Source organism: Bacillus cereus group sp. BfR-BA-01356, from assembly GCF_022663635.1.
GTDB lineage: Bacteria > Bacillota > Bacilli > Bacillales > Bacillaceae_G > Bacillus_A > Bacillus_A cereus.
Genome location: NZ_JAKUFX010000010.1, coordinates 1 through 90,340, shown reverse-complemented (window position 1 = coordinate 90,340; position 90,340 = coordinate 1). Strand labels below are relative to the sequence as shown.

The window sequence follows — 90,340 nt, the reverse complement described above, 5'->3', positions numbered from 1 at the left end:
AAATGATTGTCCTTTTCTTGCCATAAAAAAATCCCCTCCAGATAAAACAGTATTGAGTCCATCATATCAGATGGACTCTTTTTTACTGTCTACCTATAGGGGATAATACCAAAGTTGGTCCTCTTTTTTAATGTAAATTCGTAATGTTTTGCAATTGCTCTTGCATTTCACGGAGCTGAACTTTTTCAGCAGTTGAAGAGTTTGCGTAAGCGGATTGCAAAGCATTTTTTACTCTATACACGAGATCTTGTTGCTCAGTACCGCTTGAACAAGATACGGCATTTTCAACAGCATCTCTAGCTTGTTGGAATAGTAAGTTCCCCATTTAAACCCCTCCAAAAGAAGAGTTACTTCTTGCTTTTTCTGTCTCAGCTAATGTACCTCTGTACGGGAATCTTGCATCATGCTTCATAACAGCATCGGCTCCTTGTTGGATAAAACGTTTTGATTTGTTCTTTTTACCCATTCGAAAAACCCCCTTTATTTAGCTGAAAACAACCGACGCGATGTCTCATGCGTCTACTTATAGTATGGACATTTGGCAGGAAACTATAAGTAGGGAATTTTTAGATTACAACCCAAGAACCTCTTCTAAATATAAAGCAATACCATCTTCTTCGTTCGTTAACGTCGTATGGTTTGCAAGTGATTTTAATTCAGGGATGGCATTTCCCATTGCGATACCGTGACCAGCAAATTCAATCATTTCAAAATCATTATCTTCATCACCGAAAGCGATAATGCGCTCTTGTGGAATGTTGTAATGACTAGAAATTTTTTGTAATCCAACTGCTTTATTTAACCCGCTTTTCACAATTTCAATAATCGGCCAAGGTGCGCCCCATTTTCTATGGTCGATTACTTCCGCATGCATATCCGTTAAATGTTGACGAATTGCAGTAGAATGCTCGTCATGTGCGTCAATTAATAAGCAAGTTGGATGATCGTTTAAAATATTTAATAAGTCTCCCGTAAAAATCTTAGGAGAGCCGAATTCGAAAATATGTTTTTTATCTTCATCAATTTCACGAACATACACATCGTCCATTACTTCCGCGTATATATTTTTTACGCCAAAATCAAAGCAAGCTCGGACAATTTCTTGCGCTGTTGCTAGCTCAAGAGGAGAGTGATGTGTTCCCCAGTTTGAATCAAGAGGATGATGTACGTAAGCGCCGTTAAAGTTTACGATCGGTGTGTTAAGATCAAGTTCTTTATAGTAATCATAACTAGCACGGAATGGACGTCCTGTTGAAATAACGACAATATGTCCCTGTTCCTTTGCTTTTGCAATTGTATGTTTCGTTCGAGTGGAAATTATTTTGTTGTCTGTTAATAAAGTGCCGTCTAAGTCTAATGCGATTAAATGTTGTTTGTTCATAATTTCACCTCTTATAATAATTTTTTTGTATCTATCTGTATTTCCGTTTTTAATATGCAGAAATAAGAGGTTAGACTCGGTGAAATCACCATAGATGGAAATTTCACTATATATCCATCTTACGTCTCAAAGTGCTGTGGTGTCTACTATTTATCGTTGGAAATTAAGAAAAGTCAACATCTTTTTAGAAAGTTCAAACAATGTTTCTTTCATTATGTACAAATTGTGAAAAGGGTTACATTGCTCGTGTGATGAGGCATATAATGAACATGTAATCTTCTCGTATATGTTTGACTCTCCTTTGAAACTAGCCTAGAGTAGGTTGGTTTCTTTTTTTTCTACAAGTAGGAAAGAAATCCCTGCTTACGCTTGTGTCATTCATATATATGTACAAGAATGAGATGTAGTACTGTTTCCTAAACATGACAGAAAAGCTTTCTTTTAAAATGGATATACTAATGAGGCAAGACGTCATGGAAGGAGAATGAAGATGGGACAAAATCGCAGGTTTCGTTCTGGACAAAAAGCGCCGAATGATGGCATTTACGTAGAAATTGGTGAAACGGGAAGTATGGTGAAAGATCCGCAAATGGTGAAATTAACTGCCGGTGAAAAGTTTCCGGATAACACGAATCATAACCGCCAGTGGACATATAAAAGAAAACCGTAACAGAAGCCGCAATCATTATTGCGGCTTTTTTGTCGTTACACATTGTAATTTCATTTACCGTATTTTTTAGCAGTATAATGAATGCTCTCTTTTTCTTTTTCAAATAATAAGTTTGAAAATACATAGGCAAAATTATTGTATAAAAAAGTCAGTTGGCGTATAATCAAATCAAAGGTCAAAGAAAGTCAAACTTTTGGAGGGCTGTAAAGATGGACTTAAATCAAATGACAACAAAAACACAAGAGGCGATTATGAGTGCCCAATCTTTAGCGGTATCTCATCATCACCAAGAGGTGGATACTGTTCATCTATTACTTGCATTATTAGAAGAGCAAGATGGATTAGCAGTACGTATATTTCAAAAAATGAATGTTGATATAGAAGCATTAAAGCAAGGTGCTGAAAGTTTAATTAAAAAGAAACCTTCTGTAACGGGGAGCGGTGCAGAAGTTGGAAAATTGTATGTAACGAGCGCTCTGCAACAACTTCTTGTAAGAGCAGGAAAAGAAGCAGAAAAACTGCAGGATGATTACATTTCAGTAGAACATGTATTGCTTGCTTTTTCTGAAGAAAAAGGCGATATAAATCAATTATTTACAAGATTGCATATTACGAAAGATAACTTATTACAGTCTTTAATGACAGTTCGGGGGAATCAAAGAGTGACGAGTCAAAATCCAGAAGCAACTTATGAAGCGTTAGAAAAATATGGTCGTGATTTAGTGGCGGAAGTGAGAGCAGGGAAAATTGATCCTGTAATCGGCCGTGATAGTGAAATACGACGTGTAATCCGTATTCTTTCACGTAAAACGAAAAACAATCCGGTTTTAATTGGGGAGCCAGGTGTTGGTAAAACAGCAATCGTTGAAGGGCTAGCACAGCGTATCGTGAAAAAGGATGTACCTGAAGGATTGAAAGATAGAACGATTTTTGCGTTAGATATGAGTGCACTCGTAGCTGGTGCGAAATTCCGTGGTGAGTTCGAAGAGCGTCTGCAAGCTGTATTAAATGAAATTAAAAAGAGTGAAGGACGCATTTTATTATTCATTGATGAACTTCATACAATAGTTGGAGCTGGTAAAACAGAGGGAGCCATGGATGCAGGAAATATGTTAAAACCGATGCTTGCGCGCGGTGAACTGCATTGTATCGGGGCGACGACGCTCGATGAATATCGCAAATATATTGAGAAAGATCCAGCGCTAGAAAGACGTTTCCAACAAGTATTAGCAGAAGAACCAACTGTTGAAGATACAATTTCCATTTTACGTGGATTAAAAGAACGCTTTGAAATTTATCACGGTGTAAATATTCATGACCGTGCGATTGTAGCAGCGTCAGTTTTATCAGATCGATATATTTCAGATCGCTTCTTACCTGATAAAGCAATTGACCTTGTTGATGAAGCGTGTGCAACAATTCGTACAGAAATTGATTCTATGCCAACAGAATTAGATGAAGTAACGCGCCGCATTATGCAGCTGGAAATTGAAGAAGCGGCTCTTGGGAAAGAAACGGATCGTGGTAGCCAAGAGCGTCTAAAAACATTGCAACGTGAATTATCGGATTTAAAAGAAGTTGCAAGTGGCATGAGAGCGAAATGGGAGAAAGAAAAAGAAGACATTCACAAAGTTCGTGACTTACGTGAACATTTAGAACGTTTGCGTCGTGAATTAGAAGAAGCAGAAGGCAATTACGATTTAAATAAAGCAGCCGAACTTCGTCACGGGAAAATTCCCGCAATTGAAAAAGAGTTAAAAGAAGCGGAAGAAATGGGCGCGCATAATAAACAAGAAAATCGTTTATTACGTGAGGAAGTAAGTGAAGAAGAAATTGCAGATATTGTTTCACGCTGGACTGGTATTCCTGTTGCGAAACTCGTGGAAGGTGAACGCGAGAAATTATTACGCTTAGAGCAAATCTTATCAGAGCGTGTCATCGGACAAGAGGAAGCAGTAAGCTTAGTGTCAGACGCAGTTCTTCGTGCTCGCGCTGGTATTAAAGATCCGAACCGCCCGATTGGTTCTTTCATCTTCTTAGGGCCAACAGGTGTTGGTAAAACAGAACTTGCAAAAACGTTAGCCCAGTCTTTATTCGATAGTGAAGAGCAAATGATTCGCATTGACATGTCTGAGTATATGGAAAAACACGCCGTGTCTCGCTTAATTGGTGCACCTCCTGGATATGTAGGATATGAAGAAGGCGGTCAATTAACAGAAGCGGTAAGACGTAAACCATATTCCGTTGTTTTATTAGATGAAATTGAAAAAGCACATCCAGAAGTATTCAACATTTTATTACAAATGTTAGATGATGGACGCATTACAGATTCGCAAGGTCGTACAGTGGACTTTAAAAATACAGTTATTATTATGACTTCAAATATTGGATCTGCTCATTTACTAGATGGATTAGAAGAAGATGGTTCGATTAAAGAGGAATCAAGAGACCTTGTAATGGGGCAATTAAGAGGACATTTCCGCCCTGAATTTTTAAACCGTGTGGATGAAATTATTTTATTCAAACCTCTTACAACGAATGAAATTAAAGGCATTGTTGATAAAATTGTAAAAGAACTACAAGGTCGTCTAGCTGACCGTCACATTACAGTAGAATTAACAGATGCAGCAAAAGAATTTGTTGTGGAAGCCGGTTTCGACCCAATGTACGGAGCTCGTCCATTAAAACGATACGTACAGCGTCAAGTGGAAACGAAATTAGCACGAGAATTAATTGCAGGAACAATTACTGATAATAGTCACGTAGTTGTTGATGTAGAAAATAACGAATTAGTCGTTCATGTGAAATAAAAATAAAAAAGAGTTCGGATAAAATCCGGACTCTTTTTTTAGTGTTGTTCTACTGGCTCGTTTGGAATTGCAGCTGAAATTGCTAGTACTAACACAGCAAGAACAACTGAGAAAATAGACGCTTGGTTAAAGTCGTATGTACCGCCAGTCATAGAGCCGATTACATAGCTCATCATATGTACAAGTAAGAACGACCAAATTAATGCCCAAATGAAACGCATATTTTACACCTCTATTCGTTCAATCTGTCCTTATTGTAACACAATTGAAAAAAGAATATAGAAAAATATTTGTAGATTTTTCAACGCAAATTTGCATTCCGTTCATACATTATAAAAGAGTACTTTTATATGTTTAGAAAATAAGGCGGGGGAAAAATGAGTATTACGGAACGTTTTTTTTACTTAGAAAAAGAACCATGTGTCATTTATTTACCGGAGAAGCCAAATGGATTTTCTGTTATGCTCCTCGGTGATTATAACTACTTTATTGAGAATGGTACAAGTTTATGGACACAACATGCGGGTAAATCTTATTTTTTACATGGTCTTATTGAACAAGGCTACACGGTCTTTTCCTCTAATTTATACGGAAGACATTGGGGAAACGATCAATCTGTTCGTCTGGCAAAACGTTTATATGATGTTGTTTTGAGAAAAGAGACGTTAAATGCGAAAATGCACATTATGGCAGATGGTATGGGAGCGCTTGTAGCACTTGAAATGATGAACAAATATCCTGAATGTATTCGTTCTGTTGTTATGCTAAATCCGTGTTTAGATTTACCGGAATATGTAAGTTTTGAGAAAGAGCATAAATTTTTTTACAAGAGACTCGTGAAGGAATTAAGTTTGGCGTATGATGCCAAAGAAGAAGAATTAGAATCAAAAATAAATAAGAAATCATTTACGCTTCTTCCATCTTGTGTACCTGTTAAAATTTTCGTATCAACACAAGAAAAAAGAGGAAGAAAACAGCAGTTGCGTAGATATGAGAAAATGAGGCAACTAAATCAATGTGATACTTCTGTCTTGTTCCATCTGCAAGATGTGAAATATAAAATGGTTAGGCAAACGACTGATTTCTTTAAAAAATATGAAGAAGAATTATGAAGCTCCCATATACATAAATGAGGAGCTATTTGTTTCAGAGGGAAAGGGTTGGTGGTATGGAACGCGTGCTGATAATAGGTGCACTTACGTTTGTAGGTTATCACCTTGTAAATAAAATGATTGCAGAAGAAGTGGAAGTCTATGGTCTTGATTTTGATGAATTCGATAGTATGACGAAAATTAATGAAGAGAAGTTATTATTAATTGGGCGAAATGCGTTATTTACGTATTATTCGATAAGAGATGAAGATGGATGGAGATCGGTTGAGGAAGAGAGATTCGATACTGTTTATTTTTGCTTATATGAGCCAAATCAGCAAAGTGGATTTCGGAATGAAAGAGTCATATTACAATATTTAAAGCGAATTATAAGAATGTGTGAAGAACAAAAAGTGAAGTTAAATTTAATTTCTTCTATTGAAGTAGGCAGTACAGATGAATCCGAAAATAAGCGCCTATTTTTGAAAGTAGAAGAAGGATTGAAAAAAGGGAATTTACAATATAGTGTATTTCGAGTTCCAACATTATATGGACCGTGGCAACCGTCCTTTATGATGTTTCATCAGCTGATTTTATCAGAATTAGGTGAAAAAGAGTGCCGTTGTACGATTGAGGAAAAGGGGAATGATTTACTTTACGTTGAAGATGTATGTGAATACTTATGGGAAAATGGAACGAACGGGGCGCAGCTTGGTATATACAATTTACTTAGTGGTAAACAGTCATTATGGGAAAAAGGTATGAATCTTTTACGCGCGGATGATAAAGTAAATAAAAATAATAACGAAGTAAGAGATGAGGCTATCGAGGTAATTTCAATAAAAAGAAATACTCCGTTAGAATACGGTTTAAATAAACAACTGGCACACATGAAAAAATATAAAGAGTTATACGAAGGGTAGTACGCGTGTTACACTATTGTATGTGAAAGTTTTAATGGAGAGGAAGAGCATAATATGAACGAAAAAAGCATGCAGTTTTTACAAATCGCAATGAAGCATTTACCGGAAGCAAAGGCAATTTTAGATGATAATGGAATTGCACTTGATATGGAGAAGGCACAGCCGGTGTTAGAGTTGTTAATGAAAGTTATGAACGAAGCTTATGAGCTTGGGAAAGCAGATAAAGAATAAAAAGAATAAAAAGAATAAAAAGCATCTTCTTAAGATGGAAGAGAGGCCCGAACCGTGGATAGAAGCGGTCAGGGCCTTTTTTATTCTCGCCTGGGGGGGAAAACCAGAGATATGAAGAGGATAAAGGAAAAGTAGTGAGGAGAACTCTCTAGTTTAGAAGGAAAGCAGATAAAGAATAAAAAGCATCTTTTTAAGATGGAAGAGAGGCCCGAACCGTGGATAGAAGCGGTTTGAGTCTTTTTATATTTTAGAGGTATGTTTCTGTTTCTTTTAATGAAAAATAACGTGAATAATGCGTTAGCTTTCTGTTTTATGCGAAATATATTCTAGACAAAAATACATTTATGTTTTAAAATTAGTACCAAGTCATAATATTTGATATAAAACGGAGGGCTGCGATGTGAACGTGGGCATTTTAGGGATCGGAAGATATGTGCCAGAAAAAGTAGTCACAAATCACGATTTAGAGAAAATAATGGAAACATCCGATGAATGGATTCGTACGAGAACGGGAATTGCAGAAAGACGCATTGCCGATGATACAATAGATACTTCATATATGGCCGTAGAGGCTTCTAAAAAAGCACTTGAAGATGCAGGAATTAGCGGAGAGGATATCGATCTTATTTTAGTAGCAACAGTAACACCAGATCGTGCTTTTCCAGCAGTTGCTTGTGTAATTCAAGAAGCAATAGGAGCGAAACATGCAGCTGCAATGGATTTAAGTGCAGCATGTGCCGGTTTTATGTACGGAATGATTACAGCGCAGCAATTTATTCAAACAGGAACGTATAAAAATGTATTAGTAGTTGGTAGTGATAAACTATCTAAAATTGTAGACTGGAACGATCGAAATACAGCAGTACTATTTGGAGACGGAGCCGGTGCTGTCGTAATGGGAGCTGTTTCAGAAGGTAAAGGCGTTCTATCTTTTGAATTAGGAGCAGACGGAAGTGGCGGCAAGCACCTTTATCAAGACGAGTATGTTATGATGAATGGCAGAGAAGTGTTTAAATTTGCCGTTCGTCAACTTGGTGATTCTTGTCTTCGCGTTTTAGATAAAGCTGGTCTTACGAAGGAAGATGTGGATTTCTTAGTACCGCATCAAGCAAACATTCGTATTATGGAATCTGCAAGAGAGAGGTTAAATTTACCACAAGAAAAAATGAGTATGACGATTGAGAAGTTCGGTAATACATCAGCTTCTTCCATTCCGATTGCAATGGTAGAGGAATTGCAAAACGGACGTATTCAAGACGGTGATTTAATTATACTTGTTGGTTTTGGCGGCGGATTAACATGGGGAGCAGTTGCTCTTCGTTGGGGTAAATAAGGACTGAGAGAAAAAAGGAGTGTATTTTGTATGGAAAAAAAGAGGGTCGTAATTACAGGACTAGGAGCTGTTACACCGGTCGGTACAGATGTTGAAACAGCGTGGGAAAACATTAAAAAGGGTGTATCTGGAATCGGGCGACTTACAAGAATTGATCCAGAACTATTTCCAGCAAAAGTAGCAGCGGAAATTAACGACTTTGAAGTCGAGAAATATATTGATAAAAAAGAAGCGCGCCGTATGGATCGCTTTACACAATATGCAGTAGCAGCAGCGAAAATGGCAGTTGCAGATGCAAAGCTTGAAATTACAGAAGAAAACGGACCTCGAATTGGTGTATGGATTGGATCTGGTATTGGCGGTATGGAAACATACGAAGAACAATTTAAGATTTTTACTGAGAAAGGCCCACGCCGCGTGAGCCCATTCTTCGTGCCGATGATGATTCCAGATATGGCAGCAGGTCAAGTATCAATCGCAACAGGAGCAAAAGGAATTAACACTTGTTCTGTAACGGCTTGTGCATCTGGTGCAAACTCAATTGGTGATGCATTTAAAGCAATTCAGCGTGGTGATGCTGATGCAATGATTACAGGCGGAGCAGAAGCGCCGCTAACAAGTATGGCATTCGCAGGATTTAGCTCAGCAAAAGCATTAACATTTAATGAAGACCCAGCAACGGCTTGCCGTCCATTTGATAAAAACCGTAGCGGTTTCGTAATGGGTGAAGGTTCAGGTATTCTAATTCTTGAAGAATTAGAGCATGCATTAGCACGCGGTGCTCACATTTACGCGGAAATTGCTGGTTATGGTGCAACTGGAGATGCATTCCATATTACAATGCCTGCTCCTGGTGGGGAAGGCGGAGTGCGTGCAATGCGTCAAGCTTTAGCTGATGCAGGCCTACAGCCAGAAGATATTGATTACATTAATGCGCACGGTACAAGTACGGATGCGAATGAAAAATATGAAACGATGGCAATTAAAGAAACTTTCGGCGAGCACGCGTATAAAGTAGCAATTAGCTCAACGAAATCAATGACAGGTCACTTATTAGGAGCAGCTGGTGCTGTTGAAGCGATTTTCTCTATTAAATCAATTACAGACGGAGTAATTCCTCCAACAATTAACTATGAGACACCAGATCCAGAATGTGACTTAGATTACGTACCAAATCAAGCGAGACACCAAGAAGTAAATGCAGTATTAAGTAACTCATTAGGATTCGGTGGTCATAACGCAGTGTTAGTATTTAAATCGTATAAATAATCGATGAAATAAGGAGTTTTTTCGCAATAGATTGCGAAAAAACTCCTTATTTATTTTTACGCCTTTTTCTCCTGTAGCATATACATAAGAAAAAGGAGGGATAAAGATGGGGATTGTTGAAACAGCTGAATGGCTACATTTATATTATGGACGGCCAGAAAAACTTTGTGAGAAATTTACGAAGTATATTCCGTTGCCAAAAGAAAGGTTGTATCGCTTTTTAATTTCAAAAGGGATGTATCGCCCGATCATGCGCGGAGAAAAGGAAATTAAAGAATTAGAGGAAAAGGAAATTTGGAAAGAATTGAGCCTGGAGTATGATAAACTGAAAAATTGGTTAAAAGGTCCAGATGTCCCTGTCTTTATTTTATTATCAGATTCCTATAATCGAACTGTACAAGAAGAGTATAACGGTAGGGCTGGATTATCTATGCGTCATGTTATTTTCTTATTCGTATGTGGGCGGAATTCGGTAGAAGAATTAAAAGTGTTATTGGCGCATGAATATCATCACATATGCAGGTTACATCAAATTGAGACGAAAGAAACAGAATATACATTACTTGATACGATGATTATGGAAGGGCTAGCGGAACAAGCAGTAACAGAAAGGTATACAGAAAAAAACAATGCACCGTGGACGGCGTATCTTTCAAAAGAAGAGGCTGTTTATTATTGGAAAAATGTTGTACATGAAAGAATAAGTATAAAACGAGGAACAAGGGAACATGACATCTTATTAAATGGCTTTCACTCTTATCCGAAGATGCTTGGCTATGCGCTTGGATTTCATATTGTCAAAGATTGTGTAACTTTGGAAGGAGAAGATACACTTTCTTTATTATCTATAGATGCAAAAGAAATATTGAATAAAGCAAGGACATTTCATATATAAAAAACAGGAGTTCTATTTCCTGTTTTTTTAGTATTAATAGAAGAAAAAATAATAATTAGAATATATTTCCTCAAGTGGAATAAAGTTAAGCAAAAATGAACATAATGATTGGTACAAACAGTAGTGAAGTGAGGGGTAGTGAATGTTATATCTACATGATGTATGGGTAAATTGGTTTGAAGGTGAAGAGAATGGGTATAACGTTTGTCATTTTTACGAATGGCGGAAAGATGATACGATTGAGCTATTAGATCAAGTGCCATTATTAAAAGTAGATGCCACATTATATCATTACATCGAGAACGAATTGTTAGAGCTTCCGCAAAAAATGCTGGAAGACGTACATCATAAGGCTTATATTCGTAAAAATCATGAACGTTTGCAGCAAGAGTATTGCTTTGTTGTTACAGATGGAAAAGGAATTATTGCGATTGACACAATTGGTTACAATGTACCAATTCGCAAAAGTAGACTTATACCACGCCAAGAGCAGATGGTATATGAGATGGTAGAAAACGTACAAGCAGAAAAGTATGAGTTCCAAGTAGAAGAAACAGAAAAAGAACATCATATTTTATCACCATCGCCTTTCATTATGAATGGCTTGACTCGTAAAGAAAGACAGCTAAAACAATTATTATTTATGGCGTTAGATCAATTACATACAACGAAAAACACAGCAGAAATTCGCTATTGGTTCACAGAGTGGGATCCATCAGCATATGGAATGGTTCAACATATGGAATTTGAAGATATTTGGGCTAAGCTGTATGATGAAGCGAAAACAGGCTGGTCTGATAAGCACGAACAATTATGCGAGCGTCTCGTAAAAGGACAGCCATTTTTTGAAAAGTTATGGGAAATGGAAAATGAGCAAAAGGTAAATTAAAAAACCGCCAATTGGCGGTTTTTTAATTTTGTAGTAATCTAGCTCCGGCAGCAAGAATGTTCGGTGGCTTCGCGCCTTCCTGCGAGGCAAAAAGCGCCTCTACGTCAGGAGCTCCATCCCCCTCACATTCTAAACGAGCCGCCTCCGCTTTTTGTAGAAATCCAGCTCCGGCAGCAAGCTCTTCGTGTCTAAGAACCTTTCGCATAAGAAGACAAAAAGCGTCTTCTATGCGAAAGGTTCTTAGACAGTCAGAGCTGAACGAGCTGCCTCCGCTTTATATGTAATCTAGCTCCGGCTCCTAACCCTTCGCGTCTAAGAACCTTCCCCACAAGAAGGTAAAAAGCACCTTCTGTGGGAAAGAACCTTAACCGTCAGGGCTAAGCAGTCGCCTCCGCTTTATATGTTACCTACGTTTTCTGCTTAGTCCCATTGCGTTTTCTACTTTGCGTAGTTGTTTGAATGCGACGCGGTTTGCTTTTTCTGCACCTTTGTCTAGGATTTCGTCTAGTTCTGGTGAGTTGATTAGTTCGTTATATTTGTCTTGAATTGGACGAATAGCTTCTACGACTACTTGCGCTAGGTCGCCTTTGAAGTCGCCGTATCCTTTTCCTTCGTACATTGCTTCGATTTCTTCAACTGTTTTTCCAGAGAATGAAGAGTAGATTGTTAATAAATTAGAGATACCAGGTTTGTTTTCCTTATCAAATTTCACAATACCTTCAGAGTCAGTTACAGCACTCTTAATTTTCTTTTCAATTGTTTTTGGCTCATCAAGCATACTAATCATTGATTTTGGATTCGGATCAGATTTACTCATTTTTTTCGTAGGCTCTGTTAATGACATAACGCGAGCTCCTACTTTTGGAATGCGAATTTCAGGCATTGTGAAGATTTCGCGGTAACGTTTGTTGAAACGCTCTGCTAAGTCACGTGTTAATTCGATATGTTGCTTTTGGTCATCACCAACCGGCACGATTTCAGTGTTGTAAAGTAAAATATCAGCAGCCATTAATGGTGGATACGTAAGTAATCCAGCTGGAACTGAATCTCTACCAGAAGCTTTATCTTTATATTGCGTCATACGTTCTAATTCTCCAACGTAAGCAACAGATTGCATGATCCATCCTAGTTGAGCGTGTGCTGGTACTTCTGATTGTACAAATAAAGTAGCTTTTTCAGGATCGATGCCGCATGCTACATAAAGTGCAGCAAGACTGCGGATGTTTTTACGAAGCCCGACGGGATCTTGAGGTACTGTAATCGCATGTTGGTTTACAATACAGAAATAACAGTCGTGTTCATTTTGAAGCTCTGTAAACTGCTTCATTGCTCCTAAATAGTTTCCAAGTGTAATCGTTCCACTTGGTTGAATACCAGAAAAGATAACTGACATAAGTAATTCCTCCTAAAATAGAATGCGTGATGTGGGGAAGAGAAGGCAAACAAAAAAGCCCATTCATCCCAAAAAACTATAGGGACGAATGGACCGTGGTACCACCCTAATTATTTCACTACTGTGAAATCTCTCTAATCCATAATAACGTTTGGATATAACGCCAAAGCCTACTACTTTCGGTTCGGTTTGGTGCTCAAAAGCCCATTCCATACTGTACAATTACTTGTTCACACCAACCACAAGCTCTCTGAAATTGCCTCAATATGTACTCTTCTTTATCATCGCATACATATAAATTTATTTATTGTTACTTGAGCTCTTTTAATATGAAAGAACTAAAGTTTTATAACAAAATGTTTTGCTGATTATTATATCATATGGGATAGTGTTTGCAAACTACATCAAAATAGTAAAGCTAATGAGGGTCGAGAACAACCCAAGGAAGATACCTGTAATACAAATTGGATATGTCCATTTGAATGAATATGTTTTATAAATACGTTCTTTCTTATCTGTAGGTTCCTCGACTTCTTCAATTAAAGAGTCAATCTTTTTGTTCGTACCAAATACTCTTTGGAATGCGTAAATGGTTACATTGAAAAAACCATTTTGAAATATGTATAAAAAACCGCCGATAAGAATAAAAAACAGTGCAATATAAAACAAAATGTTGACAAAGTTCAACAAAAATTGAGATGAAATGAGGAATGCACCAATACTAGAAGCAATCATCGCTATAAAAATTAGTATACAAGTATGAAAAAAAACTTTATTCAAAATATTCCCCTCCGTCAAAATATTACTATAATTATTATACTATAAAAGCTATAATAAGTACTAGGATTAATTTTTTGAAAATTATACGCAATTAAAGGTCTGATTTTAAGATGATGGTAGCAATGTTAATGTATCCCTTTACGAAAAATTAAAAATATAAATATTTTATTAAAAATTTTAACAAAAAAACAAAAAACTATATTCACAATTGTTATATTATATGTATAATGAAAATTGTAGAAACTTGGAGATTATTCTTTCAATTCTACTTTTTAACAAGTGAGGGTACAGGAAGTGCAATTAGGGGAGGCAACACAACATGAAGAAAAAGATACCGTTATTACTTGCATCAACTTTAACTGCAAGTATGTTGCTTAGCGCGTGTAGCTACCAAAAAGATGACGCAAAAGCAAAAGGGAAAGAGAACGCTACGAGTAGTAGTAACGGAAAACAGATTCTTAATTTAACAGAGTTATCTGAAATTCCGTCAATGGATGCATCATTAGCATCTGATTCTTCATCTTCTACAGCATTAAATAATACGATGGAAGGTTTATATCGTATTGGCAAAGATCAAAAGAGAATGCCTGGAGTTGCAGAAGATGTCGAAAAGCTAGATGATGGGAAGAAATACATATTTAAATTAAGAAAAGATGCGAAATGGTCGAATGGGGAACCTGTAACAGCTAAAGATTTTGTGTATTCATGGAAAAGAGCAGTAAATCCAGATACAAAAGCAACGTATTCGTACATTATGTTCGATATTAAAAATGCAGAGAAAATTCATAAAAAAGAATTACCTGCTGACCAATTAGGTGTAAAAGCGATTGATGATTATACATTAGAAGTAGAATTAGACAATCCCGTTCCTTACTTTATCGATTTAACAGTTTATCCAGTATTTTACCCACTAAATGAAAACTTTGTAAAAGCACAAGGTGATAAATTTGGTTTAGAGGCAAATACAACATTATATAACGGTCCATTCGTTATGAGTGATTGGAAACATGAACAAAGTTTCCAATTCAAGAAGAATCCTTCATATTGGGATAATAAAACGGTTAAAATCGAAGAAATCAACTTTAATATTGTAAAAAATACAGCAACTGATGTAAATTTATATGAGACAAACGCGATTGACCGAGCGGCTTTAACGTCTGAATTTGTTGATAAGTTTAGAAAAAGTCCAGAGTTCCAAACAAGAAAAGAAGCAGGGGTTGCTTACTTAAGATTTAATCAAAGTAATCAGTACTTAAGTAATAAAAACTTAAGAAAAGCAATTTCAATGTCCTTTGACCGTGATAACATTGCAAAAGTTATTTTAAATAACGGTGCAATTGGAGCTTACGGATTTGTTGGAAAAGATTTCGCTGAAGGTCCGAATAAAAAAGATTTCCGAGCTGAAAATGGAAAGCTAGTTGAAACAAATCCAAAAGAAGCGAAAAAGCTTTGGGAAACAGCGAAGAAAGAGCTTGGAACTGATAAAATCGAACTAGAATTCTTAAACTTTGATAATGAAGATGCTAAAAAGGTTGGGGAATTCTTAAAAGGTGAGATGGAAAAGAACTTACCAGGTTTATCAATTAAAATTAAACAGCAACCATTCGCACAAAAAAATAAATTAGAAGATTCTCAGCAATATGATATTGCGTTTGGTATTTGGGGACCAGATTTCCCAGATCCAATCTCATATTTAGATATGTTTGTTACGAATGGTTCTCAAAATAAAACAGGGTATTCTAATCAGAAATATGATGAGTTAATCCTAAAAGCTAAAACAGATACAAAAGATTTACAAGCTCGCTGGGACAACCTTCTAGAAGTAGAGAAGATGTTAATTAAAGAGGATGCAGTTATCACTCCAATCTTCCAAAAAGGTTCAGCGTATGTAGTAAAAGGTGCCGTAAAAGATATTATCCCAATTAACTATGGTGGTAAATTAACTTACAAATGGGCATCTGTTGAACAAAAATAATCTTTTTTTCCATCGTTTACAAGGGTATATGCCTATGATGGGCATATGCTCTTATTTTAAAAAAATAAAAGTAAGAATATTTTAAACTATCTTATTGCTTTTGAGAAAAACGGGGAGGTGCTTGATATGGGACGTTATGTATTAAAACGTTTCGTGTACATGGCTTTGACATTATTTTTAATTACTACAATGACTTTCTTTTTGATGAAATTACTTCCGGGTTCTCCGCTTAAAAACCAGGAGAAGCTATCACCGGCACAAAAAGAAATCATTCTTGAAAAATACGGATTGAATGATCCGGTACCAGTTCAATACGCACGTTACTTAGGTAACCTAGCAAAAGGTGATTTAGGGGTATCATTCCAATATGATAACCGCCCAGTAACAGACATGATTGTGGATCGTATTGGACCATCAGCCCAATTAGGTTTACAAGCGATTATATTAGGAACATTTATCGGTTTAATTTTAGGTATTGTTGCCGCACTTCGTAATAATACGTGGGTAGATTATAGTGCAACAGTTATTTCGGTACTCGGAATGTCGGTACCATCATTCGTATTCGCCGCATTACTGCAATATTTCGTAGGGGTAAAACTTGGCTGGTTCCCAGTAGCATTCTGGAAAGGACCAGAGTTTACTGTAATGCCTACAATTGCATTATCGATGGGAGTTATTGCAACAATCGCACGTTTCTCTCGTGCAGAATTAATTGAAGTTATGCAAGCCGATTACATTTTAACAGCGAAAGCGAAAGGAATTAGCCAAGGCGTTATCATTGTCAAACATGCACTTCGTAACGCGTTAATTCCAGTTGTAACAATTTTAGGACCAATGGTTGCGGCATTAATTACAGGAACACTTGTTATCGAGCAAATTTATGCTGTACCAGGACTTGGGGAACAATTCGTTAAATCGATTACTTTAAATGACTATACAGTTATTATGGGAACTACGATTTTCTATAGTGCAATCTTCATTTTAGTTATTTTCATTGTCGATATTTTATACGGAATTATTGATCCTCGTATTCGTTTAGCGGGAGGGAAAAAATGATGAAAGATGTACAAAAATTATCTCCAGATTTATTTCAACAAGCCAATCAAAATAATGTTGATAATGAAGTCATTGCCCGTCCAAGCCTAACGTTTTGGCAAGATGTAAGAAGACGTTTATTCCAACATAAAGGTGCGATGCTTGGCCTTGTATTATTAGTTATCATTGCACTATTAGCGATTTTTGGACCGATGGTAAGTAAACACTCGTATAAAGAGCAAGATTTAGGTCGAGCGAAATTACCACCAAAAATTCCAGTTATTGAAAATGTTCATTGGTTACCATTTGACGGTACAGATCAATATGGTGTTGACCAATATGAAAAACGTGATATTAAAGAGTACTTCTGGTTTGGTACAGATGATCTTGGCCGTGACTTATGGACAAGAACATGGGAAGGTACACGCGTATCATTATATATCGCTCTTTTAGCAGCAGCAATTGACTTAGTAATTGGGGTTGCATACGGAGGTATTTCAGCATTCTACGGCGGTAGAGTAGATAACATTATGCAACGTATTATGGAGATTATTAACGGTATTCCATACTTAATCATCGTTATTTTAATGGTAATCATTATGGGATCTGGTATTTGGTCAATTACACTCGCGATGGCGATTACAGGTTGGATAGGGATGTCGCGTATTGTTCGTGGACAAATCTTAAAGTTAAAAAACCAAGAATATGTATTAGCATCTCGTACATTAGGTGCAACAAATACACAATTAATTGTGAAACATTTAATTCCAAACGTAATGGGACCTATTATCGTAATGACAATGTTTACAATTCCATCAGCGGTGTTTGGTGAAGCGTTCTTAAGTTTCATCGGTTTAGGAATTCAGCCGCCATTTGCGTCACTAGGTTCTCTTGTAAATGATGGTTATAAATCTATTCAAACGTATCCGCATATGATGTTCATCCCTGCGGTTGTCATCAGTATATTAATTTTAGCGTTTAACTTAATGGCAGACGGATTACGCGACGCGTTAGATCCAAAAATGCGTAAGTAAAAGAGGGGAGAGGCAAAGATGAAAACATTGTTAGAGGTAAAAGATTTACAAGTCTCCTTTGATACACATGCAGGTGAAGTACAAGCTGTACGCGGCGTTACTTTTGATTTGAAAAAAGGAGAAACATTGGTGATTGTAGGAGAATCTGGTTCAGGGAAATCAGTTACTTCTAAAGCGTTAATGGGATTAATTCCGAATCCTCCTGGACGCATTAAAAATGGTGAAATCGTATTTGAAGGTCGTGACTTAACGAAATTAACAGAAAAAGAAATGCAGCAAGTACGCGGTAAAGATATCGCGATGATTTTCCAAGATCCAATGACATCATTAAACCCAACGATGACAATTGGAAATCAAATTATGGAAGGTCTAATTAAACACCAAGGGATGAGTAAAGCAGATGCACGTAAAGTTGCTTTAGAATTAATTGACCTTGTAGGTATTCCAAATCCAGAAGCTCGTTTAAAACAATATCCTCACCAATTCTCAGGTGGTATGAGACAGCGTGTAGTTATTGCGATGGCGTTAGCTTGTAACCCGAAATTATTAATTGCCGATGAGCCGACAACAGCGCTAGACGTTACGATTCAGGCGCAAATTTTAGAACTTATGAAAGACATTCAGCAAAAAACAGAAGCAGCAATCATTTTCATTACGCATGACTTAGGTGTAGTAGCAAACGTTGCGGACCGAGTGGCAGTTATGTACGCTGGTAAAGTTGTTGAAATTGGAACTGTAGATGAAATTTTCTACAATCCGAAACATCCATATACTTGGGGTTTAATCGCATCTATGCCAAGTTTAGATGGTTCAGAAGAAGAGTTATATGCAATCCCTGGAACGCCTCCAGATTTATTGAAGCCACCAAAGGGAGATGCTTTTGCACCACGTAACCCGCAGGCACTGAAAATTGATTTTGAAATGGACCCACCTTTATTTAAAGTAAGTGATACGCACTATGCGGCAACTTGGTTACTTCACGAGCAAGCTCCAGAAGTAAAACCGCCAGCAGTCGTTGAAAAACGCATTCTTCAAATGAAAGCAGGTGAACAACATGACTAAACAACGTGAGAAATTAATTGAAGTAAAAAATGTAAAGCAGCACTTCGACGTGAGTGGTGGTGTTGTCAAAGCGGTTAATGATATTTCATTTGATATTTACCGCGGAGAAACATTTGGTCTTGTAGGAGAATCAGGTTGTGGTAAATCGACAACTGGAAGAACGATTATTCGTTTATATGATGCAACTGCTGGTGAAGTATTGTTCGATGGTGAAAACGTACATGGTAAGAAATCACGCGCAGAACTGAAGAAATTCAACCGTAAAATGCAAATGATTTTCCAAGATCCATACGCATCATTAAATCCTCGTATGACAGTAGGGGATATTATCGCAGAAGGTATTGATATTCACGGATTAGCGAAAAGTAAAAAAGAGCGCATGGACCGTGTTCATGAACTATTAAACACAGTTGGTTTAAATAAAGAGCACGCAAACCGTTTCCCACACGAATTCTCAGGTGGACAACGTCAGCGTATCGGTATCGCTCGAGCGCTTGCTGTAGACCCAGAATTTATCATTGCCGATGAGCCGATCTCAGCACTTGACGTATCGATTCAGGCGCAAGTTGTAAACTTACTGAAAAAGTTACAAAAAGAAAAAGGTTTAACATACTTATTCATCGCCCATGATTTATCAATGGTAAAATACATTAGTGATCGTATTGGTGTAATGTACCGTGGCCAAATCGTTGAGTTAACAACAAGTGATGAATTATATGCGAATCCAATTCATCCATATACGAAATCACTATTATCAGCGATTCCACTTCCAGATCCAGATTATGAGCGCAATCGTAAACGTATCGTATATGATCCATCACAGCATAATTATGGTAGTGAAGCACCAACAATGCGTGAAATTCGCCCAGGACATTTCGTACTATGTTCGGAAGCGGAGTACAAGAAATATAAAGAGATTTATCAATAAGAAAAAGAGCCATTCTTCTGTTATGGAAGGATGGCTCTTTTTCTACTATATAAAAGAATTGTATACATTTGTCGGTCAGTCGATATATTTAAAGAATCGCCGATATAAATCTCATGTATCATTAGTGATATCCATATGCAAAATTACTGAACTTGAACAGAAACATTCTCCTCTTGTTCTTCAGGTTTAACAAGTGCATAACGCTCCCATGCTCTACTTTTCCAGCGGAAGAACATAATAATGGCACGTGTCCATTCGTCGATGGCGATTGCTAGCCAAATACCAACGAGCCCCATATCTAAATGAAAGGCGAAAAAGTAACCTAGTGGTAAACTCATTAACACCATAGAGAATGCACCGATTAAAACAGGATATTTTGCATCACCAGCTGCACGAAGCGAATTAATGATGACGATGTTCATCGTACGTCCCGTTTCAAGTAGTACACTTAGTAAAAGAACACTTGCGCCTAACCCGATAATGTACGGATTATCTGTAAACAGTCCCATTAATTGTGTACGGAATGTAATAACGAGAGCGACCATACATAAAGTTACACCAATCGCCCATTTTACACTTTTCCACAAGCGTTCGTATGCTTCATCTTTTTCGCCACCACCAACGAGGCGGCCAATAATAATGGCTGTTCCCATACCAATTGCAATAGCGAATAAATAAGTGAACATAGAAATGTTCGTAGCGTATTGTCTAGCCGCTAACGATTCCGTTCCTAAATATGTTGCATAGTATAAGAAGACAATTTGACAAGCTTGATACATAACTTGCTCAAAAGCAGATGGAATCCCGATTTTTAAAATTTTCCCGATATATTCTTTTGATAAGGTAAAATAATATTGTAATTTTACACGATATTCCATAACGCGGTATAGTAACCAGAAGAAAACAATAAGTGCTATAAGTCGGCTGACAGCAGAAGAAATGGCAGCCCCTTGTACACCGAGCTCAGGGAAACCAAATTTCCCGAAAATGAGTACGTAGTTTCCAGCGATATGAATCATATTCATTCCGAGTGAAATAAACATCGCTTGCTTTGTAAAACCGTGTACACGGATAATTGCGGCTAATGAGTTAATAATAGCTTGTAGGAAGATGGCTCCTCCGACGATAGATAAGTAGTTTTGCGCATACGTTAGTACATCGCCTTGTAAGTTCATTGCGAGCATCATATGTTTCGAAAATAAAAGAAAACCAGCGCTTATAACGAGCCCAACTATTAAATTTAATGTGACGGCTAATGCTGATATTTTAGATGCTTCCATAAAGCGTTTGGAACCGAGGTATTGAGATACGACGATAGCTGCGCCGTTCCCGATGACTTCTAGTACCAAAATAGCGATATGGAGGTATTGATTCGCTGCACCAACCCCAGATACAGCATCGTCTGATAATGCACTTAACATGAAAGTATCAGCGATCCCCATTAACATAAAAAGAAAAACTTCTAGAAAAATAGGCCATGTTAATAAGAATAAACTTAATTTCTCAGTAGGCCCGTTTTTTGCCTGAATTGCTGCCATGTCCGTCCCCTCTTTACCGATATCTATTTTTAGCAAAATGTATCGTAACATACTTTCTTAACCTTTGCACTCATTTTAGCCTACATATTTTTATTATGAAGAGAGTGCTATTTTATGATAAAAACAAAAGGATAATTATACATAAAGTATTATGAGATATAAAATTCATTTTTCTCTGATAATTTAGAAAAGTATAAAAATGTTGTTTTTAACACTTTAGTAAGAATAATCAGCAATATGAAACGTTTACAAAGATTTATTTTTTAACAGGAAATTTTAATGAAATAGAAATATAAATATACAAAAAATATATTTGTGTGTATAATATGAATTATTAGAACATATATATATTTCTTTCTGTTTGAAAATGAAAGGGCTAACATTTTTGTGGAGGGTGGAAGTATGAAAAAAAAGATGCCAGTTTTTGTAGTATCAACAGTAGCAATGAGCATGATGTTAGGGGCATGTAGCTACCAAAAAGATGAACCGCAAGCGAACGCAAAAGGGGATGGCGGGAAAAGCGGTGCGAAGCAAGTTATTAACTTAATTGAAACGCAAGAAATTCCAACGATGGATCCAGCGTTATCAGCTGATGCAGTTTCTTCAAGAGTAATGGGTAATACGATGGAAGGCTTATACAGTTTAGGAAAAGATGATAAGCTAGTTCCTGGTGTAGCGAAGGAATTCCAAAAATCAGAAGATGGTAAAAAATATACATTTAAATTACGTGAAGACGCAAAATGGTCAAATGGTGATCCTGTGACGGCAAAAGATTTCGTATACGCATGGCAAAGAGCGATTAACCCAGATACAGCTGCGAAATCAGCGTACATTATGTATGATATAAAAAATGCAGAGAAAATTAATAAAAAAGAGATGAGTCCGGATCAATTAGGGGTAAAGGCGATTGATGATTATACATTAGAAGTGGAATTAGATAATTCAATTCCATACCTTGTAGATTTAATGGTATATCCAATCTTCTATCCTGTGAATGAAAAGTTTGTGAAAGAGCAAGGTACGAAGTTTGGTTTGGAAGCGAATACAACGCTTTATAACGGACCATTTACATTAAGTGATTGGCAACATGAACGTAGCTTTAAAATGACAAAGAGCGCGTCATATTGGGACAATAAAGAAGTGAAGATTGAAGAAGTAAACTTTAATATTGTAAAAGATACATCTACGCCAATTAACTTATATGAAACAAATGCAATTGATCGAGCGTCGTTATTAGCGGAGTTTATTGATAAATATAAAGGAAAACCAGATTTCCAAACAGTAGAAGATACATCTGTATTCTTCCTTCGTTTAAATCAAAAAGATCCAGCTTTAGCAAATAAAAATATTCGTAAAGCAATTTCACTTGCTTTTGACCGTAAGCCATTCGTGGATACATTATTAAATAACGGTTCTAAGCCAGCAACAGGATTAATTCCTGATAACTTCATTAAAGGACCAGATAAAAAAGATTTCCGTGCTGTAAACGGGGATATTGTAAAACCAAACGTGAAAGAAGCGAAGAAATATTGGGAAGCTGGTAAAAAAGAACTTGGTAAAAATGAAATCGAATTAGAATTATTAAATGAAGATGTAGAGTTATCAAAGAAAACTGGTGAATATTTAAAAGGTGAATTAGAAAAGAATTTACCAGGTTTAACAGTAAAAATTAAACAACAACCATTCGCACAAAAACTAAAATTAGAAGATGCGGGCGATTATGTCATGTCATTCTCTGGATGGAGTGCGGACTTCCCAGATCCAATTACATATCTTGATATGTTTGTAACAGATGGGTCACAAAATAAGATGAAGTACTCTAATCCAAAATACGATGAAATCATTATGAAGGCGAAAAAAGATGGAAGCGATGTAAATGCTCGTTGGAAGAACTTATTAGAAGCAGAAAAAATGTTACTTGATGATGCTGCGATTGTTCCAGTATATCAACGTGGTAGAGCATATTTACAAAGAGATTCAATTAAAAATATGTATAACCATAAATATGGCGGCGATTTAAGCTTTAAATGGGCGTCAGTAGAGAAATAAGAAAAAAAGCAGGCGATCGCCTGCTTTTTTTTAATACGTTCGTTTCTTATAAATGCCTTTTCCGCCAACTTGGTTCCAGCCAGATTGTACACCCAAACTTTTGTTAACAAACTTCATTTTTTCTTTTCCACCAAAGAGCTTTTCGCCGATGCTATTTGTAATGACACCAATCAATGCTGTTATTCCGATGATGAGGGCAGCAACCGTAATAAAATCAATAAAAAAAGCAATCATTTGAAAACTCCCCCTTTGCCTGTCTGTATGTTTATTGTATGAGATAAAAAATGAAAAAGAAAGAAATGTCAGAAAAATATTTAATTTACTTTAGAAATCGTGTAGACAGGAGGGAGGATATTTGTTAAAATAAGAACAAATGTTCCTTTTTATTCTCATTTGTATAGTCTTACATTTCTTAATTGATTTATCAAGAAAAAGTAAGAAAACGTTCTCTTTTTCATAGGGAAGATTATAGATAAATAACTATATATTATATGAAAAATCTATGAGAAGTGAGTAGTAAAAGGATTGAAAGTTATTGTTAAAGTACAGCTGAAGTGAGCGTAATCATGTTACATAGCAGTGAAATGCACGGAAGAGTTTTCTCAACTAGCAGGAAATTTACTGTATATTTCTTGCAAAATCTATTGTATAATGATTATAGAAGTTACTTATTAAAAGTAATTGTTGTTTATTATAAGTTGTTGCTTACATGAAATGCGATTTTTGTACTTTTCAATAAGACAAGTTATCGCGAAAAATTGCTGAAGTTAGAAATTAAAACTGTATTTAGTACAGAATTTGTACTCTTTAAGGAGAGTGAGCTTTGTATGGTAACATTATATAGTTCTCCAAGCTGTACGTCTTGTAGAAAGGCGAAATTATGGCTAGAGGAAAATCATATTCCCTATACAGAACGTAATATTTTCTCAGATCCATTAACGATTGAGGAAATTAAAGAGATTTTACGTATGACAGAAAGCGGAACGGATGAGATTATTTCTACTCGTTCGAAAGTTTTCCAAGAATTGAATGTAAACTTAGAGTCTTTACCACTTCAAGATTTATATAAGATGATTCGTGACTATCCAGGGATTTTACGTCGTCCAATTATGATTGACGAGAAACGCCTTCAAGTTGGTTACAACGAAGACGAAATTCGTCGTTTCTTACCACGTACAGTAAGAACGTTCCAATTACGTGAAGCACAACGTCTTGTAAATTAATTATAATAATATGAAAACCTTCTACCTATTATATAGTAGAAGGTTTTTTTTAATGTTTCACATTGCGTAATCGAACTTGTTGTACGATAAAGCCGATGCATAAAATAGTGAAAATGAACAAATAAGGAATGCTTGTAGTGAAACTTGGATTGTTATGAAAAAAGGTTGCAAGTCTGTCTTCATGTGTAACCATTTTTCCTGCAGTATAGGCAAGAATCGCTGCCCCGCAATAAATGAGGAATGGAAATCGTTCCATAAGTATTAAAATAAGTTTGCTGCCCCAAATAATAATCGGGATAGAAATGAGTAAGCCGATTATGACGAGTAAAAATCTCCCGTGAGCTGCACCTGCAATGGCAATAACATTATCAAACCCCATAACGAGATCCGCGAAAACAATTGTCCGCACAGCTTGAAATAAAGTTGTTTTTCCTTGAATAGAAGAAAGATCGTTGCTATTATCGGTTAATAAATTGACTGCAATTAATGTAAGTAAAACCCCGCCAATCAATTGTAGAAATGGAATGTCGAGTAAATAGACAGCTAGTATAGTAAGGATGATTCTTAGTACAATCGCTAAAAGAGTACCGATCAAAATAGCCTTATTTCGTTTCGATTCAGGTAAATTTCGGCTAGCTAGTGCGATGACGATTGCATTGTCACCACCTAATACAACATCGATACCGACAATCATTAGTACGGATGTTAAAAACTCTAAGTCCATTCGTCTGCCTCCATTTATGATGTTTTAATAAGCGAACTATATGTATGTGATGAAGAAAGTTGTTGTTAAATAATCTCTTCTAATAGAAGTTTCACTTTATTACAGTGTACGGGGGAATGTGGAAATGTATGTCCAAATTTTTTGTAAGTAAGAAATCGCTATAATAATATATTTATGTAGTTTATCGAGGAAAGATAGGCATATAACTATTTTTGTAAAATAAATCGATTTTATTTCCATTCTGGAGAATCTTATCATAAAATGAGAGTACAAGGATCTATTGATTTGTCATATGAGTGGGGAATCCCTTCATAACAATTCTAAGCAGGAAGGGAGAGTTGTATTTTGGATATTGAAAGAATTAATGATCATACGATGAAATTTTTTATTACGTACATTGATATAGAGGATAGAGGATTTAATCGTGAAGAAATTTGGTATGATCGCGAACGAAGTGAAGAGCTCTTTTGGGAGATGATGGACGAAGCTCGTGATCATGACGATTTCTTTATTGATGGACCGTTATGGATTCAAGTGCAAGCAGTCGATAAAGGGATTGAAGTACTTGTCACGAAAGCAGAGCTTTCAAAGGACGGACAAAAGCTGGAACTACCGATAGGGGTAGACAAAATTATAGATATTCCTCTAGATGAAGGCATCGAATCATTATTCCAACAAGAATTAGTCGAAGAGGTAGAAGAACAAACAGGAACAAACTTTAATGAAGATGGTACGTTTGGCTTTTTAATTAAATTTAATGATTTTGAAGATGTCATTTCATTAAGTCATCGTCTTATCTTTGAAGATATAAAAGATGAGCTGTATTCATTTGAGGACCGCTATTATGTATATGTGGAATTCGATGAAGTGCTACATGATGAAGAAGAAATCGATCGTATTTTAAGTATTATTTTAGAATATGGAGAAGAATCAACTTTAACAATTCATCGTGTAAGTGAGTATGGAAAACAAATTGTGAAAGAGCATGCGCTTGAAACGATTCGCAATAATTTTCCTGCTAAAACGTAGGCCGATTTCTGTAGTATGAAATCGGCTTTTTATATGAAGAATAGGAAAGCTTTCTTAGTTAGGAGGTAAGAGATGAAAAATACGTTAAAGCTGATTTTCTTTATACTGCTATTGTTCGCATTATTTGTTTCGTTACGTATGTTTATTGATGTAGCATTTTATTCAGATGTGATTGGGATAAAAGATGTTTCGATTTTAGGTATTATTAGTATTTTATTTACAGTATCTGCGTTTTTAATTGGTTGCGTTATTTTCTTAGAAAATCGACATCCATCTAAAACACTTACATGGTTAATTGTTTTAGGGATTTTTCCGGTATTTGGTTTCTTTGCTTATTTATTATTTGGACAAAATTTTCGAAGAAAAAGAATGTTCCAAAAGAAGGCGTTACTTGATGAACAGGCGTTTTTACAATATAAAGGGCATGAAGATTACGAAGAACGAATTTTACGCAATCATAAGCATCAAGAACTGTTATTTCGTTTAGCGGATCGATTAGGAGCTTTAAATATTTCATTTCAAACTGAAACGAGGACATTAACAAATGGAGATGAAACGTTTCGGGCTATTTTAAATGGGTTAAAACGAGCGAAACATCACATTCATATGGAATATTACATTGTGCGTGATGATAAATTAGGAACAGAAATTAAAGATATTTTAATACAAAAATCGAAAGAAGGCGTTGTTGTTCGCTTTTTATATGATGCGGTTGGAAGTTTTAAGTTATCGAAATCGTATATTGAAGAATTAAACGATGCAGGTGTAGAAATGATTCCATTCTTTCCTGTGCGCTTTCCGATTTTAAACGATAAGATTAATTATCGAAATCATAGGAAAATTGTTGTGATTGATGGGAACGAAGGGTTTGTAGGCGGATTAAATATCGGTGATGAGTATTTAGGGAAAAATAAATATTTTGGCTTTTGGCGAGATACGCATTTGTATTTACGTGGTGAAGCGGTTCAAAGTTTACAACTTATTTTCCTTCAAGACTGGTTTTATATGACTGGAGAGGCTGTGCTAGCCCCTGAATATTTACAAGCAAAAGCAGTTGAGGGTGATCATTGGGGAGGAGTGCAGCTAGTTGCAGGTGGCCCCGATAATAAGTGGGAAACGATTAAGCATTTATATTTCGCAATGATCGCTTCTGCTCGGAAATCAATTTGGATTGCAACGCCGTATTTTATTCCGGATGATGATATTTTATCCGCATTAAAGGTTGCTGCACTTGCTGGTATTGATGTTCGTTTATTAATGCCGAGTAAACCGGATAAGCGTACTGTCTTTTACGCATCGAGATCGTACTTCCCAGAGCTTTTAGATGCAGGAGTAAAGATATATGAATACGAAAAAGGTTTTCTTCATAGTAAAATTGTCATCGTTGATTCTGATTTAGCTTCAATTGGGACAGCTAATATGGATATGAGAAGTTTTCATTTGAATTTTGAAGTAAATGCCTTTTTATATGATACAGATAGCATTCGAAAACTTGTTCAAGACTTTAAAGATGATTTAGAAGAATCAAGTGAAATTCATGGTGATCATTTTCATAAAAGACGTCTTCATAGACGAATTGTTGAATCAACGTACCGATTATTATCACCTTTATTATAAAAAGAGATGTCCGAAATTGGGACATCTCTTTTTTAAAAGGAATTTGTAACAAATTGTAGAATATAAGGAGCTGAAAGGGTGTGATTACGATATTTATCGCTAAAAGAGAAAACGGTGAAAAAATTCATTTACTCTATAATTGTAATGAAGAGCTTTTGCGCCGTATGCGTCAACAAGAACGATTCTTTTGTGTAGCTTGCGGAAAGGAAGTGCAAATGAAATTAGGGAAACAAAAAAGTTGGCATTTTGCTCATAAAAAAGTGGATTCATGTCTTGCCTTTTATGAAGCGGAATCAAAGTATCATATGCATGGTAAAGAATTGTTATATAGATGGTTCAAACGTCAAAACTTTCAGGTGGATATAGAGTACTACCTCCCAGAAATTAAGCAACGACCAGATGTTTTTGTAGAGAGGGCGGGTAGAAAAATTGCAATTGAATACCAATGTGCAAACCTCGCTATAGAGCAGCTGTACAAAAGAACATATTCGTATTGGCAAGCTGGTATACAGGTCATTTGGATCGTTGGTGGAAATCAATTGAAAAAGCAATCTGCATATTGGATGAAATTTTCCTCACTTATGGCTTTCTCCTTACAATCTTATCCTCAGCCACTTCTTATTTTCTTCTGTCCGAAACAAAAATCATTTATGAAATGTGCATTTGTCACTCCCTTTTCTACAAATGTTTTTTTCTCACATACTATATATTTACCAACTGATGCGACTACTTTTGAAATGCTTTTTTCTCCTGTTCCTTTCGGGAAAGAAAGATTGGGTGAAGAGTGGAAGAAGAGAAAGAAAAACTTTCGCCAAAATGCCTTACCGATTTGGAATTATAATTATAAGTCATTATTACGCCTCTTATATCAATTTAAATGTACCCCAGCGAGCTTTCCTTCTGAAATTGGTGTTCCACTCCCTTCTGCATTTGCTTTTCAAACAAACCCATTTATATGGCAAGCTTTTCTATATATGAAGTGTATAGGGGAGCTTGCAGTGGGAGAGTGTATTTCTCTTCAATACGTGTGTAGTTATGTAAAAAGGTATACGAAAAGGCGGATACTTCCGTACTTTTCGCAGCACATATGGAAAATGGCAGTTACTGAATATATGACATTTTTATGCTATATAGGTGTTTTACGTAAAGTGGGAACTTATACGTACCGAAAAATAAGGGATGCCGTGATGTTAAAAACAGAGGAGGAAATTATGAAACATGATGAGATTTGCTTAATACATGCGCTATCTTTATTTGAGGCAAATTTTAACATGAGAGGAGGAAAAGCGGATATAATAAAGAATGATTGTGAAGGAATTACATAAGAAAAAAACGAATTGTACTTAAGTAGAGATATTTAAAGGAGGGCTTAAAGAATGTCTGAACAAAACAAAGCGAAAGCATTACCAGATCGCAACGAGATTGAAGAAGCAAGTACGTGGCGATTAGAAGATATTTTCCAAACGGATGCAGAATGGGAAAAAGAATTCCAAGCTATTAAAGAGCTATTACCGAAGTTAACTGAATTTAAAGGGAAACTTGGTGACTCTGCGGACAATTTACTTGAGGCATTGCAATATGAAGATGAAATATCAATGCGATTAGGTAAGTTATATACATATGCTCATATGCGTTACGATCAAGATACAACAAACTCTGTATATCAAGCATTAAATGATCGTGCAACAAATTTATATTCACAAGTATCTAGTAGCACAGCGTATATTGTGCCTGAAATTTTATCGATTTCAGAAGATACATTGCAAACATTCTTGAAGGAAAATAGAGATTTAAGTGTATATGAACATGCATTAGAAGAAATTACACGTCAACGCCCGCACGTATTATCAGAAGCTGAGGAAGCTTTATTAGCGGAAGCATCTGAAGTAATGAGTTCATCAAGCAATACATTTGGTATGTTGAATAACGCGGATTTAAAATTCCCATCTATTAAAGGGGAAGACGGAGAAGAAATAGAAATTACACATGGCCGTTACATTCAGTTCTTAGAAAGTGATGATCCTCGTGTTCGCAAAGATGCATTTAAAGCTGTATATGAAACGTACGGAAAATTTAAAAACACATTCGCAAGTACGTTAAGCGGAGCAGTAAAACGTAATAATTTCAATGCGCGTGTTCGTAAATATGATTCTGCTCGCCAAGCTGCACTGAGCAATAATAATATTCCGGAAGCAGTATACGATCAACTCGTTGAAACAGTAAATGACAACTTACATTTATTACACCGTTACATCGATATTCGTAAGCGTGCACTAGGACTTGATGAGCTTCATATGTATGATTTATATACACCACTTGTACCAGAAGTGAAAATGAATGTGAAATACGAAGAAGCGCAAGACCTTTTATTAAAATCTTTAAACGTACTTGGTGATGAATATGTTGATATTTTGAAAGAGGCATATGAAAATCGCTGGGTAGATGTGTATGAGAATAAAGGAAAACGAAGCGGGGCATATTCATCTGGTGCATATGGAACAAATCCGTATATTTTAATGAACTGGCATGATAATGTAAATAATTTATTTACACTTGCTCATGAGTTTGGTCATTCGGTGCATAGTTACTATACAAGAAAAACACAACCGCACGTATATGGTGATTATTCCATCTTCGTAGCAGAAGTGGCATCTACTTGTAATGAAGCACTTCTAAATGATTATTTATTAAAAACGACAGAAGATAAGAAAGAGCGTCTATATTTATTAAATCATTATTTAGAAGGGTTCCGTGGTACTGTATTCCGTCAAACGATGTTTGCAGAGTTTGAACATATTATTCATAAGAAAGTACAAGAAGGACATGCTGTTACGCCAGACATGTTAACGGAAATTTACTATGATTTAAATAAGAAATATTTCGGTGACGCTTTAGTAATCGACGAAGAGATTGGTTTAGAATGGTCTCGTATCCCACACTTCTACTACAACTATTACGTATATCAATACGCAACAGGATTTAGTGCTGCGACAGCTCTATCTAAACAGATTTTAGAAGAAGGACAACCAGCAGTAGAACGTTATATTAATGAGTTCTTAAAAGCAGGAAGCTCTGATTATCCAATTGAAGTGCTGAAAAAAGCAGGAGTAGATATGGCATCTCCTGAACCAGTAAAAGAGGCGCTACAAGTATTTGAAGAGAAATTAAATGAATTAGAAGCATTATTATTTGAAGAAAAGTAATGAAAAAAGACGAGGGATTGTATCCTCGTCTTTTTGTTGAATAGATTCAATGTCGATATTTGTCGGAGAGAAAGGTGAATTTCTTTGTTTTTCTAACTGAAAGGATAGTTTTACGACTGATTTTTAAAATTAAAACCCTTTGAATCGTTTTTTATAATTGAAATAAGAGAGAGTGATAACGATGATTCCGAATAAAAGAGGTAAGGCAATAATTTTAGGAAAAGCTTGTAGTAGAGAGAGGATGTACAAGAAAAAAGAAACGATGACAGCTAGAAAGAGAAGAGCAATATAAGATTTTTTCATAAATAAACCCCCTAAATGACCTTTTTTATAGCTTATTCAAAAATGAAAACGTTTAGAATGTGACAAAAGTGTGAAATTCGACAAAAGGGGTTGTCATCTGACGTCGAATCTTGTAATATAATAAGCGTGAACGAATTCACATACAAACATATACCCCTTTGTTTGAACGTGAAAATTTCTCTCATCCCCTTTAATATTTTTATAAGCCGTAAAGAAAAAGACCTGGTGTTTACACCAGGTCTTTTTCTTTTGCTATCCATTTCCAATAACGTTCGCATTTTACTTCTATCATTTGTACTTTTCGTTTCAGTTGTAATTTTTTTAGTTCGCGTTCAATTTCTTGTTGCGGACAATCATAAATAAATGCTACTTCTTTTGAAGATATAAATTGTGTTGCTTCTAGTAACACTTCTAAAGGTGGTAATGGTTCTGGCTCAATTTCACATTTTACAAGTTCTTTCAATAATTGTACGTATACATCGTAGGAATAATTTCCAGCGATTTTAATACCTTCTTCATCTGAGTTCGCATGAAAAAAGACGAGGGAAGGTATTTCTGTAATATGCATTTCATTTGTGAATTTCAAGTCACATTGGAAAGCTTTTTTTGCACTAGCAGAATGTAGATCTTTTTTAAATTCTTCTACATCAATATTGCTATCTTTCGCACATGCAAGTAATAGTTCGCAGTCAGGGTTTGATACATTTTCAAGGAAAATGTATTCTTGGAGTTTTCGCAAAAACTTCGAACCTGCTTTTCGGCCTTGCAACTCCGCTGCCTTAATTGCCATCGAAACTAAATATGGTGTTGACGATGCTTCTTGCATATGTACCTTTCCATCACATGAAAAACCTTGTAAACTGGTTGTCTTTTCCCACACAAATCGAATATTAGCAGGTTTATTCCATTTGTGTGAGGAAGCGTTCGTTCCATCCACTTTTCCTGTTACGATATGACGAATAGAGAAGTATTTCCCGTATTCAAGCCATAGTTTAATAATAAAAGGCTCAATTTCCCAGCAATCTTTACAAAGTGGATCAATAAATAAATATGCTTCTACAGACTTATGCTCGCATGCGGAAGGAGATGGCATATTTATATGCTTTGCTTCCTGCTTATCCATTACACTTCACCTGTTTCGTTTGGAGTATTAACCATATGCTGAGCGGTTAATGCTAAACGTTCAAAAACAAACTCTCTTATATGACCATGAACTCCAGTATCATCCATTGCTTGCTCCATACATGATAGCCAAGCCTCTGCTCGTTTTGGAGTAATCTCAAACGGAAGGTGGCGTGCCCTTAACATAGGATGACCATGTTCTTCAGTGTACAAATTAGGACCACCTAAATATTGTGTTAAAAATTGCTTCTGCTTCCTAGCGGTTTCTGTTAAATCTTCCGGGAAGATGGGAGATAAGTCAGGGTGTTTACTGACATAGGAATAAAATGTATCTACTAATATTGCAATGCATTGTTCACCGCCAATTGCTTCAAATGGTGTCATCGGTTGCTTGCTCATCCTTTATAAACTCCTTTTTCCATGAAATGTATATCTATTGTAGCAATGGAATGTTCGAGAGGGCAAATAAACAGCTTTCTCAAAGATTCTTTGCTTATTCTACGGGTGTAAACTTTTTTAGTGAGATGTATCCACTAGTGAAACATATTCACTAGTGGAATTTTCACTTTAGCGTGCTTTGTTTTGTTTGGCAAGGAAAAAGCGTTTTACTTTGTTATTTGTATGGCGAACAGGTATGTTATGTTGCGTTAATAAATGAATAAATGCAGCTTTTCCTGTTTCTTCATCTTGCACTTCAAATTCAATTTCATAATCATCGTGATTGTAATAGAAACTATGATCAAAGACAAGCGTTCCGCCTTTAAATAATGTTTCTGCTCTTTCTGTTGTTAAACTACCCATATATGTTAAAGCAGAAACAGGAATTTGTAATTTGTGTAATTGATCTACTACTGCTCCTTGAATGATTGTGTTTGTTTCCATCATCATTTTTGCTTCGTCTTCTGTTACGACTTGATGCGTTTCTAATAAACCGATTTCTGCAGGTTGTTTCAACGTTAACGTATAAGTTTCTCCTTTATGACGAATACGAAGTGCAGAGCCAGCTTCTTTTAACGAGAAGTCAGGTGTTTCAAAGTAGTGATTCACTTGTTTTGTAAATGCTTCAATAGAAAACGATTTACATAATGTATCGAATTCTTCTTTTGTAACGATATTTTTGAATTCAATTTCAATTTCTTGTGTCATTGTATAATCTCCTTTTGAAAAATAATTCTTTACACATTATCGCTTTTTCATAAATTTGGTTCAATGTTTTATTTGTTTGCGTCCATGTTATGATACAATAATACTGTTAAGTAAGACAGGAAGTTGAGATGGAGGAGTTAGAGCATGCAAAATAAAATCCAAGTTAAGAGCGTAGAAAAGAGAGAGAATGCTCTTATTTTTTGTGCGGAAAATAGTGAAATAGAGGTAAAGGAGTTAAGTGCGCGTAATCACGTACTTGTAGACTCAGACAATTTATCATTTTTATATATCTTAGAAAATGAATCATCTTTCATTTATGTAAGTATTCCGCACACATGCTGGGAAGCAATGCATGAAGCGATGAATAACGATGTGGTTATGTTCGTTCGCGTGAATGACATTGAAATGGAATTAGAAGGATTAAAAGAAGAAGTAGAATATTTAGTTGAAAATATTGAAGGTAATGCAAATTACGGAGAAGAATTAGTAACTGCTGTAGAAAAAGTATTTCTATAAGCAAATGGATTGATTTTGGTGGTGGTTGAAATGAATCGAAATTGGGAAGAATTTTTAGCACCTTACCACCAAGCGGTGGCAGAGCTAAAAGTGAAACTAAAAGGAATGCGTACTCAATTTGCAATGTTAACAGAGCATTCTCCAATTGAGTTTGTAACAGGAAGGGTAAAGTCGGTTGCAAGTATTATTGATAAAGCGGAGAAGAGAAATGTACCGCTAGACCGATTGAGAGAAGATATGCAGGATATTGCTGGGCTTAGAATGATGTGTCAATTTGTTGATGAGATTAAGCCTGTTGTAGAATATCTTCGAAAACGAAATGACTTTGAAATCGTGGAAGAACGTGATTATGTCACGCAAAAGAAAGATAGCGGTTATCGTTCTTATCATGTTGTCATTAGTTATCCTGTTCAAACGATTCAAGGTGAACAAAAAGTATTGGTAGAAATCCAAATACGCACGCTAGCAATGAACTTTTGGGCAACAATTGAGCATTCTTTAAATTATAAATATAGTGGACGTTTTCCTGAAGATATTAAAATACGATTGCAACGTGCAGCTGAAGCGGCGTTTTTATTAGATGAAGAAATGTCTTCTATTCGTCTTGAAATTCAAGAAGCGCAAAAGGCTTTTTCAAGAAAGCAAGAAACGAAAGATTCCGAATCATAAACTAAAGGGTGTTGGGCGATGAAATTTACAATTATGTCAAAGGGAGATCAATCATCAGATACACTGGCAAGCACGATGAAAGAGTACTTGCTAGATTTTGGATTTATAATGGATGAAAAGGAACCCGATATTGTAATTTCTGTTGGGGGAGATGGAACGCTTTTATATGCGTTTCATCGTTATTATAATCGATTGGATGAAACAGCATTTGTTGGTGTACATACAGGACATCTAGGTTTCTATGCAGATTGGTTACCGACAGAAGTAGAGAAATTAGTAATTGCGATTGCGAAAACACCATTCCAAGTGGTGGAATATCCGCTTTTAGAAGTTATTATTCGCTATGTGAATGGAAGTAAAGAGTCACAGTATTTAGCGATGAATGAAGCGACTGTAAAAAGTGCAGAAGGTACATTAGTAACAGAAGTAGAAATACGCGGAGAATATTTTGAAACATTCCGCGGAGATGGCCTTTGTATCTCTACTCCTTCAGGAAGTACCGCGTATAATAAAGCGCTTGGCGGAGCAATTATTCACCCATCTATTGAAGCGATTCAAATTGCAGAAATGGCGTCCATTAACAATCGTGTATTTCGTACTGTAGGATCGCCACTCGTATTGCCGAAGCATCATACATGTGTGTTAAAGCCAGCTGCAGGAATGAACTTACAAATTACAGTGGATCATTTAACGATGGTTCATCAAGATGTGAAATCAATCCAGTATCGCGTCGCAAACGAGAAAGTACGATTTGTTCGTTTCCGCCCATTCCCGTTCTGGAAACGAGTTCGTGACTCGTTTGTTGCAGATAAATAGAAAGGGTTATATATTTGAACAGATTTACATTGAAATGGGATATAGGGCCGGCTGAAGAGGGAACTTTAGTTAGGGAATTTTTGAAAACGAAAGGTATTTCTAAAGCCGCTTTAACGGATATAAAGTTTCATGGCGGAGCAATTGAAGTAAATGGTCAACATGCGAGTGTTCGTCATCAGTTGCGTGCTGGTGAAGAATTACGTGTCTTTTTTCCAGTGGAGGAAAGAAGTGAAGGGATGATGGCAGAAGATATTCCTTTATGCATTATATATGAAGATGACGCGGTTCTTATCATTAATAAAGAGGCGAATATGTCAACGATTCCGTCTAGAGAACATCCGGCAGGAAGTGTTGCCAATGCGCTGTTATCTCATTATGATAAGCAGCATCTTGCAAGTACAGTGCACATCGTAACACGTTTAGATCGTGATACTTCGGGGCTTATGCTCATTGCAAAAAATCGTTTCGTGCATCATCTTTTATCGAAGCAGCATCAACAAAAAGCTGTGAAACGAACGTATGAAGCAATTGTTCACGGAAAGATTGTAGAACGAGAAGGAATGATTGATGCACCAATTGGTCGAAAATCTGATAGCATTATTGAGCGAACGGTTTGTGAGGATGGACAAAGGGCAGTTACTCATTTTAAAGTAATTGATAGTACATATCATAAGACACATGTAGCGCTTGAGCTTGAGACAGGAAGAACGCATCAAATTCGTGTGCATATGGCTCATGTAGGACATCCATTACTTGGTGATAGCTTATATGGAGGGAGAAGGGATGAAATGAAACGGCAAGCACTTCATAGTAAATCTTTGACGTTTTATCATCCTATTTTAGAGAAAGAGATGTCTTTCACTATAAAGCTTCCAAGCGATATGCAAGAAGTGTTGCGGCATACTTAAAAAGGGAACAAAATTCTTATATTATAAAGAATTTTGTTCCCTTTTTTCTTAGCGGAATAATATTAAAATTTGGTTTTCACCCGTACGCTTTATAACGAAAAATCCACTTTCGGCTTTTGTAGCAATGCCATTGTCATTTGGAAGACAAAATCCATGTGCTTCGCAAGTGCCGTCATCACGTACTAACATTTGTCCAATTAATCCGACAGGAAGCCACTCGGCGCGATCTTTTCTTGCTACATATTTGCGAGTTGGATCCCATTCTGTATTTAAAAGAGGTTGTATTTCTTCGGTTTCCGTCCATACATATTGGCGTTTTCCAAAGTTATCTGTTTTATAACGTTTTTCCCAACTTAAAGCCCCGCTATTTCCTATAAGGGCAGGGGTTGCACTAGATATTCCTAAAATGAACGAGTCGTGTGAAGTAGCTATCCGAATTTTTTCTTCGCTACTAAATGTAACGAAATAACCGACATCAATAGGTTTATGATCTTCGGTTTCAAACATTTGCGCAAAATCCGTTCCACTTGCATTGTAAGACGCACCCTCAATGTACATTTCTCCATTATGGGCAAGCCATTTAGCCCCGATATTATGGTCGGTGTCGCTTACACCATTTGCAATAAACCAAGAATAAGCTTCTTCTGCAGTGCCGAAGCGCCCCATAATATGGCTACCTGCAAAATGAGCTGTTGATGTATGATGACCTTCCGCATGAGAAGAGGATCCGTTAGCGATAGTTGCGGTTCCTTCTGCGTGTGCTGCTTCGCCTAAAGCAATCGTCTGTTTACCCTCTGCATGAGAATAAGCTCCGCCTGCTGTCGTTTCACTTCCCTCACTATGGGAACTATGTCCGGTTGCTTTTGAGTTTGATCCTTCTGCATGAGAGAAAGAACCTTTTGCGTGTGTTAATAAGCCTTCCGCATGTGCTGCCATGCCCTCCGCATGAGAGTGAAGCCCTTCCGCATATGCATATCGGCCGCCCCTTTTAACTTTTGTATTTTCAGGTGTAGGTGTCTCAATTATGAGTGGTTTTTCAGTTTGTATATCATTCGATGAAGCCAATGCCTCTTTTATTTTTTTTACTTTGTTTATAATAGCAGCTGGAATTTCTGGTTCCACTTTTTTATTTATTGCTACAGAAATATTTTCTTCCGTCTTTTCTTCTGTTTGATTAGAATGTATTACCTGTTCATCTTGATTTGAGAGCTGTTTATTTTTTTGTTGCATCTTTATTTTTCTGCGATCGATTATGCGGCTCATCACAGCATTTTCTAAAGAGACATATGTTGGTTTTACTTTGCTTTTTTTTGATGACTCTTGTTCTTCCAGTTCTTCTATCGCTGCAGCCCGAATACTACACCAGTTGTTAATTCCGTACATGGGCAGATATAAAGGGGGAAATTTTCTTTTTTGTTTAGAAGATTTTTTCTTCATTCTGTCACCTCCTGCGACATTATATGTAGTGTAATTAAAAAAAGATGCACTTTATTGCATCTTTTTTTAATTACTTTACCTAGTTTTATATGAGATCTGCCTAAATAATACGGTAATCTTTCGCTAAGTAAGGTAGTTATGAAATTGGACGGAATTTCTCAGCGACAAAAGGTAAAGAAGAAGGAACAGAGATAGTCTCCATTTCAGGATAACGTAATCCGGTTAATTTGCCACCAAATACAGCACCAGTATCAATATTGACTGTCTGATTGACGAATCGAGGTTCTGCTACTGGTGTATGTCCATATATAATCCAAGCTTGCCCCTTGTACTCTTGCGCCCAATCGCGACGGACAGGTGAGCCATCGGCATGCTTCTCTCCTGTAATATCGCCATATAATACAAAGGTTTGTACTTTTTTATCTCGTCTTCCTATGTAATCTTGCCGAATCCCAGCGTGACATACGATTACTCTTTTTTCATCTAGTATGTGGTAGAGCGGTGATTGTTCATAAAGAGTGATAAACTTTTCTTTTATAACGTTTTGCTTATGAGAAGGAAGTGCCTCATATTCAGCAACAGTTGTTTCAAGTCCGTGAGCGACTGTTACATTACGCCCAAGGAAAAATCGATATAGTTTATTACAGTGATTTCCAGGAGCGTAATAAGCTTCTTTTTTATGTATGACAAGTTCCCATACAATTTCAATCATACGTAATGAATGAGGACCACGGTCTGTAATATCGCCAACGAATGCAAGTTTACGTTGGTCAGGGTGAACCGGTAGACCGCTACTCCAGTTATATCCTAGCTTCTCTGTTAAATTTTGAAACTCTTGGAAGCATCCATGAATATCTCCTATAATGTCATATTTCATATTTAAACCTCCATCGTATTTTTCATTAGTATATCTAAAAAAGGATAGAGATAAAAATATAGCGTTTTTGTGTTGTTCATTTAAACATAAAGATTTTCGTTCTTGAGCGAACATTTAAAATGAATCCAATCGCAATCATGTATGTAAGCAGTGAACTTCCTCCGTAACTCATAAGAGGTAATGTTATCCCTGTAATGGGAAGTAATCCGATTGTCATCCCGATATTTTGGAATACTTGGAAAGTAAACATTCCGATTGTACCAGCGCAAATGTAACTACCGAAAGGGTCATTACTTTCTAAAGCAATATGAATCATTCGAAAAATGAGTAAGAAAAAAAGAGAAATAATGACACTTGCGCCTAGAAATCCAAATTGTTCAGCGACATTAGTGAAAATAAAATCTGTATGTGGTTCTGGAAAATATACTTGTCCATTTTCCCACCCTTTTCCTTGCATTTCTCCGGATCCAGTCGCTAAGAATGCTTGTCTTAATTGATAGCCTTGTGCATCATATTTGTAAGGTGCTAACCATCCGTAGAAGCGATTTAATTGATATTCTTTTAAAATGTGTGCTTTAAAGAAATCTGTGTGAGTAAAAAAAATATATATTAATGTAGATCCAGCAACGAAAGTACCTGAAACTAATCCAAAAATAAAACGCCATCGGATGCCAGAAACTAGTATCATTGCTGCAAGCATCGCTGAAATGACCATTGTGTTTCCTAAATCTGGTTCTTTTGCAATAAGTAGTAGTGGTGGCAAGCTTGTCGCAAATATTTTTCCAAGTAGTAAAAAATCGTCATGTATCGTTTGGGAAAAATATTTCTCATTATGATTTGCTATAATTCTTCCAATGACGATAATTAAAAACAATTTCATAATTTCAGAAGGCTGAAAATTTCCAATGCCTGGGAGCCTGTACCAAGCGGTAGCGCCTTTAATTGTAACGGCACCTGGTACTTGAAGTTCTAGTCCAATAAGTAGTACCATTGCAAAGCTATACAAATACCAAGCAATTTTTTGATAACGATCGAAGTCGATAATCATAATAACACCAATGGCTATAAATCCAATGAAATACCATTGGATTTGCTTTAGTACAAAATTGACGTTTTGTAAAAATGGCGGTAAAGAGGCTTGCGCACTTGCAATAGCACAACAACTAACAATCCCAATGGCAAATAAAATAAATAGTAATACGTAGTCTATTTGATATTGAGAATTTGGATCTTTCAATGTAGGTATTCCTTTCTACTGCTCTTTATAGTAATGGATTTTATCCCGCATTAATGGGCAGTAAGACCCCCACCTCAAAATTCAGCGAAAGCGAAGAAGTTAGGTGGGGGATCAACTGCCCGTAAAAGCCCGATTGGTGAGAGCTGATTAAAGTTTCACTTTATAGTATGAGAAAGAATGTATGAACTATACGAATGATTCACATATAGTCCATACACTTTTAATTTTGCAGAGTAGTTTAATTGTTTAGCTCTTTAATAATTATATCCAAACAATAGGAGAGACGTACATGTGCGTCAGGAAAAATATCTAGTTGATGAAGATAGTATTTTAAGGAACTTTTACACCATTGGTAAGCACTAAGTAGAGCTGCTCTATAGTCCGTAGTATTTTGTAAAAAGCCATATTCTTTTGCTGTTATAACAAGGTGTGTGAAATCTTCACAACCTTGAAGGAGCTTATTGTGTATTTGTTGTCCAGCATGGTAGCGAAATTGACTTAAAGGCTCAGAAATGTATATTGCATTTCCTTTAGAAAGTAAAGAAATCCATGAGGCCATATCAACACTACAAGAATATTGTCGCTCTTTAAGGGTGCCAAAAGGTTCAGTGAGCAATTCCTTTCGGAACAAAGTAGTTGTAGGCTCACCGATAATGTTGTGTCCGCCCTTTAACATCCAATTACCTAAAAATATCCCGTTTAATGGGGTGTCTTCACTATATAACCTTTGTGTTGGATGGGAATCACCTATTAGATTTCCATGATCATCAATGCGTACTCGATAAGAAGTAACAAGAGCAAGATTTTTATTGGGATCTTGCTCAAAATAGGTCATCATTTTTTGTATTTTATGCTTATAAAACACGTCATCGTCCATTAAAAAATTTATATACTCACCATTTGATTTTTCTATGAGCATAAGGTCATTGTGAAATTGTCCTAGAGTAGGGGTATTTCGAATGTATGTTATATTTTTATAATTTGGTAAGTATTGTTCGCGTATTAAAGTTGCTGTTTCATCATTTGTGCTGTCATCTCCAATGATGATTTCAATATTAGAATAAGTTTGTGCCAATGCACTTTCTAGAGCAATTTTGAAATAATGAGGCCGATTATAAGTAGGAATAAGGATGGAAACGAGAGGTAGATTTTTTTCATTCATCATACATAACTTCCTTTCAGAAGCTTTTTTTTGTAAGAACAATATCTTGGTAACTTGTATATTCATGTCTGCCGCACCATAAACCGTAATGCGGCTTATTGATTATTTCTAGGCCGTACTTATTCAATAGATTGCAAATATCTGTCTCAGGATAAGCAACTGCGAAATTCGGAATATCTTTATTTACAACGTAGCAATTTTCGATTCGATGATAAAAACCTAATGTACTTTGTCCTGCATTTAAATAATAGGACGATTCAGGATTTATAAGAAAGAATGTAATGAAACATCTCCCGTCTTTTTTTAATACACGTACAATTTCAGATACGTAATGTTCTAATTCTTTTGGAAGAAGATGCGTAAATACAGAAGTTAAAAAGATAAAATCGAATGTCCCGTCTTCATAGGGAAAACGATATTGAGAGGCATCTTCTTTTCCTTCTGGATTATAGAATTGATTGTATATGTCAACATGTTCAAAGTGAAAATTATTACGCATAGTTGAAATGTTATTTTGACACCAAGCAATTCCATCTTTAAACAAATCAAATCCATAATACGCTCCATCATCATTTAAGTAATTCAATAATGGTACAGCCATTCGGCCGACGCCGCAGCCTACATCTAATACTTTTTCATTTGGTTTTAAAGCGCCAATTTGAATAAAATACTTTAGGAACTCTTTTCCAACTTTTTTGAAGTCGCCACCTACATATTGGACGAGTTCAGGAGGGGGGAGTAAAGTCATTTCTTTGTTAAATTCGCTCATGAGTATACCCCTTTCTTATGTGAGAATATGCAGTAACTCTATTAATAAAATTTTCAATTTGTAGTGAGAGAACACAGGAAAACAATTGTTATATGTAGGGAGATTCCGAAAAAGAATACTTAATTGGATCAGAAGTAAGAGAAGAATGAGTGAAAATGGAATCTCCTATAGGTTAAATCTTTTTTATTCTTTTCTCCAATAAACGCCAAATACATCAATTTTAGTAATAGGGGCTTTTAAATTTCGTTGGTTTCTAAAGTCTGTCACAGCCTCAGCGCATGGCGGTAGCCCGTAGTCATCGATAATTATATAGCCACCTTTAGAAACTTTATCATATAAGTTCACGAGACCATCCATTGTGGATTCGTACATATCACCATCAAGCCGTGCAATTGCAATTTTTTCGATTGGTGCTGTTGGTAAAGTATCTTTAAACCAGCCTTTTAAAAATTTCACTTGATCATTTAGTAAATCATATTTTTTGAAATTCTCTTGTACTTGTTCTAAAGAGACGCGTAAGTAATCGAATGTGTGTAAATAATCACCGTAATCTTTTGGATATTGTTCTAGATTCGGTGCTGGCAAACCTTCAAATGAATCTGCAACCCACACATTACGATTCGTAATGTTGTTTGCTTGTAAAAAACCATTCATAAAAATGCATGAACCTCCGCGCCATACACCTGTTTCAATAAAATCACCTTCTATATTTTCACGAACAACGGTTTCCATCGCCTCTTGTAATTGGTTCATACGTTCTCGACCAATCATACTATGTGCTGCTCTTGGCCAATCCATTCCATCATGGCGTTCACTTTTTGAAACATTTGGTTTTACAATTTTTAAGTTATGGTTTTCAGCATATTGCTTAATGAATAAAGGGAGGGGGACTGTAACTGGCTCGAATTCTAGTTCTTTCGAAATATGTAGAGATGCGGGTAAGTATGCCTCATATTCTAACCATATTTCAAATAAAATGGTCTTCTTTAGCAATTCGAGATAAAGCTGAACAGCAGATTTACTTTCCATATTTGTGCCTCCTGCAAAATGTCATACAACAATATGATTATGTAGATAGCGAATGTTTCATGATTGAATTTAAAATTGAAAAAGCAGTAAAACTGATAACAGTTCTACTGCTAAGTAAAAATTAAGCAACTTTTTCAATAATAATAGATGCATTTGTACCAAGAGCTAATGATAGCCCAAGTCCTGTAACGATTACTTCAACTAATGATGGAGTTGTCGTAATTTGCGTAATTGCTTGAACAACGATAGGTGCTCCAACTGAGATTAAAGTAGCCCCAGTACCTGGTACAGATACCCCATTTACTTGGATTGTAAGCCCCCCTAATACACTTATTGCCGCAGTATATACGATAACAGTGATTTTATAGAATCCAGTTTCAGCAATAACGAAAGTATCAGCATCTAATTGAGAAATTGCTGTACCAAACTGAGATCCAACAGTATTAAATGGTACTGGAGCATTAAGTCCAAGATCTAAAGAAATTCCAGCGGAGTTAAATGCATACAATCCTGCTGGAAGTCCTAGTCCGGATGGTCCAGTCGGTCCAGTCGGTCCAGTCGGTCCAGTAGCCCCAGTCGGCCCCGTAGGTCCAGTAGCTCCAGTGTCACCAGTCGGCCCCGTAGGTCCAGTAGCCCCAGTGTCACCAGTCGGCCCCGTAGGTCCAGTAGTCCCAGTGTCACCAGTCGGCCCAGTCGGTCCAGTCGGTCCAGTTGGCCCAGTCGGTCCAGTTGGCCCGGTAGGTACAGTCGGCCCAGTCGGTCCAGTCGGCCCGGTCGGCCCAGTCGGAAGGGTAAACGGTGGTATCGGTGGTAATGTAGGTCCTACAAGATTAGGGTCAAATGCACTAGCTGATAAAGATTCATCGGGATTTAATCCATTTGAATAATTATTATTTGACATAAATTCACCTCCATAAAGCGTTCATTATATAGTAGATGCAAAACCGAAAGAAAATGACACGGACATTTGAATTATTGAAAAGAAATCTTAAACTACTTGAACAATTTAAAAAAATGGAAAGTTTAGTATATGTATAACATATGATTGATTTGGAAGAGGGTGATTATGTTGAACAAGCAAGGAATTACAATTAGTTTATGTATGATTGTTCGAGATGAGGAGGAGACAATAGCCCGTTGTTTAGACACAGTTGAAAAAATTGTGGATGAAATTATAGTGGTTGATACAGGCTCCGTCGATCGAACGAAAGAAATCGTAGAGAAATACACTTCTAACATATATGATTTCCAGTGGATTGATGATTTTGCAGCAGCAAGAAATTTTTCTTTTTCAAAAGCGACGCAAGAGTATATATTGTGGCTAGATGCAGATGACGTATTATTAGAAGATGCTCAAGAAGCATTGAAACTTTTAAAAAGAGAATTAGATCCTAAAATTGATGCTGTTTCGATGCCTTATCATCTTGCGATGGATTCTAACGGGAAACCTTTATATTGTACAAAAAGAAATCGACTTGTAAAGCGTGAAAAACAATTCCAATGGTTTGGAAAGGTTCATGAGTATTTAGCTATTTCTGGTGAGGTTTTTAGTAGTAATGTTGCTATTACACATAAAAAAGAAAAAAAAGTAACAAATCGTAATTTGAAAATTTTTCAAAATACTGTAGCGGCAGGTGAAGAATTAAGTCCGAGAGATTTATTTTATTACGCAAATGAATCTACGGATAACCAAAAATATGATGATGCAGTTCTTCTATATGAAACATTTCTTAATCAAGACGAAGGATGGTATGAAGAGAAAATTTATGCATGTGGTAAGTTAGGAGATTGCTATGCAAAGCTCGGAATGTGGGAGAAGGCAATCGAATCTTGTGTGAAGTCGTTTCGGTATGGCGTCCCTAGAGGAGAGAATTGTACAAGAATAGGATATATATATATGGAACAAGAAAAATATAATGAAGCGATATTTTGGTTTAAACTTGCAACGGAAGTACCAATGGCAACGGAGAGTCCTTTCCATAGTCCAGCTAGCTACACATGGCTACCCTATTTACAAATGTGTATTTGTTATAGCAGGTTAGGGGAGCAGGATAAAGCGTATTATTACAATGAATTAGCAGCTTCTTATGTTCCGAATAATGCTGCAATTGAATATAACCGTAAATATTTTCGGGGAGTTTTTGATAAACCATATAAAGTGTAATAGGTTTCGTTTTTTAGAAATGATGTATCGTTATTCTAACTCTAATAGATTGGTTATATATTAGAGTATCAGTAACGTAACCAATATAAATAAAAGGTTTTATACTACTATTTGTGGGCTAATAATCAGTGGGGGATGAACAAAATCTGCACTTTATAGAATTCATATGAGATTTATATTTCTAATTCAATTTGCATAAGGAGTGTGTGAAATGAGTCGCGAAAAAAGTTCTTTATATGAAGAAAAATCCGAGCATTATTATAATGCAGCGAATCCGAATTTATTAAAGCATATAAAAAAGGAATGGAAAGAAGTTCTTGATATTGGTTGCTCGAGCGGTGCATTGGGAGCAGCTATTAAAGAAAACGGTACACGTGTATCAGGAATTGAGGCATTTCCAGAGGCGGCAGAAAAAGCGAAGGAAAGACTAGATCATGTTATTTTAGGGGATATAGAAAAAATAGATCTTCCTTATGAGGAGGGGCAATTTGATTGCGTCATATTTGGGGATGTATTAGAGCATTTATTTAATCCATGGGCTGTAATAGAAAAAGTAAAGCCATATATAAAGCAAAATGGTGTGATTTTAGCAAGTATACCAAACGTTGCTCATATTTCAGTATTAGCTCCCTTGCTTGCTGGAAATTGGACGTATACAGAATATGGTTTATTAGATAAAACACATATTCGTTTCTTTACATTCAATGAAATGCTAAGAATGTTTTTAAAAGCAGGATATTCAATTAGTAAAGTAGATCGTGTATATGTTGATCATAAAATGTATGAGCCGCTTATTGAGGAGTTATATGGAATTTGTAAAAAATATCGTCTTGGAAGTGGCTTCATGGCTGAGACAGTTGTATTTCAGTATATTATTGAAGCTGAAAAATCACAATTATGAGTGCTGCAGACAAAACAATATTATTTGTTACATGTATAAATGATCGGAAATTGTATGCAAACTGCGTGCGACATATATTGCAATTGTTAGTACCGCCAGGATATATTGTCCAATTTATGCCGCTTCGAAATGCGAAAAGTATGACGAGTGGATACAATCAAGCCATTTCGCATCCAGCAAAGTATAAAGTGTATATACATCAAGATGTTTTTATTATAAATAGAGCCTTTTTATACGGATTACTTCAATTATTTGAGGAACATGAACATCTTGGTATGATTGGGATGGTTGGAGCGCAATATGTTCCTCCAACTGGTGTATGGAACGAAGGGCGTGGAATTGTAGGAAAGGTCATTGGTTATATGAATGATTTGTTTTATATGGCAAGTTTAGAACAACCGTATCATGAATCAAAAACATTTATTCCTGTAGAATGTATTGATGGTTTATTAATGGCGACACAATATGATGTTCCGTGGCGAGAAGACTTATTTGACGGATTTGATTTTTATGATGTATCTCAATCGTTTGAATTTAAAAAAGCAGGATATACAGTTGGTGTACCTGTACAGCGCGATGCTTGGTGTATCCATTATCATTTTGATGTGAATATGACGAACTATGAAAAGTATCGAAAAATATTTGTGGAACACTATATGTCAGATATAAATAAGGAAGAATAAAAGGGGGGACAAAAATGAAAGATCATACAATATTAGTCGTTGTTTGTGTAAATAATGAGGAGCTTTTCAAACAATGTGAGAGCCAAATAAGAAACATTTTTGTTCCCCCTGGTTATGTCGTACAAATTTTTCCGATACGAGATGCACAAAGTATGGCGAGTGCATACAACCGAGCCCTTTCATATCCAGCGAAATACAAAGTGTATATACATCAAGATACATATCTTATTAATCGAGACATGTTTTCTACACTTATATCTCTTTTTAAAGAAAATGAAAAGCTTGGTTTAATAGGAGTCGCTGGAGCTCAGTTTTTACCGAATAACGGGATATGGTGGGAAGGAAAAAATTTAGTAGGGAAAGTGATTGAGTATAGAAGACGGAATTATCAATTATTAAATTTAGATCAGGTTTTTTATGGTAATCAACCATTTTTGTCAGTTCAGGCAATTGATGGTTTATTCATGGCAACGCAGTATGATATTCCGTGGCGAGAAGATTTGTTTCAAGGGTTTCACTTTTATGATGTGTCACAGTCTTTAGAGTTTCAAAGGGCTGGTTATTTAATCGGTATCCCAAATCAAGCAAATTTATGGTGTATTCATTACAACGGGGATGAGTTTGATGCGGATACATATGAGAAGTACCGGAAAGTGTTTGTAGAACATTACAAAGATATATTATCTCCATCATAAAGGAGAGATGCAAAGTGAAAGGAATTATTTTAGCAGGTGGTACTGGATCGAGATTATATCCAATAACGAAAGTAACGAATAAACATTTACTTCCTGTTGGTCGGTATCCAATGATTTATCATGCGGTATATAAGCTAAAACAATGCGATATTACAGATATTATGATTATTACAGGTAAAGAGCATATGGGGGATGTTGTTAGCTTTTTAGGGAGTGGTCATGAATTTGGAGTGTCCTTTACGTATCGTGTGCAAGATAAAGCGGGCGGGATCGCACAGGCGTTAGGGCTTTGTGAAGATTTCGTCGGGAATGATCGTATGGTAGTTATATTAGGTGATAATATTTTTTCAGATGATATTCTTCCGTATGTTGAAGAGTTTGCAAATCAAAAAGAAGGTGCGAAAGTGCTATTGCAATCTGTAGAAGATCCCGAAAGATTTGGCGTAGCACATATTCAAAACCGAAAAATAGTTGAAATTGAAGAAAAGCCGAAAGAGCCGAAAAGTTCTTATGCGGTTACGGGAATTTATTTGTATGATTCGAAAGTCTTTTCTTATATTAAAGAATTAAAACCTTCTGCACGGGGAGAACTTGAAATTACAGATATAAATAATTGGTATTTAAAACGAGGGGTACTTACTTATAATGAAATGAACGGCTGGTGGACTGATGCGGGAACTCATGCTTCGCTTCAAAAGGCGAATACGTTAGCGCGTGATATTAATTTTGGGAAACAGTTTAACGGAGAATAGGTGAGAATATGAAAGTTGTAGAAACAAATTTTACCGATGCAAAATTGTTAGAACCGAGGTTGTTTGGAGACGAGCGTGGCTTTTTTTCAGAGAGTTATAATAAGCAGGTGCTAGAAACATTAGGGATAACGTATTCATTTGTACAGGATAACGTATCTTATTCGGCTAAGGCAGGAACGATTCGGGGACTACACTTTCAAAAAAAACCGAAAGCACAAACGAAACTCATTCAAGTTATGCAAGGGGCAATTTATGATGTTATCGTCGATTTACGAAAAAAATCACCAACATTTAAACAATGGAAAGGATATATTTTAAGTGGAGATAACCATCGGCAATTACTAGTGCCAAAAGGGTTTGCGCATGGATTTTGCACGCTTGTTCCGCATACTATCGTTATGTATAAAGTAGATGAATATTATAGCGCAGAGCATGACTCAGGATTACTTTGGGAAGATAAAGATTTAGCAATTCCTTGGCCAGTAACCGATCCTATATTGTCCGATAAGGATCAGATATTACCATTATTAGAGGAATATGAAGATAGTTTTTAAGTAGGAGCGTTGTTTATGAATATATTAGTAACAGGTGGGGCTGGATTTATTGGAAGTAATTTCGTTCATTACATGCTACAAAGTTATGAAACATATAAAATTATTAATTACGATGCATTAACATATAGCGGGAATTTAAATAACGTAAAATCTCTTCAGGATCACCCGAATTACTTTTTTGTAAAGGGAGAAATTCAAAATGGAGAGCTATTAGAACACGTTATAAAAGAGCGGGACGTACAAGTGATTGTAAATTTTGCAGCTGAATCACATGTGGACCGTAGTATTGAAAATCCGATTCCTTTTTATGATACAAATGTAATTGGGACGGTCACTTTATTAGAACTAGTTAAAAAATATTCGCATATAAAACTTGTGCAAGTATCAACGGATGAAGTGTATGGCTCTTTAGGAAAAACAGGGAAGTTCACAGAGAAAACGCCGTTAGCTCCAAATAGTCCATATTCTTCAAGTAAGGCGAGCGCGGACATGATAGCTCTATCTTACTATAAAACATATCAATTACCGGTTATAGTAACGCGTTGTTCTAACAATTATGGACCGTACCAGTATCCTGAAAAATTAATTCCATTAATGGTTACGAATGCACTAGAAGGAAAAAAACTACCGTTATATGGTGATGGTTTAAATGTAAGAGATTGGTTACATGTAACGGATCATTGCAGTGCGATTGACGTTGTTTTGCATAAGGGACGTGTCGGAGAAGTATATAATATAGGTGGAAATAATGAAAAAACAAATGTAGAAGTTGTGGAACAAATTATTACTCTTTTAGGAAAAACAAAAAAAGACATTGAATATGTTACAGATCGTTTAGGGCACGATCGTCGTTATGCGATTGATGCAGAGAAAATGAAGAATGAATTTGATTGGGAACCGAAATATACGTTTGAACAAGGATTACAAGAGACGGTGAAATGGTATGAAAAGAATAAGGAATGGTGGAAACCACTAAAAGACCAGTAAGGGGCATGTTAAATGAAAGAGAGGGTTATCATAACAGGAGCAAACGGTCAATTAGGAAAGCAACTATTTGAAGAGTTAGACTCTGAAGAATATGATATATATCCATTTGATAAAAAGTTATTAGATGTGACAAATATATCCCGAATACAACAAGTGGTACAAGAAATAAAACCACATATAATTATTCATTGTGCTGCCTATACGAAAGTAGATCATGCGGAGAAAGAACAGGATCTTGCATATAGAATAAATGCAATCGGAGCTCGAAATGTAGCGGTTGCTTCACAATTAGTAGGGGCGAAGCTAGTTTATATTAGTACTGATTATGTATTTCAAGGCGCCAGACCAGATGGATACGAAGAATTTCATAGTCCAGCACCGATAAATATATATGGGGCCTCTAAGTATGCGGGGGAGCAGTTCGTCAAAGAGTTACATAATAAATATTTTATCGTTCGCACATCGTGGCTATATGGTAAATATGGGAATAATTTTGTGAAAACGATGATGCGATTAGGAAAAGAAAGAGATGAAATATCTGTTGTAGCGGATCAAGTTGGCTCTCCTACGTATGTGGCGGATTTGAATATGGTTATTAATAAGCTCATTCATACTTCTTTATACGGTACATACCACGTATCAAACAGAGGCTCATGCTCTTGGTTTGAATTTGCACAAAAGATATTTTCGTACGCCAATATGAAAGTGCATGTATTACCTGTTTCAACGGAAGAATTCGGGGCTGCGGCTGCGAGGCCCAAATATTCTATTTTTCAACATAACATGCTAAGATTAAATGGTTTTTCACAAATGCCGTCTTGGGAAGAAGGATTAGAGCGGTTTTTTATAGAAACCAAAAGTCATTAACAAATTTCTGTTAATGACTTTTTTGTTTGCCTTTAAGCGGTTTTATGGTACTATAATTATAGTATCAGGTACTAATAACAAGTATAAGTATTTCTGGGAGGATATATCATGGAACTATTACAAGGGAAAACATTTGTTGTTATGGGCGTTGCGAACCAAAGAAGTATTGCATGGGGAATAGCTCGCTCTTTGCATAATGCAGGTGCAAAATTAATATTCACATATGCAGGAGAACGTTTAGAAAGAAACGTTCGTGAATTAGCGGACACATTAGAAGGACAAGAATCACTTGTATTACCTTGTGATGTAACGAATGATGAGGAACTTACAGCTTGCTTTGAAACAATTAAACAAGAAGTAGGTACTATTCACGGTGTAGCACATTGTATTGCTTTTGCAAATCGCGATGACTTAAAAGGTGAATTTGTAGATACTTCTCGCGATGGATTTTTACTTGCACAAAATATTAGTGCATTCTCTTTAACAGCTGTAGCAAGAGAAGCAAAAAAAGTAATGACAGAAGGCGGAAATATTTTAACGTTAACATACCTTGGCGGCGAGCGCGTTGTGAAAAATTATAACGTTATGGGTGTTGCGAAAGCTTCATTAGAAGCGAGCGTGAAATATTTAGCGAACGATTTAGGTCAACACGGTATTCGTGTTAACGCTATTTCTGCAGGACCAATTCGTACGTTATCTGCAAAAGGTGTAGGCGATTTCAACTCAATCTTAAGAGAAATTGAGGAGCGCGCACCACTTCGTCGCACAACAACGCAAGAAGAAGTTGGCGATACAGCAGTATTCCTATTCAGTGATTTAGCTCGAGGTGTAACAGGAGAAAACATTCACGTTGATTCAGGGTATCATATCCTAGGATAAATATAATATTAAATTTTAAAGGACAATCTCTAAATGATGAGATTGTCCTTTTTATTTGTTCTGAGAAAGAACGATTTTTAACGAAAGTTCTTATCAGGTGATGAATATAACTATAATAGTACACGATTTATTTAGCTACGTATGGAAGTGGGAGGGACGAGTGTGAAGAATAAAAATAAAAGTTCAACAGTTGGAAAACCGTTGTTATATATCACGCAAGTAAGTTTAGAACTTGCTGCACCGAAAATAAAAAGGATTATCCTGACAAACTTTGAAAATGAAGATCAAAAAGAGAAAAGTAATAGACAAGAAAATATTGTAAGTAGTGCTGTGGAAGAGGTAATAGAACAAGAACAACAAGAAGAGCAGCAAGTGGAAGAAAAAATAGAAGAAAAAGAAGAACACGCAGAACAAGAAGAGCAAGAAGAGCAAGAACCAGAACCAGAACCAGTAAGAACTGTCCCGTATAATAAATCATTTAAGGATATGAATAATGATGAAAAAATTCATTTTTTACTAAACCGCCCTCATTACATTCCGAAAGTAAGGTGCAGAATAAAAACAGCTACAGTCTCATATGTTGGATCGATCATATCGTATCGAAATGGCATTGTATCTATTATGCCGCAAAATAGTATGAGGGATATTAGGCTGTCTATAGATGATATCCAATCGATTAGTATGGCCGGTTTTTAAATATGTAAAGGTGGTAGAAAGCTTCTACCACCCCAATAGTTTTTTAGTTTACTTTACGATAGAAACGTCGCGTAAGCATTGAATCGCACAGAAACAGCTTAAATCAACAGTAATGCAAGTAGTTGTAGATATTAATCTTGCATTTGGTACAGCTAAAAACGTACAAATTGGATCGTCACCAGGTGGTACCGGAGAACTGTCACCTAAAACTACAGTTAATACACGTAGTACAGCACAGCTATCGTCATCTACACTTTCCACACGGAAAATTGGAGAACGGCAGCTAGTAAGGCTTGATGATGGTGCAAATGCTTCAAAAGGTTCTCCAGTTTTTGTGTATAAAATAAAAGGGCGTGTATTAGCTACTGATGCAGTATTGTGTGCACCTAAGAATGGGATTTCACAACCAGATCCACATGTTGTTGTAGAACAATCTTGTAATTCATTGATGAATTTTACAACGTCAACTACACAATGAGAAGAGCCATGGTGTTTATTTTCGTTACAACTCATTAATGTCACTCCTTATCTTCTTGTTTGTATTTACATTAATAAGATATTGGAGTCGAGGAGATTTGGTCACAATCTCAAGACCTTTTTTTTTAAATAGGCGAAAGAGGATAAGGGAAGGTGGAATCATGCTGTTTACAAGCTGGCTTTTATTTTTTATTTTTGCGTTAGCTGCTTTTAGGCTCACTCGTTTAATTGTTTATGATAAAATTACAGCCTTTTTGCGAAGACCATTTATTGATGAATTAGAGATTACGGAGCCGGATGGAAGTGTATCAACGTTTACAAAAGTGAAAGGTAAAGGATTAAGAAAGTGGATTGGCGAATTGTTAAGCTGTTATTGGTGTACAGGTGTATGGGTTAGTGCTTTTTTATTAGTCTTATATAATTGGATTCCTATCGTTGCAGAACCGTTACTTGCATTATTAGCCATTGCAGGAGCAGCAGCAATCATTGAAACGATTACAGGATATTTTATGGGAGAATAATATATTTTCATAATAAGAGAAAAAGCGGAGTTTAAAAGAATGAGGGAACGGAAATAAAGAGTTGTTCATATAGTAAATAGACAGAATTGACAGTAGAGGAGATGTTTGCTGTGAGCAATAATCCAAGGCAAAATTCATATGACCTGCAGCAGTGGTATCATATACAGCAACAACACCAAGCACAACAACAGGCATATCAAGAACAATTACAACAACAAGGATTTGTGAAGAAAAAGGGATGCAATTGTGGGAAAAAGAAGAACACAATAAAACAATATGAAGAATGAAACACTCATGCTACTGTGAGTGTTTTTTATTATATATAAAAAGCGGTATTTCTGTATTAGAAATACCGCTTTTTACTAGCTAATTTGTGCAACTGTTAATGCTGCAGCACGAATGTCTACAGTTCCAATTAACTGAACTGGCACAATTTGAATTAAGTCACCAGGATTTAAGTTAATAAGAATAACACCGCTGGATACGTCTACTTCACCAGTACCAATAACGTTAGAACGAACTGCTGTACCTGATCCAGGAATAATATTAGCTGGTGTATTTAATGATAAGAAGAAACGACCAGCTTCTGGTGCAACAGGTGAGTTATCAAGACTAATTGTTAATGTATAACTGATTTGATAAATACCAGCTCGTAGAATTCGAATGCCATCTCCGACACTTACTGTATCATTTATTACAGGAACAGTAATATTTGGGTTTGGACTTACGCTAGGTAATAATAGTGGTGTAAATAGTGAAGCAAACTGAGGTGCAGACGCGTTGAAAGCAAAACCAAAGGCAGGTAGTGTACTAGCTGGCTTCGCCTCGCAATCGATTTTAGTAAATTCGCAATCAGAAGAGAACATGTTTTTCACTCCTTTATCTGTTTCTACTTTCAGTTAATGAAAAGGACAGGTTCTATGTTCTAGACAAGTTCCCAATTTTAAGAAATTTACATAAGAATACTCTTTAAGCATGGATTGGGTGGCAGAATTATCTGCCACCCAATCCATGCTTAACTCATTATTTAGTTTTAAATAGAAACATCGCGTAAGCATTGAATAGCGCAGAAGCAACTTAAATCAACAGTAATGCAAGTGGAGGTTGATATTAGTCTTGCATTTGGTACAGCTAAAAACGTACAGATTGGGTCGTCACCAGGTGGTACAGCGGTACCATCACCTAAAACTACAGTTAATACACGCAATACAGCACAGTCATCATCATCTATACTTTCTACGCGGAAAATGGGAGAACGGCAGCTAGTAAGGCTTGAAGATGGTGCAAATGCTTCAAAAGGTTCTCCAGTTTTTGTGTATAAAATAAAAGGACGTGTATTCGCTACTGATGCATTGTTATGTGCACCTAAAAATGGAACTTCGCAACCAGATCCACATGTTGTCGTTGCACATTCTTGTAGTTCATGTATAAAACGAACAACATTCGATACACAGTTGAAATCACACTCATGTTGATGATCTTCATTACAATTGCAGCTCATTATGTTCACTCCTTCTCGTGAGTTCTGACATACACTATTACAATATGAGTGGAATATGGCTGATATTACGTTAATTCTCACGATAAAAACAAGGAATTTATATAGGAGGGATGTACATAACGTGATATAAAAAAAGACATCCTTATTTAGTGGATGTCTTTTCAGGTAAATCTTTTCGCACAGTATATAAAAAACGAGATATATCTAATTTCTTTCCTCTGAAAAATTGCGGAGAAGAAATATAAAGTTCTTCTTTCGCACGTGTAATGGCGACATACAGTAATCGGCGTTCTTCTTCTAACGCTTCAGAAGTTTCCGTAACACGATCATTTGCATCTTTTAAAGAAGAAGTATGAGGCAGGATTCCATCACTTGCTCCAAGTAAAAAGACACATGGAAATTCAAGGCCTTTTGCGTTATGGATTGACATAAGTGAAACGGCATCTTTTTGCGGCATTGTTTTTAATGCTTCCATTTCTTTTTGACCTTGAATCGCCTCGTCGATAAATTGTAAATAAGCTGGAATATCGGTGAAACGAGTTGCAGACTCCATTAATTCTTCCAACATTTCTTCTTGTATGTCTTTATGCATCGTAAAGGAAGAACGATCGTTACTTTGTAAGTACTCTAAATATTTTCCTTTACCATGAATGATTTCTTTTAATGCTTTTTTCGGTTCTAATTCTTTAATAAACTTAATAAAATCGATGCGCTCATTTACCTTTTTCACTTGAAAAGGTTTTAAGCTTGGATTTAATAGTAAGAAATGAAGAAGAGAAGGGAAGCGTCCCTCACCATATTTCCATTGTTCACGTTCAATAAATGAAATACAATCATCACGTCCGATATACATCGTCGGCAATATGTTTGAAAGTGATTCTAGTCGAAACGGCTCAATCACGAGTCTTAAATGATCTAATACAGGCTTGATTAAAGAATGTTCATAAAATGATTGGCTCGCCCCGTGTTTAATAAACGGGATTTTATGAATGGTAAGCTGATCAAGTAACGAACGACTTACAGAATGTGTGCGATACAGTAAACAAAAATCTTTAAAGTTACGTTCACCACTCTCTACTTTTTCTTGAATAAGCTGCAAAATTTGATTTGCTTCGTCAAGAGTCGTAGCAGGTCTTGCATAAAAAGGTTGTACACCTTCCTCACGAACAGAGTATAGCTCTTTATCAAAACGTTCTTGATTTAATTTTATAACTTCATTTCCAAGCCCGACGATAAAGGGATTGGATCGATAATTCGTATTTAGTGCAATGATTGTTGTGTTATCAAATTCTTTGGGAAAAGATAAAATAATTTGGTGACTTGCTCCTCGCCAGCCGTATATCGCCTGGTCGTCATCACCTGCGATAAATAAATTATTTCTTGGCGTGGCTAACAATTTTACGATTTCATATTGTGCATACGATGTATCTTGAAACTCATCTACTTCAATGTAGTGAAACCGTTGTTGTAATTGAGTTAGTAAAGGAGCATTATTTTCTAACATATAATATGTTTCCAATAAGATGTCATCGAAATCAATATAATTGTATCTTTGTTTTACCTCTTCAAAACGTTCGTATACTTCTTTAAATTCTTGTTCGACTGGTGTTTTCGCTTTTACATCTTTCGGACGATTTAATTTGTTTTTCTCAAGTGAAATCATCGCGAGCATCGTTTCCGCATCATAATCGTCTTTTAAACGCAATTCTTTTAAGATTTTCTTTATCATAATTTGTTTATGTTTTTCATTTGCTAAAATTTGCTGATTATACCCTTGGCTACGAAGCAATTTTAAGAAAACAGAGTGGAATGTACCAGCAACTACGTAGCTACTTGCTGCATGATTCATGCCTGGTAACTTCGCAACACGACTTCGTATTTCTTCAGCTGCTTTTTGTGTAAATGTAAGTAATAAAATATTTCGTGGATGAACTTGTTTTACATTTACTAAATAACCAACGCGAGTTGTTAAAACAGATGTTTTCCCGCTTCCGGCACCAGCTAGTGTAAGAACAGGACCTTCTGTTGTGCGCACGGCTTCTAATTGTTTTTCGTTTAAAAAAACATTTTGTTGTTCAAGAGCGCGGAAATAAGCCGCATCTACATCTTCTTCCATAATTAAATGGGTAGATGTTTTCGGAATATGATATGTCGCACGCGGAATATCAGCGTGTGTTAACGATTTTTGTGAAAATTTTTCTTGTGTCATATGTTCACCTTCAAAACTATAGCATCAACATTTAACTTTAGCGGAAGAAAAAGAAAATAGCAATGTAAAAAAACAGGAGGGGTCACCTCCTGCTTTCAAATTACAATTCTTTTATCATTACGACGTGCGGGATATTTGCTTCCATAAATACATCAGAACTTGTTACATATCCAAGTTTTTTATAGAAATCTTCAGCATGTGTTTGAGCGTGAAGTTTCAATTTTGGTAGCGAATTTTCTTTTGCATACGCTTCAAGCGAATCCATAACAATTTTTCCAATCCCTTTTTTGCGATGGGAATTTAGCACGCAAATGCGTTCCATTTTTCCTATACCATCAAGGATGCGAAAACGTCCAGCACCAACTGGAACATCATTGTCATATATAACAACGTGTGTTGAAGTTTCTTCAAACTCATCGTACTCTTCTTCAGCAGAGACACGTTGTTCATTTACAAACACTTGTTTACGTACAGAGAATGCATCTCTTAGTTGTTCGTCCGTTTGTACAATCTGTGCGTGCAAATTAGTTGTTCCCCTTTCCAAGACGGAATGTTTCGTGTACAGTCCATGTTCCATTTTCTAATTGATATAGAAGATGGAAACGATCAATTGGTTGTTCATAATAGAAATCTTTCATACGTAGTCGGCCCAATACATCAGCATGCTCTGCGTCTGATAAGCCTTGTCCGATTGTTAAATGAGGTACGAAAGCATATTCGCGTTCTTGCGTGAATAACCCGCCATGCATTTCTTCATTTAAGAAAGTAAGTTCAGGTGTTTTTTCTACTTTAAAGTAAAGGACGTTATTAACAGGTGCGAATGAACCAACTTTCCCAACATGAAGGGTGAAAGGGTTCGTTTTACTTGCGATTGTATGTAACTCGTTTACAATCGACTCTAATTGTTCATCTTGCGCCTCAAAGGGTGTTTTCAATGTAATATGTGGCGGAACTAATGCGTAGTGCGGGTCATAACGTTTACGCAATCCGTTCGCTTTATCTTGAATCATTTTAGATGGAAAAATTACAATGCCTAATTTCATGTTCCAATTCCTCCCTTTGTAAGTCTAGTTAGATTTTGAGATAAATAAATCTCTTTATCTATTATATCAAATTATTCTGAATACTGCTCTCTATTATTTCATTGATAGAATATGAGAGAAGGCTTTCGGTAAATCAGTCTGCCAATATTTCCAAGTATGATTGCCTCCAAATTCCTCGTAATGCGTGATGAAGTTTCTATCTGTAAGAAGCGTATTTAACTCACGGTTCGGCCCTACGAAATCAGATACTTGTCCATCAGTACGCTTTACAGCCGTTTCTTCTGTACCGATGACGTGATACAGTTCTAACGCCTGTGGATCTTTGAATTCTTTTGCTAAGTTCATCACTGTCTCATCCACAAATGGTGATTGCATAACGACTTTACCGAATGTATGCGGATACATAAGTGCAGTCATAAAGGAAACTGTTCCGCCAAGAGAATCACCAATTAAAACACGACCTTTTCCCATTTGATACGTTGGATAATTTTCATCAATATATGGTGCAAGTTCATGAGCAAGGAAACGAATATATGCAGCATTTTTCACTTCATTTGGGAAATATTTTTCTTTACGATCATGTACATTTTTATATGGAATACCGACAATAATTGTACGGTCAATTTCTTCGGTTTCACGAAGGCGCTCAATTACACGGTGCGCTTTACCGAGCTGAAAATAATCTCTACCATCTTGTGCAATTACAACTGTATGTTTGTGCAGTGGTGTGTAATTTACTGGTAAATAAACGAGAAGTGTAACATCTTCTTGAAGTGATGCGCTATAAAATGAAATTTCTTCAATTCTCCCTATTGTTTGACTCATGTAGATCCCCCTAAATAAAAATTTACTGTAACGATTGTAAGAGCGACGCTTGTAGTGAAAAGGAAAGAAATATTCACTAATTGGTGCCTTAATTTCTATTTTACCATAATGGTACGAAGAATCTAAAAAATTAGTATTTAAGTTACGAAAGAAAACGGATATAATGAAGTGGGATTTTTGACAGGTGAGAGGGGAGACAGGATTTGAAACAAGAAAAATCAATCGCACTACCATTGGCTATTTCTATAATTGCCATTTCCTTTGCAGCAGTTTTTGTAAAGATGTCCTCAGCACCATCTTCAATATTAAGTATGTACCGCTTATGGATTATCGTACTTATTATGCTGCCTATCGTATGGAAAAAAAGAGAGGAATTTAATAGGATTCAAATGAAAGATTGGGGCTTTTTAATTGGATCTGGTTTCTTTTTAGCACTTCATTTTCTTTTATGGTTTGAATCTTTAAAGCATACAACAGTTGCTAGTTCAACAATTATTTTGGCGCTTCAACCAATCGTATCTTTAGTTGGAGGTTTTTTTCTATTTAAAGAAAGAACAACATATTCAGCCGTTGCAACGATGGGAATCGCTATTTTAGGAGTAATGTGCATTGGTTGGGGAGATTTAGGTTTAAGTAAGCAAGCAATTTATGGTGACATATTATCCTTTCTAAGTGTAATAGCGGTTGTCGGTTATTTATTTATCGGGCAAACGACAGTGAAGAAAGTATCGCACTGGATTTATAGCTTTACAGTCTTTGCGTTCGCAGGTCTTTTTATGGGGATTTATAATGTCATATTACAAGTACCCTTTACAGGTTATACGAAGTGGGATTGGACTGTTTTTCTTTTACTTGCGGTTGTGCCGACAGTGTCACATGTAATTAATAACTGGCTATTAAATTATGTAAATGCAACGACAATTTCAATGAGTATTTTAGGAGAACCTGTTGGAGCATCTATACTTGCGTTCTTCTTACTTGGAGAAAAATTAAATGCAATGCAAATTATCGGTAGCATGCTCGTATTGTTTGGTGTATCTGTTTTCTTACTACAGCAACAAAAGCGAACAGCAAAAAATGTCGTAAACGAGCCGGTGTATACACAGGAATTATAGTGTTAGGGGAGAAAAGAGAAGTTGTGATACTTCTCTTTTTGTTTTATAGAAATACGGGTGTAGAAGGGGGAGGAAAATGGAAGAGATATTAAAGAAGTATATGAATGGATTTACAACACTAAGTGAAGAAGAGCAGCAAATGATCCTCAGTGAATTACAAATTGAAGAATATAAAAAAGGAACAGTGCTCCTAAGACAAGGAAATGTTCCGTTAAAATGTTATTTTGTATTAAAAGGATGCGTTAGGCAACATAGTATAGATGAAGCAGGGAAAGAAGTTACATCAAATTTTTATACAGAAGAACAGGCAATTTCGAATTTCAACCATCATAAACAAGATAAATCTTCATCATATACGTTAACGTGTTTAGAAGATTGTACTGTAGTTGTTGGTGATCTACATAGTGAAAAGGACATGTATAATAAGTATTCACAATTAGAAGAAATGACGCGTAAAATGATCGAGTACAATTTCGGTGAAGTACAAGATGAACTTGCTGTATTTATCTCATCGACACCAGAAGAGCGATATAAAACATTGTTACGAAAACGCCCGTATTTAATTCATCGCGTTCCACAATATCAGCTAGCAAGCTATCTTGGCATGACACCAGAATCATTAAGTAGAATTAAGAAACGGCTTAATTAGAGTGTTTACCACCTTTCAATAATAGCCATATCGCAAGTCCTAATTCACCTGCAATCATAGGTAATTGGAATAGTGATTGTATGATTGAAATCATTGTATCGTATTATGTAAACATTGTATTCATGACGTGAATTAGCATATAACCGGTAGCAGCAATGAACAGCAGTATACTAATAAACTTTGGTATCTGTTTAGAGAGAAAAGCTACATAGCCTAAAACGAAAAGATGCAATCCAAAAATGATCAGTCCTACAGACCAAATGTATTCGAATGCACTGAGAAACAACATTGTATATGTTTCTGGATTTGCAATTGTATTTTTTGAAAGCAATAATGCCAATATTAGATTGAATATAGCAATCCCAAGTATAGCTGTATACATAAGACGAAGTAAAGCGGCTAGTAATGAGAGGCTAGTCTGAATTGGTTTTAGAAAGAAATAAAGAGCCCACGCGGCGACAATATCAGTGATATAAATGATAATCCACCCAAAAACTTCCGCTTTGAAAAGTGAATTTGAAGTTTGGATATTATGGAATGTTGTACTCGCATCTCCTTGTATAACGAGATTTCCATGAACAAAACCGTAAGAAAAAAATGCAATGAATGCCATAACAAGAAGAGATGTGCTAGCAAATAAGGCGTACTTTCGTTCAGTCATAATACGTCCTCCTTTTCTAATATTGTTTTCATTGTAATAGGGAAGAGGAGGAGATTCATTGACTTAAATCAAGAGAGGGAAAGTTTAGTGGAATTTCCATCAAAAAAAGATGTATGGTTATATCCAAGTTTTTTATTAACCTTGTAAAAAGTAAAAACTCAAATATTGAAATCAAGTAAAAGAGTGGCTATGAAGCCACTCTTTTACTTTGGATTTGTCATATAAGGTTGTACATGAATGACACATAGGTCACGAAATTTGCCTTCAGCAGTTGTGACAATTACGACTGCTTTACCTGCACTTTTTCCAGTAATCGTTACGGTGTCACCTTTTGGATATATGGTGATGATATCAGAATTCATATTTGACCAAATAAGCTCTTTATTCGTTGCTTGTATTGGTAAAATGGAAGCTGATAACACAATGTTTTGTCCCGTTTTTATTTTTAATTTATGTTTTTCCATATGGACACCGATGACTGAAATAACAGAAGGAGCAATTGAAATTTTAGGCGGGTTAGGTTGCATGTTTAAACAAGACGCAGAAGTATTTGTGATAGGTGAAAATTTTCGTGTTTGTTGTTGCTGGAAAGCTGCTAACATGTTGGAGTCCCCTTTCTGTATAAGTGCTGATACTCATACTATAAAGGAGTAGTGTTATGTTAAATTTAACGAAACATAAAGAATTTGTTAAATTTGATAAGAAGATTGTCGAACTGTAAAAAATCTCTGCTGTTATGATAACAGCAGAGATTTTTTTATAAATTATGACGATGTTGTTTTTCGAAATCCTCAAATTGCTCTTCAACTTCTTTTGAAGGTTGTGTTAGTAAACTAACAATTACGATGGCTAGTAAACTAATAGCGAAACCTGGAATCATTTCATATAAGAAATCTTTTAAGAATTTGAATTGAGTCCATATAATAACAGTAGCGGCACCAGAAATCATACCGGCAAGTGCGCCCCATTTCGTCATACGTTTCCAATATAAGCTTAATAAAATAGCAGGTCCAAATGAAGAACCGAACCCAGCCCAAGCGTATCCAACAAGAGCTAAAATTGTATCATTTTGTTTAAACGCTAAAGCGCATCCAACTAATGCAATAACAAGTACAGCCATACGACCGACAAATACAAGCTCTTTATCAGAGGCAGAGCGTTTAAAGAATGTACGATATAAGTCTTCCGTTACTGCACTTGAAGTAACAAGTAACTGAGATGAGATTGTACTCATAATCGCTGCTAAAATAGTGGCTAATAAGAATCCAGTAATAAGTGGATGGAATAAAATTTTTCCTAGTTCAAGGAAAATTGTTTCTGGGTTAGATAATGTTAACTCTTGTTGTGAATAGTAAGCAATACCGATAAGACCAGTAAACATAGCTCCGACAACAGAGAAAATCATCCAGCTCATACCAATTCTTCGTGCGCTTTTCAGTTCTTTTACGGACGAAATCGCCATAAAGCGTACGATAATATGAGGTTGTCCAACATAACCAAGCCCCCATGCGAATAAAGAAATCATTCCTAAAGTAGAGGCCCCTTTAAAAATATCTAAACGTGTTGGATCTACAGAGCGGATTGTATCAAATGCAGGTCCAAGTCCATTCGAATTCATAATTGTTACGATAGGAACAAGAATAAGAGCAACTACCATAATGATTCCTTGCACGAAGTCTGTCCAACTTACTGCTAAGAAACCACCAAATAATGTGTAAGCGACAACAACGCCAGCTACAATGAATAATCCAACATGATAGTTCATGCCAAATGAATTTTCAAATAATACAGCGCCTGAAACTAATCCTGAAGCTACATAGAAAGTAAAGAAAATCATAATAACAAGTCCAGATACTAAACGTAGCATATGAGATTTGTCGTGGAAACGGTGTTCCAAAAATTCTGGGATAGTAATAGAGTTATTTGCAATTTCTGAGTAGGTACGTAAGCGAGGAGCGACATAAAGCCAGTTTGCGTATGCGCCTAGTGTTAGGCCGATCGCAATCCAACTACTACTTAATCCAACGCTAAACATTGCACCGGGTAATCCCATTAAAAGCCAACCACTCATATCGGATGCTCCAGCACTTAATGCTGTTACTGCGGGGCCTAGTGTACGCCCGCCAAGCATATAATCTGTTAAGTTGGACGTTCGTTTATAGGCGAAATAGCCGATTACTAACATCCCGAGCATGTAAATAGAGATAGAAGTTAAAGTTAACATCTGCGTACTCATGTAGTTCCCCTTCCTTTTGTCATGTCTTTTGATGCGTTATGCATATTTATCCCGCATAAACGGGCAGTAAAACTCCCACCTTAAAATTGGCTGGGCAAGGAAATTAGGTGGGAGATCAACTGCCCGTAAATGCCCGATTGGTTCAACTAATAATCAGTGGGGAGAACAAAACCCTCACTGATTAAAGTTTCACTTTATAATCTATCATGATTATTCTGAAAAATCCATATAGAAATACGAATTTTCAGAAATGTAAGCGTTTTTTTGATGTCATTTTACTTTTTTAATATATAATATTCATACAAAAAAACCTTATTTTTAATAGAGTATTTATTATATTTACATAAAAAGAGGTTGTTTTGTCAATATAATATTGAAAGGAAAGAAAAATAAAATTTTTGGAAAAGTATTGACTTGTGAAAAAAGTTAGGTCTATAATGAGTGCAACTTAAAAAAATGCAAGCGTTGATGAAGAAGAGTACACATGATGAACATGTCAGAGAGCTGATGGTTGGTGCGAATCAGTATGGAATTGATGTGGAATGGGCTTCGGAGCTTCCAAACCGAAACGAAAGAAGTAGGCTTTGGCGACATGATCTCATCGATACAAGAGACACGTATTGTTTTTGATACGGTAAAGTGCGTTACATTTGTAACGAATTAAGGTGGCACCACGGGAGTACCCGTCCTTTCTATAGGATGAGTACTCCCTTTTTGTGTATAAAAAATTAAATAAGTGAAATCGTTTAAGTAAGAAGAGTACGTATATTGGAGACGTTACAGAGAGCCGGGAATAGGTGGGAGCCCGGTACGGTGCCATATACGGAATGGGCTTACGAGAGGTATGCTGAACAATTATTTTCAGTAGGCAACCCGGGTTCCGCCGTTACAAGGATAAGGTATAAATTTTGTACCTGAACAAAGCGGGATGCTTTTGCATCCAACACGAGGTGGTACCGCGGTATATTTATCGTCCTCTACATATTTTCGATATGTAGAGGACTTTTTTATTTTTCAGGGCGAGGTGAAGGACATGATGACGAAAGAAGAATTTATAAAACAAAAAAGAGAGAGAAAGACATTTTTAGTAATCACTGAAGAAGAAGGAGATAGCATTACGCCAATTTCTTTATATAGACGTATGAAAGGGAAGAAGAAATTCTTATTAGAAAGTTCACAGCTTCATCAAGATAAAGGGCGTTATTCTTACTTAGGATGTAATCCTTATGGAGAAGTGAAAAGCGTTGGTACGGAAGTGGAACGAACGATTTACGGCCGGTCAGAAAAGTTGCAAAGTAACGTACTTCAAGTGTTAGAAGAAGTGATCGCGTCAGCTCAAGTAGAGAGTCCATTTCCATTTTGCGGGGGAGCAGTTGGTTATATTGGATATGACGTCATTCGGCAGTATGAAAACATTGGAGCGGATTTACACGACCCATTAAATATTCCGGAAGTACACCTTTTACTATATCGTGAGTTTATCGTTTACGATCATTTACGCCAAAAGTTGTCGTTTGTATATGTATGCAGGCAAGATGATTCAGCAGATTATGAAGAAGTATACGAAAGGCTACGAGTATACAAAGAGGAAGTGCTACAAGGAGAAGAAGCTGAAGTAAATGCAATACAATCCCCATTATCATTCACTTCTTCTATAACGGAAAAAGAGTTTTGTGAGATGGTAGAAATGGCGAAAGAATATATAAGAGCGGGAGACATATTCCAAGTTGTACTGTCACAGCGTTTACAAAGTGAATGTATTGGTGATCCATTCGCGTTATATCGAAAACTTCGAATTGCAAATCCATCACCATATATGTTCTATATCGATTTTCAAGATTATGTTGTACTCGGTTCTTCGCCAGAAAGTTTACTATCAGTAAGGGAGGATAAAGTGATGACGAATCCAATTGCTGGTACAAGGCCGAGGGGGAAAACGAAGAGGGAAGATGAGGAAATCGCAAAAGAACTGTTAGGCAATGAGAAAGAGCGAGCAGAGCATATGATGCTTGTAGATCTTGGGCGAAACGATATTGGTAGAGTGAGTGAAATCGGCTCGGTTACGATAGATAAATATATGAAAGTAGAAAAATATTCTCACGTTATGCACATTGTATCCGAAGTTTACGGAACATTGCGAAAACAAATGGGTGGATTTGATGCGTTAGCGTATTGCTTACCAGCAGGGACGGTTTCTGGAGCTCCGAAAATTAGAGCGATGGAAATTATAAATGAACTAGAGAATGAAAAAAGAAATGTATACGCTGGTGCAGTTGGATACGTTAGTTTTTCAGGAAATCTTGATATGGCGCTCGCCATTCGAACGATGGTCGTAAAGGATGAAAAAGCATATGTTCAGGCAGGAGCAGGAGTCGTTTACGATTCAGATCCAGTAGCTGAATATGAAGAAACATTAAATAAAGCGAGAGCGCTTTTGGAGGTAATGAAATGATTGTACTTATCGATAATTACGATTCGTTCACATATAACTTGTATCAACTGTTAGGCGAACATAAAGAAGAAATTGTAGTTGTAAGAAATGATGAAATAACGATAGAACAGTTAGAAGAGGTGAATCCAAGAGGAATTGTACTTTCACCAGGACCAGGAAAACCAGAGGATGCTGGCATTTGTATCGACGTCATCCGTCATTTTTATAAGAACGTTCCCATATTAGGGATTTGTCTTGGCCACCAAGCGATCATAGCTGCATTTGGAGGAGACATTGTTAGAGCAGAATGTATTAAACATGGAAAAACATCGCGTGTGAAACATAACGGAACGTCAATCTTTTCATACGCTACACAGCCGCTAACGGCAATGCGCTATCATTCCCTTGTTGCAGAGCAAACGAGCTTGCCAGAGTGTTTTGACATATTAGCAACAGCGATGGACGACGGAGAGATAATGGCAGTCCGTCACAATTATTATCCGCTCTTCGGATTACAGTTTCATCCGGAATCAATCGCAACAGAAGAAGGCGGAAAGTTAATACGTGCCTTTTTAACAGAAATAAAAGAGGAGGAAAGAGTATGAATAACTATCTTCGTAAATTAGTGGAGGGTCAACATTTAACAGAAGAGGAAATGTATAAAGCAGGACTACTTTTATTAAGTGAAAACATATTAGAAAGTGAAATTGCAGCTTTCTTAGTCTTACTGAAAGCGAAAGGTGAAACTGCAGAAGAAATATACGGTCTCGTTCGAGCTCTTCGCGAAAAGGCATTGCCGTTTTCGAACCATATACAAGGAGCAATGGACAATTGCGGGACGGGTGGTGACGGTGCTCAAACGTTTAATATTAGCACAACATCAGCATTCGTACTGGCAGGAGCAGGTGTAAAGGTTGCAAAACATGGTAATCGTGCTGTTTCTAGTAAAACAGGAAGTGCAGACTTATTAGAAGAACTAGGTGTAAATATTAGTAGTACGCCAAACGAAATTGATTATTTACTAGAGCATGTGGGCATTGCATTTTTATTTGCACCAGTGATGCATCTAGCACTAAGGCGCATTATGAAAATAAGAAAAGAGTTAAACGTGCCGACGATCTTTAATTTAATTGGTCCTTTAACAAATCCAGTGAATTTAGAAACACAATTTGTCGGTATTTATAAACGAGATATGTTATTACCAGTTGCAGAAGTATTACAAAAGTTAGGCCGGAAACAAGCGCTTGTCGTAAATGGAAGTGGTTTTTTAGATGAAGCGTCATTACAAGGGGAAAATCACGTAGTCCTTTTAAAAGATAATGAAATAGTAGAAATGAGTATTGATCCAGAAAAGTATGGTTTTTCAAGAGTGAAAAATGAAGAAATTAGAGGGGGGAATTCAAAAGAAAATGCAAAGATTACGCTTGAAGTATTGAGCGGAGAAAAGAGTGTTTATCGTGATACAGTTTTATTAAATGCAGGTCTAGCTCTTTTCGCAAATGGAAAAACGGAAACGATTGAAGAAGGAATTAAACTCGCGGCACATAGCATTGACTCTGGAAAAGCATTAACCAAATTAAACTTATTAATTGCAGCAAGCAATGAAAAATTAGAAAGGGTGAACTAAGGTGGGGACGATTTTAGATGAAATTGTAGAACAGAAGCAAAGGGAAGTTGCGGAGTTGTATGAAATATATACACCAGTAAAAACAAAAAGAAAGACACATTCACTTGTAGAAGCGTTACAGCAGTTTACTGTCATTGCAGAAGTAAAGCGAGCATCACCATCAAAAGGAGATATCAATTTACACGTTGACGTACGAAAACAAGTGGGAACATATGAGAAATGTGGTGCAGGAGCAGTATCTGTTTTAACAGATGGTCAATTTTTTAAAGGGTCGTTTCACGATTTACAAACAGCAAGAGAAGAAAGTAACATTCCGCTTTTATGTAAAGATTTCATAATCGATAAGATTCAAATTGATAGAGCATATGAAGCGGGAGCAGATATTATTTTACTAATTGTAGCAGCGTTAACGAAAGAGAAGTTAAAAGAGTTGTATAGCTACGTGTTAGAAAAAGGATTGGAAGCGATTGTTGAAGTTCATGATGAACAGGAATTAGAAACTGCGATTGTATTAAATCCGCACGTTATTGGCATTAATAATCGTAATTTAAAAACGTTCGAAGTAGATTTAAGCCAAACGGAAAAGCTTGGAAAAAGATTGGATGAGGAGAAACTACTTTGGATTAGTGAAAGTGGCATTCATTCAAAAGAAGATATTATTCGTGTTAAAAGAGCTGGGGCCAAAGGTGTATTAGTTGGAGAGGCGCTTATGACATCATCTTCTATTAGTAGTTTTTTTGAAGATTGTAAGGTGAATATATGAAAGTGAAAATTTGCGGCATCACTGATGTGGAAACAGCGAAAAGTGCGTGCGAATACGGCGCAGATGCACTCGGATTTGTTTTTGCAGAAAGTAAACGGAAAATCACTCCAAAGAGAGCGAAAGAAATCATTCAGGAGCTTCCAGCCAACGTGTTAAAAATTGGTGTTTTCGTAAATGAATCAGTAGAAGTGATCCGGAAAATTGCAGATGAGTGTGGGTTAACACATGTACAACTACATGGGGATGAAGACAATCATCAAATTAGAAGATTGAATATTCCGTCTATAAAGTCGCTAGGAGTAACTTCAGAGAGTGATATGAAAAACGCTCAAAGGTATGAAACGGATTATATATTATTTGATAGCCCGAAAGAAAAGTTTCATGGAGGAAATGGAAAGACATTTTCATGGGAACTACTTGGGCATATGCCAAAAGAATTGCGAAAGAAAACGATATTAGCTGGTGGATTAAACGCTCTTAATATAGAAGAAGCAATTCGAACTGTTCGGCCTTATATGGTCGATGTGAGCAGCGGAGTAGAGACAGAAGGAAAGAAAGATGTAGAGAAAATAAAACAATTTATTATAAAAGCAAAGGAGTGTTCCAAATGAACTACGCATATCCAGATGAAAAAGGACATTACGGTATATACGGAGGACGATACGTTCCAGAAACGTTAATGCAATCTGTACTAGAACTAGAAGAAGCATATAAAGAAGCGATGCAAGATGAAGCATTTCAAAAGGAATTAAATCATTATTTAAAAACGTACGTCGGAAGAGAAACACCGCTTTATTTCGCTGAAAATCTGACGAAGTATTGCGGAGGTGCAAAGATTTATTTAAAACGTGAAGATTTGAATCATACAGGAGCTCATAAAATTAACAATACAATCGGTCAGGCACTACTTGCAGTGCGAATGGGCAAGAAAAAAGTTGTCGCTGAAACAGGAGCTGGACAACACGGAGTTGCAACAGCTACTGTATGTGCTCTTCTCGGATTAGAATGCGTCATTTTTATGGGAGAAGAAGATGTAAGACGTCAAAAATTAAATGTGTTCCGAATGGAATTACTCGGAGCGAAAGTAGAAAGTGTAGCGGCAGGTAGTGGTACATTAAAAGATGCGGTAAACGAGGCGCTTCGTTACTGGGTTTCACATGTGCATGATACGCACTACATTATGGGATCTGTTCTCGGACCACATCCATTCCCGCAAATTGTCCGTGATTTCCAAAGTGTAATTGGAAATGAAACGAAAAAACAATATGAGGCGTTAGAAGGAAAGTTACCAGAAGCAGTCGTTGCTTGTATTGGCGGTGGCAGTAACGCGATGGGGATGTTTTATCCGTTCGTACATGATGAAGAAGTTGCTCTTTACGGCGTAGAAGCAGCTGGAAAAGGCGTTCATACAGAAAAGCATGCAGCAACTTTAACGAAAGGAAGCGTTGGTGTTCTCCACGGATCAATGATGTATCTTCTGCAAAACGAAGAAGGACAAATTCAAGAAGCACACTCTATTTCAGCAGGACTTGATTATCCAGGTGTTGGTCCAGAACATAGCTTGCTAAAAGATATTGGCCGCGTTTCTTATCATTCGATAACAGACGAAGAAGCATTAGAAGCATTTCAATTATTAACGAAAAAAGAAGGCATTATCCCGGCGTTAGAAAGCTCGCATGCTGTCGCATACGCATTAAAATTAGCGCCGCAAATGAAGAAAGATGAAGGGCTTGTCATTTGTTTATCTGGCCGCGGTGATAAAGATGTAGAGAGTATAAAACGTTATATGGAAGAGGTGTGAAAAATGGGAGTAGAAAAAATTAAAGCAGCGTTTGAAAATGGAAAGAAAGCATTTATTCCGTACGTAATGGGCGGAGATGGCGGCTTTGAAAAATTAAAAGAAAGAATTCGTTTTCTTGATGAAGCAGGAGCGAGCATCGTTGAAATCGGCATTCCTTTTTCGGATCCAGTCGCAGACGGTCCAACGATTCAAAGAGCAGGGAAACGAGCGCTAGATAGCGGCGTAACAGTAAAAGGTATTTTTCAAGCATTAATAGAGGTAAGGAAAGAAGTGCAAATTCCGTTTGTACTCATGACATATTTAAATCCGGTACTTGCATTCGGAAAAGAGAGATTCATTGAGAACTGTATAGAAGCAGGTGTAGACGGCATCATCGTTCCAGACTTACCGTATGAAGAACAAAATATTATTGCGTCGTTACTTCGAGAGGTAAACATTGCGCTCATTCCACTCGTTACCGTAACGAGTCCTATTGAAAGAATTGAAAAAATTACGAGTGAATCAGAAGGGTTCGTTTATGCTGTTACAGTAGCGGGCGTAACGGGAGTACGTCAAAACTTTAAAGAGGAGATTCATAGTTACTTAGAAAAAGTAAAATCACACGTCAACTTACCAGTAGTCGCTGGATTCGGCATCTCAACAAAAGAACATGTAGAAGAAATGGTTACAATATGCGACGGAGTTGTCGTTGGAAGTAAGATCATTGAGCTTTTAGAAAATGAAAAGCGAGAAGAAATATGTGAATTAATATATGCAACAAAACAAAAAGAAGAGGCGTAGTCTCTTCTTTTTGTTTTGCGTAATAAATGTTAAAATATACAGAAAATACATATAATTCAGAGGGGGAGAAGGCATGCTAAGACGTAAATTACTATATCTATTTTTAACTGTACCATTATACGCTTGGCTCATTAGCATGACGAAAATAGAGTTAATGGCTCTATTTTTAGGGTATGTATTTATCTTTTCCAACTTAAATCGCATTCAAGAACAGTCTATTTTAGAAATATGTCTATTTTCGATTAGTATAGAATTATTTAGTATCGTTTCGATTGTATTATTAAACGAATTATTTCTACGGATTCATTCATTTACATTAATGAAATTTTGGAATATTATATTGCAAGCAATATGTACTTACATTGTGTTTGTTGTGTTGAAAGAAATAGTCGGAAAGCAGACAGTTTTTCAGGATAATAGAAAATGGGAGTGAATGAAAAGGAGCCGTTTGGTTCCTTTTTTGAATCTGTTGTAAAAACAATTGAAAATTATAGCATCTGTTATATAATAGTTAAAAATTGTATTTTAAAAGAAATGAGATGATAACATGGCCATATTGTTGGCACTTATCCCAATTATGATGATTTTCATTTGTTTATTTTTATTTAAACAAACGTCATTAAGGTCCTCGTTAATTTCTTATGCTGTGTCTGTTGGAATCGTTTTACTCTCGCCAACGTTTCAATTAGGGATAAGTGAAACTGTGCACGCAACGATTAAAGGATGGTTAATTTGTTTTATTGTCGGGTACGTTTTATTTTTCGGTATTTTTTTATTTCACCTCATGAACAAAATGGGGTACATCGATCAAGTAGCACGTTTTCTAGAAGCAGTTACTCAGGATCGCTTATTACAAATGCTGCTTATGTGTTTTGGCATTTGCCCGCTTATTGAATCAGTAAGTGGATTCGGTATCGGCTTCATGGTTGCAGCACCTATTTTTCTTTCACTAGGATATAAACCATTTCAAGCTGTACTGCTCTCATTCATCGGCTTACTAGCTAGTTCATGGGGCGCAATGGCAACTGGTACGATTATCGGTTCGCAGCTAATAAATATGCCTCTTACAACACTTGGTACAAATACAGCGCTATTAAGTATTCCGATGTTTGCTTACTTTGTTATTCTTTCTTTACACGTTGTTGGCGGCTGGCAAGCGGTTATAGAAAAGTGGAAAGAAGGAGTAGGATTCTTTCTATTATTTTCTCTCGGAATCTATCTTTCTAATGCGTACGTAAGTGTTGAACTAGCCGGGATATTAAGTTCTATCGTTACGATTACATTTGGCTTTCTTATCATTAAATTAAAAGGAAAAAGTGGGCAAAATCTTATAACAGAACATGCGGCGGCAACGGAAAGAGAAATATCCATTATAAAAATTATTAGCCCTTATATATTTCTAACAGTTTGTATTTTACTCTCCCGCCTCGTTCCAGCATTACATGATTTGTTTAGATCATATGCGGTTCTTGATTTGAAATCATACTCTTACAAACTAGAGTTACTATATTCACCAGGATTTTGGCTCGGTATGACTTGCTTATTTACTATTATTTTCTTCCGCATCCCGTCTAATATTATGAAACAATCACTCTCACAAACGATAAAACAATGGATTCCTTTTGCGATTACGACGACAATGTTTATCGCCATTTCAGAACTAATGGGTGCATCAGGCATGCATTCATTACTCGCAAAGACAGCTGGTGACACATTTGGAACGTTTTTCGTTTTCGTTGCTCCGTTTATTGGCGCTATTGGTGGATTTTTAACAGGTAGTAACGCAGGATCAAATGCAATGTTTATAAAACTCCAAATGCAAACCGCACAAAACGTAGCACTCCCGTGGCAATATGTCACAACCCTTCAAAACACTGCATCATCAGTAGCGACAATCGCTTGTCCATCACGGATTACATTAGGTGCTTACTTATGTAATATCCCTTACCGTGAAAATGAACTATTAAAGAAGACGACGTTAATGATCTTTGGTGCGGTTTTACTTGTAGTGGTAGAGGTTATTGTTTGGTATATGTTGAGAAATTAAAAATCCTCCTAACATAGGAGGATTTTTTTTATGAGTGGATAATGATTTAAATATGAATAGCTGCTACTAAATGAATAGGAGATGAAATGTATGCCCCTAAAAAACTACGGTGTGTTAAAAGGTACAGTTATACAATCAAAGATTGGAAAAGGGAAAACACCTCATTATCAAGTTCATTTACAGGGCGAGACAGGAGTAGATTATCGTATTGCAATTAACGTAAAATCGCAAAGTTATCCGTCAGAAGTTTTATATTTTGCGAGTAACAATATTAGGTCAGAGGCGATTCATATTTTACCGACATTACCATTCGGTTTTACAGAAATAAAAAACAATGAACCGAAAGTAGCTTTAGATTATGTAAGAGGAAATCTATTTGACTCAAAACAAATGATTCCTTTGCCTCCCGAAAAAGCAGGAGCAGATAATGATTTAAATGAAAAAATAGAACGTTATATAAAACGAGCGATAGAAGAAAAAGCAATTATTTACGCATTTGGCGAAAGATGGGGACCAGAAGAAAATACACCAGATTCCTATTTTCATTTCAAACCAGGAAACGGTATACATGATATTCACATGAATCAAGGGAATGTAGAAAAATGGCAAGGTGATGATGGCATATGGCAAGACGGAGGAATACTCATTCACTTTGAAAAGGAAGAAGAATGGATTGGTATCTTTCTTGCATTCCAATCACAGTCATGGTGTACCGATGAAGAAGGGCATGCTCGTGTTCCGGTTGAGCATTGTGATTATAAGGGGAATAATTAATAAGAAGAGGGCGTTCAAAAAGAACGCCCTCTTCTTATTTTATAAAACCCAAAACTTACAAGTGTAGAAATACAAGAGAAAAGCAGTGCTACACTAGAAAACGCAATGAGATACATATTATATTTCATAACCTGTCCAAGTAGCTGGTTACTGTCGTATTGAAACAGTCCCGCGATGATGTTGAATAAAAATAAAACGATAAACATGACGATAACTCCGTCTATTGATCCTTTAATGTCTGGTTTACTTAAAGCGATATGTGCGGAAATGCAAATGGCGATAAATAAAAATAACCAAAAGGAAGGATTCAATAAATTACCGATTGTAAATAAGCTTTTCAATAATACAAACGTCGACAAGAGCATGTTTTGGATCATTTCTATATTAATAGAAGTAGAAGCAATCGTTTTTTCGAGAGTTGTATTAAATAAAAAATATGATTCTGGTACGAAATAGCGCATTAAAAGGATTAGTGCAGTAATACCAGAAATAATAGGCCCAATGCCGATGAAGAAATTCCCAATCCGTTGATACACACTTTTTTGATTGTATTGATGTTGTACGTAACCTAAAGCCCCTTGACTTGTATCTGTCGGGAAGAACTGCGTTGCTACAATCTTATGACGGAACAGCACGCACATAATGGCATGTCCAAGTTCGTGAATCGGAACACCAATCCAAGCCGTTAATAGGAATCCTTTTCTTCCGAAAGCTCTCGACCAATACATGCGTGTGAGAGATTCTAAATAGCCTAATAGAAATCCAATTACAATGATAACGCCAATTAAAGATAATAATTGGATTACGCTTGTAAGGAGTATTTGAAAAATTGAGTTTACCAATTCCATTGCCAGTCATCCAATCTGTTAAAAATATTATTTATTCTGTTTCATAATAGCATTTTTTTTCAAGATTACTAGCACATATATTTTCTTTCGGAAGAAGGATTTCAGAATCTTTTTCTTGTAGTCATGTTTTATGTCCAAAGTCATATATTGAACTTGTAACACCCTATATGGTATATGCTTAAGGAGGGATAAGAGAATGAAATGTCCGTCATGTCATACAGAAAATGCAGCGGAGGCAAAGTTTTGCGGGAATTGTGGACATTCGTTAACGGAAGAAGTAGTGGCAAGTAGTGGCCAAGAAGAAGGGCCGGAACAAGCACGTGCGGCACAAGCAAAGGAAGCTCGGCCAAATGAAACGGTAGAGCAAGCGAAACGGTTTGCGAGCGGCTATTTTCAATTTTTTAAACATGCATTACAAGCACCGACAGCGATTATGAAAAGCGGCGCTATTGAAGTGCGAAATGGAATTGTAAGTCTTGTTCTTATTTGTTTTTTAGGAGCATGTATTTTTTATAGAATGATGAGTGCAGCATCAGCAGTTACGAGAACATTTGCACCAGATATATCTACTCCCACGTTTTTTGGAGAATCTATAACGGTCTTTTTCTTTTTATTAATTTTAACTTTATTTGTCGGATTTATTATTTTTGTAAGTGGCAAGATGATGAAATCATCTTTTTCGTTTCTTGAAGTATTTGGTATATGGGGAACGATAGCGACGCCGGCTATTGTCATATTAGTCCTTTCTTTTCTTTTTAGTTTCTTATTAATCTTTTTCTTACCTATATTATTATCCGTAGCTGCAACTTATATAGGGATTAGTATAACTGTAGCCGTATTAAAGCTAGACAATGGCGGATTAGATCTCGTTTACACACTTATTATTGCAAATGTTTTAATTGGAATTGCAACGTTCATTGTACTTTGGTCTTACATTAGCACGATAATTCAAGCCTTAACACAGGGAATAACTGGCTTCTAATGAAAAGGTGGTTGACTGAATGAATGTATGTACAAAGTGCGGAGTTCAGTTTGAAGATGGTTTGCAATTTTGTCAAAACTGCGGGTCGAAGAGGGGACGTCCTGTAGTAAAGAAGAACATGAGCGGTGGTGCAAAAGTTGGCATTACACTGTTAGCGCTATTTGTTATAGTGATTATTGGATTGTATTTGTACGGATCGTCGTATTATACGCAGCTGGCACAAGTAGACCGGATGATTACGATTTTACAAGAGAGGGACGGAGAGAAATTAGCTGAGATCGTTACGGCAGATGATCCATCGGTTATGATAACGAGAGAGAGTGTAAAGCCCCTATTTTCATATATAAAAGAAAATCCATCTTACGTAAATGAATTAAAAGGATATTTGAGACAAGGTGAAAAACAACGGGACGGAATAGAAAGAGCTGACTTTTCATTAACGAAAGACGGAAAGTATTTCTTTATATTTGATCGATATAAATTGAAAGCGAAGACGTACTATACAACTTTGCTTACAAATGAAAAAGGCGTATCGTTAAAAATGAACGGAAAAGAAATTGATAAGACAGATGACAAAAGGTTTGAGAAGCAATATGGGCCATTTCTTCCGGGAAATCAAGTGTTTCAATCAGATTATAAAAATGACTATGTAAAATTATCTCGTGAGGAAAAGGTTGTACTTATGAAACAGAGCCAAAATAACGTAACGATAGATTTAACGTTGCAAGGTCAATATATTACAGTTCAAACGAACGCGCCGGGTGCAACATTGTACGTAAATCAAAAACCGGTTACAGCGCTGGCAGGAGAAGAAATTACATGGGGGCCAGTAGCGACTGATGGAAGTGCGACGATTTATTTAGAACGAAATGGAGAAAGCGGACGGGAAACGACACAAGTAGAGACGGTAACGGCACTTTCGTCTTATAATCTTCCATTCCAAAAGAAAAGTACAGAAAAAACAGTTGTTTATAATGTTACTCCAACGCCCGCGACTGGGTATGTATATAATGGTTTCATCTTTCCTGATAGTGATATTCGAAAATTAACGAGCGCAGATTTAACATATTTATCGAAAGAGCAGTTGAAAATTGCTAGAAATGAAATATATGCAAGGCATGGACATATTTTTCAAACGAAAGATATGCAAGCGTATTTTGCAAAACAGTCTTGGTATAGAGAAAATCCTTATTTTAAAGGAAAGTTAACAGATATCGAAACTTATAATATTGAACTAATCAAATCAAGAGAATAGAACACAGGAAAAAAGGTACAGTGCATAACTGTACCTTTTTATGGTTTTTTATCTGAACCAGGATCCCTTGAGAAAAAGATATGAAAGAGAAATGTGACTTTACTTGCTCCTCCTGATGTACTTGCTTGCACATCAGATAAACCATTAGATGTTAAAACACCTTCAGAATGAGGGGGTACGACTATTTTGAGATTATCATCTGATTCTGATGATGCAGTAACTGTTATTGTATCATCAGATAAGTTCAAAATTTTTACAGTGCCGATTGGTAAGATGGACTTGCCAGCGTGTGATGCTGAAGCGAAGCGAGAGCCTTTCCAAATCGTTTGTGGGAAAGTCTCATCATTAGATAACCAAGCACGAGCACTATAGATGGTTGCGTTAATAGAGAATTCTTGATCAAGCGACAAGGCGGGTTTTGGTTCTTTCGGTTCCTCTGGAGTTTGAGCGAGAAGGCCGGCGCACATGTATGTTTCACCTACTTTCAATTGTTACTGTTATAGCATATTAAACATATTGTTTATAAGACACGACAGTTACCTATTCAAGCATAGGTTTGTGCACAAAATTTGAAGATGGAATTCTCTTTCTTTACAATGGAAGTAGGTGTTATTTCTATAAAATATGGAAAACGTAAAGAGTATGTAAAAAAAGAAGGAGTGGTAAAGTGAACTATGTCATTATTGGCGGAGATGCAGCTGGTATGAGTGCAGCGATGCAAATTGTTAGAAACGATGAAAATGCAAATGTTGTAACTTTAGAAAAAGGTGAAATTTATTCATACGCTCAGTGTGGATTACCGTATGTCATTAGTGGTGCTATCGCTTCAACTGAAAAGTTAATCGCGCGTAACGTAAAGACGTTTCGTGAGAAATATGGAATTGATGCGAAAGTGCGTCATGAAGTAACGAAAGTAGATACGGAAAAGAAAATGGTGTACGCAGAGCATACGAAGACGAAAGATGTCTTTGAATTTCCGTACGATCGATTATTAATTGCGACTGGAGTGCGTCCTGTTATGCCAGAATGGGAAGGACGGGAATTACAAGGCGTTCATCTTTTAAAAACAATTCCTGATGCTGAGCGCATATTAAAAACGCTAGAAACGAATAAAGTTGAAGATGTAACGATTATTGGCGGTGGTGCCATTGGACTTGAGATGGCAGAAACATTCGTCGAACTTGGTAAGAAAGTAAGAATGATTGAGCGAAATGATCATATCGGTACGATTTATGATGCAGATATGGCAGAGTACATACATAAAGAAGCAGATAAACATCATATTGAAATTTTAACGAATGAAAATGTAAAAGCATTCAAAGGGAATGAACGAGTAGAAGCAGTTGAAACGGATAAAGGTACGTATAAAGCGGATCTTGTTTTAGTATCTGTCGGAGTGAAGCCAAATACTGATTTTCTTGAAGGGACAAATATACGTAAGAATCATAAAGGGGCAATTGAAGTAAATGCATATATGCAAACGAATGTGCAAGACGTATATGCAGCTGGTGATTGCGCAACACATTACCACGTTATAAAGGAAATTCATGATCATATCCCGCTCGGAACGACTGCCAATAAACAAGGGCGACTTGCTGGACTGAACATGCTGGATAAACGAAGAGCCTTTAAAGGTACGTTAGGTACAGGTATTATTAAATTTATGGATTTGACGCTTGCAAGAACAGGATTAAATGAAAAAGAAGCGAAAGGGCTACACATCCCGTATAAAACAGTTAAAGTAGATTCTACAAATATGGCGGGCTATTATCCAAATGCAAAACCACTTTACTTGAAATTATTATATCGATCCGATACGAAACAATTATTGGGCGGGCAAGTAATTGGAGAAGAAGGCGTAGATAAACGGATTGATGTGATTGCAATGGCACTTTTCAATAAAATGAGTATTCACGATTTAGAAGATGTCGACTTAAGTTATGCACCACCATATAACAGCGTTTGGGACCCAATTCAGCAAGCGGCAAGGAGAGCGGAATAGCACTTTTTAAAGTGCTATTTTTTTTACAATGAGGGAGTAAATAAAGTTTCACTTTATTTTGAATATACCCTTTCCCCTTGAAAACATATTACGTATCGCTTATATTTTCATATAGTATTTATTTTTTTAACGAAGCAATGAATGAACCAGGGGGCGCAGTATGGCAATTAACATGAAAACAATCGAAGAATGGATTGCTGAATCAAATGCAAGACATGAAGAAGACTTTGGACACGTTGTGGAAGAAATGAAAGAAGTATGTGTCGGACTTGATAACGCGACATTAATTTATACGAAAAATGTATTTTGTTTCGGTAAAAAAGTAGAAGTATTTTTCTTCTTCCAAGACCATGTCGTGATTGGACAAGAAAAAGACGAATATATTGAGATTGAAAAATTAAAGTATGATGACATTACAAATAGTAACTTAAAAACAAATGACAAAAATACTACGTTAGAATTAAAGTTTGCTAACGGACAATCTATCAATTTAGATAGTTTAAATGATAACTACGGTACGAAAAATTGGTTATTTGCTAGACAAATTAAGAGTATTTTTAAGTTAATCTAGTAAAAAAGCACGCCGATAGACGGCGTGCTTCTAACAATGCAAAGCCCCTTTTAACCAATTCCGCGCTCGATATGCCCCAACTGGAACTTGAATAAGAGATGTTTCATTCCCAGCATCTATTCCGTACAATTGATCACATGAATTTGTATCAAAACTAAGTAAAGGATGCCCGCCCATCCCCATCGCGGTCGCTGCAAAAACGAGTTTATGAACGAGTATACCTGCTTCCATTTGATGGATACGGTACCCTCTATAGCTTAATGCATTTGTATAATAATCTTTCTTTCCGACTACATGTAGGCAAAGTGGTACTTGAAAAAGGTTTACGTTATCCATCGTCATACTAGACTGAAGTGTGTAGCGAAGGTCTCCATATCGAATTGGTTGTATGGAATGTGTTTTACTGTTATAAGCGTAAGCTCCGTTTTCAATATTTTTCACGTTATAAAAACATCCATATAAGGAGACGCGTGTATTTTTATTTGTATACTTACCATCAAGGTCGTTGTAATAGGGGAAGGAGAGGCTCGCTTCTTGTAGTAAAGTAGCGAGCTCAGCTGCATCCCATTTCGTTAAAGTAAAGTCAGCATCAGGGGAATACCGTTTTCTGCAAAGTTGCAAGAAATCATAAGATAAACGCTCTACTTTCGGCAGTTGTACAGCATACTCATGATGTTGATAGTGCTCTTCATGAGCTAGTGTTTGGAAGTGTGCTGTCGATTCGATCATAGAAGCTTCATTTATTTTTGTTATCATCGGATATTCATCTACATGTTTTGAGCGAACGAAATGTTCATGTGCGAGCGGCGGAATTTGTTGCAACAACTCATGAGAAGTAACTGTTTTATTTTCACGGTAATCATTGTGAAACCAATTAGTTTCTGGCTCTGTACTTAAAGGAATAACGGCATACACACTTTCTTCACCTTCTGACAATCCGAGTAAATGGTTCAGTGCACGGTCTAGAAATTGAAAGTATACGCCGTTCGTATAACCGAACTGATTTGCACATTCTAGTAATTGTCCGATGAGAACCCCGCTATCTAATCCTTGAAGTCGATATGAAAAGTTATTGTATTTAAAGAAGTTTTTCCAAAACATAGTGGATACGAATGCAGTACCGAAACAATCCTGTATGTTACAGCGATTACCGAGTGCGTCTGCTAAATAAGAATCGAAATTTCCTTCGCGAAGTAAAATAAGTCGGTGATGCGCGGCGTCATAATGGTAAATGCCGTCTGGATAATCGTCAATCTTTAAATAGATATACAATTCATTCGGGTATAAGGCACCGCCTGAAGGAATGGATCTACGTAATACATTTCTCTCGCTATTTAGCTGACATAATTGTGTTACACCAAATGAATACCAAAGGTAGTGACCAATCTCATTTAGAGTAGGTGTAGTAGAAGAGTTCGATAAAGATAACGGGATTTCTAAGGAGAGCGGGATGGTAGGTACATTTCGATATAATTTATAAGGAAGCGGTGCGTCTTTCCAGTCCACCTCATGATTTGGCATAATTTCATCGATAGAGAAATGGAGATGATGTAAAAAAGTATCTAGCTGCATGAAATCCCTCCTTTACTATGGAAACGGATGTGGATGTGGATTTAATCTTTCATTTGTTAAAGGTTCGTCTGTATATCCAAGTGTCATCGGTACGGTATATACCCGGTCCAGTCCTGTAACCCGAGTAAGATGGTGTCCGAACGTCATCGGTAACATACCTGGAATAATAACTTTTACACAGTGTAGTCCGTTCTTTTCTATAAGGGGAACGGTTTGATCTACAACGATTACTTCAAGGTCAGATTGATGCAAACGATTTAAAAGTTGGTGGAGATCGGATGTTAAATCCATATCAAATGATTGTGATACATTTATTTCTTGGAACGTTTGCACCGGTGCATCTTCTCGTAAAAGGAAGTGAAGACGTTCTTCCGTTTCTTTCAATCCGTACAGCATACTATGGTCTTCCATTTTATTAACGAAATAAGGATCTTGTAAGCACTTTTCGTAGTATTCTCTTTTGTGCTCGAGCTCATCGTCTGTTATTAGTAACATGCCTGCTATTTCTTGAATGGCGCTTTTTAAGGCTCGAATAGGATCTAAATGAGCGCCTCCCGCACAAACAACGTTCATTCCATTTTCACGCGTATTTTTTGCAATTACCCATAAGCTCGGGATGCCGTGTTCCATCGTCGCATTAAAAGCGTGTAATTCATACCCGGTAATCGTACGTAACCGCTGGATCATTAATTGTAATTCTGTATCATTTGCTGAACTCAGATCAAGGCGGGGAAGAGGTAATTCTGCATACCAAGTGAGTAAGAAGGCATCACGCTCTACAATTTCTAAAATACCGTGAAAAATCGCTTCTTCTAAACTACCGCCAATTGCACATCCATTTGATGTTTCATACACGAAAGCATCTCGATGACCGAGGCTATAATAAGCAATTGATTCAGGAACTAAAAGCGGTCTGTTTTGTGATAAAGAATATCCCCATACCCAGTTTTGCTCATAATCAGGATCAAACGGCTTAAATGGAAAATTATCACGATTGTAATGTTCATTTGCATGTACACCGAGTGTGAGGGGATTTAGTGCATGTTCCTCTAAATCATGAAAACTACCATGCACATTTGTCTTTTTCCCGCGAGGCGACATACCGCAATATCGTTCTAAACCTTCTAAAATAGCAGTTGCTTCACTCACTGCAAATGAATGAGTTCGGCCTGCAACACCTTCATTTCCGAACATTAATGGCATGTTTATAATGACGTCAGCGAATGGTAATAATGAATGCTGCATTTTGCCGTTCAACATACCGACCCGATAATCTAAATAGTCTCGCGTTAAAAATGTGTTTAATTCATGAATGGAACGGCAGCGATACGTTTCGGTGCTTACTTTTAAACTCGGTTGTAAAGAAACTTCCGCCGCATCCGCAGTATCATCAGGTAAATTACTACATACAGGACAGAGAGGATCTGGAAGAAAAGAATGCCGCGTACATTGTAATGTTTGTAAGTTTAGTAAAATAAGTTCATTTTCTAAAGAAGAATGGTTATGAGTTAATATTTTTTCTGTTTCTGCGCAAATAAGATGGCACATTTGTAACATTCCATTTTGGGTGGCACGTACATCACGCCTCGTTACATTATCTGCTTTAAAGGCATATTTCCGTTGTAGTTCCCACATTTCTTTTTGATCAAAGCCAGCGATAAAACGGCGTCCATCAGAACAATGGGAACATCCGGGCGTAAGAGGATGAATGTAAGGACCGATAATACCTTCGCCAAATGAAGTAAAACCACGTAACCACGGAATATGATTTGACCGAAAAATTAGCTCAGCGTCATGATGAATAGTAGAAGGAGATCCGTCATGTAATACGAGAGCGAGATGAATATTTTCAGGAAGTTCTTCTGTAAGGGTATGCTGACGAATGATGGAATATTGTTTGCATAATTGATCATGTACATAGTCTGCAAGAAGGCCATCCCCTATAAGTAATATATTTTGAGTCATAGACCGTCCTCCTTTGCAATTAATACCCCATACACACCGTCTAAGTTTTCTTTCAAAAATGGTTCGATTGCTAAATCAAACACGAAGGGATAAAAATTATGTTCTTCTAAATGCTGTAAGGCAAGCTGTAAAGATTGCACACTTGGAATTTCTTCTTCCGCTTGTATTTCCACTCTAAAAGAATCCGTGTCATATAAAATAATAGATGATTCAGGCAAGATATTAGCTCTGTAAGGAGTCTCTTCACTTTGAATGTGTAGCAGTGATAGTTGTAGTGCGCTTCGTAACGCTAACGTCATATTAATATTAGATGCACCGTACCATCTATCATTTATACCAATCCAAATGACTGGAAAACTGAGAATCTCTTCACTCATTGCAATTTTAGGTGTTTCATGAATTGTAGCAAGAGCATCGTAATAAAATCTACAATGTTTATCGTGAATATCAGTTAAATCAATCGTTGTAAGTTCTTCTAGCATATGTGACTGCCGCTCATACAGTTTATTGTTTAAATGTTGTTGTAGTGCCCGGTAAAATCCTTCTGTCATCGTTTCTCCAGCACCGATACCGATATCGTTATGTTCAGGAATAAGGCGGTGAATGATTTCTGCTACATATGTTTCAATTCCTGTTAAACCGGCTTCTCGGCGTGCTTCATTATGAGTCAATCCACTGCAAGTCATAAGAGGCAGAAGGGGAGCTGGGCCATCTGATAGTGGAGTGGCTACTTGAATATAGCACTGTGATAACGGTAATTGATATGAATCTTGTTCATCCCATACATGGAATATACCGGCTTCTTTAGAAGTTAATGAGTCGAAAAAGCGGAATACATCAGTTGAAGTATGTTGGTTCGACCGATGCTCAAGTTTTTCAGAAAGATTTTCTATCGTATCAATTGTAAAACTTTCATCAGTTGCAAGAGGGTGTTTTATAAAAGGATGCCACGTTCCTTCAAGTGTTTCATAGTTTAATAAAAAGAATTGTGATTCTTTTTCACGATATGAATCATCCGCGACATGTTTAAACAATTCAAAAACGATTACATTTGCTAACATGGCAGATGTAATTTGTGAGAAGGAATCCGATGAATTTTCATTTTGCAAAGTCGTTTCATGTAGTCGATGCCATGCGGATTCCCAGCATTCATCACGGTTTTCCATTACGACAGGTCCAGCTATACCGAGTGTTGATAAACAAATAGCTGGTATAAAATTCTTTTTCGTTTCTCTACAAATAGTGTGAACTGTTTTTAAACCGTCAATGTCTCCGTTTTGAGAAACATATAAAATCCAATCAAAAGGTTCGAATACTTCATGTAAAGGACGGTCAATTGTAGTATCGATTTCTTGAAGGAGTACACTGTTATCAACTTCATATGCACGTTCTATTAGCTCATGTATTCTGTCATAGTTTGTTTCATCTCGATCTGTAACGAGGTAATGAAATGTAGGTAAACCAGATTCTAATAAAGAAGAAACTAAGGAAGTGAGCATATCCCCAGAACCAAGTACAAGGACATTTGCTCCGCGGTACGTTTCGAATTTTAAAGCACCTGAATGAGAATCGGCTTCTAAAAATTCAATTTGCGAAGCATATCTGTCGAGTAATGTACTGTTTAATTCATGAGGTGCATCTTGATTTGCATCGCGAACGAAACCATTTTCATATAAAATCTCTCCAATTTCAAATACCCGATTTTGATAGGGGAGAGGGAGGCCATCGGTTATTTCTGCTAAAGAATAATTTCCGTTAAACATTGGCATTAATTTTTCAATCCAGTCATAAATTCCATCACCGTCCATGCGAAATGAACTGGCGTTATTTCGAAAATAGACACCCCCGTTTGAATCGGGAAGGAAGAAAGTATCCTTATTTACTTTAAGTTTTGCATGAATTGGAAGGTTATTCATTTTAATCCTCCTTACGTTTAGGCATACATTATTACTTTATGTCATGAAATTTGTCCCGTATGAACACAATAAAAAAAGGCTGTAGAATGATTCATTCTACAGCCTTTAATAGATTTTTAATCTATCAACCTTCTAATAATAATGACTTTGGATCTTCAAGCATATCTTTAACAGCAACAAGGAAGCTAACTGCTTCTTTACCATCAACAATGCGGTGATCGTAAGATAAAGCAATGTACATCATTGGGCGGTTTTCCATACGCTCGTTATCAATTGCAACTGGGCGTACTTGGATTTTATGCATTCCTAAAATACCAACTTGAGGGCTATTTAGGATTGGTGTTGACATTAGAGAACCGAATACACCACCGTTTGTAATTGTAAATGTACCACCTTGTAGTTCTTTTAATGAAAGTTTGTTATCGCGTGCTTTTTTACCTAATTCACGAATTTCGCTTTCGATTTCAGCGAAGTTTAATTGGTTAGCATCGCGTACAACTGGAACAACTAATCCATCTGGAGCTGCTACTGCAATACCGATATCATAGAATTTTTTAATGATAAGCTCGTCACCTTGAATTTCAGCATTTAATAATGGGAATTGTTTTAATGCTGCAACAACTGCTTTTGTGAAGAATGACATGAAGCCAAGACGTACATCATGTTTTTTCTCGAAAGCATCTTTGCGTTCTTTACGTAATTCCATGATCGCACTCATATCAACTTCGTTAAATGTTGTTAACATTGCAGATGTTTGTTGAACTTCTACAAGACGTTTTGCAATTGTTTGACGGCGGCGGGACATTTTCACGCGCTCAACTGGTTTTTCGAATTCCGTTTTTGCAACTGGAGCAGGAGCTGGACTCTTTGGAGCAGCTGGTGCTTCTTTTGGTGCTGCAGCATGAGCTTGTACATCATGTGGTCTCACGCGTCCAAGTGGATCTGTACTACGTACGTCGTTTAAGTCGATTCCTAATTCACGAGCCATCTTTCTAGCAGCTGGTGATGCGATAGGACGGTTTGTATTTGGTAACCCTTGTAGTGTTGCAGTTTGCTCAGCACTTGGTGCCGCAGCTTTCGGTGCTTCAGCTGTTTCTTGTTTTGGTTGCTCAGCAGCCGGTGCAGGTGTACTTACTGCAACTGGTGCTCCATTAGCATCTAAAATTGCGATAGTTGCGCCAACTTCAACTGTATCCCCAGGTTCGCCTAGTAACTTCGATACAATACCTGAATCTTCTGCAATGATTTCTACATTGACTTTATCAGTTTCAAGCTCAACAACGCTGCCACCTTTCTCAACTTTGTCGCCTACGTTGATAAGCCATTGTGAAATAGTTCCTTCAGTAATAGATTCTGCAAGCTCAGGTACTTTAATTTCGATCATTTTAAATGTCCTCCCCTTATTTGCCTAACGGTGTGTTTTTTCTTCTTTTGTCTTCGGTAATCTCCATTTGTTAGCCTGGCCTTGGGCAGAATATCTGCCCAAGGAACAAGCTAGAAACCTTCATTGTTACTTTTTAGTTGCTGTAAACTTCAATTTCTTGTTTATCTTGACGGAAGTTATACTTCACATCTAAAGCATGTGCAACAATTAGTTCTTGCTCAGCTTTGTGAGCGAATGGATCGCCGCCAGATGGACTAGAGCGATCAGGACGTCCAATGTAGCCTGTTTTCACTTTATCTCCAGCAAGTTCGAACAGAATTGGAGCCATGTAATGCCATGCACCCATATTACGAGGTTCTTCTTGAACCCAAATGATTTCTTCTAAGTTTTTAAAGCGTTTAATAATAGATTGAACTTTCTCAGCAGGGAATGGGTACAATTGCTCAATACGAACGACATGAACTTCGTCTAAGTTGTACTCATGTTTACCAGACTCGATTTCTGCTGCTAAGTCAATCGCCATTTTACCTGTGCTTAAAACAAGACGTTTTACTTTATTTGGTTTCATGCCAAGGTTTTCTTGTTCTAAAGCAGGTTGGAAACGTCCTTCGCTTAACTGACTAGCAGTTGAAAGCGTAAGTGGGTGACGTAATAAACTCTTCGGCGTCATCAATACTAATGGTCGAACAGCTTCTGTTCCTAAGATAGATGCTTGACGACGCAGGATATGGAAGTATTGTGCCGCACTCGTTAAGTTTGCAACTGTCCAGTTATTCTCAGCAGCTAACTGTAAGAAACGCTCTGGACGTGCACTAGAGTGCTCTGGTCCTTGACCTTCATAACCGTGTGGTAATAGGAGAACTAAGCCAGATTTTTGACCCCATTTTGCTCTTCCAGCTGAAACATATTGATCAAATAATGCTTGCGCAGTATTTGAGAAGTCACCATATTGCGCTTCCCACATAACAAGAGTTTCTGGAGCGAATACGTTATAACCATATTCGTAACCAACAACAGCGGCCTCTGATAACGGACTGTTATGAACAGAGAACGATGCATTAATGTTTGGTAAGCGATGCAATGGTGAATATGTTTCGTTTGTATCAGTATCGTGTAATACGATATGACGGTGTGCGAATGTACCACGCTGTGAATCTTGACCAGTTAAACGAATTGGCGTACCTTCTTGTAAAATAGAAGCGAATGCTAACGATTCAGCAAGTGCCCATTCAATTTTACCATTTTCTTCAAGAGCATCTTTACGGCGCTCAAGAATTTTCTTCACTTTCGGATATACGTTAAAGCCTTCTGGCCAAGATAGTAGACCTTCATTAATTGCACGAAGTGAGTCAAGCTCAACACCAGTATCAATTGGCTGAATACCTTTTGCAACAACATCTGGCACTTTAACGTGAATTGTTGCGTCGCTCGTATCAGCTGGTGGTACTTGTGCATAGTCAGATTTTAATTGCTCTTGTGTAAACTGTGTAATTGTTTCAACCTCATCTGCATTTAGAACACCAGCAGCTTGTAATTGATCTGCATAAATTGCCCTTACAGTTGGATGGTTTTTAATTTTTTTGTACACTTGTGGTTGCGTAACTGCTGGATCATCCATTTCGTTATGACCGTAGCGGCGGTAACCAATTAAATCGATTAAGAAATCTTTTTTGAACAACATGCGATATTGAATTGCAAGGTTAGCAGCTGCAAGACAAGCTTCCGGATCATCAGCGTTCACGTGAACAATCGGAATATCGAAACCTTTTGCAAGGTCACTAGAATATTTCGTAGAACGAGAATCATAGCTGTCAGTCGTAAAACCAACTGCATTGTTTGCGATAACATGAATCGTTCCGCCTGTTTGATACGCGTTCAATCTGCTTAAGTTGAGTGTCTCAGATACAATACCTTGACCAGGGAATGCAGCATCACCATGAACTAAAATTACGAATGATTTTGAAGTATCTTGATCTGGAAGACCAGATTTTTTACGATTCTCTTGAGCAGCACGTGCGAAACCTTCTACTACAGGATTCACGAACTCAAGATGACTCGGGTTATTTGCTAATGTCACGCGAGTGCTAACTTCTTCGTTACTAACGACTTGTTCTCTACCTAGGTGGTATTTCACATCGCCAGTCCAGCCAGAATTAGCCACTGCGCCTTCTATTTTGGCATGTTTGAACTCAGCAAACATGTGGCTATATGGTTTTTCTAATACGTGAGCAAGTACGCTTAGGCGACCGCGGTGAGCCATACCAATCATGACATCCTCTACGCCGTTCTTAGCACCTTCTAGAACAATTTCATCTAAAACAGGTACAAGCATATCAACGCCCTCGATAGAGAAACGTTTTTGCCCAACGAATGTTTTATGCAAGAATTGCTCGAAACCTTCAACAGCTGTTAAACGTTTTAAAAGAGCAGTTCGTTTTTTATTTGATAGTGGTTGACGCAATGAATTTGATTCCACCATTTGATGCAACCACGCGCGTTCTTCACTATCTTGTATATGAGAAAATTCATAAGCTAAAGATTTTGTATAAACGTCTTTTAATCTATGAATTACATCAAGTGCAGTGTGAATACCTTCTGGTGCATCTTGCCATACTGTTTTCGCTGGAATCGCTTTCAAGTCAGCATCGCTCAGTTCGCTCATTGCTTTCTCAAGAAGAGATTGTCCATTTGCAGCATCTTCCATCGGGTTGATGTGAGCCAACGTGTGCCCGAAAGAACGAATCTGCTCAACTAGTTGAACGACTTTAAGAATTTTTTCAATGTTACCTGTGTTTTGAGGAGAAAAATGTGTTGCTGTGTTGTCCCCTGTTACGACATCATCTTGAAACGAAGGAGCTCCAAAAATTTCAAAAAGCTCTTGTAATTCCGGATCAACAGAACCTGCTCCAGTTACGTAAAGATCATACTGTTCAATAACATAACCAAGGTTCGGACCGTGGAACTTGGCCCAAGGGTTTGTCGTTGTATTCTTCCTCGTCATTTGTTTAAACCTCCCAATGCATATAATCCTTTTCCATACAAAGGTGCATTTTGCTCTTTTTCAATAAGTAATGAATCAATAATCAATGTAAATGTTTTCTTTACTCTTATGTTATTACAATAATTTACATAATACCAAACACTATTACTTATCTGTTTTGTAAAAAAACATTCACAATAACTTATCACCCAAGTTAATCTTTCATGTTATAAAGTAATTTTACAGAAAAATGGGGTGGATATATTTGGTATGCCTATACTAATAGCTATAATTGTTGCATTTAAATATAGGTATAATAGTTAGAATGTTTCGATAAAATCAGTTTGAATTATGTATATTGAAATAATAAGCGCTTTCATAGATATTATACAACAATATAACGGAATATAGTATAAAAAATAAAAAATTATGAATTTATCGTAAACTTTATTTAGATAGTGTTAAATATTGAAAGGAAAGTGAAGGATTTCTACAAAAAAAGTTGCTAAACATAAAAAATGCTCCATAAACAGTTAGTTTCTATAAATATGACGAAAAACACCGTAAAACAAATAACGTATTTCGTGAAATAAAGAAATAAATGAAATATTTTAAAAGGATAAAACAAATATGGAGATATTAAATTTTAAAAAAAGAAGTGAGGAGATATAGTAACAGTTATTTACAGTGTTCCGTGTTTCGCTTCAAAATAGACGTGCTGAAATTGAAAAAAGTTTCTTCTATATAAATAGCGTGAATAATAATCAAAATATATGTAAAGGGAACTTGACGTAAAGTTTCCTTTACATATATACTCGGTATATGGAAGGAGGGAGAAATTTCCTTGGAAAATAAAATGGTCGAATACCGAAAAAAATTTGGACTATCTCAAGAAAAGTTGGCTGAGAAACTTGGAGTTTCCAGACAAACCATTATCTCAATTGAAAAAGGGAAATACGATCCATCACTTCCGCTAGCATTTGAAATAGCGAAAACATTTCAGACAACGATAGAACATGTATTTATTTATGAAGGAAAAGAAGAGACCTGCGGTAGTATGTCAACTGAAAAATAATATCTTTTGAAGTTATCAAAGGACAAATTGCTTAAAAAAGACATCACGAAACTAGACCAGTATTTTATGTAAAATACTG

General features: G+C 36.5%; 90 protein-coding genes, 1 pseudogene and 3 other annotated features. Of the genes and pseudogenes, 53 read left to right on the top strand and 38 right to left on the bottom strand.

The genetic code is table 11. The annotated features are described in order from the left end of the window. Positions 1 to 127 precede the first annotated feature (127 nt). The 3 genes from MR168_RS06375 to MR168_RS06365 all read right to left on the bottom strand — a co-directional run bounded on the left by MR168_RS06375 (position 128) and on the right by MR168_RS06365 (position 1,381). Complete coding sequence (locus tag MR168_RS06375) at positions 128 to 325, bottom strand: DUF3813 domain-containing protein (protein ID WP_242291206.1); 198 nt, start codon at positions 323 to 325, stop codon at positions 128 to 130. Then, positions 326 to 466, bottom strand: a complete 141-nt coding sequence (locus tag MR168_RS06370) for a competence protein (RefSeq protein ID WP_086411869.1) — start codon at positions 464 to 466, stop codon at positions 326 to 328. Between the two features lie 105 nt (positions 467 to 571). Then, positions 572 to 1,381, bottom strand: coding sequence for a Cof-type HAD-IIB family hydrolase (locus tag MR168_RS06365; protein ID WP_001041232.1), 810 nt, complete (start codon positions 1,379 to 1,381; stop codon positions 572 to 574). A 490-nt stretch (positions 1,382 to 1,871) separates the two neighbouring features. On the opposite strand from MR168_RS06365, the gene MR168_RS06360 reads away from it, so the two are divergent. Continuing rightward, complete coding sequence (locus MR168_RS06360; protein WP_000531421.1) at positions 1,872 to 2,051, top strand: YjzC family protein; 180 nt, start codon at positions 1,872 to 1,874, stop codon at positions 2,049 to 2,051. A gap of 209 nt (positions 2,052 to 2,260) precedes the next feature. Beyond that, positions 2,261 to 4,861, top strand: coding sequence for an ATP-dependent chaperone ClpB (gene clpB / locus MR168_RS06355; protein ID WP_000365401.1), 2,601 nt, complete (start codon positions 2,261 to 2,263; stop codon positions 4,859 to 4,861). Between the two features lie 38 nt (positions 4,862 to 4,899). On the opposite strand, the gene MR168_RS06350 is transcribed toward clpB, so the two are convergent. Further along, positions 4,900 to 5,082 (bottom strand): YjzD family protein, encoded by a 183-nt coding sequence (locus MR168_RS06350; protein ID WP_001211116.1) that lies wholly within the window; start codon positions 5,080 to 5,082, stop codon positions 4,900 to 4,902. Positions 5,083 to 5,238: 156 nt separating this feature from the next. On the opposite strand from MR168_RS06350, the gene MR168_RS06345 reads away from it, so the two are divergent. The 7 genes from MR168_RS06345 to MR168_RS06315 all read left to right on the top strand — a co-directional run bounded on the left by MR168_RS06345 (position 5,239) and on the right by MR168_RS06315 (position 11,492). Next, positions 5,239 to 5,973, top strand: coding sequence for a lipase family protein (locus tag MR168_RS06345; protein WP_000028691.1), 735 nt, complete (start codon positions 5,239 to 5,241; stop codon positions 5,971 to 5,973). A gap of 29 nt (positions 5,974 to 6,002) precedes the next feature. After that, positions 6,003 to 6,875: an NAD-dependent epimerase/dehydratase family protein gene (locus MR168_RS06340; RefSeq protein WP_006921015.1), complete on the top strand. Its 873-nt coding sequence runs from the start codon at positions 6,003 to 6,005 to the stop codon at positions 6,873 to 6,875. A gap of 54 nt (positions 6,876 to 6,929) precedes the next feature. Continuing rightward, positions 6,930 to 7,106, top strand: a complete 177-nt coding sequence (locus tag MR168_RS06335; RefSeq protein ID WP_001986215.1) for a ComZ family protein — start codon at positions 6,930 to 6,932, stop codon at positions 7,104 to 7,106. A 400-nt stretch (positions 7,107 to 7,506) separates the two neighbouring features. Continuing rightward, on the top strand, positions 7,507 to 8,439 hold the full coding sequence (fabH, locus tag MR168_RS06330; protein ID WP_001100547.1) for a beta-ketoacyl-ACP synthase III: 933 nt from the start codon (positions 7,507 to 7,509) through the stop codon (positions 8,437 to 8,439). 30 nt (positions 8,440 to 8,469) lie between these two features. Continuing rightward, on the top strand, positions 8,470 to 9,708 hold the full coding sequence (fabF, locus tag MR168_RS06325; RefSeq protein WP_000412656.1) for a beta-ketoacyl-ACP synthase II: 1,239 nt from the start codon (positions 8,470 to 8,472) through the stop codon (positions 9,706 to 9,708). 106 nt (positions 9,709 to 9,814) lie between these two features. After that, positions 9,815 to 10,603 carry a DUF2268 domain-containing putative Zn-dependent protease gene (locus MR168_RS06320; RefSeq protein ID WP_049108559.1) on the top strand — a complete coding sequence of 263 codons (789 nt, stop codon included), beginning with the start codon at positions 9,815 to 9,817 and terminating at the stop codon, positions 10,601 to 10,603. Between the two features lie 142 nt (positions 10,604 to 10,745). Continuing rightward, positions 10,746 to 11,492, top strand: a complete 747-nt coding sequence (locus tag MR168_RS06315; protein WP_000966127.1) for a YjbA family protein — start codon at positions 10,746 to 10,748, stop codon at positions 11,490 to 11,492. Between the two features lie 22 nt (positions 11,493 to 11,514). Here the strand turns inward: MR168_RS06315 and MR168_RS06310 are convergent, their stop codons facing one another. From MR168_RS06310 to MR168_RS06300, 3 genes are all read right to left on the bottom strand, one after another. Next, positions 11,515 to 11,697: a hypothetical protein gene (locus tag MR168_RS06310; protein WP_001233404.1), complete on the bottom strand. Its 183-nt coding sequence runs from the start codon at positions 11,695 to 11,697 to the stop codon at positions 11,515 to 11,517. 198 nt (positions 11,698 to 11,895) lie between these two features. After that, positions 11,896 to 12,885 (bottom strand): tryptophan--tRNA ligase, encoded by a 990-nt coding sequence (trpS, locus tag MR168_RS06305; protein ID WP_000110982.1) that lies wholly within the window; start codon positions 12,883 to 12,885, stop codon positions 11,896 to 11,898. A 77-nt stretch (positions 12,886 to 12,962) separates the two neighbouring features. Further along, positions 12,963 to 13,179, bottom strand: a binding site (T-box leader). Positions 13,180 to 13,284: 105 nt separating this feature from the next. Further along, complete coding sequence (locus MR168_RS06300) at positions 13,285 to 13,665, bottom strand: DUF3899 domain-containing protein (protein WP_001044997.1); 381 nt, start codon at positions 13,663 to 13,665, stop codon at positions 13,285 to 13,287. A 319-nt stretch (positions 13,666 to 13,984) separates the two neighbouring features. Between MR168_RS06300 and MR168_RS06295 the strand changes: the two genes are divergently transcribed. The 5 genes from MR168_RS06295 (at position 13,985) to MR168_RS06275 (ending at position 19,699) form a co-directional block, all read left to right on the top strand. Then, on the top strand, positions 13,985 to 15,640 hold the full coding sequence (locus MR168_RS06295; RefSeq protein WP_000727217.1) for a peptide ABC transporter substrate-binding protein: 1,656 nt from the start codon (positions 13,985 to 13,987) through the stop codon (positions 15,638 to 15,640). 126 nt (positions 15,641 to 15,766) lie between these two features. Further along, positions 15,767 to 16,696, top strand: a complete 930-nt coding sequence (gene opp3b, locus MR168_RS06290; protein ID WP_000534172.1) for an oligopeptide ABC transporter permease — start codon at positions 15,767 to 15,769, stop codon at positions 16,694 to 16,696. Further along, positions 16,693 to 17,709, top strand: a complete 1,017-nt coding sequence (gene opp3C, locus MR168_RS06285; RefSeq protein WP_000974106.1) for an oligopeptide ABC transporter permease — start codon at positions 16,693 to 16,695, stop codon at positions 17,707 to 17,709. The genes opp3b and opp3C overlap by 4 nt, the downstream gene beginning before the upstream one ends. An 18-nt stretch (positions 17,710 to 17,727) precedes the next feature. Beyond that, complete coding sequence (locus tag MR168_RS06280) at positions 17,728 to 18,771, top strand: ABC transporter ATP-binding protein (RefSeq protein ID WP_242291205.1); 1,044 nt, start codon at positions 17,728 to 17,730, stop codon at positions 18,769 to 18,771. Continuing rightward, positions 18,764 to 19,699: an ABC transporter ATP-binding protein gene (locus tag MR168_RS06275; protein WP_000166348.1), complete on the top strand. Its 936-nt coding sequence runs from the start codon at positions 18,764 to 18,766 to the stop codon at positions 19,697 to 19,699. Before MR168_RS06280 ends, MR168_RS06275 begins: the two co-directional genes overlap by 8 nt. A gap of 143 nt (positions 19,700 to 19,842) precedes the next feature. On the opposite strand, the gene MR168_RS06270 is transcribed toward MR168_RS06275, so the two are convergent. After that, the gene (locus MR168_RS06270; RefSeq protein WP_002164600.1) at positions 19,843 to 21,288 is read right to left on the bottom strand and encodes an MATE family efflux transporter; all 1,446 of its coding nucleotides are present in this window, start codon (positions 21,286 to 21,288) and stop codon (positions 19,843 to 19,845) included. Between the two features lie 351 nt (positions 21,289 to 21,639). On the opposite strand from MR168_RS06270, the gene MR168_RS06265 reads away from it, so the two are divergent. Beyond that, complete coding sequence (locus MR168_RS06265) at positions 21,640 to 23,286, top strand: peptide ABC transporter substrate-binding protein (RefSeq protein ID WP_242291204.1); 1,647 nt, start codon at positions 21,640 to 21,642, stop codon at positions 23,284 to 23,286. Between the two features lie 30 nt (positions 23,287 to 23,316). On the opposite strand, the gene MR168_RS06260 is transcribed toward MR168_RS06265, so the two are convergent. After that, positions 23,317 to 23,520, bottom strand: coding sequence for a hypothetical protein (locus MR168_RS06260; protein ID WP_000559972.1), 204 nt, complete (start codon positions 23,518 to 23,520; stop codon positions 23,317 to 23,319). Positions 23,521 to 24,113: 593 nt separating this feature from the next. Here MR168_RS06260 and spx point away from each other — a divergent pair. Next, on the top strand, positions 24,114 to 24,509 hold the full coding sequence (gene spx / locus MR168_RS06255) for a transcriptional regulator Spx (RefSeq protein ID WP_000258267.1): 396 nt from the start codon (positions 24,114 to 24,116) through the stop codon (positions 24,507 to 24,509). Positions 24,510 to 24,558: 49 nt separating this feature from the next. Here spx and MR168_RS06250 read toward each other — a convergent pair whose 3' ends face one another. Continuing rightward, on the bottom strand, positions 24,559 to 25,233 hold the full coding sequence (locus tag MR168_RS06250; RefSeq protein ID WP_000362607.1) for a TerC family protein: 675 nt from the start codon (positions 25,231 to 25,233) through the stop codon (positions 24,559 to 24,561). A 345-nt stretch (positions 25,234 to 25,578) separates the two neighbouring features. Between MR168_RS06250 and mecA the strand changes: the two genes are divergently transcribed. The 4 genes from mecA (at position 25,579) to pepF (ending at position 31,082) form a co-directional block, all read left to right on the top strand. After that, complete coding sequence (mecA, locus tag MR168_RS06245; RefSeq protein WP_000350713.1) at positions 25,579 to 26,262, top strand: adaptor protein MecA; 684 nt, start codon at positions 25,579 to 25,581, stop codon at positions 26,260 to 26,262. 72 nt (positions 26,263 to 26,334) lie between these two features. Next, positions 26,335 to 27,879 carry a cardiolipin synthase gene (locus tag MR168_RS06240; protein ID WP_000799194.1) on the top strand — a complete coding sequence of 515 codons (1,545 nt, stop codon included), beginning with the start codon at positions 26,335 to 26,337 and terminating at the stop codon, positions 27,877 to 27,879. 80 nt (positions 27,880 to 27,959) lie between these two features. Beyond that, the gene (locus MR168_RS06235; RefSeq protein ID WP_000628315.1) at positions 27,960 to 29,204 is read left to right on the top strand and encodes a competence protein CoiA; all 1,245 of its coding nucleotides are present in this window, start codon (positions 27,960 to 27,962) and stop codon (positions 29,202 to 29,204) included. A gap of 51 nt (positions 29,205 to 29,255) precedes the next feature. Continuing rightward, on the top strand, positions 29,256 to 31,082 hold the full coding sequence (gene pepF / locus MR168_RS06230) for an oligoendopeptidase F (protein WP_000003348.1): 1,827 nt from the start codon (positions 29,256 to 29,258) through the stop codon (positions 31,080 to 31,082). 129 nt (positions 31,083 to 31,211) lie between these two features. Here the strand turns inward: pepF and MR168_RS06225 are convergent, their stop codons facing one another. The 4 genes from MR168_RS06225 to MR168_RS06210 all read right to left on the bottom strand — a co-directional run bounded on the left by MR168_RS06225 (position 31,212) and on the right by MR168_RS06210 (position 33,653). Continuing rightward, positions 31,212 to 31,385, bottom strand: coding sequence for a hypothetical protein (locus MR168_RS06225; protein WP_000750355.1), 174 nt, complete (start codon positions 31,383 to 31,385; stop codon positions 31,212 to 31,214). 229 nt (positions 31,386 to 31,614) lie between these two features. Then, on the bottom strand, positions 31,615 to 32,508 hold the full coding sequence (locus MR168_RS06220) for a ClpXP adapter SpxH family protein (RefSeq protein ID WP_000360645.1): 894 nt from the start codon (positions 32,506 to 32,508) through the stop codon (positions 31,615 to 31,617). Next, positions 32,508 to 32,906 (bottom strand): globin domain-containing protein, encoded by a 399-nt coding sequence (locus tag MR168_RS06215; protein WP_000043386.1) that lies wholly within the window; start codon positions 32,904 to 32,906, stop codon positions 32,508 to 32,510. The genes MR168_RS06220 and MR168_RS06215 overlap by 1 nt, the downstream gene beginning before the upstream one ends. 168 nt (positions 32,907 to 33,074) lie before the next feature. Next, entirely contained in the window at positions 33,075 to 33,653 is a 579-nt protein-coding gene (locus MR168_RS06210; RefSeq protein WP_000191122.1) for a CYTH domain-containing protein, read from the bottom strand. A gap of 144 nt (positions 33,654 to 33,797) precedes the next feature. On the opposite strand from MR168_RS06210, the gene MR168_RS06205 reads away from it, so the two are divergent. From MR168_RS06205 to MR168_RS06190, 4 genes are read left to right on the top strand one after another with little or no spacing between them, the layout of a single operon-like run. Then, on the top strand, positions 33,798 to 34,169 hold the full coding sequence (locus MR168_RS06205) for a UPF0738 family protein (protein ID WP_001180003.1): 372 nt from the start codon (positions 33,798 to 33,800) through the stop codon (positions 34,167 to 34,169). A gap of 30 nt (positions 34,170 to 34,199) precedes the next feature. Continuing rightward, positions 34,200 to 34,838: a GTP diphosphokinase gene (gene yjbM, locus MR168_RS06200; RefSeq protein WP_001081482.1), complete on the top strand. Its 639-nt coding sequence runs from the start codon at positions 34,200 to 34,202 to the stop codon at positions 34,836 to 34,838. A gap of 18 nt (positions 34,839 to 34,856) precedes the next feature. Further along, positions 34,857 to 35,654 carry an NAD kinase gene (locus MR168_RS06195; protein WP_000673190.1) on the top strand — a complete coding sequence of 266 codons (798 nt, stop codon included), beginning with the start codon at positions 34,857 to 34,859 and terminating at the stop codon, positions 35,652 to 35,654. Between the two features lie 14 nt (positions 35,655 to 35,668). Next, positions 35,669 to 36,562: an RluA family pseudouridine synthase gene (locus MR168_RS06190; protein ID WP_001079137.1), complete on the top strand. Its 894-nt coding sequence runs from the start codon at positions 35,669 to 35,671 to the stop codon at positions 36,560 to 36,562. Positions 36,563 to 36,610: 48 nt separating this feature from the next. Here the strand turns inward: MR168_RS06190 and MR168_RS06185 are convergent, their stop codons facing one another. From MR168_RS06185 to MR168_RS06155, 7 genes are all read right to left on the bottom strand, one after another. After that, positions 36,611 to 37,999 carry a peptidase G2 autoproteolytic cleavage domain-containing protein gene (locus MR168_RS06185; protein ID WP_000730518.1) on the bottom strand — a complete coding sequence of 463 codons (1,389 nt, stop codon included), beginning with the start codon at positions 37,997 to 37,999 and terminating at the stop codon, positions 36,611 to 36,613. 136 nt (positions 38,000 to 38,135) lie between these two features. Then, positions 38,136 to 38,876, bottom strand: a complete 741-nt coding sequence (gene prpE / locus MR168_RS06180; RefSeq protein WP_006929078.1) for a bis(5'-nucleosyl)-tetraphosphatase PrpE — start codon at positions 38,874 to 38,876, stop codon at positions 38,136 to 38,138. Between the two features lie 76 nt (positions 38,877 to 38,952). Then, the gene (locus tag MR168_RS06175) at positions 38,953 to 40,113 is read right to left on the bottom strand and encodes an FtsW/RodA/SpoVE family cell cycle protein (RefSeq protein WP_000654702.1); all 1,161 of its coding nucleotides are present in this window, start codon (positions 40,111 to 40,113) and stop codon (positions 38,953 to 38,955) included. A 238-nt stretch (positions 40,114 to 40,351) separates the two neighbouring features. Continuing rightward, positions 40,352 to 41,278: a glycosyltransferase family 2 protein gene (locus tag MR168_RS06170; protein ID WP_006929079.1), complete on the bottom strand. Its 927-nt coding sequence runs from the start codon at positions 41,276 to 41,278 to the stop codon at positions 40,352 to 40,354. Between the two features lie 13 nt (positions 41,279 to 41,291). Beyond that, positions 41,292 to 42,044, bottom strand: a complete 753-nt coding sequence (locus tag MR168_RS06165; RefSeq protein ID WP_006929080.1) for a class I SAM-dependent methyltransferase — start codon at positions 42,042 to 42,044, stop codon at positions 41,292 to 41,294. A 183-nt stretch (positions 42,045 to 42,227) separates the two neighbouring features. Next, complete coding sequence (locus MR168_RS06160; protein ID WP_000444386.1) at positions 42,228 to 43,073, bottom strand: TylF/MycF family methyltransferase; 846 nt, start codon at positions 43,071 to 43,073, stop codon at positions 42,228 to 42,230. Between the two features lie 121 nt (positions 43,074 to 43,194). Continuing rightward, entirely contained in the window at positions 43,195 to 43,974 is a 780-nt protein-coding gene (locus MR168_RS06155; protein ID WP_174402536.1) for a BclA C-terminal domain-containing protein, read from the bottom strand. 165 nt (positions 43,975 to 44,139) lie between these two features. Here MR168_RS06155 and MR168_RS06150 point away from each other — a divergent pair, with 165 nt between their 5' ends. From MR168_RS06150 to MR168_RS06105, 10 genes are all read left to right on the top strand, one after another. Continuing rightward, complete coding sequence (locus MR168_RS06150; protein ID WP_000932908.1) at positions 44,140 to 45,237, top strand: glycosyltransferase; 1,098 nt, start codon at positions 44,140 to 44,142, stop codon at positions 45,235 to 45,237. A gap of 211 nt (positions 45,238 to 45,448) precedes the next feature. Continuing rightward, the gene (locus tag MR168_RS06145) at positions 45,449 to 46,138 is read left to right on the top strand and encodes a class I SAM-dependent methyltransferase (RefSeq protein ID WP_000085805.1); all 690 of its coding nucleotides are present in this window, start codon (positions 45,449 to 45,451) and stop codon (positions 46,136 to 46,138) included. Further along, positions 46,135 to 46,821, top strand: coding sequence for a glycosyltransferase family protein (locus MR168_RS06140; protein ID WP_086411867.1), 687 nt, complete (start codon positions 46,135 to 46,137; stop codon positions 46,819 to 46,821). The genes MR168_RS06145 and MR168_RS06140 overlap by 4 nt, the downstream gene beginning before the upstream one ends. Positions 46,822 to 46,835: 14 nt before the next feature. Next, on the top strand, positions 46,836 to 47,516 hold the full coding sequence (locus MR168_RS06135; RefSeq protein WP_000651527.1) for a glycosyltransferase family protein: 681 nt from the start codon (positions 46,836 to 46,838) through the stop codon (positions 47,514 to 47,516). Between the two features lie 14 nt (positions 47,517 to 47,530). After that, positions 47,531 to 48,268 carry a sugar phosphate nucleotidyltransferase gene (locus MR168_RS06130; RefSeq protein WP_000676157.1) on the top strand — a complete coding sequence of 246 codons (738 nt, stop codon included), beginning with the start codon at positions 47,531 to 47,533 and terminating at the stop codon, positions 48,266 to 48,268. An 8-nt stretch (positions 48,269 to 48,276) separates the two neighbouring features. After that, entirely contained in the window at positions 48,277 to 48,822 is a 546-nt protein-coding gene (rfbC, locus tag MR168_RS06125; RefSeq protein ID WP_000869418.1) for a dTDP-4-dehydrorhamnose 3,5-epimerase, read from the top strand. A 15-nt stretch (positions 48,823 to 48,837) separates the two neighbouring features. Beyond that, entirely contained in the window at positions 48,838 to 49,809 is a 972-nt protein-coding gene (gene rfbB, locus MR168_RS06120; protein WP_001024166.1) for a dTDP-glucose 4,6-dehydratase, read from the top strand. Positions 49,810 to 49,821: 12 nt separating this feature from the next. Further along, complete coding sequence (gene rfbD, locus MR168_RS06115) at positions 49,822 to 50,676, top strand: dTDP-4-dehydrorhamnose reductase (RefSeq protein ID WP_086411866.1); 855 nt, start codon at positions 49,822 to 49,824, stop codon at positions 50,674 to 50,676. Positions 50,677 to 50,784: 108 nt separating this feature from the next. Further along, a complete protein-coding gene (gene fabI, locus MR168_RS06110; RefSeq protein ID WP_000421886.1) occupies positions 50,785 to 51,555 on the top strand; it encodes an enoyl-ACP reductase FabI in 771 nt (256 codons plus the stop codon). A gap of 141 nt (positions 51,556 to 51,696) precedes the next feature. Beyond that, on the top strand, positions 51,697 to 52,251 hold the full coding sequence (locus MR168_RS06105) for a spore coat CotO family protein (RefSeq protein WP_074619138.1): 555 nt from the start codon (positions 51,697 to 51,699) through the stop codon (positions 52,249 to 52,251). Between the two features lie 48 nt (positions 52,252 to 52,299). Here MR168_RS06105 and exsY read toward each other — a convergent pair whose 3' ends face one another. Continuing rightward, positions 52,300 to 52,764 carry an exosporium assembly protein ExsY gene (gene exsY, locus MR168_RS06100; protein ID WP_001277744.1) on the bottom strand — a complete coding sequence of 155 codons (465 nt, stop codon included), beginning with the start codon at positions 52,762 to 52,764 and terminating at the stop codon, positions 52,300 to 52,302. Between the two features lie 125 nt (positions 52,765 to 52,889). Here exsY and MR168_RS06095 point away from each other — a divergent pair, with 125 nt between their 5' ends. Both MR168_RS06095 and MR168_RS06090 read left to right on the top strand, forming a co-directional pair. Next, positions 52,890 to 53,249 carry a DUF1360 domain-containing protein gene (locus MR168_RS06095; protein WP_000899662.1) on the top strand — a complete coding sequence of 120 codons (360 nt, stop codon included), beginning with the start codon at positions 52,890 to 52,892 and terminating at the stop codon, positions 53,247 to 53,249. 101 nt (positions 53,250 to 53,350) lie between these two features. Next, on the top strand, positions 53,351 to 53,536 hold the full coding sequence (locus tag MR168_RS06090; protein WP_029948404.1) for a hypothetical protein: 186 nt from the start codon (positions 53,351 to 53,353) through the stop codon (positions 53,534 to 53,536). Positions 53,537 to 53,611: 75 nt separating this feature from the next. Here MR168_RS06090 and exsF read toward each other — a convergent pair whose 3' ends face one another. The 6 genes from exsF to MR168_RS06060 form a co-directional block, all read right to left on the bottom strand. Further along, positions 53,612 to 54,115, bottom strand: coding sequence for an exosporium protein ExsF (gene exsF, locus MR168_RS06085; RefSeq protein ID WP_000492939.1), 504 nt, complete (start codon positions 54,113 to 54,115; stop codon positions 53,612 to 53,614). A 167-nt stretch (positions 54,116 to 54,282) separates the two neighbouring features. Further along, complete coding sequence (gene cotY, locus MR168_RS06080; protein ID WP_001277719.1) at positions 54,283 to 54,750, bottom strand: spore coat protein CotY; 468 nt, start codon at positions 54,748 to 54,750, stop codon at positions 54,283 to 54,285. Positions 54,751 to 54,892: 142 nt separating this feature from the next. After that, positions 54,893 to 56,959, bottom strand: coding sequence for an ATP-dependent helicase (locus tag MR168_RS06075; protein ID WP_000191204.1), 2,067 nt, complete (start codon positions 56,957 to 56,959; stop codon positions 54,893 to 54,895). 100 nt (positions 56,960 to 57,059) lie between these two features. After that, positions 57,060 to 57,482, bottom strand: a complete 423-nt coding sequence (locus MR168_RS06070) for a GNAT family N-acetyltransferase (protein ID WP_000543295.1) — start codon at positions 57,480 to 57,482, stop codon at positions 57,060 to 57,062. A 1-nt stretch (position 57,483) separates the two neighbouring features. Then, the gene (locus tag MR168_RS06065) at positions 57,484 to 58,002 is read right to left on the bottom strand and encodes a YjcG family protein (RefSeq protein ID WP_000765862.1); all 519 of its coding nucleotides are present in this window, start codon (positions 58,000 to 58,002) and stop codon (positions 57,484 to 57,486) included. Between the two features lie 93 nt (positions 58,003 to 58,095). Further along, a complete protein-coding gene (locus tag MR168_RS06060) occupies positions 58,096 to 58,827 on the bottom strand; it encodes an alpha/beta hydrolase (RefSeq protein ID WP_000084014.1) in 732 nt (243 codons plus the stop codon). A gap of 203 nt (positions 58,828 to 59,030) precedes the next feature. On the opposite strand from MR168_RS06060, the gene MR168_RS06055 reads away from it, so the two are divergent. Further along, positions 59,031 to 59,942, top strand: a complete 912-nt coding sequence (locus MR168_RS06055; protein ID WP_086411865.1) for a DMT family transporter — start codon at positions 59,031 to 59,033, stop codon at positions 59,940 to 59,942. 76 nt (positions 59,943 to 60,018) lie between these two features. Beyond that, complete coding sequence (locus MR168_RS06050) at positions 60,019 to 60,591, top strand: Crp/Fnr family transcriptional regulator (RefSeq protein ID WP_000391237.1); 573 nt, start codon at positions 60,019 to 60,021, stop codon at positions 60,589 to 60,591. On the opposite strand, the pseudogene MR168_RS06045 reads toward MR168_RS06050, so the two are convergent. The 3 genes and pseudogenes from MR168_RS06045 to putP all read right to left on the bottom strand — a co-directional run bounded on the left by MR168_RS06045 (position 60,584) and on the right by putP (position 63,488). Further along, a pseudogene (locus tag MR168_RS06045) lies at positions 60,584 to 61,252 on the bottom strand (DUF4386 domain-containing protein). The gene MR168_RS06050 and the pseudogene MR168_RS06045 sit on opposite strands and share 8 nt — an antisense overlap. Before the next feature lie 203 nt (positions 61,253 to 61,455). After that, complete coding sequence (locus MR168_RS06040) at positions 61,456 to 61,854, bottom strand: Ig-like domain-containing protein (protein ID WP_000878734.1); 399 nt, start codon at positions 61,852 to 61,854, stop codon at positions 61,456 to 61,458. Between the two features lie 155 nt (positions 61,855 to 62,009). Continuing rightward, a complete protein-coding gene (gene putP, locus MR168_RS06035; protein WP_086411864.1) occupies positions 62,010 to 63,488 on the bottom strand; it encodes a sodium/proline symporter PutP in 1,479 nt (492 codons plus the stop codon). Between the two features lie 456 nt (positions 63,489 to 63,944). After that, positions 63,945 to 64,182, top strand: a binding site (T-box leader). Positions 64,183 to 64,224: 42 nt separating this feature from the next. Then, positions 64,225 to 64,469 (top strand) — a binding site (T-box leader). 52 nt (positions 64,470 to 64,521) lie between these two features. On the opposite strand from putP, the gene trpE reads away from it, so the two are divergent. From trpE to MR168_RS05985, 10 genes are all read left to right on the top strand, one after another. Further along, entirely contained in the window at positions 64,522 to 65,940 is a 1,419-nt protein-coding gene (trpE, locus tag MR168_RS06030; RefSeq protein WP_002183416.1) for an anthranilate synthase component I, read from the top strand. Next, complete coding sequence (locus tag MR168_RS06025) at positions 65,937 to 66,524, top strand: aminodeoxychorismate/anthranilate synthase component II (RefSeq protein ID WP_000636324.1); 588 nt, start codon at positions 65,937 to 65,939, stop codon at positions 66,522 to 66,524. Before trpE ends, MR168_RS06025 begins: the two co-directional genes overlap by 4 nt. Then, positions 66,521 to 67,546, top strand: a complete 1,026-nt coding sequence (trpD, locus tag MR168_RS06020) for an anthranilate phosphoribosyltransferase (protein ID WP_086411863.1) — start codon at positions 66,521 to 66,523, stop codon at positions 67,544 to 67,546. The genes MR168_RS06025 and trpD overlap by 4 nt, the downstream gene beginning before the upstream one ends. 1 nt (position 67,547) lies before the next feature. Continuing rightward, a complete protein-coding gene (gene trpC / locus MR168_RS06015; RefSeq protein WP_000536677.1) occupies positions 67,548 to 68,309 on the top strand; it encodes an indole-3-glycerol phosphate synthase TrpC in 762 nt (253 codons plus the stop codon). Next, positions 68,306 to 68,920, top strand: a complete 615-nt coding sequence (locus MR168_RS06010; RefSeq protein ID WP_000865147.1) for a phosphoribosylanthranilate isomerase — start codon at positions 68,306 to 68,308, stop codon at positions 68,918 to 68,920. The genes trpC and MR168_RS06010 overlap by 4 nt, the downstream gene beginning before the upstream one ends. Beyond that, positions 68,917 to 70,110 carry a tryptophan synthase subunit beta gene (gene trpB / locus MR168_RS06005; RefSeq protein ID WP_001105016.1) on the top strand — a complete coding sequence of 398 codons (1,194 nt, stop codon included), beginning with the start codon at positions 68,917 to 68,919 and terminating at the stop codon, positions 70,108 to 70,110. The genes MR168_RS06010 and trpB overlap by 4 nt, the downstream gene beginning before the upstream one ends. Positions 70,111 to 70,113: 3 nt before the next feature. Further along, positions 70,114 to 70,890, top strand: coding sequence for a tryptophan synthase subunit alpha (gene trpA / locus MR168_RS06000; RefSeq protein ID WP_086411862.1), 777 nt, complete (start codon positions 70,114 to 70,116; stop codon positions 70,888 to 70,890). Between the two features lie 73 nt (positions 70,891 to 70,963). After that, the gene (locus MR168_RS05995) at positions 70,964 to 71,323 is read left to right on the top strand and encodes a DUF4029 domain-containing protein (protein ID WP_000946131.1); all 360 of its coding nucleotides are present in this window, start codon (positions 70,964 to 70,966) and stop codon (positions 71,321 to 71,323) included. 114 nt (positions 71,324 to 71,437) lie between these two features. Next, positions 71,438 to 72,937, top strand: a complete 1,500-nt coding sequence (locus MR168_RS05990; RefSeq protein WP_000996258.1) for an L-lactate permease — start codon at positions 71,438 to 71,440, stop codon at positions 72,935 to 72,937. Positions 72,938 to 73,027: 90 nt separating this feature from the next. Beyond that, on the top strand, positions 73,028 to 73,711 hold the full coding sequence (locus MR168_RS05985) for a DUF2278 family protein (RefSeq protein ID WP_001128608.1): 684 nt from the start codon (positions 73,028 to 73,030) through the stop codon (positions 73,709 to 73,711). A gap of 14 nt (positions 73,712 to 73,725) precedes the next feature. On the opposite strand, the gene MR168_RS05980 is transcribed toward MR168_RS05985, so the two are convergent. Further along, on the bottom strand, positions 73,726 to 74,559 hold the full coding sequence (locus MR168_RS05980) for a hypothetical protein (protein ID WP_000424525.1): 834 nt from the start codon (positions 74,557 to 74,559) through the stop codon (positions 73,726 to 73,728). Between the two features lie 196 nt (positions 74,560 to 74,755). On the opposite strand from MR168_RS05980, the gene MR168_RS05975 reads away from it, so the two are divergent. After that, the gene (locus MR168_RS05975; protein WP_000650087.1) at positions 74,756 to 75,541 is read left to right on the top strand and encodes a zinc ribbon domain-containing protein; all 786 of its coding nucleotides are present in this window, start codon (positions 74,756 to 74,758) and stop codon (positions 75,539 to 75,541) included. A gap of 19 nt (positions 75,542 to 75,560) precedes the next feature. Then, positions 75,561 to 76,796 (top strand): TcaA 3rd/4th domain-containing protein, encoded by a 1,236-nt coding sequence (locus MR168_RS05970; protein WP_001099934.1) that lies wholly within the window; start codon positions 75,561 to 75,563, stop codon positions 76,794 to 76,796. Between the two features lie 38 nt (positions 76,797 to 76,834). Here MR168_RS05970 and MR168_RS05965 read toward each other — a convergent pair whose 3' ends face one another. Beyond that, positions 76,835 to 77,263, bottom strand: a complete 429-nt coding sequence (locus tag MR168_RS05965) for a hypothetical protein (protein WP_000332414.1) — start codon at positions 77,261 to 77,263, stop codon at positions 76,835 to 76,837. A gap of 200 nt (positions 77,264 to 77,463) precedes the next feature. On the opposite strand from MR168_RS05965, the gene MR168_RS05960 reads away from it, so the two are divergent. Both MR168_RS05960 and MR168_RS05955 read left to right on the top strand, forming a co-directional pair. Further along, on the top strand, positions 77,464 to 78,798 hold the full coding sequence (locus MR168_RS05960; protein WP_001110231.1) for a CoA-disulfide reductase: 1,335 nt from the start codon (positions 77,464 to 77,466) through the stop codon (positions 78,796 to 78,798). Positions 78,799 to 78,958: 160 nt separating this feature from the next. Next, a complete protein-coding gene (locus tag MR168_RS05955; RefSeq protein WP_000996781.1) occupies positions 78,959 to 79,369 on the top strand; it encodes a DUF3908 family protein in 411 nt (136 codons plus the stop codon). Between the two features lie 30 nt (positions 79,370 to 79,399). Here the strand turns inward: MR168_RS05955 and MR168_RS05950 are convergent, their stop codons facing one another. The 5 genes from MR168_RS05950 to odhA all read right to left on the bottom strand — a co-directional run bounded on the left by MR168_RS05950 (position 79,400) and on the right by odhA (position 89,207). Then, positions 79,400 to 80,941 carry a SagB family peptide dehydrogenase gene (locus MR168_RS05950; protein WP_086411861.1) on the bottom strand — a complete coding sequence of 514 codons (1,542 nt, stop codon included), beginning with the start codon at positions 80,939 to 80,941 and terminating at the stop codon, positions 79,400 to 79,402. Positions 80,942 to 80,956: 15 nt separating this feature from the next. Continuing rightward, complete coding sequence (locus tag MR168_RS05945; RefSeq protein WP_069604603.1) at positions 80,957 to 82,906, bottom strand: TOMM precursor leader peptide-binding protein; 1,950 nt, start codon at positions 82,904 to 82,906, stop codon at positions 80,957 to 80,959. After that, the gene (locus MR168_RS05940) at positions 82,903 to 84,822 is read right to left on the bottom strand and encodes a putative thiazole-containing bacteriocin maturation protein (RefSeq protein ID WP_001061554.1); all 1,920 of its coding nucleotides are present in this window, start codon (positions 84,820 to 84,822) and stop codon (positions 82,903 to 82,905) included. Before MR168_RS05940 ends, MR168_RS05945 begins: the two co-directional genes overlap by 4 nt. 124 nt (positions 84,823 to 84,946) lie before the next feature. Continuing rightward, positions 84,947 to 86,206, bottom strand: a complete 1,260-nt coding sequence (gene odhB / locus MR168_RS05935) for a 2-oxoglutarate dehydrogenase complex dihydrolipoyllysine-residue succinyltransferase (RefSeq protein WP_000569896.1) — start codon at positions 86,204 to 86,206, stop codon at positions 84,947 to 84,949. Between the two features lie 133 nt (positions 86,207 to 86,339). After that, positions 86,340 to 89,207, bottom strand: a complete 2,868-nt coding sequence (gene odhA / locus MR168_RS05930; RefSeq protein WP_086411860.1) for a 2-oxoglutarate dehydrogenase E1 component — start codon at positions 89,205 to 89,207, stop codon at positions 86,340 to 86,342. Positions 89,208 to 90,030: 823 nt separating this feature from the next. Here odhA and MR168_RS05925 point away from each other — a divergent pair. Next, entirely contained in the window at positions 90,031 to 90,261 is a 231-nt protein-coding gene (locus tag MR168_RS05925) for a helix-turn-helix transcriptional regulator (RefSeq protein WP_100910003.1), read from the top strand. Positions 90,262 to 90,340 lie beyond the last annotated feature (79 nt).

Bases quoted from the DNA above. Each gene is read 5' to 3' on its own strand.
- MR168_RS06025 (WP_000636324.1), top strand. From the start codon at position 65,937: ATGATTGTACTTATCGATAATTACGATTCGTTCACATATAACTTGTAT.
- MR168_RS06185 (WP_000730518.1), bottom strand. From the start codon at position 37,999: ATGAAGAAAAAATCTTCTAAACAAAAAAGAAAATTTCCCCCTTTATAT.
- odhB (WP_000569896.1), bottom strand. From the start codon at position 86,206: ATGATCGAAATTAAAGTACCTGAGCTTGCAGAATCTATTACTGAAGGA.
- MR168_RS06275 (WP_000166348.1), top strand. From the start codon at position 18,764: ATGACTAAACAACGTGAGAAATTAATTGAAGTAAAAAATGTAAAGCAG.
- MR168_RS06315 (WP_000966127.1), top strand. From the start codon at position 10,746: ATGTTATATCTACATGATGTATGGGTAAATTGGTTTGAAGGTGAAGAG.
- MR168_RS05945 (WP_069604603.1), bottom strand. From the start codon at position 82,906: ATGACTCAAAATATATTACTTATAGGGGATGGCCTTCTTGCAGACTAT.
- MR168_RS06140 (WP_086411867.1), top strand. From the start codon at position 46,135: ATGAGTGCTGCAGACAAAACAATATTATTTGTTACATGTATAAATGAT.
- MR168_RS05950 (WP_086411861.1), bottom strand. From the start codon at position 80,941: ATGCAGCTAGATACTTTTTTACATCATCTCCATTTCTCTATCGATGAA.
- MR168_RS06375 (WP_242291206.1), bottom strand. From the start codon at position 325: ATGGGGAACTTACTATTCCAACAAGCTAGAGATGCTGTTGAAAATGCC.
- MR168_RS05985 (WP_001128608.1), top strand. From the start codon at position 73,028: ATGCCCCTAAAAAACTACGGTGTGTTAAAAGGTACAGTTATACAATCA.
- MR168_RS06270 (WP_002164600.1), bottom strand. From the start codon at position 21,288: ATGTTACGATACATTTTGCTAAAAATAGATATCGGTAAAGAGGGGACG.
- MR168_RS06220 (WP_000360645.1), bottom strand. From the start codon at position 32,508: ATGGATAAGCAGGAAGCAAAGCATATAAATATGCCATCTCCTTCCGCA.
- clpB (WP_000365401.1), top strand. From the start codon at position 2,261: ATGGACTTAAATCAAATGACAACAAAAACACAAGAGGCGATTATGAGT.
- MR168_RS05955 (WP_000996781.1), top strand. From the start codon at position 78,959: ATGGCAATTAACATGAAAACAATCGAAGAATGGATTGCTGAATCAAAT.
- rfbB (WP_001024166.1), top strand. From the start codon at position 48,838: ATGAATATATTAGTAACAGGTGGGGCTGGATTTATTGGAAGTAATTTC.
- MR168_RS06050 (WP_000391237.1), top strand. From the start codon at position 60,019: ATGGAAGAGATATTAAAGAAGTATATGAATGGATTTACAACACTAAGT.
- MR168_RS06215 (WP_000043386.1), bottom strand. From the start codon at position 32,906: ATGAGCAAGCAACCGATGACACCATTTGAAGCAATTGGCGGTGAACAA.
- opp3b (WP_000534172.1), top strand. From the start codon at position 15,767: ATGGGACGTTATGTATTAAAACGTTTCGTGTACATGGCTTTGACATTA.
- fabI (WP_000421886.1), top strand. From the start codon at position 50,785: ATGGAACTATTACAAGGGAAAACATTTGTTGTTATGGGCGTTGCGAAC.
- MR168_RS06360 (WP_000531421.1), top strand. From the start codon at position 1,872: ATGGGACAAAATCGCAGGTTTCGTTCTGGACAAAAAGCGCCGAATGAT.
- MR168_RS05990 (WP_000996258.1), top strand. From the start codon at position 71,438: ATGGCCATATTGTTGGCACTTATCCCAATTATGATGATTTTCATTTGT.
- MR168_RS06145 (WP_000085805.1), top strand. From the start codon at position 45,449: ATGAGTCGCGAAAAAAGTTCTTTATATGAAGAAAAATCCGAGCATTAT.
- exsF (WP_000492939.1), bottom strand. From the start codon at position 54,115: ATGTTCTCTTCTGATTGCGAATTTACTAAAATCGATTGCGAGGCGAAG.
- MR168_RS06280 (WP_242291205.1), top strand. From the start codon at position 17,728: ATGAAAACATTGTTAGAGGTAAAAGATTTACAAGTCTCCTTTGATACA.
- rfbD (WP_086411866.1), top strand. From the start codon at position 49,822: ATGAAAGAGAGGGTTATCATAACAGGAGCAAACGGTCAATTAGGAAAG.
- MR168_RS06210 (WP_000191122.1), bottom strand. From the start codon at position 33,653: ATGACACAAGAAATTGAAATTGAATTCAAAAATATCGTTACAAAAGAA.
- prpE (WP_006929078.1), bottom strand. From the start codon at position 38,876: ATGAAATATGACATTATAGGAGATATTCATGGATGCTTCCAAGAGTTT.
- MR168_RS06065 (WP_000765862.1), bottom strand. From the start codon at position 58,002: ATGAAATTAGGCATTGTAATTTTTCCATCTAAAATGATTCAAGATAAA.
- MR168_RS06105 (WP_074619138.1), top strand. From the start codon at position 51,697: ATGGAAGTGGGAGGGACGAGTGTGAAGAATAAAAATAAAAGTTCAACA.
- MR168_RS05975 (WP_000650087.1), top strand. From the start codon at position 74,756: ATGAAATGTCCGTCATGTCATACAGAAAATGCAGCGGAGGCAAAGTTT.
- MR168_RS06095 (WP_000899662.1), top strand. From the start codon at position 52,890: ATGCTGTTTACAAGCTGGCTTTTATTTTTTATTTTTGCGTTAGCTGCT.
- MR168_RS06345 (WP_000028691.1), top strand. From the start codon at position 5,239: ATGAGTATTACGGAACGTTTTTTTTACTTAGAAAAAGAACCATGTGTC.
- MR168_RS06195 (WP_000673190.1), top strand. From the start codon at position 34,857: ATGAAATTTACAATTATGTCAAAGGGAGATCAATCATCAGATACACTG.
- MR168_RS05940 (WP_001061554.1), bottom strand. From the start codon at position 84,822: ATGAATAACCTTCCAATTCATGCAAAACTTAAAGTAAATAAGGATACT.
- trpA (WP_086411862.1), top strand. From the start codon at position 70,114: ATGGGAGTAGAAAAAATTAAAGCAGCGTTTGAAAATGGAAAGAAAGCA.
- fabF (WP_000412656.1), top strand. From the start codon at position 8,470: ATGGAAAAAAAGAGGGTCGTAATTACAGGACTAGGAGCTGTTACACCG.
- opp3C (WP_000974106.1), top strand. From the start codon at position 16,693: ATGATGAAAGATGTACAAAAATTATCTCCAGATTTATTTCAACAAGCC.
- trpB (WP_001105016.1), top strand. From the start codon at position 68,917: ATGAACTACGCATATCCAGATGAAAAAGGACATTACGGTATATACGGA.
- MR168_RS06250 (WP_000362607.1), bottom strand. From the start codon at position 25,233: ATGGACTTAGAGTTTTTAACATCCGTACTAATGATTGTCGGTATCGAT.
- MR168_RS05970 (WP_001099934.1), top strand. From the start codon at position 75,561: ATGAATGTATGTACAAAGTGCGGAGTTCAGTTTGAAGATGGTTTGCAA.
- putP (WP_086411864.1), bottom strand. From the start codon at position 63,488: ATGAGTACGCAGATGTTAACTTTAACTTCTATCTCTATTTACATGCTC.
- trpS (WP_000110982.1), bottom strand. From the start codon at position 12,885: ATGTCAGTTATCTTTTCTGGTATTCAACCAAGTGGAACGATTACACTT.
- exsY (WP_001277744.1), bottom strand. From the start codon at position 52,764: ATGAGTTGTAACGAAAATAAACACCATGGCTCTTCTCATTGTGTAGTT.
- yjbM (WP_001081482.1), top strand. From the start codon at position 34,200: ATGAATCGAAATTGGGAAGAATTTTTAGCACCTTACCACCAAGCGGTG.
- MR168_RS06370 (WP_086411869.1), bottom strand. From the start codon at position 466: ATGGGTAAAAAGAACAAATCAAAACGTTTTATCCAACAAGGAGCCGAT.
- MR168_RS06165 (WP_006929080.1), bottom strand. From the start codon at position 42,044: ATGAGCGAATTTAACAAAGAAATGACTTTACTCCCCCCTCCTGAACTC.
- MR168_RS06320 (WP_049108559.1), top strand. From the start codon at position 9,815: ATGGGGATTGTTGAAACAGCTGAATGGCTACATTTATATTATGGACGG.
- MR168_RS05980 (WP_000424525.1), bottom strand. From the start codon at position 74,559: ATGGAATTGGTAAACTCAATTTTTCAAATACTCCTTACAAGCGTAATC.
- cotY (WP_001277719.1), bottom strand. From the start codon at position 54,750: ATGAGCTGCAATTGTAATGAAGATCATCAACATGAGTGTGATTTCAAC.
- MR168_RS06295 (WP_000727217.1), top strand. From the start codon at position 13,985: ATGAAGAAAAAGATACCGTTATTACTTGCATCAACTTTAACTGCAAGT.
- MR168_RS06225 (WP_000750355.1), bottom strand. From the start codon at position 31,385: ATGAAAAAATCTTATATTGCTCTTCTCTTTCTAGCTGTCATCGTTTCT.
- MR168_RS06365 (WP_001041232.1), bottom strand. From the start codon at position 1,381: ATGAACAAACAACATTTAATCGCATTAGACTTAGACGGCACTTTATTA.
- MR168_RS06155 (WP_174402536.1), bottom strand. From the start codon at position 43,974: ATGTCAAATAATAATTATTCAAATGGATTAAATCCCGATGAATCTTTA.
- odhA (WP_086411860.1), bottom strand. From the start codon at position 89,207: ATGACGAGGAAGAATACAACGACAAACCCTTGGGCCAAGTTCCACGGT.
- MR168_RS05965 (WP_000332414.1), bottom strand. From the start codon at position 77,263: ATGTGCGCCGGCCTTCTCGCTCAAACTCCAGAGGAACCGAAAGAACCA.
- MR168_RS06310 (WP_001233404.1), bottom strand. From the start codon at position 11,697: ATGCGAAAGGTTCTTAGACACGAAGAGCTTGCTGCCGGAGCTGGATTT.
- MR168_RS06060 (WP_000084014.1), bottom strand. From the start codon at position 58,827: ATGAGTCAAACAATAGGGAGAATTGAAGAAATTTCATTTTATAGCGCA.
- MR168_RS06240 (WP_000799194.1), top strand. From the start codon at position 26,335: ATGAAAAATACGTTAAAGCTGATTTTCTTTATACTGCTATTGTTCGCA.
- trpE (WP_002183416.1), top strand. From the start codon at position 64,522: ATGATGACGAAAGAAGAATTTATAAAACAAAAAAGAGAGAGAAAGACA.
- MR168_RS06160 (WP_000444386.1), bottom strand. From the start codon at position 43,073: ATGGAAAGTAAATCTGCTGTTCAGCTTTATCTCGAATTGCTAAAGAAG.
- MR168_RS06150 (WP_000932908.1), top strand. From the start codon at position 44,140: ATGTTGAACAAGCAAGGAATTACAATTAGTTTATGTATGATTGTTCGA.
- MR168_RS06350 (WP_001211116.1), bottom strand. From the start codon at position 5,082: ATGCGTTTCATTTGGGCATTAATTTGGTCGTTCTTACTTGTACATATG.
- MR168_RS06075 (WP_000191204.1), bottom strand. From the start codon at position 56,959: ATGACACAAGAAAAATTTTCACAAAAATCGTTAACACACGCTGATATT.
- MR168_RS06170 (WP_006929079.1), bottom strand. From the start codon at position 41,278: ATGATGAATGAAAAAAATCTACCTCTCGTTTCCATCCTTATTCCTACT.
- MR168_RS06040 (WP_000878734.1), bottom strand. From the start codon at position 61,854: ATGTTAGCAGCTTTCCAGCAACAACAAACACGAAAATTTTCACCTATC.
- MR168_RS06335 (WP_001986215.1), top strand. From the start codon at position 6,930: ATGAACGAAAAAAGCATGCAGTTTTTACAAATCGCAATGAAGCATTTA.
- spx (WP_000258267.1), top strand. From the start codon at position 24,114: ATGGTAACATTATATAGTTCTCCAAGCTGTACGTCTTGTAGAAAGGCG.
- MR168_RS06260 (WP_000559972.1), bottom strand. From the start codon at position 23,520: ATGATTGCTTTTTTTATTGATTTTATTACGGTTGCTGCCCTCATCATC.
- trpD (WP_086411863.1), top strand. From the start codon at position 66,521: ATGAATAACTATCTTCGTAAATTAGTGGAGGGTCAACATTTAACAGAA.
- MR168_RS06090 (WP_029948404.1), top strand. From the start codon at position 53,351: ATGTTTGCTGTGAGCAATAATCCAAGGCAAAATTCATATGACCTGCAG.
- MR168_RS05995 (WP_000946131.1), top strand. From the start codon at position 70,964: ATGCTAAGACGTAAATTACTATATCTATTTTTAACTGTACCATTATAC.
- MR168_RS06010 (WP_000865147.1), top strand. From the start codon at position 68,306: ATGAAAGTGAAAATTTGCGGCATCACTGATGTGGAAACAGCGAAAAGT.
- MR168_RS06205 (WP_001180003.1), top strand. From the start codon at position 33,798: ATGCAAAATAAAATCCAAGTTAAGAGCGTAGAAAAGAGAGAGAATGCT.
- pepF (WP_000003348.1), top strand. From the start codon at position 29,256: ATGTCTGAACAAAACAAAGCGAAAGCATTACCAGATCGCAACGAGATT.
- MR168_RS06265 (WP_242291204.1), top strand. From the start codon at position 21,640: ATGAAAAAAAAGATGCCAGTTTTTGTAGTATCAACAGTAGCAATGAGC.
- rfbC (WP_000869418.1), top strand. From the start codon at position 48,277: ATGAAAGTTGTAGAAACAAATTTTACCGATGCAAAATTGTTAGAACCG.
- MR168_RS06135 (WP_000651527.1), top strand. From the start codon at position 46,836: ATGAAAGATCATACAATATTAGTCGTTGTTTGTGTAAATAATGAGGAG.